The 113863-nt window shown below is 73.2% G+C and carries 98 protein-coding genes, 2 tRNA genes and 3 pseudogenes (1 of these 103 cut by a window edge); 51 read left to right on the forward strand and 52 right to left on the reverse strand.

What is annotated here, in order from left to right:
• A pseudogene (locus tag AB0G32_RS06695) lies at window positions 1–384 on the reverse strand (hypothetical protein); the annotation flags it as partial.
• 3 nt (window positions 385–387) lie between these two features.
• Window positions 388–1998, reverse strand: a complete 1611-nt coding sequence (locus AB0G32_RS06700; protein WP_361159123.1) for a dynamin family protein — start codon at window positions 1996–1998, stop codon at window positions 388–390.
• Between the two features lie 323 nt (window positions 1999–2321).
• On the opposite strand from AB0G32_RS06700, the gene AB0G32_RS06705 reads away from it, so the two are divergent.
• Together AB0G32_RS06705 and AB0G32_RS06710 are read left to right on the forward strand one after the other, a co-directional pair.
• Window positions 2322–2397 (forward strand) — tRNA-Arg (locus tag AB0G32_RS06705).
• A 69-nt stretch (window positions 2398–2466) separates the two neighbouring features.
• Window positions 2467–3426: a D-2-hydroxyacid dehydrogenase family protein gene (locus tag AB0G32_RS06710; RefSeq protein ID WP_361159126.1), complete on the forward strand. Its 960-nt coding sequence runs from the start codon at window positions 2467–2469 to the stop codon at window positions 3424–3426.
• 16 nt (window positions 3427–3442) lie between these two features.
• Here AB0G32_RS06710 and AB0G32_RS06715 read toward each other — a convergent pair whose 3' ends face one another.
• A complete protein-coding gene (locus AB0G32_RS06715) occupies window positions 3443–4039 on the reverse strand; it encodes a DUF2087 domain-containing protein (protein ID WP_361159128.1) in 597 nt (198 codons plus the stop codon).
• A gap of 191 nt (window positions 4040–4230) precedes the next feature.
• Here AB0G32_RS06715 and AB0G32_RS06720 point away from each other — a divergent pair, with 191 nt between their 5' ends.
• Complete coding sequence (locus AB0G32_RS06720; protein WP_361159130.1) at window positions 4231–4506, forward strand: chaplin; 276 nt, start codon at window positions 4231–4233, stop codon at window positions 4504–4506.
• A gap of 65 nt (window positions 4507–4571) precedes the next feature.
• On the opposite strand, the gene AB0G32_RS06725 is transcribed toward AB0G32_RS06720, so the two are convergent.
• The 6 genes from AB0G32_RS06725 to chpG form a co-directional block, all read right to left on the reverse strand.
• Entirely contained in the window at window positions 4572–5438 is an 867-nt protein-coding gene (locus AB0G32_RS06725) for a tyrosinase family protein (RefSeq protein ID WP_361159133.1), read from the reverse strand.
• Window positions 5422–5910, reverse strand: coding sequence for a tyrosinase cofactor (locus AB0G32_RS06730; protein ID WP_361159136.1), 489 nt, complete (start codon window positions 5908–5910; stop codon window positions 5422–5424). Before AB0G32_RS06730 ends, AB0G32_RS06725 begins: the two co-directional genes overlap by 17 nt.
• A 125-nt stretch (window positions 5911–6035) precedes the next feature.
• On the reverse strand, window positions 6036–6551 hold the full coding sequence (locus AB0G32_RS06735; protein WP_361159139.1) for a hypothetical protein: 516 nt from the start codon (window positions 6549–6551) through the stop codon (window positions 6036–6038).
• Between the two features lie 82 nt (window positions 6552–6633).
• Window positions 6634–6927: a hypothetical protein gene (locus tag AB0G32_RS06740; protein ID WP_361159142.1), complete on the reverse strand. Its 294-nt coding sequence runs from the start codon at window positions 6925–6927 to the stop codon at window positions 6634–6636.
• 208 nt (window positions 6928–7135) lie between these two features.
• Window positions 7136–7849: a hypothetical protein gene (locus tag AB0G32_RS06745; RefSeq protein WP_361159144.1), complete on the reverse strand. Its 714-nt coding sequence runs from the start codon at window positions 7847–7849 to the stop codon at window positions 7136–7138.
• Between the two features lie 282 nt (window positions 7850–8131).
• Window positions 8132–8371 (reverse strand): chaplin ChpG, encoded by a 240-nt coding sequence (gene chpG, locus AB0G32_RS06750; protein WP_361159146.1) that lies wholly within the window; start codon window positions 8369–8371, stop codon window positions 8132–8134.
• Between the two features lie 278 nt (window positions 8372–8649).
• On the opposite strand from chpG, the gene AB0G32_RS06755 reads away from it, so the two are divergent.
• From AB0G32_RS06755 to AB0G32_RS06790, 8 genes are all read left to right on the forward strand, one after another.
• Window positions 8650–9966: a glycosyltransferase gene (locus AB0G32_RS06755; RefSeq protein WP_361159149.1), complete on the forward strand. Its 1317-nt coding sequence runs from the start codon at window positions 8650–8652 to the stop codon at window positions 9964–9966.
• Window positions 9963–11420 (forward strand): exopolysaccharide biosynthesis polyprenyl glycosylphosphotransferase, encoded by a 1458-nt coding sequence (locus AB0G32_RS06760; protein ID WP_361159151.1) that lies wholly within the window; start codon window positions 9963–9965, stop codon window positions 11418–11420. The genes AB0G32_RS06755 and AB0G32_RS06760 overlap by 4 nt, the downstream gene beginning before the upstream one ends.
• A 4-nt stretch (window positions 11421–11424) precedes the next feature.
• On the forward strand, window positions 11425–12762 hold the full coding sequence (locus AB0G32_RS06765; RefSeq protein WP_361159153.1) for an O-antigen ligase family protein: 1338 nt from the start codon (window positions 11425–11427) through the stop codon (window positions 12760–12762).
• On the forward strand, window positions 12759–14573 hold the full coding sequence (locus AB0G32_RS06770) for a lipid II flippase MurJ (protein ID WP_361159156.1): 1815 nt from the start codon (window positions 12759–12761) through the stop codon (window positions 14571–14573). Before AB0G32_RS06765 ends, AB0G32_RS06770 begins: the two co-directional genes overlap by 4 nt.
• 61 nt (window positions 14574–14634) lie before the next feature.
• On the forward strand, window positions 14635–15324 hold the full coding sequence (locus tag AB0G32_RS06775; protein ID WP_361159158.1) for a polysaccharide deacetylase family protein: 690 nt from the start codon (window positions 14635–14637) through the stop codon (window positions 15322–15324).
• Between the two features lies 1 nt (window position 15325).
• Window positions 15326–16495 (forward strand): glycosyltransferase, encoded by a 1170-nt coding sequence (locus AB0G32_RS06780; protein WP_361159161.1) that lies wholly within the window; start codon window positions 15326–15328, stop codon window positions 16493–16495.
• Window positions 16492–17256: a lipopolysaccharide biosynthesis protein gene (locus tag AB0G32_RS06785; RefSeq protein ID WP_361159162.1), complete on the forward strand. Its 765-nt coding sequence runs from the start codon at window positions 16492–16494 to the stop codon at window positions 17254–17256. The genes AB0G32_RS06780 and AB0G32_RS06785 overlap by 4 nt, the downstream gene beginning before the upstream one ends.
• Window positions 17253–18377 (forward strand): GNAT family N-acetyltransferase, encoded by a 1125-nt coding sequence (locus AB0G32_RS06790; RefSeq protein WP_361159164.1) that lies wholly within the window; start codon window positions 17253–17255, stop codon window positions 18375–18377. Before AB0G32_RS06785 ends, AB0G32_RS06790 begins: the two co-directional genes overlap by 4 nt.
• Window positions 18378–18405: 28 nt before the next feature.
• Here the strand turns inward: AB0G32_RS06790 and AB0G32_RS06795 are convergent, their stop codons facing one another.
• The 4 genes from AB0G32_RS06795 to rdlA form a co-directional block, all read right to left on the reverse strand.
• On the reverse strand, window positions 18406–19683 hold the full coding sequence (locus AB0G32_RS06795) for a glycosyl hydrolase (RefSeq protein ID WP_361159167.1): 1278 nt from the start codon (window positions 19681–19683) through the stop codon (window positions 18406–18408).
• A gap of 185 nt (window positions 19684–19868) precedes the next feature.
• Window positions 19869–20639, reverse strand: coding sequence for a chaplin (locus tag AB0G32_RS06800; protein WP_361159170.1), 771 nt, complete (start codon window positions 20637–20639; stop codon window positions 19869–19871).
• A 131-nt stretch (window positions 20640–20770) separates the two neighbouring features.
• Window positions 20771–20998 carry a chaplin ChpD gene (gene chpD / locus AB0G32_RS06805; RefSeq protein WP_361159172.1) on the reverse strand — a complete coding sequence of 76 codons (228 nt, stop codon included), beginning with the start codon at window positions 20996–20998 and terminating at the stop codon, window positions 20771–20773.
• A gap of 261 nt (window positions 20999–21259) precedes the next feature.
• Window positions 21260–21655: a rodlin RdlA gene (gene rdlA, locus AB0G32_RS06810; RefSeq protein ID WP_361159175.1), complete on the reverse strand. Its 396-nt coding sequence runs from the start codon at window positions 21653–21655 to the stop codon at window positions 21260–21262.
• Window positions 21656–21872: 217 nt separating this feature from the next.
• On the opposite strand from rdlA, the gene rdlB reads away from it, so the two are divergent.
• On the forward strand, window positions 21873–22265 hold the full coding sequence (gene rdlB, locus AB0G32_RS06815) for a rodlin RdlB (protein ID WP_361159178.1): 393 nt from the start codon (window positions 21873–21875) through the stop codon (window positions 22263–22265).
• Window positions 22266–22322: 57 nt separating this feature from the next.
• Here rdlB and AB0G32_RS06820 read toward each other — a convergent pair whose 3' ends face one another.
• From AB0G32_RS06820 to iolC, 7 genes are all read right to left on the reverse strand, one after another.
• Window positions 22323–24248 (reverse strand): AMP-dependent synthetase/ligase, encoded by a 1926-nt coding sequence (locus AB0G32_RS06820; RefSeq protein WP_361159181.1) that lies wholly within the window; start codon window positions 24246–24248, stop codon window positions 22323–22325.
• Window positions 24249–24334: 86 nt separating this feature from the next.
• The gene (locus AB0G32_RS06825; protein WP_361159183.1) at window positions 24335–25807 is read right to left on the reverse strand and encodes a von Willebrand factor type A domain-containing protein; all 1473 of its coding nucleotides are present in this window, start codon (window positions 25805–25807) and stop codon (window positions 24335–24337) included.
• A 44-nt stretch (window positions 25808–25851) separates the two neighbouring features.
• A complete protein-coding gene (locus AB0G32_RS06830; protein ID WP_361159186.1) occupies window positions 25852–26724 on the reverse strand; it encodes an ABC transporter permease subunit in 873 nt (290 codons plus the stop codon).
• Between the two features lie 3 nt (window positions 26725–26727).
• Window positions 26728–29361, reverse strand: a complete 2634-nt coding sequence (locus AB0G32_RS06835; RefSeq protein WP_361159188.1) for an alpha/beta fold hydrolase — start codon at window positions 29359–29361, stop codon at window positions 26728–26730.
• 201 nt (window positions 29362–29562) lie between these two features.
• The gene (locus tag AB0G32_RS06840; RefSeq protein WP_361159191.1) at window positions 29563–30972 is read right to left on the reverse strand and encodes an APC family permease; all 1410 of its coding nucleotides are present in this window, start codon (window positions 30970–30972) and stop codon (window positions 29563–29565) included.
• A gap of 295 nt (window positions 30973–31267) precedes the next feature.
• On the reverse strand, window positions 31268–32770 hold the full coding sequence (gene mmsA / locus AB0G32_RS06845; RefSeq protein ID WP_361159194.1) for a CoA-acylating methylmalonate-semialdehyde dehydrogenase: 1503 nt from the start codon (window positions 32768–32770) through the stop codon (window positions 31268–31270).
• Between the two features lie 247 nt (window positions 32771–33017).
• Window positions 33018–34049, reverse strand: a complete 1032-nt coding sequence (iolC, locus tag AB0G32_RS06850; RefSeq protein ID WP_361159197.1) for a 5-dehydro-2-deoxygluconokinase — start codon at window positions 34047–34049, stop codon at window positions 33018–33020.
• Window positions 34050–34454: 405 nt separating this feature from the next.
• Here iolC and AB0G32_RS06855 point away from each other — a divergent pair, with 405 nt between their 5' ends.
• The 4 genes from AB0G32_RS06855 to AB0G32_RS06870 all read left to right on the forward strand — a co-directional run bounded on the left by AB0G32_RS06855 (window position 34455) and on the right by AB0G32_RS06870 (window position 37998).
• On the forward strand, window positions 34455–34655 hold the full coding sequence (locus AB0G32_RS06855) for a MerR family transcriptional regulator (RefSeq protein ID WP_361159200.1): 201 nt from the start codon (window positions 34455–34457) through the stop codon (window positions 34653–34655).
• Window positions 34656–34732: 77 nt separating this feature from the next.
• Window positions 34733–35299 carry a GNAT family protein gene (locus AB0G32_RS06860; RefSeq protein WP_361159202.1) on the forward strand — a complete coding sequence of 189 codons (567 nt, stop codon included), beginning with the start codon at window positions 34733–34735 and terminating at the stop codon, window positions 35297–35299.
• A gap of 74 nt (window positions 35300–35373) precedes the next feature.
• Window positions 35374–35613 (forward strand): cation transporter, encoded by a 240-nt coding sequence (locus AB0G32_RS06865; RefSeq protein WP_361159204.1) that lies wholly within the window; start codon window positions 35374–35376, stop codon window positions 35611–35613.
• Between the two features lie 84 nt (window positions 35614–35697).
• Window positions 35698–37998 (forward strand): heavy metal translocating P-type ATPase, encoded by a 2301-nt coding sequence (locus AB0G32_RS06870; protein WP_361159207.1) that lies wholly within the window; start codon window positions 35698–35700, stop codon window positions 37996–37998.
• 569 nt (window positions 37999–38567) lie between these two features.
• On the opposite strand, the gene AB0G32_RS06875 is transcribed toward AB0G32_RS06870, so the two are convergent.
• On the reverse strand, window positions 38568–39857 hold the full coding sequence (locus AB0G32_RS06875; protein WP_361159210.1) for a citrate synthase: 1290 nt from the start codon (window positions 39855–39857) through the stop codon (window positions 38568–38570).
• 205 nt (window positions 39858–40062) lie between these two features.
• Window positions 40063–42324: an ATP-dependent RecD-like DNA helicase gene (locus tag AB0G32_RS06880; protein WP_361159213.1), complete on the reverse strand. Its 2262-nt coding sequence runs from the start codon at window positions 42322–42324 to the stop codon at window positions 40063–40065.
• Between the two features lie 68 nt (window positions 42325–42392).
• On the opposite strand from AB0G32_RS06880, the gene AB0G32_RS06885 reads away from it, so the two are divergent.
• The 3 genes from AB0G32_RS06885 to AB0G32_RS06895 all read left to right on the forward strand — a co-directional run bounded on the left by AB0G32_RS06885 (window position 42393) and on the right by AB0G32_RS06895 (window position 44383).
• On the forward strand, window positions 42393–42965 hold the full coding sequence (locus AB0G32_RS06885) for a Uma2 family endonuclease (RefSeq protein WP_361159216.1): 573 nt from the start codon (window positions 42393–42395) through the stop codon (window positions 42963–42965).
• Between the two features lie 118 nt (window positions 42966–43083).
• A complete protein-coding gene (locus AB0G32_RS06890) occupies window positions 43084–43770 on the forward strand; it encodes a hypothetical protein (protein ID WP_361159218.1) in 687 nt (228 codons plus the stop codon).
• 265 nt (window positions 43771–44035) lie between these two features.
• Complete coding sequence (locus tag AB0G32_RS06895) at window positions 44036–44383, forward strand: hypothetical protein (RefSeq protein WP_361159221.1); 348 nt, start codon at window positions 44036–44038, stop codon at window positions 44381–44383.
• Here AB0G32_RS06895 and AB0G32_RS06900 read toward each other — a convergent pair.
• From AB0G32_RS06900 to AB0G32_RS06910, 3 genes are all read right to left on the reverse strand, one after another.
• Window positions 44358–45212, reverse strand: a complete 855-nt coding sequence (locus AB0G32_RS06900; protein WP_361159223.1) for a MerR family transcriptional regulator — start codon at window positions 45210–45212, stop codon at window positions 44358–44360. The two genes, AB0G32_RS06895 and AB0G32_RS06900, sit on opposite strands and share 26 nt — an antisense overlap.
• 37 nt (window positions 45213–45249) lie before the next feature.
• Window positions 45250–46107 carry a hypothetical protein gene (locus AB0G32_RS06905; RefSeq protein ID WP_361159226.1) on the reverse strand — a complete coding sequence of 286 codons (858 nt, stop codon included), beginning with the start codon at window positions 46105–46107 and terminating at the stop codon, window positions 45250–45252.
• Between the two features lie 152 nt (window positions 46108–46259).
• Window positions 46260–46874 (reverse strand): TetR/AcrR family transcriptional regulator, encoded by a 615-nt coding sequence (locus AB0G32_RS06910; RefSeq protein WP_361159229.1) that lies wholly within the window; start codon window positions 46872–46874, stop codon window positions 46260–46262.
• A 165-nt stretch (window positions 46875–47039) separates the two neighbouring features.
• Here AB0G32_RS06910 and AB0G32_RS06915 point away from each other — a divergent pair, with 165 nt between their 5' ends.
• Genes AB0G32_RS06915 through rbsD form a run of 5 tightly spaced genes read left to right on the forward strand, consistent with a single transcriptional unit; the run spans window position 47040 to window position 52919 of the window.
• A complete protein-coding gene (locus tag AB0G32_RS06915) occupies window positions 47040–48107 on the forward strand; it encodes a LacI family DNA-binding transcriptional regulator (RefSeq protein ID WP_361159232.1) in 1068 nt (355 codons plus the stop codon).
• Window positions 48104–49648 carry a sugar ABC transporter ATP-binding protein gene (locus tag AB0G32_RS06920; protein ID WP_361159235.1) on the forward strand — a complete coding sequence of 515 codons (1545 nt, stop codon included), beginning with the start codon at window positions 48104–48106 and terminating at the stop codon, window positions 49646–49648. The genes AB0G32_RS06915 and AB0G32_RS06920 overlap by 4 nt, the downstream gene beginning before the upstream one ends.
• Window positions 49638–51578 (forward strand): substrate-binding domain-containing protein, encoded by a 1941-nt coding sequence (locus tag AB0G32_RS06925; protein ID WP_361159238.1) that lies wholly within the window; start codon window positions 49638–49640, stop codon window positions 51576–51578. Before AB0G32_RS06920 ends, AB0G32_RS06925 begins: the two co-directional genes overlap by 11 nt.
• Window positions 51579–51633: 55 nt before the next feature.
• A complete protein-coding gene (locus AB0G32_RS06930) occupies window positions 51634–52536 on the forward strand; it encodes a ribokinase (protein WP_361159240.1) in 903 nt (300 codons plus the stop codon).
• Entirely contained in the window at window positions 52533–52919 is a 387-nt protein-coding gene (gene rbsD / locus AB0G32_RS06935; RefSeq protein ID WP_361159243.1) for a D-ribose pyranase, read from the forward strand. The genes AB0G32_RS06930 and rbsD overlap by 4 nt, the downstream gene beginning before the upstream one ends.
• 210 nt (window positions 52920–53129) lie before the next feature.
• On the opposite strand, the gene AB0G32_RS06940 is transcribed toward rbsD, so the two are convergent.
• From AB0G32_RS06940 to AB0G32_RS06950, 3 genes are read right to left on the reverse strand one after another with little or no spacing between them, the layout of a single operon-like run.
• On the reverse strand, window positions 53130–53960 hold the full coding sequence (locus AB0G32_RS06940; RefSeq protein WP_361159246.1) for a sugar phosphate isomerase/epimerase family protein: 831 nt from the start codon (window positions 53958–53960) through the stop codon (window positions 53130–53132).
• A complete protein-coding gene (locus AB0G32_RS06945) occupies window positions 53957–55108 on the reverse strand; it encodes a dihydrodipicolinate synthase family protein (protein ID WP_361159249.1) in 1152 nt (383 codons plus the stop codon). Before AB0G32_RS06945 ends, AB0G32_RS06940 begins: the two co-directional genes overlap by 4 nt.
• Window positions 55105–56256, reverse strand: coding sequence for a Gfo/Idh/MocA family oxidoreductase (locus AB0G32_RS06950; RefSeq protein ID WP_361159252.1), 1152 nt, complete (start codon window positions 56254–56256; stop codon window positions 55105–55107). The genes AB0G32_RS06945 and AB0G32_RS06950 overlap by 4 nt, the downstream gene beginning before the upstream one ends.
• A gap of 160 nt (window positions 56257–56416) precedes the next feature.
• Between AB0G32_RS06950 and AB0G32_RS06955 the strand changes: the two genes are divergently transcribed.
• Window positions 56417–57463: a LacI family DNA-binding transcriptional regulator gene (locus tag AB0G32_RS06955; protein ID WP_361159255.1), complete on the forward strand. Its 1047-nt coding sequence runs from the start codon at window positions 56417–56419 to the stop codon at window positions 57461–57463.
• A gap of 74 nt (window positions 57464–57537) precedes the next feature.
• Entirely contained in the window at window positions 57538–58338 is an 801-nt protein-coding gene (locus tag AB0G32_RS06960) for a sugar phosphate isomerase/epimerase family protein (protein ID WP_361159258.1), read from the forward strand.
• Window positions 58339–58356: 18 nt separating this feature from the next.
• On the opposite strand, the gene AB0G32_RS06965 is transcribed toward AB0G32_RS06960, so the two are convergent.
• The 3 genes and pseudogenes from AB0G32_RS06965 to AB0G32_RS06975 form a co-directional block, all read right to left on the reverse strand.
• Entirely contained in the window at window positions 58357–59418 is a 1062-nt protein-coding gene (locus AB0G32_RS06965; protein WP_361159261.1) for a hypothetical protein, read from the reverse strand.
• Window positions 59419–59434: 16 nt separating this feature from the next.
• Entirely contained in the window at window positions 59435–59686 is a 252-nt protein-coding gene (locus AB0G32_RS06970; RefSeq protein WP_361159264.1) for a hypothetical protein, read from the reverse strand.
• Between the two features lie 107 nt (window positions 59687–59793).
• Window positions 59794–60090: pseudogene (locus tag AB0G32_RS06975) on the reverse strand (EamA family transporter); the annotation flags it as partial.
• A 286-nt stretch (window positions 60091–60376) separates the two neighbouring features.
• Here AB0G32_RS06975 and AB0G32_RS06980 point away from each other — a divergent pair.
• On the forward strand, window positions 60377–62239 hold the full coding sequence (locus AB0G32_RS06980) for a glycoside hydrolase family 3 N-terminal domain-containing protein (protein ID WP_361159266.1): 1863 nt from the start codon (window positions 60377–60379) through the stop codon (window positions 62237–62239).
• 168 nt (window positions 62240–62407) lie between these two features.
• Window positions 62408–63043 carry a hypothetical protein gene (locus AB0G32_RS06985; protein ID WP_361159269.1) on the forward strand — a complete coding sequence of 212 codons (636 nt, stop codon included), beginning with the start codon at window positions 62408–62410 and terminating at the stop codon, window positions 63041–63043.
• Window positions 63044–63062: 19 nt separating this feature from the next.
• Here the strand turns inward: AB0G32_RS06985 and AB0G32_RS06990 are convergent, their stop codons facing one another.
• The 6 genes from AB0G32_RS06990 to AB0G32_RS07015 all read right to left on the reverse strand — a co-directional run bounded on the left by AB0G32_RS06990 (window position 63063) and on the right by AB0G32_RS07015 (window position 70419).
• The gene (locus AB0G32_RS06990) at window positions 63063–64487 is read right to left on the reverse strand and encodes a S28 family serine protease (protein ID WP_361159272.1); all 1425 of its coding nucleotides are present in this window, start codon (window positions 64485–64487) and stop codon (window positions 63063–63065) included.
• 70 nt (window positions 64488–64557) lie between these two features.
• Window positions 64558–64938, reverse strand: coding sequence for a hypothetical protein (locus AB0G32_RS06995; protein WP_361159275.1), 381 nt, complete (start codon window positions 64936–64938; stop codon window positions 64558–64560).
• A 68-nt stretch (window positions 64939–65006) separates the two neighbouring features.
• Window positions 65007–68747 (reverse strand): ABC transporter ATP-binding protein, encoded by a 3741-nt coding sequence (locus tag AB0G32_RS07000; RefSeq protein WP_361159278.1) that lies wholly within the window; start codon window positions 68745–68747, stop codon window positions 65007–65009.
• An 87-nt stretch (window positions 68748–68834) separates the two neighbouring features.
• On the reverse strand, window positions 68835–69872 hold the full coding sequence (locus AB0G32_RS07005; protein WP_361159281.1) for an esterase-like activity of phytase family protein: 1038 nt from the start codon (window positions 69870–69872) through the stop codon (window positions 68835–68837).
• A 50-nt stretch (window positions 69873–69922) separates the two neighbouring features.
• Window positions 69923–70201: a hypothetical protein gene (locus tag AB0G32_RS07010; RefSeq protein ID WP_361159284.1), complete on the reverse strand. Its 279-nt coding sequence runs from the start codon at window positions 70199–70201 to the stop codon at window positions 69923–69925.
• A complete protein-coding gene (locus tag AB0G32_RS07015) occupies window positions 70198–70419 on the reverse strand; it encodes a hypothetical protein (protein ID WP_361159287.1) in 222 nt (73 codons plus the stop codon). Before AB0G32_RS07015 ends, AB0G32_RS07010 begins: the two co-directional genes overlap by 4 nt.
• A gap of 165 nt (window positions 70420–70584) precedes the next feature.
• Between AB0G32_RS07015 and AB0G32_RS07020 the strand changes: the two genes are divergently transcribed.
• From AB0G32_RS07020 to AB0G32_RS07030, 3 genes are read left to right on the forward strand one after another with little or no spacing between them, the layout of a single operon-like run.
• Window positions 70585–71379: a helix-turn-helix transcriptional regulator gene (locus AB0G32_RS07020; protein WP_361159290.1), complete on the forward strand. Its 795-nt coding sequence runs from the start codon at window positions 70585–70587 to the stop codon at window positions 71377–71379.
• Entirely contained in the window at window positions 71372–71632 is a 261-nt protein-coding gene (locus AB0G32_RS07025) for a DUF397 domain-containing protein (RefSeq protein ID WP_361159293.1), read from the forward strand. Before AB0G32_RS07020 ends, AB0G32_RS07025 begins: the two co-directional genes overlap by 8 nt.
• On the forward strand, window positions 71625–71837 hold the full coding sequence (locus tag AB0G32_RS07030; protein WP_361159296.1) for a DUF397 domain-containing protein: 213 nt from the start codon (window positions 71625–71627) through the stop codon (window positions 71835–71837). Before AB0G32_RS07025 ends, AB0G32_RS07030 begins: the two co-directional genes overlap by 8 nt.
• On the opposite strand, the gene AB0G32_RS07035 is transcribed toward AB0G32_RS07030, so the two are convergent.
• Together AB0G32_RS07035 and AB0G32_RS07040 are read right to left on the reverse strand one after the other, a co-directional pair.
• Window positions 71828–72202, reverse strand: coding sequence for a VOC family protein (locus tag AB0G32_RS07035; RefSeq protein ID WP_361159299.1), 375 nt, complete (start codon window positions 72200–72202; stop codon window positions 71828–71830). The two genes, AB0G32_RS07030 and AB0G32_RS07035, sit on opposite strands and share 10 nt — an antisense overlap.
• Before the next feature lie 243 nt (window positions 72203–72445).
• The gene (locus AB0G32_RS07040; RefSeq protein WP_361159301.1) at window positions 72446–73348 is read right to left on the reverse strand and encodes an NADP-dependent oxidoreductase; all 903 of its coding nucleotides are present in this window, start codon (window positions 73346–73348) and stop codon (window positions 72446–72448) included.
• A 193-nt stretch (window positions 73349–73541) separates the two neighbouring features.
• Between AB0G32_RS07040 and AB0G32_RS07045 the strand changes: the two genes are divergently transcribed.
• The gene (locus tag AB0G32_RS07045) at window positions 73542–75662 is read left to right on the forward strand and encodes a glycosyltransferase family 39 protein (protein WP_361159303.1); all 2121 of its coding nucleotides are present in this window, start codon (window positions 73542–73544) and stop codon (window positions 75660–75662) included.
• A 156-nt stretch (window positions 75663–75818) separates the two neighbouring features.
• Entirely contained in the window at window positions 75819–76628 is an 810-nt protein-coding gene (locus AB0G32_RS07050) for an endonuclease (protein ID WP_361159306.1), read from the forward strand.
• Between the two features lie 10 nt (window positions 76629–76638).
• Here the strand turns inward: AB0G32_RS07050 and AB0G32_RS07055 are convergent, their stop codons facing one another.
• Window positions 76639–78324, reverse strand: a complete 1686-nt coding sequence (locus tag AB0G32_RS07055; protein ID WP_361159309.1) for a thiamine pyrophosphate-binding protein — start codon at window positions 78322–78324, stop codon at window positions 76639–76641.
• Window positions 78321–79289, reverse strand: coding sequence for an agmatinase (speB, locus tag AB0G32_RS07060; RefSeq protein ID WP_361159312.1), 969 nt, complete (start codon window positions 79287–79289; stop codon window positions 78321–78323). Before speB ends, AB0G32_RS07055 begins: the two co-directional genes overlap by 4 nt.
• A 115-nt stretch (window positions 79290–79404) precedes the next feature.
• Here speB and AB0G32_RS07065 point away from each other — a divergent pair, with 115 nt between their 5' ends.
• Window positions 79405–80193 (forward strand): phosphatase, encoded by a 789-nt coding sequence (locus AB0G32_RS07065; protein WP_361159315.1) that lies wholly within the window; start codon window positions 79405–79407, stop codon window positions 80191–80193.
• Here AB0G32_RS07065 and AB0G32_RS07070 read toward each other — a convergent pair.
• The 4 genes from AB0G32_RS07070 to AB0G32_RS07085 form a co-directional block, all read right to left on the reverse strand.
• Window positions 80190–81146 (reverse strand): cation diffusion facilitator family transporter, encoded by a 957-nt coding sequence (locus AB0G32_RS07070; RefSeq protein WP_361159318.1) that lies wholly within the window; start codon window positions 81144–81146, stop codon window positions 80190–80192. The two genes, AB0G32_RS07065 and AB0G32_RS07070, sit on opposite strands and share 4 nt — an antisense overlap.
• A gap of 5 nt (window positions 81147–81151) precedes the next feature.
• Window positions 81152–82024, reverse strand: a complete 873-nt coding sequence (tesB, locus tag AB0G32_RS07075; RefSeq protein WP_361159321.1) for an acyl-CoA thioesterase II — start codon at window positions 82022–82024, stop codon at window positions 81152–81154.
• A gap of 10 nt (window positions 82025–82034) precedes the next feature.
• Complete coding sequence (locus AB0G32_RS07080) at window positions 82035–83192, reverse strand: acyl-CoA dehydrogenase family protein (protein WP_361159323.1); 1158 nt, start codon at window positions 83190–83192, stop codon at window positions 82035–82037.
• A gap of 98 nt (window positions 83193–83290) precedes the next feature.
• Window positions 83291–83875: a TetR/AcrR family transcriptional regulator gene (locus tag AB0G32_RS07085; RefSeq protein WP_361159326.1), complete on the reverse strand. Its 585-nt coding sequence runs from the start codon at window positions 83873–83875 to the stop codon at window positions 83291–83293.
• Between the two features lie 83 nt (window positions 83876–83958).
• Here AB0G32_RS07085 and AB0G32_RS07090 point away from each other — a divergent pair, with 83 nt between their 5' ends.
• The 8 genes and pseudogenes from AB0G32_RS07090 to AB0G32_RS07125 all read left to right on the forward strand — a co-directional run bounded on the left by AB0G32_RS07090 (window position 83959) and on the right by AB0G32_RS07125 (window position 93304).
• Complete coding sequence (locus AB0G32_RS07090; protein ID WP_361159329.1) at window positions 83959–85575, forward strand: carboxyl transferase domain-containing protein; 1617 nt, start codon at window positions 83959–83961, stop codon at window positions 85573–85575.
• 14 nt (window positions 85576–85589) lie between these two features.
• A complete protein-coding gene (locus tag AB0G32_RS07095) occupies window positions 85590–87509 on the forward strand; it encodes a biotin carboxylase N-terminal domain-containing protein (RefSeq protein ID WP_361159332.1) in 1920 nt (639 codons plus the stop codon).
• 8 nt (window positions 87510–87517) lie between these two features.
• The gene (locus tag AB0G32_RS07100) at window positions 87518–88438 is read left to right on the forward strand and encodes a hydroxymethylglutaryl-CoA lyase (RefSeq protein WP_361159948.1); all 921 of its coding nucleotides are present in this window, start codon (window positions 87518–87520) and stop codon (window positions 88436–88438) included.
• Between the two features lie 5 nt (window positions 88439–88443).
• On the forward strand, window positions 88444–89604 hold the full coding sequence (locus AB0G32_RS07105; protein WP_361159335.1) for an acyl-CoA dehydrogenase family protein: 1161 nt from the start codon (window positions 88444–88446) through the stop codon (window positions 89602–89604).
• 77 nt (window positions 89605–89681) lie between these two features.
• Window positions 89682–90725 (forward strand): ABC transporter substrate-binding protein, encoded by a 1044-nt coding sequence (locus tag AB0G32_RS07110; RefSeq protein WP_361159338.1) that lies wholly within the window; start codon window positions 89682–89684, stop codon window positions 90723–90725.
• A 172-nt stretch (window positions 90726–90897) separates the two neighbouring features.
• Window positions 90898–91914, forward strand: a pseudogene (locus tag AB0G32_RS07115) (pyridoxal-dependent decarboxylase); the annotation flags it as partial.
• Window positions 91898–92368 carry a GNAT family N-acetyltransferase gene (locus tag AB0G32_RS07120; RefSeq protein WP_361159341.1) on the forward strand — a complete coding sequence of 157 codons (471 nt, stop codon included), beginning with the start codon at window positions 91898–91900 and terminating at the stop codon, window positions 92366–92368. The pseudogene AB0G32_RS07115 and the gene AB0G32_RS07120, both read left to right, overlap by 17 nt.
• Before the next feature lie 45 nt (window positions 92369–92413).
• Window positions 92414–93304 (forward strand): DUF4429 domain-containing protein, encoded by an 891-nt coding sequence (locus AB0G32_RS07125; protein WP_361159345.1) that lies wholly within the window; start codon window positions 92414–92416, stop codon window positions 93302–93304.
• An 8-nt stretch (window positions 93305–93312) separates the two neighbouring features.
• Here the strand turns inward: AB0G32_RS07125 and AB0G32_RS07130 are convergent, their stop codons facing one another.
• On the reverse strand, window positions 93313–94875 hold the full coding sequence (locus AB0G32_RS07130; protein ID WP_361159950.1) for a metallophosphoesterase family protein: 1563 nt from the start codon (window positions 94873–94875) through the stop codon (window positions 93313–93315).
• Between the two features lie 165 nt (window positions 94876–95040).
• On the opposite strand from AB0G32_RS07130, the gene AB0G32_RS07135 reads away from it, so the two are divergent.
• Together AB0G32_RS07135 and glmS are read left to right on the forward strand one after the other, a co-directional pair.
• Window positions 95041–95298, forward strand: a complete 258-nt coding sequence (locus tag AB0G32_RS07135) for a hypothetical protein (protein ID WP_361159348.1) — start codon at window positions 95041–95043, stop codon at window positions 95296–95298.
• Between the two features lie 14 nt (window positions 95299–95312).
• The gene (gene glmS / locus AB0G32_RS07140) at window positions 95313–97130 is read left to right on the forward strand and encodes a glutamine--fructose-6-phosphate transaminase (isomerizing) (RefSeq protein WP_361159350.1); all 1818 of its coding nucleotides are present in this window, start codon (window positions 95313–95315) and stop codon (window positions 97128–97130) included.
• Window positions 97131–97240: 110 nt separating this feature from the next.
• On the opposite strand, the gene AB0G32_RS07145 is transcribed toward glmS, so the two are convergent.
• Window positions 97241–97768, reverse strand: a complete 528-nt coding sequence (locus AB0G32_RS07145) for a universal stress protein (protein ID WP_361159953.1) — start codon at window positions 97766–97768, stop codon at window positions 97241–97243.
• Between the two features lie 887 nt (window positions 97769–98655).
• On the opposite strand from AB0G32_RS07145, the gene AB0G32_RS07150 reads away from it, so the two are divergent.
• The 5 genes from AB0G32_RS07150 (at window position 98656) to AB0G32_RS07170 (ending at window position 104939) form a co-directional block, all read left to right on the forward strand.
• A complete protein-coding gene (locus tag AB0G32_RS07150) occupies window positions 98656–99876 on the forward strand; it encodes a helix-turn-helix domain-containing protein (RefSeq protein WP_361159353.1) in 1221 nt (406 codons plus the stop codon).
• 120 nt (window positions 99877–99996) lie between these two features.
• Window positions 99997–100599 carry an oligoribonuclease gene (orn, locus tag AB0G32_RS07155; protein WP_361159356.1) on the forward strand — a complete coding sequence of 201 codons (603 nt, stop codon included), beginning with the start codon at window positions 99997–99999 and terminating at the stop codon, window positions 100597–100599.
• Between the two features lie 84 nt (window positions 100600–100683).
• Window positions 100684–100756 (forward strand) — tRNA-His (locus tag AB0G32_RS07160).
• 231 nt (window positions 100757–100987) lie between these two features.
• Entirely contained in the window at window positions 100988–103591 is a 2604-nt protein-coding gene (locus AB0G32_RS07165) for a hypothetical protein (RefSeq protein WP_361159359.1), read from the forward strand.
• 37 nt (window positions 103592–103628) lie between these two features.
• Complete coding sequence (locus tag AB0G32_RS07170; RefSeq protein ID WP_361159362.1) at window positions 103629–104939, forward strand: RICIN domain-containing protein; 1311 nt, start codon at window positions 103629–103631, stop codon at window positions 104937–104939.
• A 57-nt stretch (window positions 104940–104996) separates the two neighbouring features.
• Here the strand turns inward: AB0G32_RS07170 and AB0G32_RS07175 are convergent, their stop codons facing one another.
• The 5 genes from AB0G32_RS07175 to AB0G32_RS07195 all read right to left on the reverse strand — a co-directional run bounded on the left by AB0G32_RS07175 (window position 104997) and on the right by AB0G32_RS07195 (window position 111603).
• Entirely contained in the window at window positions 104997–106055 is a 1059-nt protein-coding gene (locus AB0G32_RS07175) for a LacI family DNA-binding transcriptional regulator (protein WP_361159365.1), read from the reverse strand.
• 178 nt (window positions 106056–106233) lie between these two features.
• The gene (locus AB0G32_RS07180; RefSeq protein ID WP_361159368.1) at window positions 106234–107700 is read right to left on the reverse strand and encodes a GH1 family beta-glucosidase; all 1467 of its coding nucleotides are present in this window, start codon (window positions 107698–107700) and stop codon (window positions 106234–106236) included.
• A gap of 160 nt (window positions 107701–107860) precedes the next feature.
• A complete protein-coding gene (locus tag AB0G32_RS07185; RefSeq protein WP_361159371.1) occupies window positions 107861–108784 on the reverse strand; it encodes a carbohydrate ABC transporter permease in 924 nt (307 codons plus the stop codon).
• 14 nt (window positions 108785–108798) lie between these two features.
• Window positions 108799–109734: a sugar ABC transporter permease gene (locus AB0G32_RS07190; protein WP_361159955.1), complete on the reverse strand. Its 936-nt coding sequence runs from the start codon at window positions 109732–109734 to the stop codon at window positions 108799–108801.
• A gap of 543 nt (window positions 109735–110277) precedes the next feature.
• Window positions 110278–111603: an ABC transporter substrate-binding protein gene (locus tag AB0G32_RS07195; RefSeq protein ID WP_361159374.1), complete on the reverse strand. Its 1326-nt coding sequence runs from the start codon at window positions 111601–111603 to the stop codon at window positions 110278–110280.
• A 524-nt stretch (window positions 111604–112127) separates the two neighbouring features.
• Here AB0G32_RS07195 and AB0G32_RS07200 point away from each other — a divergent pair.
• Both AB0G32_RS07200 and AB0G32_RS07205 read left to right on the forward strand, forming a co-directional pair.
• Entirely contained in the window at window positions 112128–113168 is a 1041-nt protein-coding gene (locus AB0G32_RS07200) for a LacI family DNA-binding transcriptional regulator (protein WP_361159377.1), read from the forward strand.
• Between the two features lie 219 nt (window positions 113169–113387).
• On the forward strand, window positions 113388–113863 hold the 5' portion of the coding sequence (locus AB0G32_RS07205; RefSeq protein WP_361159380.1) for a GH1 family beta-glucosidase. The gene runs 952 nt beyond the window's last position; only the first 476 of its 1428 coding nucleotides appear in the window; it begins with the start codon at window positions 113388–113390; the stop codon falls past the right edge of the window.

Below are 113863 nucleotides of genomic sequence, written 5' to 3' on the forward strand. Positions count from 1 at the left end.
GGTCGGCGTCCTTACCGGGGCCGGCGAGCATCGGCTGCCCGAGCTTGGCTTCGCGCAGTGTCCAGTCGACCAGGGCCGGGCGCGCGCGTGCCCGCCGTCGCCGGGTGCGGGGCGACCGCGGTGGGCGGCGCCGTCCCGGCGGCCCAGCAGTCCCCTGAGCCCCTTGCGGCCGTCGCGGTCCTCGCGGTCCTCGCGGCCGTCGCCGCCGTCGCGGTCCTGACGGCCCTGGCCGCCCTCGCGGTCCTGACGGTCCCGGCGGTCCTCCTGGTCCCGGCGGCGGTCCTCGGCAGGGCCCGTCTCCCCGGCCGGTCCGGTGTCCGCGTCCCCCGTGTGGTCGGTGTGCTCGGTGTGCTCGGTGGGGTCCTGGTCAGTGACGGCGGTCACCGGTCACCTCTCCTTCTGCAGCAGCGACAGCGCGGCGATCAGTTCGGCCTGCGGCTCGGGGTGGACGTCCAGGGCGTCCAGCGGGGCGAGCCGGCGCTCGCGTTCCATGTGCATGATCCGGTCCACGTGTTCGGTGAGCAGGCTGCCGCCCCGGTCCCGCAGCCGCAGCGCGCCGTGGGCGCCGATCCGCTCGGCGAGTCCCTCCCCGGCGGTGCGCGCCCGGCGGCCGCCGAGCAGCACGGTGGCGACCAGGGCGGCGATCACCTCGGGGTCGGGGGCGAGGGACCGGTCGAGTTCGCGGACCTCGTCCTCGGCGTACTCCTCCAACTCGCGCCGCCAGCGCCGTACGGCGATCCCGATGCGGTGCTCGGCGCTGTCCGGGGCCGCGGGGTCGCGGGCCGTCAGGGCGGGCGCGGCGGCGGCCGGTTCGCGCCGCCACGCCTCGTCGACGCGCTCGTCGGCGGCGGTGACGGCGCACAGCAGGAGCGCGCTCAGACTCTCCACCAGGGAGTCGAGCAGTTCCCCGGGCGCGCAGTCCAGCGGGAAGGCGCGCCAGCGCTTCAGGGCGTCCCCGGCGAGCACGGCGCCGGACTGCAGCCGGCCCCGTACCCGCGCGTGCTCGCTGTCGTACGACGTGTCGACGGCGGAGGTGAGCCGCAGCGCGGCGGCGTACTGGGCGGCGGCCGCCGCGGCCAGTTCGGGCATCCGGGACTTCAGGGAGTTCAGCAGGCCGTACGCCGTCCGGCCGATCACGTGCTGCCGGGCGGCGGGGTCCTGCGCCCGGTGCACCAGCCAGGTGCGCAGCGCGGCCACGGCGGTGGCGGGCAGCAGGCCGCCGCCCCACGCCGACTCGGGCAGCTCGGGCACGGTGAACCGGGGTACGTCGCCGAGCCCGGCCTTGGTGAGCAGGGCGGCGTACTGCCGGGACACCTCGGAGACCACCTGGTGCGGCACCCGGTCCAGGACGGTCACCAGGGTGGCGTCGTACTCCTTGGCGGTGCGCAGCAGGTGCCAGGGGACGGCGTCGGCGTAGCGGGCGGCCGTGGTGACCATCACCCAGATGTCGGCGGCGCAGATCAGCTCGGCGGCCAGCGAGCGGTTGTCGGCGACCAGGGAGTCGATGTCGGGCGCGTCCAGCAGGGCGAGGCCGGGCGGCAAGGTGTCGGCGGTCTCGATGCGCAGCACGCGCGCGGGGTTCTCACCGGGCAGCAACAGGTCGTCGCCGGGGTCCTGGTGGGGCACCCACACCCGGGTGAGGTCGGGCAGTACGCGCATGCCGCTGAACCAGTGGTGGTCCTCCGGATGGCAGACCAGGACCGGGGTGCGGGTGGTCGGCCGGAGCACGCCGGCCTCGCTGACCCGTCTGCCGACGAGTGAGTTGACCAGGGTGGACTTGCCCGCCCCGGTGGAGCCCCCGACGACGGCCAGCAGCGGTGATTCGGGGTCTCTGAGCCGGGGCACCAGGTAGTCGTCGAGCTGGTTGAGCAGTTCGTCTCGGTTGGCACGCGCGCGTGGAGCCCCGGCCAGGGGCAACGGGAAGCGTGCGGCCGCGACACGGTCGCGCAGGGCGGAGAGTGCGTCGAGCAGCTGAGGCCGTACGTCCAAGGTCACCACATGGGAAGAATGCCCAATTTTAGGGGAATTCTGAAGCATATGAGTATGTCTGCGCGCCGACCTGACACTTGGGGCGGAAGGGGCGAGTGGGGCGAGAACACAGTCCAGGCATAACGAGTGCACAACACCCGATGCGCCAGACGCCAAAAGCGATGCACGATTCGCACCTGCCTGCGATTATCGATGCTGCTTCACCGAACCTCCACATCGAGCCACGGAGGGGAAGCATCAGGGACGAGGAGCCGGGAGCCCTATCCTTGTCCCCGGTAACGTCACGGAACAGCTCGCACCCCGGGCACCACGACGTCAGGCCACCACACCAGGCCCCCGTAGCTCAGTGGATAGAGCAGGCGCCTTCTAAGCGCTTGGCCGCAGGTTCGAGTCCTGCCGGGGGCGCCACTGCCCGTTCGCCGAGGGAAGCACCCGGGGAAGCGCCGGGCGAACCGCCCAGGGGAGGGACCGGTCGAAGTGCGTCTGAGGTGCGTCGTTCTGGACGACTACCAGCAGGTGGCGGCCGAGGCCGCCGACTGGGCGCCGGTACGGGACCGGGTGGAGGTCGTCTCCCTCGCCGGGCATCTCGACAGTGCGGACGCGCTGGGCCAGGCGCTTGCCGACGCCGACATCGTGGTCACCCTGCGCGAGCGGGTGGCGTTCCCCGGGTCGCTGATCGCCCGGCTGCCCCGGCTGAAGCTGATCGTCGCCTCCGGGATGCGCAACAGCGTCATCGACTACGCCGCCGCCGAGGCGCACGGCGTCACCGTGTGCGGCACGGCCTCCTCGTCCACGCCGCCCGTCGAGCTGACCTGGGCGCTGCTGCTCGGCCTGGCCCGGGGCCTGGTCGAGGAGAGCAACGGGCTGCGCGCGGGCGGGCCCTGGCAGCGCACGGTCGGCGCCGACCTGCACGGCCGCCGGCTCGGACTGCTGGGCCTGGGAAAGATCGGCAGCCGGGTCGCGCACGTCGGGCTCGCCTTCGGGATGCGGGTCGGCGCCTGGAGCCAGAACCTGACCCGGGAACGGGCCGACGAGGTGGGCGTCGAACTCGCGCCCTCCAAGGAGGCGCTGCTCGCGGAGAGCGACTTCGTCTCCGTCCACCTCGCCCTCGGCGACCGCACCCGGGGTCTGCTCGGCGCGGCCGAGCTCGCCCTGATGCGGCCGACCGCCTACCTGGTCAACACCTCCCGCGCGGCCCTCGTCGACCAGGACGCGCTGCTCGCCGCCCTGCACGAGGGGCGCATCGCGGGAGCCGGAGTCGATGTCTTCGACGTCGAGCCGCTGCCGGCCGGCCATCCGATGCGCACCGCCCCGCGACTGCTCGCCACGCCCCACCTCGGCTATGTCACCCGCGCCAACTACGCGACGTACTACGGCCAGGCGGTCGAGGCGATCCAGGCGTTCCTCGCGGGTTCTCCGGTACGACGGCTGCCTTGAGCTCCGCTGCGGCGCTTCAGGCCGTACGGGTGTCCTGGGACGGGGACGGGGACGGGCGCCAGTAGACGCCGGCGCCGCGGCGCAGGTGGTCCAGGTCGACGAGGTGGCGCCGGAGCGTCACATGGTCGACGTCGCCGTCCTCGCACCAGGCGCGCAGCTTCTCGTCGACGGTGCGCTCCGGGTACTCGACGCCGGGCGTGAAGGTCCGCTCGGCGATGTGGCGCAGTACCACCTTCTTGCGGGTCCAGCGGGCCGGCAGCCGGATCAGCCGTCCGTCCCGGACGAAGGTGCGTACCACCAGGTCGGCGCCGGTACCGTCGGCCGCACCGGCGGCCGGCCGGTCCGTGCGGGCGGCCCGGCGCAGACGGTCGTGGGCGACGGTGAGGCTCCCGTCGCCGCCGGAGGTCAGTACGCCGCCTTCGCGCAGCCGGCGCAGGGCGGCGGCCGTCTCGCGCGGGGACAGCCCGGCCGTCTCGGCGACGCGCGCGGCGCTGTCCGCGCCCAGGGCCACGGCCGCGAACGCGCGCACCCGGCCCTCGTCGGCGAGGAGGCCGGCCAGGCTCGCCGCCAGGTCCGGGAGGGGGGACGACCGGTCACCGTTGTCGGTAGTCATGCGGGGAGGGTAGTGGAGACCCCGGCCCCGGGCGGAGCGAATTTCCCCGGCTGCCGCCGCCCGTGTTCCGTCCCTGTTCGAGAAGGGTGATCCGGGTCGTCGCGCCGTGACCCGCCCCCGCCCGCGGCGTTGAACGAAAAGTGCGGCGGCACCCCGCCCGTCGCGCTTCCCCGAGTCATAAGGAGAACGTGATGTCTCGCATCGCGAAGGCTGCCGGTGTCGTCCTCGGCACCGGTGCCGTGGTCCTCAGCGGCGCCGGCCTGGCCATGGCGGACGCGGGCGCGCAGGGTGCCGCCATCGGCTCGCCCGGTGTCCTGTCCGGCAACGTCGTGCAGGTGCCGGTCAACATCCCGGTCAACGTCTGCGGCAACACCATCAACGTGATCGGCCTGCTGAACCCGGCCTTCGGCAACTCCTGCGAGGAGACCGACAAGCACAAGGGCGGCCACGGCGGCTACGGCCGCTGACACCCGCTCGCACCACCGTCCCAGGGCCCCGGCGCAAGACCAGTGCCGGGGCCCTGAGACGTTGCTCAGGCGTACCGGTAGATCCGGCCGTGGTCCTCCAGTTCGTCGGGGGTCACGTCCCACGGCGGGAGCTTCTGGTGGCGGGCCACGATCCGCCGGTACTGGGCGCTGCCCCGGCCGGGCGGTTCGGCGGGCTGGTAGCGGGGGTGGCCGTGCCGGCGCTGCCAGCGGGACCACTGGAGGTCGACGAAGGCGTGCACCAGCCAGAACACCGGGTCGTTGACGGAGGCCCCGCCGAGCATCGCCCCGCCGACCCAGCGGTGCACCCGGTTGTGGTTGCGCCAGGAGGTGCTGCCGCGTCCGCTCCCCCAGCCCTCCAGCTTGTTGCGGAACCCCTTGCCGACCGTGGAGTCGTAGGGCGCGCTGTCGTAGACCGGGTCCTTCAGGGCCCACTCCAGGTCGCGGGCGGTCGGCAACTGGATCGGGTCGCGGGCGCGGCCGAGGTCCCGGGTGAGGAACTCGGTGTCGGTGACGTTCTCCGTCAGGGTCCAGTCGCCCGCCGCGTGGGCGAACGGCCCGGTCGTCACCCGCTGGTCGGAGCGCCGGCCGGTGCCGCCGAGGAGGTCGGCGGTCCAGGGCGCGGCGGTCGCGGAGCGGTCCTTGGTCCAGTCCCAGTACGGCACCGTCACCGAGGAGTCCACCCGGCGCAGCGCCCGCTCCAGCTCCAGCAGGAACCGGCGGTGCCAGGGCAGGAAGGACGGCGCCATGTGGGCCGTACGCAGGGCGTCCTCGCCATCGGAGACGTAGTACTCGATGTGGGTGCGGACGAACTCGTCGTACTCGCCCCGGCGTTTGATCTCCAGCAGGGCCTTGACGAACCGTCGCCGCTCGGTCTTCGTCAGGGTGCTGACGTCCTTACGCGTGTACGCCATGCCCGCCTCCGGTGTGCGGGCCGGTTTCGCGCAGGCTGCGGCCGGGGCCGAGTTCGTCGACGGCGGCGCGGGCCGCGGCCAGCGGGGTGGGGTACGAGCGGTAGTGGTCGACCATGGTCAGCCAGGTGCCGTCGGCGCGGCGCATGAGGTGCAGCGGCCGGCCGTCCACGGTCACCTGCCAGCCGGCGGCACCGGCCGTGCGGCCCGCGGCGTCCGCCGTGCCGCGGATGCGGCGGCCCCGGTAGGTCTCCGCGAAGGCGGTGTCCTCGGGCCCGCCGACGGCATGCAGGACGTGGGTGCCGGACGCGGAGCGGTGCACGGCGACGGCCACGGGGGCGGCGGTCGCGGCGAGGGCGGCGGGCAGGAGCAGGCGGCGGATGACGTCTCGCCGGGTGGTGGGGGTGGTGGGGGTGGTGGGGGTTGCGGCGGGGGGCTCGGTGGTCTCGGAGGTGTTCGTCACGCCGACGGTCATGGTTCGCTGCGCTCCTCGTCCGGTTCGGTGGTCCGTACCCGTAACCGGTCGGCGGGCCCCGCGGTCACCGCCGGCGGGGCCGGACGGGGACGCGGGGCCCGCCGTGGGGCGTCAGGCGGCGCGGCTCACAGTCCCGGGCCGAGGCCGAGGCCGGCCGTCGGCACCGTCCGCACCATCGGGGTCAGCACGCCCGCCTGCGGCAACCGTGTCGTCGGCAGGCCGTAGCCGGCCGCGCGCGGCGCGCTGAGCGGGGCGTCCAGCGCCAGCCCCGGCGCCAGCGCCCGCACCTCGGAGGCGGGGGCGTCGAGGCCCACGTGGTCGAAGCGGTCGGCGCCGACCCGCGGCAGCGGCTGGCGTACGTCGGCGCCAGGCAGCCCACCGTACAACGGCAGTTGCGGCAGCGTCCGCTCCGGCAGCAGCCGGCCCTCGGTGTACCGCGGCCCGTCCGGCGCGCCCGGCGTCGGCACCGGCAGTTCGCCGGAGACCTCGGGCAGTTCCATGCCGAGGGCCCGCTCGGCGCCGCCCAGCGGCACCGGGACGGGGACCGTGCCCGCTGCGGCGGCGGGGGTCGCGGCGGCCCCCACCGCGGCGGCCACGCCCGTGACGAGGGCGGCGAGGGTTCCTCGGGTGATCGGCTTCATGGCAGGCACGGTCCCTTCCAGGTTCTCGGATCGGCGCGGAACGAATGCGGAACGAATGCGGAACGAATAAGAATGCCGTGGCTCAACGGCCCAGCGGGAGGCCGCCGAGCAGCCCGCCCGGAGAGTTCAGCTTCGACGTCGTGCCCTTGACGTCGTGCAGCACGGAATCCTTGTTCTCGCTGTCCAGCGCGTTCGACTGCCGGGACTGGTGCTTGATCGGCATCGGGTCGAGGGCGGGGCCCGCGGTGAGCGTGTTCACGGCGCCGTTGAGGCTGGTCGGCGTGAGGTCGGCGGCGTCGTGGGCGAACGCGGGCGCGGCGGCGCCGGCGACGACCAGGGATCCGGCGACGACAGCGGCGGCCTTCAGCGACTTCATCGTGTTCCTTTCTTCGGCGACCGAAGTCACCGGGGGAATTCTGACGCCGTGCCTAACGACATCCGCGCAATGCGGAAACTCCCGCCGCTTTTTCTCATATGAAAGTCCGGACACCGGTCCGGACACCGGAAATGCCGTTGTGCCGGCCCGGAAGAGGAGGCCAGCACAACGGGTTCCGCTTTTGTCGGGTGCTTCGGGTGCTACCTGGTCACTGACGCGGGGACTGGTTCTGCGCCTGGTTCTGCGCCTGGTTCTGCGGCCGGGCCTGGGAGTTGCCGGTCTGGGACTGCGGCAGTCCGGCCAGGTCCGGGGCGGGCAGCCGGCCGGCCACCAGGCTGGCGGCGACGACGTTGACGGCGCTGGTCACGACGTTGTCGGCGGCCGGGCGGATCTGCTCCGGCTTGCCGGCCGCGCTGGTCTTGATCAGGGCGTCGACCTGCTTCTGAAGGCCGGTCATCGCCTGGGCGGACAGGTCGGCGGCCGGGGCGTTGTCGGCGGCCGGCCGGGCCGGCAGCGTGACCGGGGCGTTGCCGTTCTGCGCCGTGCCGTTCTGGTTGCTGGCGGCCGGGGGACGGGCCGGCGTGCTGGTACCCGGGACGGTGGCCGCCTCCGAGGCGCCCGCCTTGGCGAGGGCCTCGCGGATCGCGGTGGCGTACTTCTCCGCCTGGTCCTCGGAGATGCGGCCGCTGTCGGCCTTGATGACGGCGTCGAGCAGGTCGGCGACCGGGGTGAGCACACTGCCGAGCAGGCCGAGGTCCTTGGCCTGGTCACGCAGTTCGTCGGCGTTGGGCAGCGGCGCCTGGGACGTGGCGCGTTCCCGGACCGAGTCGCCGTCGGCCGCCATGGCGACCGGAGCGGAGACGCCGAGCGCGAGGCCGGCGCAGAGTGCGGAAGCGGCGAGACGCCGTGCGGGCAGACGCATGGGGGTTCCTTTCGGTGGTGTGTCGGATGTTGTGCCCACCGTGGAATCGCCGCCTGCGCGTCGCAACCGATCCCTTACTCCACGTGCCCGCCCGATCCCGGCAACCGGCACATCGTGCCTGGTCGGCGGCGGGTCAGGGCGCGTCGGCCGGGTCGGGCGCACGGCCCCCATTCGGGGCAGGGCGGCGCGCGGAGCGGACCCGGGGCGCCGGGAAACGCGGACCGGCCGCCCACGCGCGGGGAAACCGCGGCGCGGACGGCCGGTGCGGGGCTCGAGCCGACGTCAGTCGTTCTCGCACTCGTTGCCGAACGCCGGGTTCAGCAGACCGATGATGTCGATGGTGTTGCCGCAGACGTTGACCGGCACGTGGACCGGAACCTGCACGACGTTGCCCGACAGCACGCCCGGGGAGTGGGCGGCGGCGCCCTGCGCGCCGCTGTCGGCAGCGGCGACACCGGCGGTGCCCGCCACCGCGGCGGCGGCGACGGAGGTCAGGGCCAGGCCCTTCGCGATACGCGACATGGAGAGGTGCTCCTTGGGGGTTGACACAAACATCCGGGCGGGATGCCCGGCGCAGTGTCAACGCGTGGCGCCCACCTGAGTTGTGCCGCCAATGGAGTGATCCGCCCGGAGACGCCCCTTCACCAATCCGACACACTTTTCCGGTTTCTCCTGATTAGTACGGAAAGCGGCTACAGTCCACACCGTCCGATGCCCCGTCCGATGCCCTGTCCGACGCACCGGCGGACGGACCCGGGTGGCGACCGGCCGGTCTCCGGCCCGTTCCGAGGAAGCCGCGCATGCTCCAGCCATCGACCGACCGCCCTGGCCCGCGGGTCCTGCACATCACCCAACCGGTGGACGGCGGGGTCGCCCGCGTGTTGACGGATCTGACGCGGACTCAGCTCGCGGCCGGCCTGGAGGTGGCGGTCGCCTGTCCGGACGGCGCCCTGGCCGCCGTACTGCGGTCGCTGGGCGCGGACGTCCGGCCGTGGGCGGCGACGCGCGCGCCCGGGCCCTCGCTCGCCGGGCAGGTGCGGCGGCTGGCGGACGTGGTCGCCGCCGTCCGGCCCGATCTGGTGCACGCGCACAGCGCCAAGGCCGGGCTCGCCGGGCGGCTCGCCGTGCGGGGGCGGATTCCGACCGTGTTCCAGCCGCACGCCTGGTCGTTCGAGGCGGTCGGCGGCGCCGTGGCCGGGCTGGCGCTCGGCTGGGAGCGCTGGGCGGCGCGGTGGGCGACGCGGGTGGTGTGCGTCAGCGAGGGGGAGCGGCGGCGGGGCGCGCTGGCCGGGATTCGCGCCCGGTGGGCGGTGATCCCCAACGGCGTGGACCTGGACCGTTTCCGGCCCGCGGCAGACTCGGATGCCGATGCCGATGCCGTACGTCCGCCGCCGCTGTCCGGCGGCCCGGGCGCGCCGGTGGTGGTCTGTGTCGGGCGGCTGTGCCGGCAGAAGGGGCAGGACCTGCTGCTGGCGGCGTGGCCGCGGGTCGCGCGGCAGGTGCCCGGGGCCCGGCTGGTGCTGGTCGGCGACGGACCCGACCGGGCCCGGCTGGCGGCCACGGCGCCGGAGTCGGTGCTGTTCGCGGGGGGTGTGGCGGACGCGGCACCCTGGTACCGGGCGGCCGGCCTGGTGGTGCTGCCGTCCCGCTGGGAGGGCATGGCGCTGGCCCCGCTGGAGGCGATGGCCTGCGGCCGGCCGGTGGTGGTGACGGACGTCGACGGCGCCCGCGAGTGCCTGCCACCGGCGCTCGCGCCGCACTGTCTGACCCCGCCCCGGGACCCGGCGGCGCTCGCCGACGCGATGACCGCGCTGCTGCGCGACACGCCGCTGCGCGCGGCGCTGGGCCGGCTGGGCCGGGACCACGTCCTCGCCGCCCACGACGTACGCCGTACGGCGGCGGCGGTCACGGCGCTCTACGACACGCTGCTCGACGGCCGGGTGGGGGACGGGGCGGGGAGCGGACCTGAAGGGCCGACCGGCGCGGCCGGCGCGGCCGTCACGGCCGTGGACGCGTGCGCCACTTCCCTCCGGCACCCCGCCGAACAGCCCAGTCACCAGCCCGGCCAACAGCCCAGTCAGCAGCCCGGCGAGCGCAGGGAGTCCGTTCACTCGTGACCGCGGAAAGCACCGTCCCCAGCTCCGCCGGGCAGCCGTGGGATCTCGGCACCTCGACCGTGTCGGTCCTGCCGCCACGCGCCGGCCCCGGCACCCGTTCCTTCCCGGCCGCCGCGCGCCCGGCGGGGAAGCCCGCCGCCGCGCTGCCGCTGCTCCTCGCCGACGGCGCCGGCGCGGTGACCGGCACCCTGGTCCTCACCGGCGCGCCCCGCACACCGCTGCTCGCCGCCCTGCTGGTGGCGTTCTCCCTGCTGGCCCGCCCGACGAACACCGCGCGCACGCCGGGGCTGCTGGCGGAACTGCCCGCGGTGTGCGGCCGGATCGCGGTGGCCTGGCTGGCGCTGGCCGCGCTGACGGCGGCGTACGCCCCGCACCGCGCGCTGTCCGCGCCGGTCCTGCTGCTGGGGTTCGGCGCCCAGGCGGCCGCGAGCTGCGCGGTCCGCGGCGCTGTCCACCACCGGCGGCGCACCGCGCTGCGGGCCCGCCCGCGGGCGGCCCTCGTCGTCGGGCCGGCCGCGACCGCGCGCCGGGTGGCCGCCGCCGTGCTGCGCGATGCGGGGTGCGGGGTGCGGCCGGTCGGGATCGTGGCCGACGCGCCGGACGGCGGTGCCGGGCTGCCGGTACTGGCCACCGGCGAGGAGATCCGCCGGGCGCTGGTCCGGGACGACGTACGGGAGATCCTGGTCGTCCATCCCGCCGTGCGGACGCGGCAGGGGCCGTTGCTGCGGGCGCTGGCCGAGTCGGGGCGCGCGGTGTGGGAACTGGACACCGAACCGCCCGGGACGCCCTGGTACCCGGGCGGGCGGGAGCGGCTCGCCGGGTTCCGCTGCCGGCGGCTGGCGCACATGACGGACGGGACGGACGGAACTCACGGGCCGGGCGGGCGCGGCAAGCGGGCGCTGGACCTCGTGGTCTGCGGTGCGCTCCTGCTGCCGGCCGGACCGCTGCTGCTGGTCTGCGCGGCGGTGCTACGGATCAGCGGCGGGCCGGGCGTGCTGTTCCGGCAGGAACGCGTCGGGCGGCACGGCCGGCCCTTCACCCTGCTGAAGTTCCGCACCCACCGCCCGGCCGACGCGCACGAGTCCGCGACCCGGTGGAGCGTGGCCGACGACCGCCGCATGCCCCGCTTCTGCCGCTTCCTGCGGCGCACCTCGCTGGACGAGCTGCCGCAGCTCTGGAACGTCTTCCGGGGCGACATGAGCCTGGTCGGCCCGCGCCCCGAACGACCGTACTTCGTCGCGCAGTTCAGCCAGTGCCACCCGGGGTACGCGGCCCGGCACCGGATGCCGGCCGGGCTCACCGGGCTGGCCCAGGTCAACGGCTTGCGCGGCGACACCTCCATCGAGGACCGGGCCCGGCACGACAACGCCTACATCGACGACTGGTCGCTGTGGCGGGACGTGTGCATCCTGCTGCGCACGGCGGCCGCGCTCGTGCGGCCCACGGGGAGCTGACCCGGTGAGCATCGCCCTGCCCCGGTACGCCGGGCGCCCACGGGCGCTGCCGCCGGTGACCGCCGTGGTGGCCGTGGTGGCGCTGCTGGCGGTGCCGCTGGGACCGGACGGCGGCGCGGGCGGCGCGCATCCGGCCGACGCCGTCTCCGCGCTGATGGTGCTGTACTGCGCGGCGCGGCTGGTACGGGAGCGGCGGCGCCCGCTGTCGGGTACGGCGGCCGTGCTGCTCGGACTGCCGGTGCTGGGGCTGGCGGTCGCCGCGGCCGGCGCCGGGTCGCCGGCGGCCGGACTGGCCGGGTTCGGCCGTTACCTCCAGGTCTTCGTCCTGGTCCCGGCCGCCGTGCTGCTGCTGGTGCGCGGACGGGGCGACGTACGGCTGCTGGCCTGGGCGATGACCGGCCTCGCGCTGTGCCAGGGGGCGGTCGGCGTGCACCAGTACGCGACCGGGACGGGCGCCTCGTACCAGGGTGAACCGGTCCGGGCGGTGGGGACGTTCGGGGCGCAGGACGTGATGGGGATGGCGACCGTGGTGTCGCTGGGGCTGGTGTGTGCGGTGGGGCTGGCGCTGGGGCGCGGGCCGACGCGCGGCCGGCTGGTCGCGGCCGGGTGCGCGCTGGTGCTGCTGGCGCCGCTGGCGCTGTCGTTCAGCCGGGGGGCGTGGATCGCCACGGCGGTGGCCTGCGCGGGCCAGTTGCTGCTCGCCGGTGCGCGGCGGGCGCTGGCGGTGGCGGCGGCGCTGCTCGCGGCGGGCGTGGTGCTGACCGTCGGGTTCGGGGTGGGGACGGCGATGCTCCAGGAGCGGGTCGGCAGCATCGCCGAGGTGGCCGACGCGCCGGACCGGTCGGTGACGGACCGGTACAGCATGTGGGCGGCGGCGGCCGGGATGTGGCGGGAGCGGCCGCTGACCGGGGTCGGGCTCAAGGGCTTCCCGGAGCACCGGGACGCGCACGCCTCGCTGGCGCTGTCCTCGGGCAGCGAGACGGACGGCGCGGGCGCCGGGTACGTACGGCAGCCGCTGCTGTCCCCGCACAACATGTACCTGCTGGTCCTCGCCGAGCAGGGGCTGGTCGGACTGACCGCGCTGGCGGGGAGCTGGCTGGCGCTGCTGGCGCTCGGGCTGCGGCGGCTGCGGCGGCTGCGGCGGTCGTGCGTGGCGCGGTCCGGGGCGGGCGGGGCCGCTCCGCCCCGCGCCGGGCTGATCGGCTGCGGGCTGCTGGTCTGGCAGCTGACGGACTTCGGGTACGCCGACATCGGCGGCCCGTCGACCGTGCTGACCGCCGTCTGCCTCGGCCTCGCGGCGCACTGGGCGCTGGCCTTCGGGGACCGGGAGACGGGGTCATGAGTACGGCGTCGGCGCGACGGGACGCGGCGGCACCGGCGTCGACACAGGCGTCGGCGTCGGCCGCCCAGACCGTCGCTGCCGAGGAGTCCGCCCGCTCCGGCCGGAGTTTCCTCGCCCGTGCCGCCGCCGTCACGGCCGTGCTGTCCGTGGCCGGGTCGGTGCTCGGGCTGGCCCGGGACCAGGCGCTGGCCCGGCTGTTCGGGGCCGGCAGTGAGACGGACGCCTTCCTGGTGGCGTGGACGGTGCCGGAGTTCGCGGCCACGCTGCTGATCGAGGACGGGCTGGCCTTCGCCCTGGTACCGATGTTCAGCCTGGCCCTGGCCCGGCGGGCGCAGGGGGCGCCCGGCGACCCGGTGCGCGCCCTGGTCGCCGCCACGCTGCCCCGGCTGGCGCTGGCCTGCGCGGCGGCCGGCGCGCTGGTCGCCGTCTCGGCGCCGGTCCTGGTACGGGCGCTGGCACCCGGCCTGCCGGACCACGCCCTCGCGGTGGACTGCACCCGCCTCACCGCGACCTGCGTCCTGAGCTTCGGGCTGGCCGGGTACTGCAGCGCGGCACTGCGCGCGCACCGCCGGTTCCCGCTGCCGGCGGCGATCTACGTCGCCTACAACACCGGCATCATCGCCACGATGGTGCTGTGCGCCGGGGTCTGGGGGGTGCGCGCCGCGGCGGCGGGGGTCGCGGTGGGCGGCGTACTGATGGTGGCGGTCCAACTGCCGTCCTTGGTGGCCCGGTTGCGAAGGCGCGGCGCCCGCGAGGGGACGCGCCCCGGGCCCGGCGCGGACACCCGCTCGGCCACCCTCGCCCTGCTCGCCACCGTGCTGCTGTTCGCCCTGTGCCGGCAGTCGCAGGTGCTGGTCGAACGGTTCCTCGCGGCCGGCCTGTCCGCCGGGGCCATCTCCCACCTGAACTACGCGCAGAAGGTGGCGCAGATCCCGATGACACTGTCGCTGATGCTGTGCACGGTCACCTTCCCGGTGGTCGCGCGGGCGCTGGCCGACGGCGACACCGAACGGGCCCGGGCCCGGGTGGAGCGGGACGTGGCGCTGGCCGCCGCCCTGGTGCTGCTGGGCGCGGCCACGGTCGTCGCCTGCGCCCCGCAGCTGATCCGGCTGCTCTTCCAGCGCGGCGCGTTCACCGCCGCGGACACGGCGGCGACCACGCAGGTCATGCGGGTGTACGCGGTCGGACTGCTCGGCCAGACCGTGGTGGGCGCGCTGGCCCGGTCGTACTTCTCGGCGGGGCGGGCCAGTTGGTATCCGCTGGCCGCGATGACCGCGGGCCTCCTCGCCACCGCCGGGATCGGCGCGGCAGCCGTGGGGACCTGGGGCGCGGCCGGGCTGGCCGCCGCCAACGCCGCCGGCATCACCGTCACCGCCGCCCTGCTGCTGGCCGGCCCGGGCCCGCGCGGCGTCCCGGTCGGCGTCCGGCGGGTCCTCGGGGAGCTGGGCCGTCCGGTGCCGGCGGCGGGCGCGGCGACGCTCGCGGGCGCGTGGGCCGCCGCCCGGTTCGCCTCCCCCGTCCTCGCCCTGGCCGCCGGCGCGGCGACCGTCGGCTGCGTCTTCGTGCTCTGCGGCCGGGTCCTGGGCGTCCAGGGCACGACGCCCGTCCTCGCGTCCGCCCGCGCGTCCGTCCTCGCGTCCGCCCGCGCCGCCACCCGATCCACCATCCGCACCCGCACCCGGCCCGCTGCCCCTCCCGTCCCCCGTCCCCTCACCCGCGCCATCCCCCGGAGGCACCCTCATGGCCGCATCCGCCGCATCCGCCGTATCCGTCTCGTCCGCCTCATCAGCCGTATCCGCCGTATCCGTTGACGTCCCCCTCGGCGTCCCCGTCCGCGCGGGCACCCGCGGCGCGCCCGTGCCGTGGGTGGCGATGTACCACTCCGTGACCGACTGCCGGGACGACCCGTACGGCATCACCGTGACGCCCGCCCGGCTGGACGCGCAGCTCGGCTGGCTGCGCCGGCGCGGGCTGCGCGGCGTGTCGGTGGCCGAACTGCTGGCCGCCCGGGCGCGCGGCGCGGCGCGCGGTCTGGTGGGGCTGACCTTCGACGACGGGTACGCCGACTTCGCCGACCACGCGCTGCCGCGGCTGCGCCGCTGGGGCTGCGGCGCCACCCTGTTCGTACTCGCGGGGCGGTTCGGCGGCGACAACGCCTGGGACCCGCGGGGCCCGCGCAAGCCGCTGCTGACCGCCGACGGGGTGCGCCGCGCCGCCGCCGAGGGCGTGGAGATCGGCTCGCACGGCCTGACCCACGTCGACCTGACCCGCGCCGACGACGACACGCTGCGCGCCGAGACGGCCGGCAGCAGGGCCCGGCTGGCCGACCTGACCGGCACCCCGGTCACCGGTTTCTGCTACCCGTACGGCACCCTGGACGCCCGCGCCGTCGACGCCGTGCGCGCCGCCGGTTACGGCTACGCCTGCGCCATCGACCCCGGCCCGCTGACCGGCCGGTACGCCCTGCCCAGGGTGCACATCGGGCAGCGCGACACGGCCGTACGGCTGCTGCTGAAGACCCGGCTGCACCGGCTGCGGCGGCGGCCGGCGGCGGGGGTCTGAGATGACGCCCGGTGCCTCCCCCAGGATCCTGCACGTCATCACCGGCCTCGGCACCGGCGGCGCCGAGCAGCAACTGCGGCTGCTGCTGCGGCACCTGCCGGTGCGCTGCGACGTCGTGACGCTCACCGACCCCGGCGCGGTCGCCGACGGACTGCTGGCCGACGGGGTGCGCGTCGTCCACCTCGGCATGACCGGCAACCGCGACCTGTCCGCGCTGCCCCGCCTGACCCGGCTGATCCGCGCCGGCGGCTACGACCTGGTGCACACCCACCTCTACCGGGCCTGCCTCTACGGCCGCCTCGCCGCCCGGCTCGCCGGGGTCCGCGCGATCGTCGCCACCGAGCACTCCCTCGGCGACACCCGGCTGGAGGGCCGCCGGCTCTCCCCGGGCGTGCGCGCCCTGTACCGGGCCGGGGAGCGCCTCGGCAGCACGACGATCGCCGTCTCCCCCACGGTGGCCGGCCGGCTCGGCCGCTGGGGTGTGCCCGCGCCCCGGGTCGAGGTGGTGCCCAACGGCATCGACCTGGACCGCTTCCGCTTCGACCCGGTGGCCCGGCACCGCACCCGCCGCCGCCTCGGCCTGCCGGAGGGGGCCTGGGTGGTCGGCGGGGTCGGCAGGCTCGCGGCGGGCAAGCGCTTCGACGTCCTGGTCCGCGCCCTCGCCCGGCTCCCCGCGGACTGCTGGCTGCTGCTGGTCGGCGGCGGCCCCGAGGAGCACGCGCTGCGGTGCGCCGCGCGGTCCGCGGGCGTCGCCGACCGCGTCCTGCTCACCGGCGAACGCCCCTACCTCTCCGACGGCTCGCCCGGCCCCGACCTGCCGTCCCTGGTCTCCGCGATGGACGTGCTCGGCTCACCGTCCGCGGAGGAGGCGTTCGGTCTGGCGGTCGTGGAGGGGCTGGCGTCGGGGCTGCCGGTCGTCTACGCCTCCTGCCCGGCCGTCGAGGACCTGCCGCCGGACGCGGCGCCAAGGGCCCGGCGGGTGCGGGGCGGCGCCGCGGAGTTCGGCGCCGCGCTGGCCGCCCTGCGCGCGGCGGGTCCCGGCCCGCGCACCGCGCCGCCGGCCGCCCGCCACTACTGCGTCACGCGCAGCGCCGCCCGGCTGATGGACGTCTACGCGTCCGTCCTCACCCACCCGTTGTCCCCCGCACCGCAGGAGGCCGGCCCCGTATGACGGAGCACAGGACCAAGGACCGGATCGAACCCGAACACGAACACGAACACGAACACGAACACGAACACGAGGACAAAACCGGAAAGCGAACCAGGAACAGAACCAAGAACGGAACCGCCCGCGTCCGCCTCCGCGCGCTGCCCCCCTGGTCGCTGCTGGCCGCCGGTGCCCTCGCCGGGGGACTGCTCGGCGGCGCGTACGGGCTGGTGCGGACCCCGCAGTACACGGCCACGAGCTACGTCGTCGCCGTCCCCGGCAAGGGCTCGGACCCGGCGTCCGCGCTGGGCTTCGCGCAGGCGTACGGCCGGGTCGCCACGCAGCTCGCGGTGCTGGGGGACGCCCAGGTGTGGGCGGGCGTACCGGTGGCGACGCTGGAGCGGAGCGTACGGACCCAGACCTCGCCGGACGCCCCGATGGTCTCCGTCAGCGCCACCGCCGCGCGCCCGGACCTGGCCGCCGACCTGGCCGACGCGGTCACCCGGGCGCTGACCCGGCACGCCGCGCACTCCGCGGACGCCACCCGGGTGACGCTGCGCCGGTTCGCCCGCGCCACCGAGCCCACCGCGCCGGCCACGGCCACCCCTGCGGTGACCGGCCTGGTCGGACTGTCCGCGGGCGGCCTGCTGGGCGGCCTCGCCCTGCTGGTCCGGCCGCGCGGCGCGACCGGCGAGGACGGCGGGACGCCCTCGGTGCCCGCCCCCGCGACCGCCCCCGGGGCCACCCCAACGTCCACCGCCGACAGCCGAAAAGCGCCACTGTGACCCCGTACCCGACCAAGACCGAGACCAGGACCGAGACCGTCACCGACGAGCGGGTGTTCGCCGCCCTGGGCCCGCGGTGGAACCGCCTGCACCGGCGGTGCTCGGCCGCGACCCCGTTCCAGAGCCACGCCTGGCTGCACTCCTGGTGGCTGTCGTACGGGCGGCCCGGGCGGCTGCGGCTGGTGCTGGCCCGGGACGGCCGGGGCGAACTGGTCGGCGCCGCGCCGCTGATGCGGGTACCGGGCCCGGTCCCGGCGCTGGTGCCGCTGGGCGGGCCGATCTCGGACTACGCGGACGTCCTGGTCGACGACGAGTGCCCCGGGGCGGTGCCGGCGCTCGCCGCCGGGCTGGCCGCGGCCGCCCGGACCACGCTGATCGACTTGCGCGAGGTCCGGCCCGGCGCCGCCGCCGAACGGGTCTTCGACCGCTGGCCGGGACCGCGCGGCCGGGTGGCCGACTCCCTCTGCCTGGAGTTGCCCGCCGTGCCCCTGAGCGACCTCACCGCCCGGCTGTCCTCCGCCAAGGCCCGGCAGCGGGTGCGCGCCAAACTGCGCCGGCTGGACGCGCTCGGCGTCAAGAGCCGGGCCGTGCTGCCGGACGAGACGGACGCCGCGCTGCACCGGCTGCTGGAACTGCACCGGATGCAGTGGCAGGGCCGGAAGGTGACGGGCGAGCACCTGCGCCCGCGGTTCCAGGCCCATCTGGTGCGGGCGGTGCCGGCGATGGTGGCGGCCGGGGACGCGGTGGTCACCGAGTTCCGGCTCGACGACGAGGTGGTGGCCGTGGACGTGACGCTGCTGGCGCGGCGGCTCGCCGGGGGCTATCTGTACGGCGCCCATCCCCGGCTGCGGGAGTGCCGGGCGGATGTGGCGGTGCTGCTGCTGGACGCCGCCGCGCAGCAGGTCTGCGACGGGCAGCGGGAGGTGCTGAGCCTGCTGCGCGGCGACGAGCCGTACAAGCACCACTGGCGGCCCCGGCCGGTGCTCAACCAGCGGCTGCTGCTGGCCCGGTGGCGCACCGCCCCGCTGCTGGCGGCGGCGCTGGGCGACGACGCGGCCCGGCGGCGCGGCAAGGCGCTGCGCCACCGCTGGCGGGAGCGTCCCGGTGGCGGCGGCGCCTGACCGGCCCCGCCGCCCGGGGCGCGGGGCGCTAGCGGGTGCGCGACCACCAGTCCAGGCGCAGGCAGAGCCGGCCGCCGATCCAGTGCTCGACCCAGTCGTCGAGGTCGAGCGGCGAACAGTCGGCCGGCGCCTCGGGCGTGGGCCGCGGCTGCGGCTCCGGCTCCGGCTGCTGCGGCACGTCCTGGTCGGTGCGGCCGGAGAGCACGGAACGGTAGACCTCGGCGGCCCGGGGGTTGGCGCCGCACTGCCACACGCCGTGCGGGCAGTAGTCGGTGAGCGTGTGGTACAGCGCCCCGTGCTCCTCCATCCAGGCCAGCATCCGCCGCATGTACGTGGCGTTGTCGCCGTTGCGGAACAGCCCCCACTCCGGGTACGAGACCGGCTTGCCGTGCGCCCGCGCGAAGTCCACCTGGGCCTGGAGCCCGTACGGCTCGCTCACCTGCTCCTCGAACGGCATGCCGCGCGGCTGGTCGTAGGCGTCCATGCCGACGATGTCGACGGTGTCGTCGCCGGGGTAGCACTCGGTCCACGGCACGGCGTCCCGGCCCCGGCTGGGCGCGAAGTCGAACTTGAACCTCTGGCCCGGCACCGCGCGCATCGCCGTGACGATCCGGTTCCAGTACGCCTTCCACGCCTCGGGGTCCGGGCCGCAGCGGTGGGTGTACGTGATGCCGTTCATCTCCCAGCCGAGCACCAGCACGGTGTCCGGCGCGTCCAGCGAGACCAGCCGCTCGGCCAGCCGCCGGAAGTGGTGGTCGAAGTCGCCGGCCGCGCCCTGCCGCAGCAGCTCGCGCACCTCGTCGTCGTCGAGTCCCGCCTCGTTCCGCTCCAGCATGGGCACGTTGAGGACGAGCATCCGGTCGGCCTGCCGGGTGCGCCAGTCGGCCCACACGTCGAGGAAGCCGGGCTCGCCCTCGATGTTGCTCCAGCGGTCGCCGGGCAGATAGGTGTGGCCGACCCGCAGCCGGGTGCCGCCGAGCCAGTGGCTCAGCTCGGCCATCCGGGCCACACCGGGCGGCCCGTAGTCGAGATAGGCACCGACGGCGGGCGCCGCCGGCCCCGGCGCTTCACCCACCGGGGCGGAAGGGGCCGGTGGCGCGGAGGGGACCGGTGGTGCGGAGAGGGCCGCTGGCGCGGAGGGGGCCGGTGACGCGGTGGGGGCCGGTGGGGCGGGCGGGTCGGTGGCGGCCCACCCGGGCCCGGGGGCCAGTACCGCGGGCAGTACGGCGGCCAGGGCCGCGGCCACCGCGACCGCGGCCCCGGAGCGCGGGCGCCGGGAACGGACCCGTGACTGCTCTTCCGACATGCCGGCTCCCTCTGTCCGCGCGTCCCTGGAGTCTGTCTCCCGCTACTGACACCCAGTCATATGAACGTGCGTCCCGCCACCGCCACTACGGCGTTCGAGCGGGCGGCGCGGAGCCGGTTACGCCACCCGGCGCCACCCGGCGCCGCGCGGGCGCCGGGTGGCCAGGTCGCCGGCCGGTGCGGCGGTCAGCGCCGGGACGCCGCCCGGCTGCGGCGGTAGAGGACCGCGCCGCCGGCGATCAGCGCGGCGGACGCGGCCGCGGTGACCGCGAGGGTGTCGCCGGCGCTGCCGGTCTCGGCCAGCACGGGCGGCTCGGCGGCGGGCGGGGCCTCCTCGGCGGCGGGCGGCGGCTCCTCCTCCGTGGCCGGCGGGGGCTCCTCCTCCTCGGCCGGCGGCGGGGTGTGGTGCTCCGGCGGCGGCGTGTGGTCGGTGGGCGGCGGGGTGTGCGGCGGCTCGTCGTGGCCGTATCCGGGCGGGGCCGGCTTCTCGTCCCCGTCGTTGTCGCAGCTGTTGCCGAACGCCGGGTTCAGCAGCGCGATCACGTCGACGGTGTTGCCGCAGGCGTTGACCGGCACGTCGACCGGAACCTGGGCGTTGTTGCCGGAGCCGACGCCGGGCGAGCCGACGCTCTGGCCCTGGGCGGAGGCCCCGTCGGGAACGGAGCCGTCGTCGTGGCCGTAGCCACCGGATCCACCGTGCCCGCCGTGCCCGCCGTGCTGCTTGCCGTGCTCGTCCCCGCCGGTGTTGGCGCAGGCGTTGCCGAAGGCCGGGTTCAGGGCCGCGACCACGTCGACGGTGTTGCCGCAGGCGTTGACCGGCACGTCGACCGGGACCTGGGCGGCGTTGCCGGACACCACGCCCGGCGAGTTCGCGGCGGCCCCGTCCGCCTGCGAGTCGGCAAGGGCGGGGCTGCCGCACAGGGACAGAACACTCGTCGCGGCGGCTGCCGCGACCATTCCCCTGCTCAGGGTCTGTCGCACTCTAGTTCGCTTCCTGCTTGGAGAAGTGGGAAACGGCCGGCCCCGGAACCAATCGAGTTGGCCAGGGCCGGCCGTGACACAGCCGAACGGCTGGTGCGGGACCGACGTCAGTCGTTCTCGCACTCATTGCCGAACGCCGGGTTCAGCAGCCCGATGACGTTGATGGTGTTACCGCACACGTTGACGGGAACGTGCACGGGAACCTGCACGACGTTGCCGGACAGGACGCCCGGGGAGCCGATGGCGGCACCCTGGGCCCCCGAGTCGGCGAAGGCCGGGGCGGCCCCGCCGAACGCCAGGATCGCGCCCGCGACGACAGCAGCGCTCTTCTTCATGAACTTTCCCTTCTCTGCGGTCATGCCTGAGTGACGGCCGAAACCGCGCGAGCACAGCATTGACGGCTCGCACCATGACCTGCAGCCTGCAAACGAGGAATTGACGGCCGGAGAAACTGCGGAACGTGTACGCCAGGGGAATTCACTCGAATGCCCCGGAACGCGTTACGGCCGTACGTCCATCAGAGCGACGACGTCGTTTCCACGGCCGGGCGGCCCGCGGGGAAGTCAGCGGGCCACCCGGGCCGAGCGGGGTACCGCTCAGCGACCCTCGCCGTTGGCCGACAGGACCGACAGGTCCTCCAGGACGTGCGAGATCGCGCCGTCCCGCTTGGCCTGGGTGGAGTTGTCGTCGCACTGCTGCGTCATGTCGTCGCCCAGAACGTCGAGGTTCTGGATCGGAACGATGTTGATGACGGAGACGGCGACCTCTTCCACGGCGACGCACGGCTTGTTCAGCGTGCCGTCGACGAGAGAGAGCTGAGGGCTCATGTCACCGTCGGTGGAGGAGTTGCCGAACTTCGACTCGGCGCCGTTGCCGTTGGCGACGGCCGGGCCGTTGTCGTCCCCGATGGCAAGCGCCTGGGGAGCAGCCGCCACCGACATACCGATGACAGAAGCGGCGGCCGCCGCGGCGACCATTGCCTTCTTGAGCACTTCGCGTTCCTTTCCTCGTAGCGACGCACTGTCCTACGGCCTCATCAACACGGCCCGGCATGAATGGTTTCGGGCGTTCACCCGGTTGGCGGCACACCCGGGGTTTCCCGCACATTCGCCGGTGTCGGCCATCGGAGTGAACGTAAGAAACTCCGCCCCGGGCGCGGAGTTGACCATAGGGCTCCGGTGGTCGGGGTTTTTGAGAAAGGACTGAACTGTGATCAAGAAGGTCTTCGCCTCCGCAGCGATCGCCGCTTCCGTCATCGGCGCCTCCGCTGCCACGGCCCCGCAGGCGATGGCTATCGGCGACGACAGCGGCCCGGTCTCCGCCAACGGCAACGGCGCCGAGCAGTACTTCGGCAACTCGTCGACCTACGGCAACATGAGCCCGCAGATGGCCCTCATCCAGGGCTCCTTCAACAAGCCGTGCATCGCCGTGTCCGACATCCCGGTCAGTGTCATCGGCATCGTGCCGATCCAGGACCTGAACGTCCTGGGCGACGACATGAACCAGCAGTGCGCGGAGAACTCGACGCAGGCCAAGCGCGACGGCGCGCTGGCCCACCTGCTGGAGGACGTGTCGATCCTGTCCGCCAACGGCGAGGACTGAGACCGCGCCCAGGGGCGGGACACCGGCGCTGCCGCCGGGGTCCCGCCCTTTCGCGTGTCAGGGCCGGCCGGCGTACAGCGCCTCGATCTCGGCGGCGTACGCCGCGGTGGCCGCCTGCCGTCGCACCTTCAGGGACGGCGTCAGCAACCCGTTCTCCTCGGTGAACTCGCCGTCGACCAGCCGGAAGGCGCGGATCGACTCGGCGCGGGAGACGGCCTGGTTGGCGTGGTCGACGGCCCGCTGGACGTCGGCGCGCAGCCGCTCGTCGCGGACGAGTGCGGACCGCGGCGTGCCGGCCGGCAGCCCCCGTACCGACAGCCAGTGCGCGATCGCGTCCGGGTCGAGGGTGATCAGGGCGGCGATGTAGGGCCGGTTGTCGCCGACGACCAGGCACTGGCCGACGGGCGGGCGGCTGCGCAGGCGGTCCTCCAGGACGGCCGGGGAGACGTTCTTGCCACCGGAGGTGACCAGCAGGTCCTTCTTGCGGCCGGTGATGGTCAGATAGCCGTCCGGGTCGAGGGAGCCGAGGTCGCCGGTGGCGAACCAGCCGTCGGTGAGGGCCTCGGCGGTGGCCCCGGGGTTGTTCCGGTACGAGGTGAAGACGATGCCGCCCTTGATCCGCACCTCGCCGTCGGCGGCGATCCGCACCGCGGTGCCGGGGACCGGCCTGCCCACCGTGCCGGGGCGGGGGCCCAGCGGCGGTACGACGGTGGCGGCGGCGGTGGTCTCGGTCAGGCCGTAACCCTCGTAGATCATGAGGCCGGCGGCGTAGAAGAACAGGCTGAGTTCGCGGTCCAGGGGGGAGCCGCCGCTGATGGCGTACCGGGTGCGGCCGCCGAGTTCGGCCCGGACCCGGCGGTAGACCAGCAGGTCGTACAGGGCCCAGGCGGCCCAGAGGCCGGGGCCCGGCCCGGGGCCCTGGCCGAGGAACTTGTTCAGGTGGGCCTCGCCGAAGCGGACCGCGACGCGGTGCGCCCGGTCGAAGGAGGCGCCGCGGCCCATCTTCTCGGCGGTGGCGCGGCCGGTGTCGTGGATCTTCTCGAACAGGTAGGGGACGCCGACCAGGAAGCTCGGCCGGAACGACTTGAGGGCGGGGCGGAGTTCGGCCGGTTTGAGGCTCGGGAAGTGGCCGATCTCGATACGGGCCAGCAGACAGGCGAGCTGGATGGTGCGGCCCAGGATGTGGGCGAGGGGCAGGAAGAGCAGGGTGGAGGCCGTGGTGCCGGTGACCGCCTTGAAGACGGGGTGCAGCAGTTCGACCGTGTTGGCGGCCTCGGCGTGCAGGTTGGCGTGGGTGAGGACGCAGCCCTTGGGGCGGCCGGTGGTGCCGGAGGTGTAGCAGAGGGTCGCCTCCGTGTCCGGGGTGAGCGCGGTGCGGCGCTTGGTGACCTCCTCGTCGGGGACGGTGGCGCCGAGCGCGGTGAGGTCGGCCAGGGCGCCGGCGTCCAGTTCCCACACGCGGGGGCGTTCGGGGTGGTCCGCGGTGGCGGTGCGGACCGTGGCGGTGTTCGCGGCGGTCTCGGTGATCACCAGCGTGGCGCCGGAGTCCCGCACGATCCACTCGACCTGGTCGGCGGAGGAGGTGGCGTAGACGGGAACGGTCCGGCCGCCGGCCGCCCAGACGGCGAAGTCCAGCACCGTCCACTCGTAGCGGGTGCGGGACATCACGGCGACCCGGCCGCCGGGCTCCAGGCCGCCCGCGATGAGGCCCTTGGCCACGGCGGTCACCTCGGCGGCGAAGGCCGCGGCGGTCACCGGCCGCCAGTCGTCGCCCACTTGACGGCGCAGGACCACCGCGCCGGGGGCCTCGGCCGCGTTGGTGAACGGGATGTCGGCGGTGCTGCCGGTGGTGGGCGGCGCGGCCAAGGGGGCGACGGCGGCCTCGCGTACCGTGCCGGCCGCGTCCTTGACCAGGTCGGCCCGGACCCGGCCGGCCAGGTCGGTGCGGCGTGCGGCCCGTTTCAGTTCCCTGCGTACTCCCATGGCGGCTCCCGGTGGCGACGGCGGCTCACTTTCTTACTCACGAGTCAACTTACTGGCGCGTAGGAAAGTCAAGGGCCCGGGTCGGGTCAGGTCAGCCGGCGCGCGGTCGCGATGGCCGCGGCCAGCTCCCGGACCTGCCCGTCCGCCGTGCCGGCCGCCAGTCGCCCGGCGTGTCCGGCGAGTTCGCCGAGGTCCGGGGCGCCGGGCAGGGCGGCGTCCGGGTCCCGGCCGCGCAGCGCGGCGGCGAAGTACGCGGCCGTGGCGGCGGTCGCCAGGCCGCGGTCCGCGGTCCACACCGAGTCGTCGAGGGCGCCGGCCGTCAGCTCGCCGGACGCCTCGCGCGGGGCGCGGGTGCCGGGGTCGAGCCAGCGGACGGTGGCGGTGGCGAGGTGCCCCGCGGCGCCCGGCGCGGTGCGTACGGCGTACAGGGCGGTCACCGTGTGGCCGGGACCGGTCTCGCCGCCGTCCACGGCGTCGTCGCGGAAGTCGTCGGCGGCGACCCGGCGGTCGTCGTAGCCGATGAGGCGGTACTCCTCGACGGTGCCGGGGTCGAAGGCGACCTGGGCCTTGGCGTCGCGGGCGGTCAGTCCGACGGCGCCGGGCAGCCGCTCGCCGAACACCTCGCGGGCCTCCCGCGCGCTCGACACATAGGCGGTGTGGCCGTCGCCGCGGTCGGCGAGGCGTTCCATCAGGGCGTCGCCGTAGTCACTGCCGACGCCGACGCCGAAGAGGGTGATGCCGTGCTCGCGGCGTTCGTCCGCGACGCGTTCCAGGATGGTGTCGGCGTCGGTGTCGCCGTCGTTGGCGAGGGCGTCGGAGACGAGGACGACCCGGTTGGTGGCGCCCTCGCGCAGGCCCGCGACCGCCGTCTGGTAGCCGGTCTCGACGCCCGCGCCGAGGTCGGTGGAGTCGGTCGGCTCCAGGTACGCGATCGCGTCGTGCACCTCGTCGCGGCCCTCGCCCAGCCGGGTCATCGGCAGCACGGTCTCGGCCCGGCCGCTGAAGGTGACGACCGCCACCGAGTCGTCGTCGCGCAGCTGGTCCGTCATGACGCCGAGGGACTCCTTGGCGAGGTCGAGGCGGCCCGGCTCGGCCATCGAGCCGGAGACGTCGATCACGAAGGTGAGGGCGGCGGGCGGGCGTTCGCCCGCCGGGTCGGCGGCCCGGGTGGCGAGGCCGACCCGGACCAGCGACCAGTGCGGATCGTCGGTGCGGGCGCCGTCGACGGTGACCGTGAAGCCGCCGCCGGCGGGGCGGTCGTAGTCCTGGCGGAAGCTGTTGACGAACTCCTCCGGGCGGACGGTCGCCGGGTCGGGCAGCCGGTCCTCGGCGAGGGTACGCCGGGCGTAGTCCCAGGAGGCGGTGTCGACGTCCAGGGCGAAGGTGGAGAGGTGGTCGTCGTCGGAGGACGGCAGCGGGGCGGGGGTGGCGGGGGCGCGGGTCACGGCCGGCGCGTCCGCGGCGCGGTAGCCGCCGTCGGTGCGGCCCTCGGCGCAGCCGGTGAGCAGCAGGGCGGCGGCCGTGCCGAGGAGCAGCGGGGTCTGGTGTCGTCGTCGCATGTGACGGTGACGCCGGGGCGGGGCGGAACGTGCGCGGCGGTGGGTTACGAAACGACGTCCTTGCGGGCGAAGCCGCGGAAGGCCAGCGCGAACAGCACCAGCGCGTACGTCACCGACAGCGAGGTGCCCTGGATCATGCGGGTGAGGTCCAGTTGCGGCTGGACGGCGTCCAGCCAGGCGTACTGCCAGTGCGCGGGCAGGAAGGAGCGCCAGTCGCCCAGCGCCGTGACCTCGTCCAGGACATTGCCGATGATGGTCAGGCCGACCGCGCCGCCGACCGCGCCGAGCGGGGCGTCGGTCCGGGTGGAGAGCCAGAACGCCAGGGCGGCGGTGACCAGTTGGGAGACGAAGACGTACGCCACCGTCAGCGCGAGGCGTCCGGTGGCGGTGCCGGTGGGCAGCTGTCCGCCGGTGGGGAGCTGGAGCGGGCCCCAGCCGTAGGCGACGGTGCCGACCGCGAGGGCGATCAGAGGCAGCAGGACGATCGCGGCCAGCGACAGGGCGAGGCCCACGGTCAGCTTGGACAGCAGCAGCCGGGCGCGCGGGACCGGCGCCGCGAGCAGGTAGCGCAGCGAGGACCAGCTGGCCTCCGAGGCGACGGTGTCGCCGCAGAACAGGGCGACGGGGACGACCAGCAGGAAGCCGGCGGAGGCGAACAGGGTGACGGCGGCGAAGTTGGCGCCGGAGGCGGTCGCCGAGTCCATCAGGGAGACCTGGCCGGCCCGGCCCTCCGGTTCGCCGCCGACCGCGAAGGCGATCAGCAGCACGAAGGGCAGGGCGACCAGGATGCCGCCCATGATCAGGGTGCGGCGGCGCTTGAGCTGGCGGACCAGTTCGACCCGGACCGGCAGGGTGCGGCCCGCGCGGTAGCCCTCGGCGACCTCGGCTCGCTCTGCTTGTTCGGTGGGCGTAGGCACGCGTCAGTCTCCGATCAGGGTGAGGAAGGCGTCTTCGAGGCGGCGGTGCGGGCCGACCGACTCGACCGGGACGTCCAGCCGCACCAGGTCGGCGACGAGCCGGCGGGCGGTGGTGCCGGAGTCCAGGCGGACCAGCAGGCCGTCGTCGGTGCGGATCGCGGAGGTCACGCCGGGCAGGGCGGCGACCTTCTCGACGACCGGTTCCCGCAGCGGGCCGCCGGTGCCGACCAGCAGGGTGTCGCCGGAGCCGATGATCTCCCGCACCGGGCCGGCCTGGACCAGCCGGCCGTGGTCCATCACCACCAGGTGGGTGCAGGACTGCTCGACCTCGGCGAGCAGGTGGCTGGAGACGATGACCGTGCGGCCGGCCGCCGCGTAGCGGATCATCACCTCGCGCATCTCGCGGATCTGCGGCGGGTCCAGGCCGTTGGTCGGCTCGTCCAGGATGAGCAGGTCCGGCAGGCCCAGCATGGCCTGCGCGATGGCCAGGCGCTGGCGCATGCCCTGCGAGTAGGTGCGCACCGCGCGGGCCAGCGCCTCGCCGAGGCCGGCGATCTCCAGGGCCTCGTCCAGGTGGGCGTCCCCGGCCGGGCGGCCGGTGGCCTTCCAGTACAGCTCCAGGTTCTCCCGGCCGGACAGGTGCGGCAGGAAGCCGGCGCCCTCGACAAAGGCGCCGACCCGGGACAGCACCGGGGCGCCGGGGGCGATGGCGTGGCCGAAGACCCGGATCTCGCCGCCGTCCGGGGTGATCAGGCCCATCAGCATGCGCAGGGTGGTGGTCTTGCCGGCGCCGTTGGGCCCGAGCAGGCCGAGCACCTGCCCCTGCTCCACCCGGAAGGAGAGGTCGCGGACCGCGTACCGGTCGCTCTTCTTCGCGTACTTCTTGGTCAAGCCGGTGATCTGGAGCGGAACGTCCGCGAGGGCCGGGTCGGGCGGCGGGGCGGTGGTGCGGCGGCGGGCGGTCAGCAGCAGCGCGGCGGCGACGGCCGCGCCGGCCAGCGGTGCCCACCACACCCAGGCGGGCAGCCCGGCGGCCTGGCCGGTGGCGCCGAGGGCGGTCGGCACCTTCAGCGCGCTCTTGACGGAGACCTTGTACGTCGCCGGGGCCGCCGGGGAGGCGTAGCCGAGGTCGGTGGAGGAGAGCACGACCCGGAGGCGGTGGCCGTCGGCGATCTCATGGTCGATGGCCGGGAGGGTGACCGTGACGTCCTTGCCCGCCCTGGCGCCGGGCACCCGCAGCGGCGTGACGAGCTGGGCGGGCAGCACCTGCTGGCCGCCGCCGGGGGCGACGTCGTACATCTTGGCGAACAGGACCGCGTCGTCGTCGGAGGTCGACTCGACGTGCACGGTGACGGTCGGTGAGCCGGTGATCTGGAGGTCGCCGCGCACCGGCTGCGACTCGAACGCCGCGTACTGGCCGGGGAAGTCGAGCGAGATGCCGATGCCGAGGGCGGAGAGCTGGGACAGGCCACCCGAGTCGCCGAGGCCGGGCAGGGCGGAGACGGAGGGCGGGCTGGCGCCGGCCGGGTTCTCGAAGCTCTGCTCGCGGCCGGACAGTTCGATGACGCGGGGGTCGGCGGTCAGGCCGGGGTAGGTGTCGGAGTCGACGCCGCCGAGGCGGGGTTCGCCGTCGCCGCTGCCGGTGCCGAGGGTGCGGGTGACCCGGAAGGCGGGGCCGGTGGCGGCGCTCTTGTCGTCCTTCAGATAGCGGTCGAACCACGCCTCGGTACGGGCCCGGAGGCGGTCGCCCTCCAGGTCGCCGCCGTCGTGCCCGCCGGAGATCCAGTCGACGTCGACGGGGGCGCCGTTGGCCTTGATCGCCTTGGCGGCGGCGTCGGCCTGGACGAGCGGGAAGAGCGAGTCGGTCTGGCCCTGCATGAGCAGGGTGGGCACGTCGATGCGGTCGCCGACCGCCTGCGGGCTGCGTTCTTCGAGGAGTTCGGTGGCGGCGGCGTCCGGTTTCCCGGACTCGGCGACGCGCTGGTACATCGCGCAGAGGTCGGCCTCGAAGCGGGCGCAGCCGCCGCCGGAGTTGACGAAGATGCCGGCCCAGAGTTTCTTGAAGACGCCGTCCGGGAAGAGGGCGTCGGCGAGGTTCCAGTACGTGATCGCGGGCGCGATGGCGTCGACGCGGTCGTCGTGCCCGGCGGCCAGCAGGGCGATGGCGCCCCCGTAGCTGGCGCCGGCCATGCCGACCCGGGGGTCGCCGGCCTTGTCCAGCTGGACCCGGGGCTGCTTGGCGAGCCAGTCGATGAGCGCGGAGACGTCGGCGACCTCGGCGTCGGGGGCGTTCAGGGCGATCTTGCCGGTGGAGTCGCCGAAGCCGCGGGCGGACCAGGTGAGCACGGCGTAGCCGTCCTGGGCCAGTTGCTCGGCCTGGTCGCGGACGTCGTCCTTGCTGCCGCCGAAGCCGTGGCCGAGCAGGACGGCGGGGCGGTCGCCGGCGCCGGCGGCGTCCGCGGTGAAGTACGAGGTGTCTATCCGGATGCCGGGGGCGGTGGTGAGGGTTTTGTCGGTGCGGGTCACCTGCGGTGGGCTGTCGTCGGCTGCGGCGGTCCAGGTGCCGATGCCCGCGAGCACGGCCACCGTGGCCGTGGCGGCCAGCCAACGGCGCTTGCCGCGCAGTCGAAGATCCATGCGGTAACCGTACGGGGTTCAGCTGTCGGGTTGTTATCGGCCGGGGGGTGAGAAGGGACCCCTCCGCTGGGGGTACGCGGAGGGGGTGGGTACTGCGGGTGGGGTAGGCGGGTGCGGGTTGTCTGTGGTTGCTCGCGCCCACGCGGCGGAGCCGCATATCGATGCGGCCCCGCGCCCCTGAGCCTTCGCCCCTTCGGGGCTTCATGCCTTTGTGTCGTCCGGGATTGAGACCAGCCAGCGAGTGTCCCTGCGCGGGCGGAGGTAGAAGGCCCAGTAGAGGGTTGCCGCTGCCGCTATGCCGCCCGTCCACAGGAGGTACTCCGGCTCCTGCTGGGTCAGGATGTAGGCGAGGACCGCGATCAGGAGGACCGGGACGGCCGGCCACAGGGGCATGCGCCAGGCGGCGGTGTGGTGGTGCCGGCTGCGGCGGGCGAGCAGGGCGGCGATGGCGACCAGCAGGTACATGCCGGTCACCGAGACGCCGGTGACGCCGTACAGGGTGTCCAGGTTGACGAAGCAGAGGGCGGCGCCGGGGATGCCGACGGCGAGGGTGGCGACCCACGGGGACCCGAAGCGGCCGAGTTTGGCGAAGACCGTGTTGACCGGGCCGGGCCAGGCCTTGTCGCGGGCGGAGGCGAACAGGACGCGGGAGTTCTGGATGACCATCACGATGCCGGCGTTGATGATCGCGAGGGCGACGCACAGGCTGACGAAGGTGCCGGCGGCGGAGTTGGACCAGGCGGTGACCATCGCGCCGATGTCGCCGCCGGTCAGCTCGGTCAGGTCGGCGGCGCCCAGGGTGATGGCGACCACCGGGACCAGGATGATCGCGGTGGAGATGGCGAGGGTGGCCAGGACGGTGCGGGCGACGTTGCGGCGCGGGTTCTCCAGTTCCTCGGAGAGGTAGACGGCCGTGGAGAAGCCCTGGGTGACGAAGAGGGCGATGGCCAGCCCGGAGACGACCAGCATGCCGGTGACGGTGTCGGCCTGGCCGTGCGGGCCGGCCACCTCCATCGAGGCGAGGCTGCCGAGGCCGCGCTCGGAGTGGGCGAAGCCCAGCACCGCGACCAGGGCCGCCGCGATGACCTCCAGGACCAGGAAGACGCCGGTGATCCAGGCGTTGGCGCGCAGGTCGAGCAGGCCGGCCAGGGTGGCGAGCAGCATGACGCCGGCGCCGGCCAGCGAGGGGTCGAGGTGGACGATCGGGGCGAGGTAGTCGGCGGTGCCCATCGCGATGACCGGCGGCACGATCACCACGACCAGCAGGGAGAGCACGAAGACCAGCCAGCCCGCCAGCCGCCCGGCCATCGTGGAGACCATCGCGTACTCGCCGCCCGCGCTGGGGACGAGGGTGCCCAGCTCGGCGTAGCAGAACGCCACGGCTATGCAGAGCACCGAGCCGATGGCGATGGTCAGGGCGGTGGCGGTGCCCAGTGCGCCGAACAGGTCGGGGACGACCACGAAGAGGGTCGAGGCGGGGGTCACGCACGAGAGGGTCAGCAGGGTGCCGCCGACCACGCCGATGGAGCGCTTGAGGGTCCGGGGGCTGCCGGTGCCGGCCCCCGGTGCCGGGGGTACGAGCGGGTCGGCAGGGCGGAGCGTGTCGGTCATGCGGCGGTCCGATCGACTCGTGCGGCTCAGGGTGACGGACGGGAGCGCTATCGCCTCCGGCGGATCTGGTCGTACTCGTGGTTCTCCGCTCCCGGTTGCGCAGCATTAACCCCGACGAAAACCGTGTCGTCAATGGCTTGCCTGCTACGGAATCCGCAGCTCAGAGGGGTGCCGGAGGGCCGTCGGGGGGCAACAGGGCCACGGCTGGCGCGCCTTGTGGTGGTACGGGAACCGCAGCGGACGGGCGTAAAAAAAGCGGGCCCGTCCGCGCTGCGGACGGGCCCGGGGGCGGGTTTCAGTGGTTGCGCGGGAAGCCCAGGTCGACGCCGGCGGGGGCCTCGGAGGGGTCCGGCCAGCGGGTGGTGACGACCTTGCCGCGGGTGTAGAAGTGCGTGCCGTCGTTGCCGTAGACGTGGTGGTCGCCGAAGAGGGAGTCCTTCCAGCCGCCGAAGGAGTGGTAGCCGACCGGGACCGGGATCGGCACGTTGACGCCGACCATGCCGGCCTCCGCCTCCAGCTGGAAGCGGCGGGCGGCGCCGCCGTCCCGGGTGAAGATCGCGGTGCCGTTGCCGTACGGGGAGGCGTTGATGAGGGCCACGCCCTCCTCGTAGGTCCCGGCGCGCAGGACGCACAGGACCGGGCCGAAGATCTCGTCCTGGTACGCCTTGGCCGTCGTGGGCACCTTGTCGAGCAGGGAGATGCCGATCCAGTGGCCGTCCGGGTGGCCCTCGACGGTGCAGCCGGTGCCGTCCAGGACCACCTCGGCGCCCTCGCCGGCGGCGTTCGCCACGTAGCCGGCGACCTTGTCGCGGTGGGCCCGGGTGATCAGGGGGCCCATCTCGCTCGCCGGGTCGTCGCCGGGGCCGATGGTGATCTTCTCGGCGCGTTCGCGGATCTTGTCGACCAGCGCGTCGCCGATCGCGCCGACGGCGACGACCGCGGAGACCGCCATGCAGCGCTCGCCGGCCGAGCCGTAGGCCGCGCTCACGGCCGCGTCGGCCGCCGCGTCGAGGTCGGCGTCGGGCAGTACCAGCATGTGGTTCTTGGCGCCGCCGAGCGCCTGCACCCGCTTGCCGTGCGCGGCGGCGGTGGTGTGGATGTGGCGCGCGATGGGGGTGGAGCCGACGAACGAGACCGCCTTGACGTCGGGGTGTTCGAGCAGCCGGTCGACGGCGGTGCGGTCGCCGTGCACGACGTTGAGGACGCCGTCGGGCAGGCCGGCCTCGGTGAGCAGCGCGGCGATCCGGACGGCGGCCGAGGGGTCCTTCTCGCTGGGCTTGAGCACGAAGGTGTTGCCGCAGGCGATGGCGATCGGGAACATCCACATCGGCACCATGGCCGGGAAGTTGAAGGGCGTGATGCCGGCGACCACGCCCAGTGGCTGCCGGATGGCGGCCACGTCGACCCGGGTGGCGACCTCGGTGGACAGCTCGCCCTTCAGCTGCACGGTGATGCCGCAGGCCAGGTCGACGATCTCCAGGCCGCGGGCCACCTCGCCGAGGGCGTCGGAGTGCACCTTGCCGTGCTCGGCGGTGATCAGCGCGGCGATCTCGTCGCGGTGGGAGTCGAGCAGGGCGCGGAACCGGAAGAGGATCTCCGTGCGCCTGGCCAGCGAGGACTGGCCCCAGGTGGCGTAGGCCGCCTTGGCGGCGGCGACCGCGGTGTCCACCTCCGCGGCGGAGGCGAAGGCGACCTGCCGGGTGACCGCGCCGGTCGCCGGGTTCGTCACCGGCCCGGACCGGCCCGAGGTGCCTTCGACGGTCCTGCCGCCGATCCAGTGGTTGACGATGTCCGTCATGGCCGTGATCTCCTTCGCAGCTGGCGGCGTCCGGTGGGGACCTGCCGTTCCCGGCCCATCCCACCAGGCGGGGGCCCGCTGCCGCGCCCGACACTGTGTCTGCGGTTCGGGTCCTGGCGTAGACAGGTGCGGGGGCGGTACCTCCGGCGCGGGGCCGTGGCGGGCGGGGAGTCGTCGCCCGCGCTCCGCTCCTGCCAGGGCGGAGTGGCCGGCCGCGCCGGAGGCGTTCTCGGGCACCGGGGGACGGTCATCGTCCGGTCCCGGGTGCGGCCGTGCCTGGTACCGGCCGGGGTGCGGGTGCGGCCTGCGGTACCGCCCGGGGTACCGCCCCCGGTACGGCTCCCGCCGTGAGGGCGGCCGTCACCTCGTCGGCGGTCGGCATGGCGGAGGAGCACTCCAGGCGGGAGGCGACGATGGCGCCCGCGGCGTTGGCGTACCGCATGGTCCGGGCCAGCTCCCAGCCGGCCAGCAGGCCGTGGCAGAGGGAGCCGCCGAAGGCGTCGCCCGCGCCGAGCCCGTTGAGGACGTCGACCGGGAGCGGGGGGACCTCGGCGGTGCCGCCCCGGTCGTCGACGGCCAGGACGCCCCCCGGCCCCTGTTTGACGACGGCGAGCCGGACGCCCGCGGCGAGCAGGGCGCGGGCGGCGGCGTGCGGTTCGCGGACGCCGGTGGCGATCTCCACCTCGTCCAGGTTGCCGACGGCGACGGTGGTGTGGCGCAGGGCCTCCCGGTAGAACGGGCGGGCCTCACCGGGGTCCGGCCAGAACATGGGGCGCCAGTCGAGGTCGAAGACGGTCGGGCCGGTCCGGGCCCGGTGGGCGAGGGCGGTGAGGGTGGCCGTCCGGCTGGGCTCCGCGCACAGGCCGGTGCCGGTGACCCAGAAGACCCGGGCCGCGCGCACGGCGTCCAGGTCGAGGTCCCCGGCGGCCAGCTCCAGGTCGGGGGCCTTGGGCTGCCGGTAGAAGTAGAGCGGGAAGTCGTCCGGCGGGAAGATCTCGCAGAAGGTGACGGGGGTGGGCAGTCCGGGCACCGGGGTGACCCAGCGGTCGTCCACGCCGAAGTCGCGCAGCGCCTCGTGCAGATAGGTGCCGAAGGGGTCGTCGCCGGTACGGGTGATCACCGCCGTGCGGCGGCCGAGGCGGGCGGCGGCGACCGCGACATTGGTGGCCGAGCCGCCGAGGAACTTGCCGAAGGACGTGACCTGCGGCAGCGGGACGCCCGTCTGCAACGGGTAGAGGTCCACCCCGATCCGCCCCATGGTGATCACGTCGTACGCCATCCGCGGCCCCTTCGTGTCGGTCGGCCCCCGGGCGGCCCGGGGGTCTGCTGCGGCACTGCTGTGGCTCTCCCCGGCTTTCTAGCCCGCGGCGTCGAGCCTGTCAATGCTTTGTCCGGACATTCGGACCAGAAGGGGGGCGCGGAAGGAGGCAGCCGTTCGCGGGCCGCGGGCGGGCGTTCACGTGCCACAGGTGAGCGTTCACGTGCCACTCGTGTCACAAACGCCTCGGAAGTGTCACGACTGTCGCGAGGCCGCCGGTCTTCGGTCACAGCCGCGCACGGCACCCGGCCCGTTCTCACCCCCCGTCGTTGACCGGACACAGGCTTGGTGATCGCCAGCGCAGCGCCCGGCTCCCCCGACGGCCGCATCCGGCCGCCCCCGTGGCGCGCGCGGGAGGTGTGACGCATGACCGACCGAACCCTCTGGTCCTACCAGGACATCGCGGCCCACATCCGGGTGCAGCCGGACACCGTACGGTCGTACCGCAAGCACGGCCTGCTGCCGCCACCCGACCACGTGGCGGGCGGCAAGCCCTACTGGTACGCCGACACGGTCCGCACCTGGGTGGCGTCCCGGCCGGGGAACCGGGGGCGGCGGGGGCGGTGACCTCTGGCCGGGGGTGGGGCGGGGCGGGGCGGGAAATCTCGCGGCGTTCCACCGCCGGGTGGGGCACAGTGCACGGCATGGACTTCTCCGTGAAACCCGTCCTCACCGGCGAGAAGGTCGTGCTGCGGCCCTTCACCCGCGAGGACGCCGAGCCGATGTGGGAGATCATCCGTGACCCGGAGGTCGTCCGCTTCACCTTCGAGCCGACCACCGAACTCACCCTGGAACGGCTGCGTTCCTGGTACGGCTCCCGGGCCGGGCTGCCCGACCGGCTGGACCTCGCGGTGACCGACCGCGCCACCGGCGAACTGGTCGGCGAGGCCGTGCTGTACGACGTCGACCCGCACGCCTGCGGCTGCACCTTCCGCATCCTGATCGGTGCCCGCGGCCGGGGCCGGGGCCTGGGCACCGAGGCGACCCGGCTCATCGTCGGGTACGGCTTCGAGCAGGGCGGGCTGCACCGGGTGCAGCTGGAGGTCTACGGCGACAACCACCGGGCCCGGCGGGCCTACGAGAAGGCCGGGTTCGCGGTGGAAGAGGTGCGTCGGGAGGCCGCGCTGCGGGACGGGCGGTGGGTCGACGAGGTGGTGATGGGCATCCTGGACCGCGAGTGGGCGGCCAACGCCCGATTGGTTACCCCCTAGGGGTATGGTGGGTGGTAGGTGATCCCACCGTGGGTCACGGGTACCCCACCCACACACCCCGACGAGGAGTAGACATGACCGCCCCTACCGGCACTCCGGGTTCCGTCACCGCCCTCTACAAGGTGAGCGGAATGAGCTGCGGACACTGCGAGGGCGCCGTCTCCGGTGAGATCGGTGAGATCGACGGCGTCAGCTCCGTGAAGGCCGTCGCCGCCACGGGCGAGGTCACGGTCGTCTCGCAGGCGCCGCTGGCGGAGGCGGCCGTGCGGGCCGCCGTGGACGAGGCGGGCTTCGAGCTCGTCGGCCCCGCCTGAGCGCACCGCCCCTCCCGCGCCGCACCCATCCCCCGCGACCGGGCCGCGTCGCATGCGTCCCGGTCGGCCGTCTGGAGCCGGAGCATGACCACCACCACCGCCCGCACCCCGTCCGCCCAGCCGCCGTCCGCACCGCCCCCGGCGGACGACGCGCCCGGCCGCGCCCGGACCGAACTGCGCATCGGCGGCATGACCTGCGCCTCCTGCGCGGCCCGGGTCGAGAAGAAGCTCAACCGGATGGACGGCGTCACCGCCACCGTCAACTACGCGACCGAGAAGGCCCGGATCTCCCACCCGGCGGGTACGGGGATCGCCGACCTCATCGCCACCGTGGAGCGCACCGGGTACACCGCCGAGGAGCCGCCGCCGCCCGAGCCGGCTCCCGAGCCGTCCGCCGGGCCGGCCGCGGCGCCCCGGCCGGCGGGCGACGCCGATCCGGAGCTGTCCGCCCTGGGCCACCGGCTGGCCGTCGCCGCGCTGCTCGCGCTGCCGGTCGTGCTGCTGGCCATGGTCCCGGCCGCGCAGTTCGACAACTGGCAGTGGCTCTCGCTCACGCTGGCCGCGCCGGTCGTGGTCTGGGGCGGCCTGCCCTTCCACCGGGCCACCTGGACCAACCTGCGGCACGGCGCGGCCACCATGGACACCCTGGTCACGCTGGGCACCCTCGCGGCGTTCGGCTGGTCGCTGTGGGCGCTGTTCCTCGGCGACGCGGGGATGCCGGGCATGCGTCACCCCTTCGACCTGACCGCCTCCCCCGCGGACGGCACCTCGACGATCTACCTGGAGGTGGCCGCCGGCGTCACCGTCTTCCTCCTGCTCGGCCGCTATCTGGAGGCCCGCTCCAAGCGCAGCGCGGGCGCCGCGCTCAAGGCCCTGCTGGAACTGGGCGCCAAGGACGTGACCGTGCTGCGCGACGGCCGCGAGGAGCGCGTGCCGGCGGACCGGCTGGCGGTCGGCGACCGGTTCGTCGTACGGCCCGGCGAGAAGATCGCCACCGACGGCACGGTGGTCGAGGGCACCTCGGCGGTGGACGCCTCGCTGCTGACCGGCGAGTCCGTGCCGGTGGACGTGGCGCCCGGGGACGCCGTCACCGGCGCCACGGTCAACGCCGGCGGCCGGCTGGTGGTCGAGGCCGCCCGGGTCGGCGCCGACACCCGGCTGGCCCGGATGGCCCGCCTGGTGGAGGACGCGCAGAACGGCAAGGCGCAGGTGCAGCGCCTCGCCGACCGCGTCTCCGGGATATTCGTGCCGGTGGTGCTGCTGATCGCGGCGGGCACCTTCGGCGGCTGGCTGGGCGCCACCGGCGACACGGTGGCGGCGTTCACCGCGGCGGTCGCGGTCCTGATCATCGCCTGTCCCTGCGCGCTGGGCCTGGCCACCCCCACCGCCCTGATGGTCGGCACAGGGCGCGGCGCCCAGCTCGGCATCCTCATCAAGGGGCCCGAGGTCCTCGAATCCACCCGCCGCGTCGACACCGTCGTCCTGGACAAGACCGGCACCGTCACCACCGGCCACATGACCCTGCACACCGTCCACACCGCCCAGGGCACCGACCAGCGGGAACTCCTGCGCCTGGCCGGCGCCGTCGAACATGCCTCCGAACATCCCGTCGGCCGGGCCATCGCCGCCGGCGCCCGGGAGCGGGCGGGCGCGCTGCCGGGCGTCGAGGAGTTCGAGAACGTCCCCGGACGGGGCGTGCGCGGGCGCGTGGAGGGGCGTGAGGTGACCGTGGGGCGCCTCTTCGACCACGTCCCGGCCGACCTCGCCCGCGCCGCCGAACAGGCCGAACGGGACGGACGTACGGCCGTCCTGGCCGGCTGGGACGGCACGGTGCGCGGCGTCCTCACCGTCGCCGACACCGTCAAGGACACCAGCGCCGAAGCCGTCACCCGGCTGCGCGCCCTCGGCCTGCACCCCGTCCTGCTCACCGGCGACAACCACCGCGTCGCCGCCGCCGTCGCCGCCGCCGTAGGCATCGACGAGGTCATCGCCGACGTCCTCCCCGAGGACAAGGTCGCCGTCATCAACCGGCTGCGCGCCGACGGCCGCACCGTCGCCATGATCGGCGACGGCGTCAACGACGCCGCCGCCCTCGCCAGCGCCGACCTCGGCCTGGCCATGGGCACCGGCACCGACGCCGCCATCGAGGCGAGCGACCTCACCCTGGTCCGCGGCGACCTGCGGGTCGCCGCCGACGCCATCCGCCTCGCCCGCCGCACCCTCACCACCATCAGGGCGAACCTCGGCTGGGCCTTCGGCTACAACGTGGCCGCGCTGCCGCTCGCCGCCGCCGGACTGCTCAACCCCATGATCGCCGGAGCCGCGATGGCCTTCTCCTCCGTCTTCGTGGTCACCAACAGCCTCCGGCTCCGCACATTTCGCTGAGGTCTCGAACCCCGGCTGCCTCTGGAGTCCGGCACCTCCCTCACATAAGCTCTTCACAAGGCTCGCGCATCTTCCTTACGCTGGGGTCTCGTTCGGCATACCGGTCTCCTGTCCACGCTCTGGACATAACCAGGAGACGCAGCTCACAGTGATCCGAACGTAACCATCGAAGGGGTTCGAAGGTCTAAGTTGACAATGCCGGGAAGCGTCTTGGGGGGCGTGAACCGGTATCCGGGACCGTCTTGGGGGACTTTCCCGGAGATGCGTTGCCGGGGCACGTACACCGGGAAGCTTTGAGCGGCCCTCCCGGAAGTGCGCTGTCCCGGCAGATCGCAGTCGACGGCAGTACCGCAGTACAGCGATTCAGGCGCTGTCCTCACAGACGCCCGGCCGGATCCCGTGGGGGGAATCCGCACCGGGACATGGGAAGGCGCCCTGGTCGTCGGCCCGTGGGGGGACCGGCGCCGGGGCGCCTTTCACTTGCCCTGCTGGAATTCAGTACGCGGAAGTCCCGCACCGCCGGGCGGTACGGGACTTTCGGCTCGCGGCTCTCGGCGGACCGTCGGCGCTCAGCGCGCCTCGACGGGCAGGAAGTCGCGCTCGACCACGCCGGTGTAGATCTGGCGCGGGCGGCCGATGCGGGAACCCGGCTCCTTGATCATCTCGTGCCACTGGGCGATCCAGCCCGGCAGCCGGCCCAGCGCGAACAGGACCGTGAACATCTCGGTCGGGAAGCCCATCGCCCGGTAGATCAGACCGGTGTAGAAGTCGACGTTCGGGTAGAGGCTGCGCGAGACGAAGTAGTCGTCGGAGAGCGCATGCTCCTCCAGCTTCAGGGCGATGTCCAGCAGCTCGTCGGACTTGCCGAGGGCGGAGAGGACATCGTGCGCGGCGGCCTTGATGATCTTGGCGCGCGGGTCGAAGTTCTTGTAGACCCGGTGGCCGAAGCCCATCAGGCGGACGCCGTCCTCCTTGTTCTTCACCTTGCGGATGAAGGAGTCGACGTCGCCGCCGGCGTCGCGGATGCCTTCCAGCATCTCCAGCACCGACTGGTTGGCGCCACCGTGCAGCGGGCCCCACAGCGCGTTGATGCCGGCCGAGATCGACGCGAACATGTTGGCCTGCGAGGAGCCGACCAGGCGGACCGTGGAGGTCGAACAGTTCTGCTCGTGGTCCGCGTGCAGGATCAGCAGCTTGTCCAGCGCGGCGACGACCGTCGGGTCGAGCTCGTACTCCTGGGCCGGCACCGAGAACGTCATGCGCAGGAAGTTCTCGACGTAGCCGAGGTCGTTGCGCGGGTAGACGAAGGGGTGGCCGACCGACTTCTTGTAGGCGTACGCCGCGATGGTCGGAAGCTTGGCGAGCAGCCGGATCGTGGAGAGGTTGCGCTGCTGCTCGTCGAACGGGTTGTGGCTGTCCTGGTAGAACGTGGACAGCGCGGAGACCACCGACGACAGCATGGCCATCGGGTGGGCGTCGCGCGGGAAGCCCCGGTAGAAGTTCTTGACGTCCTCGTGCAGCAGGGTGTGCTGCGTGATCTCGTCCTTGAACGACGCCAGCTCGTCGACCGTCGGCAGCTCGCCGTTGATCAGCAGGTAGGCGACCTCCAGGAAGGTGGAGCGCTCGGCCAGCTGCTCGATCGGGTAGCCGCGGTAGCGGAGAATCCCCGCCTCGCCGTCCAGATACGTGATGGCGGATTTATAGGCGGCGGTGTTCCCGTACCCGCTGTCCAGCGTGACCAGACCGGTCTGGGCGCGGAGCTTCCCGATGTCGAAGCCCTTGTCGCCGACGGTGCTGTCGACCACCGGGTAGGTGTACTCGCCGTCGCCGTACCGCAGTACTACAGAGTTGTCGCTCACGTCTTCCCTCACCGACGTAGTGCCTCATCTTCGAGGTGCCCTGACTGTCTCTACCATCCCCCACTTGGCTCAGGAGAGTGCACTCGGGGTCGACCATCGGGCCTATCGGCGGCACTGAGTGCCGCCAACTCGCTCATCCTGCCCCCTCCGTCCCCCCGTCGGGAAGTGGTCTGTGACCTTCGCGACTCATTTGATCGATCATTTGTTACGCGGGGGCGGCGCCGAGCCGGAAATCCAGCGCCGTGCAGCGCCGTCCGGCGGAGACCGTGCGGACCGCCTGGCCGATCGCCTTGCGCGAACCGACCAGGACGACCAGCCGCTTGGCCCGGGTGACCGCCGTATACAACAGGTTTCGCTGGAGCATCATCCAGGCGCCGGTGGTCACCGGGATCACCACCGCCGGGTACTCGCTGCCCTGCGAGCGGTGGATGGTCACCGCGTAGGCGTGCGCCAGTTCGTCGAGTTCGTCGAACTCGTACGGGACCTCCTCGTCCTCGTCGGTCAGTACGGTCAGCCGCTGCTCCACCGGGTCGAGGGAGGTGACGACCCCGACCGTCCCGTTGAAGACGCCGTTCTCCCCTTTCTCGTAGTTGTTCCTGATCTGGGTGACCTTGTCGCCGACCCGGAAAACACGTCCGCCGAACCGCTTCTCGGGCACGTCCGGCCGCCCCGGTGTGACGGCCTGCTGGAGCAGCCCGTTGAGCGCGCCGGCGCCCGCCGGTCCCCGGTGCATCGGGGCGAGCACCTGCACGTCCCGGCGCGGGTCCAGCCCGAACTTGGCGGGGATGCGCCGGGCCGCCACGTCGACCGTCAGCCGCCCCGCCTCCTCCGTGTCGTCCTCGACGAAGAGGAAGAAGTCCTTCATGCCGTCCGTGACCGGGTGCTGACCGGAGTTGATCCGGTGCGCGTTGGTCACCACTCCGGACTGCTGGGCCTGCCGGAAGACCCGGGTGAGGCGGACGGCGGGGACCGGGCCGCCGTCGGCGAGCAGGTCGCGCAGCACCTCCCCGGCGCCGACGGACGGCAGCTGGTCCACGTCCCCGACGAACAGCAGGTGCGCGCCCGGCGGCACCGCCTTCACCAGCTTGTTGGCGAGCAGCAGGTCCAGCATGGACGCCTCGTCGACCACCACCAGGTCGGCGTCGAGCGGCCGGTCCCGGTCGTAGGCCGCGTCGCCGCCCGGCTTCAGCTCAAGCAGCCGGTGCACGGTGGACGCCTCGGCGCCGGTCAGCTCCGCCAGCCGCTTGGCGGCCCGGCCGGTCGGCGCGGCGAGCACCACCTTCGCCTTCTTCGCGCGGGCCAGCTCCACCACCGACCGCACCGTGAACGACTTGCCGCAGCCCGGCCCGCCGGTCAGCACCGCGACCTTCTCGGTCAGCGCCAGCCGCACGGCGGCCTGCTGCTCGGGCGCCAGCTCGGTCCCGGTGCGCCGCTTCAGCCAGCCCAGCGCCTTGTCCCACTCGACGTCCCGGAAGGCCGGCATCCGGTCCGTCTCGGCCCGCAGCAGCCGGCGCAGCTGACCGGCCAGCGACAGCTCGGCGCGGTGGAAGGGCACCAGGTAGACGGCGGTGACCGGGTCGCCGCCCGCCGGATCGGGCACCTTCTCCCGGACCACGCCGGGGTCCGCGCCGTCCTCCGCCGGGTCGGCGGCCAGCTCGGCGAGGCACTCGATGACGAGCCCGGTGTCGACCTGGAGCAGCTTCACCGCGTCGGCGATCAGCTTCTCCTCGGGGAGATAGCAGTGCCCCTGGTCGGTGGCCTGGCTCAGCGCGTACTGGAGGCCCGCCTTCACCCGGTCCGGGCTGTCGTGCGGGATGCCGACGGACTGGGCGATCTTGTCGGCGGTGAGGAAGCCGATGCCCCAGACGTCGGAGGCGAGCCGGTAGGGCTGGTTCCTCACGACGGAGATCGAGGCGTCGCCGTACTTCTTGTAGATCCGCACCGCGATGGAGGTGGACACCTCGACGGTCTGGAGGAAGAGCATGACCTCCTTGATCGCCTTCTGTTCCTCCCAGGCGTCGGCGATCTTCCGGGTCCGTTTCGGTCCCAGCCCGGGCACCTCGATCAGCCGCTTCGGCTCCTCCTCGATGATCTGGAGGGTGTCCAGCCCGAAGTGCTGGGTGATGCGGTCGGCGAAGACCGGTCCGATGCCCTTGACCAGGCCGGAGCCGAGGTAGCGGCGGATGCCCTGGATGGTGGCGGGCAGCACGGTGGTGTAGTTCTCGACGTGGAACTGCTTGCCGTACTGGGGGTGGCTCCCCCAGCGGCCCTCCATCCGCAGCGACTCCCCGGCCTGCGCGCCGAGCAGCGCGCCGACGACGGTGAGCAGGTCGCCGCCGCCTCTGCCGGTGTCGACGCGGGCGACCGTGTAGCCGTTCTCCTCATTGGCGTACGTGATGCGCTCCAGGACGCCTTCGAGCACGGCGAGTCGCCGTTCCCCGGCGGTGCTCGCGGACTGGTCGGTCATGATCCGACGGTACCGGGGGGCTGTGACAACGGGCGGCCGGGAAGGGGGTTCCTCAGTAGCCTTGGGGCATGGACTACGCGAAGATGCGCGCCATCGCCCAGGAACTCGGGGCGTTCGCGGAACAGCTCGAAGGTGCCTGGACCGTCGAGATCGGGCCGTCCGGTCCGATACTGGCCATGATGTGCCCCTCGAAGCGACACGAGGGCACGATCCGACGCATCCGCAATCAGCTCAACACGCAGCTTCCTGCCACCCACCCGGACCACGTCTGCGAGAACGGCCCCGAGATCGAGCACCCGACGATCGGCCGCATGCGCCGGCCCGACGCCGTCGTCATCCCCGAGTCCGTCCTCGACGAGGAGGGTCTCGCCGTCGACGCCGCACAGGTGCTGGCCGCCGTCGAGATCGTCTCGCCGTCCAATCCAAGCAACGACTACGACGCGAAACTGGCCGACTATCCGGCCATGGGTATCCCGCTCTACATGATCGTCGACCCGCGCACCGGCACGATCGAGGTGCATTCCGAGCCCTGCAAGGGCCGTTACCTGAGCAAGGAGCCGTACATCTTCGGCGACTCGGTGCCGTTCGGGCCGTGGACCGTGCAGACGTCGGAGTTCCGGCGGTACGGGAAGGACGGCTAGGAAGGGGTTCCGGGGCGGCTGTTACACGGATGTCGATCTCCTGAGGTAACCGTACGGGGCCGTTGATCGTCTTGTCGTATGCCCGTCGTACGCCAGCCCGAGAACGGTTCCCCCGCTGATGAGAGCCACGCGTCCCGCCGTCCTGTTCGACCGTCTGCCCGGCCGTCCCATCGCCGCCGTACTGGCCGCCGCCGGTGTGCTCGCCGGCGTCATGGTCGGCCAGGGCGGGCTGGACACGGTGGTCGGCTGCGGGATCGCGCAGGACGCGTACGCGTCGCAGAGCGCGGCGGACTGGGTGGCGGGCGCCGACCACGTGGTCGTGGCGACGCCCACCGGCGAGCAGGAGACCAACCGGGAGGACTACACCGAGGGTTCGGTGAAGTACGTGGCCGACCGGGACGTGAGCTTCCGTACGGACGACGTCGTCTGGTCCGCCGGGTCGCCCCGGCAGTCGATGGGCGACAGTTTCGACATGGTCGCCTCCGGCTGGCGGGTCTACGCGAGCGGTACGCGCGTCAAGCGGACGGCCGCGGCGGCGCCCCGGCTGGAAACGGGGCACACCTATCTGCTGGCCGTGCGGTGGGTGGACAAGGGGTGGGCCGTGCTCGGGGAGGGCGCGGCCGTGCCGTTCGACGACCATGTGGCCGGGCAGGGCGAGTGGTGCGGGCGGGTGCTGAGCAAGGAGGACGTGGCGCTCGGGGAACGGTTCTCCCGCAAGGACGACAGCAGTCTGGAGGAGGACGTGTGGGGGCAGGGGGAGGAAGCCGTCGCCGCGGCGCTGCGCGGAGCGAAGAAGTCCTCCTGACCGGCCGCGAGTCCGGCCGCGCCGCCCGGCCGGTGCCGGCAGACCCGGTCCGAACATCGCGCCGGCCGGCGGGAGACGGAGCGGCGGTACGGCGCGGCCCGGCCGTCCGGACACCTGTGGCAGCGCCGGTTGCGCGTCCGGCTCCCGTGTCACCCCGGCACCAGAACGCGCGACTTGTCCCGGGCGCTCTGGCACACCCCCACCGGCCAGGTTAATTTCGGGGCACGAGACGCCCATACCCGGGCATCCCGACCTAGGGGGAACATTGCGCAAGCTCACCGCATCGATCGCCGGCCTGACTCTCGCCCTCGGCGCCCTCGGCGTCACCCTGGCGCCGAGCGCCGCCGCGGCCACGCCCTGTCCGTCCGGCGCGGTCTGCCTCCGCGAGACCAACGGGACCATCCTCAACAAGAACATCTTCTACAGCTACGGCGCCCACAACCTGTCCAACGTGACCGGGACCAAGGTGCTCGTGAACAACCAGACCGGAGGCGCCGGCTTCCAGATCTGCAAGGGCTACAACGGCACCGACTGCTACCCCGTACAGCGCGCCACGGGCGCCTACGCGCCGTACGACTTCACGCCGATCAACTCCGTGGTGCTGGTGCGGTAGGCGCGGCGGACGGGGAGTCGACGGACACCTGCAGTTCCGTCACCCACGCGTCCCGGTCCGCCGGGCACTCCAGGTTGACCTCCCGGGGGTGCCCGGTCGCCCGGTAGCCGTTGGCCTCGATCCAGCGGGCCAGCGCCTGGGCGGTGGGGAGCACGGTGTCCATCGGGCCGCGGTGCACGATGGTTGCCGCCGGGCCGAGGGGCGGCAGGTCCAGGACGCGGAACGGGGCGTCCCGGAGCGGGGCGGAGACCTGGACGGCGGCGTGGACGGCGATCCGGCCGCCGCCCTCCGGGGCGTCCTCGTAATGGGCGATGCCCGGGCCGGTGGGCGTGATGTCCGCCGCGTCCAGGCGGCGGAACAGCTCGTCGTAGAGCGGGCCGACGACCGGGCCGACGTCCTCGGGCCAAAAGCTCGCGGCGGTCGCGGTCAGTTCGGCCACGCGGACGGCCGGGACGGTCTTGATGACGACGTCGTACATGGGCGGATGCCCCTCGCTCTCGATCGCTCGGAGTCTCGCCTCGACCCGGACCAGCCGCGCCTCGGCGGCGGCCAGGCCGGCCTCCAGCTCGGCCCGCCGCAGCCGCAGCATGCCGCGCAGTTCCCCGGTGCCGACCTTCTCCTCCAGGATGTCCCGCACCTGGTGCAGGGTGAAGCCGAGATCCTTGAGCGCGATGATCCGGTTGAGGCGGGCGAGCTGGGCGGCGGCGTAGTAGCGGTATCCGCTGGCGGGGTCGGTGCGGGCCGGGCGCAGCAGACCGGTGGCGTCGTAGTGCCGCAGCATCCGGACCGAGACGCTGCCGTGCCGGGCGAACTCTCCGATGGTGAACATGATGTCTCCGAGCTGACCGCCTGACACGGTGTGAGAGTCAAGAACCCGCCGTGAGCCGCAGGGTCCCGGCGTCGAGAAGTTCATGGGCCGCCGACACGAACCCGCTGCGCGCCTCGTCGAACCTGGTGAGGGCGGTGGCGTGCTCGCTTCCCGTCCTCAGCGCCGCCTCCCACGAGGGGTCGCTGAGCAGTGCGCGCCGCTGTTCCGCCGTGAACAGCCCGCACGCCTCCAGCGTCTCGGCCGCGCGCTGATGTGCCGCGTCGTAGGCGGTCCGGCCGACCTGTCCGGTGTCGTGCCGGAAGGCGGCCTCGCGCAGCAGCGTCAGCGCCTGGTGAGCCGAACGCGCGAGAGCGGACGACGACTGGCTGTCGGCCGGGTCCGCCGTGGCGGCACCGGCCGCCGTGCTCAACAGGCGCATGGCGGTGGCGCGCGGGGCCAGCCGCCGGGCCTGCTCGCCGACCGCCAGACACCGTTGCCGCGCCGTCCGCGCGAGATCCGTGAGCGCGACCGGACCCTCCAGCTCCAGCACCGCGAAGGCCGCCGTCACCGCCCGGGAGGCAGCCGACAGCCGGACGGACCCGCCGTCCGGACCGTCATCGAGGAGTTCCGGCCGCGCCACCCACTCCGTCACCTCGTCGAGCGCGGTGACGAACGCGGCGTAGGCGTCTCGTCTGACCTCCCGGCGCCACTGCTCGTGCGCGGCGCGCTGCGCCGCGTGCGCCTGGTCGAGGGCGGCCCGGTAGGTCGTGTCGGCCTGCGCCAGCACCGCGTCGGCCTGCGCGATGGCCCCGCGCAACTGCACCCGGGCGGCCGCCAGGGCACCCAGGGCGCCGACCGCGACCCCCAGGAGGGTGCACACCGCGCCGACGATCGTGGCCAGTCCGTCGGATCCCATGGCCCACCTCCCAGGTACGAGCAGGTTCCGATCGTGCCATCGGCCTGAGGGTGGGGGTGTCCGGGTTTCCGGGTTTCCGGGTTTCCGGGTGTCCGGGTGTCCGGGTGTCCGGGTGTCCGGGTGTCCGGGTGGGGATGGTTCGACCGGCGCGGTCAGGCCACCGGCCACCCCCGCAGCGCCATGTCGGCCACCAGTTGGAGGTCCTCGCCGCTCGCGCCGCTCGTCGCCTGGACGGCGATGCCGTTGGCGACGGTCATCAGGTAGCGGGCCAGGGTGCCGGGGTCGGCGGTGGCGGGCAGGTCGCCCTCGTCGACGGCCCGCTGGAAGCGTTCGCGCAGGCGTTCCGTGCCCGCGTTGCGCCAGCTGACGAGGGTGTCCCGGGTGGTACGGCCGCTCTCGCCGGCGGCGAGCGACGCCTGCACGCCGAGGCAGCCGGCCGGGCAGCCGGGGTGGGTGGTGGTGCGCACCGAGCCGGTCAGGAACGCGGTGGCCACCTCGCGGGCGGTGGGCTCCCGCAGGGCGCGGGCGAGGTAGGAGGCGGGGCCCTCGGTGTAGCGTTCCAGCGCCTTGCGGAACAGGTCCTCCTTGTTGCCGAAGGCCGCGTACATGCTGGTGCGGGTGATGCCCATCGCGCCGGTCAGGTCGGTGAGGCTGGCGCCTTCGTAGCCCTGCTCCCAGAACACCCGCATCGCGCGCTCCAGCGCCGCCTCGGTGTCGAAGCCCCTCGGCCGGCCGATCCGCCCCGGCCCCTTCGGTCGCGTCTCCATGTCCTCACCCTAACTCTTCCGTACCGGGCAGTGCAGATATGTCGACGGTCCACCCCTTGGCGGGTCACGATCCGGACTCGGCCGTTCCCATCCTCTTGCCAAGCGCCCGTGTAATCGATTCCAATCCTCCTCGTGTAATCGATTCCACGAGGAGGTGGAACGTCGATGGCGAGCATCAAGGACGTCGCCGCCGAGGCCGGTGTCTCCGTCGCCACGGTGTCGCGGGTGCTCAACGGGCACCCGTCCGTCAGCGCGAGGGCCCGTGCCCGCGTGCTGGCCGCGGTCGAGGCGCTGGGCTACCGGCCCAACGCCGTCGCCCGGTCGCTGCGCACCGACCAGACCCGCGCCCTCGGCCTGGTCATCAGCGACGTCATGAACCCGTACTTCACCGAGCTGGCCCGCTCCGTGGAGGAGGAGGCCCGCGCGCTCGGCTACAGCGTCGTCATCGGCAACGCCGACGAGCGGCCCGATCTCCAGGACCACCACGTCACGACGCTGCTGGACCGGCGGATCGACGGACTGCTGGTGTCCCCGACGGACGGCGGTTCGCCGCGGATGCTGGAGGCGGCGCGGGCCGGCACCCCGATGGTGTTCGTCGACCGGTGGATCCCGGGCGTCGACGTGCCCGTGGTGCGGTCGGACGGACGGGACGCGGTACGGGATCTCGTGGCGCATCTGCACGGGCTCGGGCACCGGCGGCTCGCGATCATCGCGGGGCCGGCCGCCACCACCACCGGCCGGGAGCGCGTCGACGCGTTCCGGGCGGCGCTCGGCGCGTACGGGCTCGGCCTGCCCGATGCCTACATCGGCCAGGGCGACTTCCAGGCCGACAGCGGACGGCGGGTCACCGAGGGGTTCCTCGACCTGCCCACGCCGCCGGACGCCGTCTTCGCCGCCGACAACCTGATGGCGCTGGGTGCCCTGGACGCCGTACGGGCCCGCGGCCTGCGGGTTCCCGAGGACCTCGCGCTCGCCGCCTTCGACGACATCCGCTGGTTCGTGCACACCGATCCGCCGGTCACCGCCATCGCCCAGCCGACCGGCGAGCTGGGCCGGGCCGCCGTGCGGGCGCTGGTCGACCGGATCGAGGGGCGGCCCGGCGCGTCCGTGACGCTGCCCGCGCGGCTCGTCGTGCGGCGCTCGTGCGGTGAGCCGCCGCCCCCGTCCCCCGCTTCACCCCAGTCCCCCGCTTCCCCCCAGTCCCCCTCCCCCGTACGAAGGAGTACGACGTGAGCGACCGACGGCAACCGGACGAGTTGCTGCGCATCGAGGGCATCCGCAAGACCTTTCCCGGCGTGGTCGCGCTCGACGGCGTGGACTTCGAGCTGCGCCGCGGCGAGGTGCATGTGCTGCTCGGCGAGAACGGCGCGGGCAAGAGCACCCTCATCAAGACGCTCTCCGGCGCGCACACGCCCGACGCCGGGCGGATCCTGGTCGACGGCCGGGAGGTGCGCATCAACGGGGCGCAGGACTCCGAGCGGCTCGGGATCGCCACCATCTACCAGGAGTTCAACCTCGTTCCCGAGCTGACCGTCGCCGAGAACATCTTCCTCGGGCGGCAGCCGCGCCGGTTCGGGATGATCGACCGGAAGCGGATGGACGCCGAGGCGGCCGTGCTCCTGGCACGGGTCGGGGTGGACGTGTCGCCCCGTACGAGGGTGCGTGAACTCGGTATCGCGCGGCTTCAGATGGTCGAGATCGCCAAGGCCCTGAGCCTGGAGGCGCGCGTACTGATCATGGACGAGCCGACCGCCGTGCTCACCTCCGAGGAGGTGGACAAGCTCTTCGCCATCGTGCGGCGGCTGCGCGCGGACGGCGTCGGGATCGTCTTCATCACCCATCACCTGGAGGAGATCGCCGCCCTCGGCGACCGGGTGACCGTCATCCGGGACGGGGCGAGCGTCGGGCAGGTACCGGCGGCCACCCCCGCGGCGGAACTGGTCCGGCTGATGGTCGGGCGGTCGATCGAGCAGCAGTATCCGCGCGAGCGGACGGACGGCACCGGCGAGCCGCTGCTGGCGGTCGAGGGGCTCACCCGGGACGGCGTCTTCCACGACGTCGGCTTCGAGGTGCGGGCCGGCGAGGTCGTCGGGATCGCGGGGCTGGTCGGCGCCGGGCGGACCGAGGTCGTACGGGCGGTGTTCGGCGCCGACCCCTATGACCGGGGCAGCGTGCGGGTCGGCGGCGCGCCACTGCGCGGGCACGACGTGGGCGCCGCGCTGGCCGCCGGGATCGGGCTGGTGCCCGAGGACCGCAAGGGGCAGGGGCTGGTCCTCGACGCCTCCGTCGAGGAGAACCTCGGGCTGGTCACCCTCGGGTCGACCGCCCGCGCGGGCCTCGTCGACCGCAAGGCGCAGCACGCCGCGGCGGCCCGGATCGCCGGGCAGCTCGGGGTGCGGATGGCCGGCCTCGGCCAGCACGTGCGCACCCTGTCCGGCGGCAACCAGCAGAAGGTCGTCATCGGCAAGTGGCTGCTGGCCAGTACCAAGGTGCTCATCCTCGACGAGCCGACGCGCGGCATCGACGTCGGCGCCAAGGTCGAGATCTACCAGTTGATCAACGAGCTGACGGCGGCCGGCGCCGCCGTCCTGATGGTCTCCAGCGACCTGCCCGAGGTGCTCGGCATGAGCGACCGGGTGCTGGTCATGGCGCAGGGCCGGATCGCCGGCGAACTCGCCGCCCCGCAGGCCACCCAGGACGCCGTGATGGCGCTCGCCGTCAGCAACCCCCAGCACGCCAAGGACCACGGAACGGAGGCCGACGGTGGCCACTGACACCCTCAAGAACACGTCCGGCGGCGGGCTGCGCCGGCTGCTGCTCGACAACGGCGCGCTGACCGCGCTGATCGTCCTCGTGATCGCCATGTCGGCGCTCTCGGGCGACTTCCTGACCACCGACAACCTGCTCAACGTCGGCGTGCAGGCCGCCGTCACCGCCATCCTCGCCTTCGGTGTCACCTTCGTGATCGTCGCGGCCGGCATCGACCTGTCGGTCGGTTCGGTCGCCGCGCTGTCGGCCACCGTGCTGGCCTGGACCGCCGCCGAGGGCGGGGTGCCGGTGCCGATAGCCGTACTGCTGGCGGTCGCCACCGGCATCGCGTGCGGCCTGGTCAACGGTTTCCTCGTCTCGTACGGGAAGCTGCCGCCGTTCATCGCCACGCTCGCCATGCTGTCGGTGGGGCGCGGGCTGTCGCTGGTCATCTCGCAGGGGTCGCCGATCCCGTTCCCGGACTCCGTCGCGCACCTCGGTGACACGCTCGGCGGCTGGCTGCCGGTGCCGGTGCTGGTGATGGTCGTGCTGGGGCTGGTGACCGCCTTCGTGCTGGGGCGGACGTACATCGGCCGGTCCATGTACGCCATCGGCGGCAACGAGGAGGCCGCGCGGCTGTCCGGGCTGCGGGTGAAGCGGCAGAAGCTCGCCATCTACGCGTTCTCCGGGCTGTTCGCCGCCGCGGCCGGCATCGTGCTGGCCGCCCGGCTCTCCTCCGCGCAGCCGCAGGCCGCGCAGGGCTACGAACTGGACGCCATCGCGGCGGTGGTGATCGGCGGGGCGTCGCTGGCGGGCGGCACCGGCAAGGCGTCCGGCACGCTGATCGGCGCGCTGATCCTCGCCGTGCTGCGCAACGGCCTCAACCTGCTCTCCGTGTCCGCCTTCTGGCAGCAGGTCGTGATCGGTGTGGTCATCGCGCTGGCGGTGCTGCTCGACACGGCCCGGCGCAAGGCGGGGGCGGCGCCGGCACCGGCCGGCACCGGGACGGCCGGGGGCCGGCGCAAGCAGGCCGTCACCTATCTGATCGCGGCGGTCGTCGCGGTGGCCGTGGTCGGCGCCACCTCGCTGCTGCACGGCGGGTCCGACGCCGGCGCCCGGCAGAAGATCGGGCTGTCGCTGTCCACGCTCAACAACCCCTTCTTCGTGCAGATCCGGGCCGGTGCGCAGGAGGAGGCCAAGAAGCTGGGCGTCGACCTCACCGTCACCGACGCCCAGAACGACGCCTCCCAGCAGGCCAACCAGGTACAGAACTTCACCAGTGAGGGGCTGTCGTCGGTCATCGTCAACCCGGTGGACTCCGACGCGGCCGGACCGTCGGTGCGCTCGGCGAACAAGGCGGACATCCCCGTCGTCGCCGTCGACCGGGGCGTGACCGAGGCCGACACCGCCGCGCTGGTCGCCTCCGACAACATCGAGGGCGGCGAACTGGGCGCGCGGGCGCTCGCCGAGAAGCTCGGCGGCAAGGGCACGATCGTCGTCCTCCAGGGGCAGGCCGGCACCTCCGCCAGCCGGGAGCGCGGCGCGGGCTTCGCGGCCGGGCTGAAGAAGTACCCCGGGATCAAGGTGGTCGCCCGGCAGCCCGCCGACTTCGACCGCACCAAGGGCCTGGACGTGATGACGAACCTGCTCCAGGCGCACCCCGACATCAAGGGCGTGTTCGCGGAGAACGACGAGATGGCGCTCGGCGCGATCAAGGCGCTGGGGTCCAAGGCCGGCAAGTCGGTGCAGGTCGTCGGGTTCGACGGCACGCCGGACGGGCTGACGGCGGTGCAGGACGGCACGCTGTACGCGTCGGTGGCGCAGCAGCCCAAGCAGCTCGGCCGGATCGCCGTGGACAACGCGGTGCGGGCGGCCGAGGGCAAGCCGACCGAGGAGACGGTCAAGGTGCCGGTGAAGGTGGTCACCGAGGAGAATGTGGCCGGCTTCGACGGCTGAGCGCCGCTGCAAGAACAACGGCTGAGCACCTCATCCACAGCGGGGAGATTGACCCATGTACGACTACGACCTGCTGGTCGTCGGGTCGGCCAACGCCGACCTGGTGATCGGCGTGCGGCGGCGCCCGGCGGCCGGGGAGACGGTGCTCGGCTCCGACCTGGCCGTCCACCCGGGCGGCAAGGGCGCGAACCAGGCGGTGGCCGCCGCCCGGCTCGGGGCCCGTACGGCGCTGCTGGCCAAGGTCGGCGACGACGACCACGGCCGGCTGCTGCTGGCCGCGCAGCGCGCGGCCGGCGTGGACACGGTGGGGGTCCTGGTGAGCGACGTGCCGACCGGCGTCGCGCTGATCACCGTGGACCCCTCCGGGGACAACAGCATCGTCGTCTCGCCGGGCGCCAACGGCCGGCTCACCCCGGGGGACGTCCGGGCCGCGAGCAGCCTCTTCCACGCGTCCCGGGTGGTGTCCGTGATGCTGGAGATCCCGCTGGAGACGGTGGTGGAGGTGGTGCGGAGTCTGACGCCGGACAACCGCTTCGTCCTCAACCCCTCGCCGCCGCGCCCGCTGCCCCGCGAGGTGCTGGACGCCTGCGACCCGCTGATCGTCAACGAGCACGAGGCCAAGGTGCTCCTCGGCGCGTCCGCGGTCGGCGACCGGCCGGAGGACTGGGCGCGGATCCTGCTGGCCAAGGGGCCGCGCTCGGTGGTGGTCACGCTGGGCGCCGAGGGCGCGCTGGTGGCCTCGAAGGACGGCGTGGCGCGGGTGCCGTCGGTGCCGGTGCGGGCCGTGGACACCACCGGCGCCGGGGACGCGTTCACCGCGGCGCTCGCCCACCGGCTCGGCACGGGCGCCACCCTCGCCGAGGCGGCGGCGTACGCGGCCCGGGTCGGCGCGGCGGCCGTGACGAAGGCGGGGGCGCAGGAGTCGTACCCGACGGCCGAGGAGGTCCAGGCACTGTGAAGAAGACCGGAATACTCAACCGCCGGCTCGCCGGCGCGCTGGCCGGGCTGGGCCACGGGGACGGCGTCCTGGTGTGCGACGTCGGGATGCCGGTTCCGGACGGTCCGCGCCTGGTCGACCTGGCGTTCCGGGCCGGGGTGCCGTCCTTCGCCGAGGTGCTGGACGGGCTGCTGGCGGAGCTGGTGGTGGAGGGCGCGACGGGCGCACTCGAGGTACGGGAGGCCAATCCCGGCGCGGCCCGGCTGCTGGCCGCCCTGCCCGCCCTCGAACTCGTGCCGCACGAACGGCTGAAGGAGCTGTCGGCGGGGGCCCGGCTGGTGGTGCGGACCGGCGAGGCCCGGCCGTACGCCAACGTCCTGCTGCGCTGCGGGGTCTTCTTCTGATCTTTCCCCGCACCCGTTTCTGATCTCTCCCCGCGCACACTTCGGGGGCCCGGTTCACCGACCGGGCCCCCTCGCGTTTCCCCTCCCTCAGGACTCCGCGATCCCCCCAGATCTCCCCCCACGGGTGTCCTGATGCCAAGTACGACACGTCGCGGCGCGGAAGGGTTGCACGGCTGCCGAAGTTTTTTTTCGGCGCCCGGACCGGGGCCGTCAGCGGGTGTGTTCGGTGAACCGCCGCACCGTCTGGGCCAGCACCTCCCGCCCGTCCCGCGCCCACAGGGCCTCGTTGAACAGTTCCACCTCGATGGGGCCGGTGTAGCCGGCCGCCTCGACGTGGCCCTGCCACTCGCGCAGGTCGATCGAGCCGTCGCCGAGCTGGCCGCGGCCGTTGAGGACGCCCGCGGGCAGCGGGGTGGTCCAGTCGGCCAGCTGGAAGGTGTGGATGCGGTCGCCCGCGCCGGCCCGGGCGATCTGTGCCGGGGCCTGGTCGTCCCACCAGATGTGGTACGTGTCCACCGTGACGCCGACCTGGTGGGCCGGGAAGCGTTCGGCGAGATCCAGGGCCTGGGTGAGGGTGGAGACCACGCAGCGGTCGGCGGCGTACATGGGGTGCAGCGCCTCGATGGCCAGGCGGACGCCGTGCGCCTCGGCGTAGGGGGCGAGTTCGGCCAGGGCGTCCGCGATGCGTTCGCGGGCGGCGCGCAGGTCCTGGTCGCCGGGCGGCAGGCCGCCGGAGACCAGGACCAGGGTGTCGGTGCCGAGGGTGGCGGCCTCGTCGACGGCGCGCCGGTTGTCGGCCAGGGCGGCCCGGCGGGCGTCCGGGTCGGTGGCGGTGAGGAAGCCGCCCCGGCACAGGGTGGTGACGTGCAGACCGGCGTCGCGGACCAGCTTGGCGGCGGCCTCGACGCCGTACTCCTGGACCGGTTCGCGCCACAGGCCGACGTTGCCGACGCCCAGGTCGCGGCAGGCGGCGGCGAGTTCGGGCAGGGTGAGCTGCTTGACGGTCATCTGGTTGATGCTGAAGCGTTCGAGATCGGTCACTGGTGGACTCCGTACAGGGACAGCAGGGTGCGCATCCGGTCTTCGGCCAGCTTCGGGTCGGGGAACAGGCCGAGGCCGTCGGCGAGTTCATAGGCGCGGGCCAGGTGCGGCAGGGAGCGGGCCGACTGGAGGCCGCCGACCATCGAGAAGTGGCTCTGGTGGCCGGCCAGCCAGGCCAGCAGGACGACGCCGGTCTTGTAGTAGCGGGTCGGGGTCTCGAAGAGGTGGCGGGCGAGGGCGACGGTGGGGTCGAGGAGGGACCGGAAGCCGGGGACGTCTCCGGTGTCCAGGACCCGGACCGCCGCGGCGGCCAGCGGGCCCAGCGGGTCGAAGACGCCGAGCAGGGCGTGGCTGAAGCCCTGTTCGTCGCCGGCGATCAGCTCGGGGTAGTTGAAGTCGTCGCCGGTGTAGCAGCGCACGCCCGGCGGCAGCCGGCGGCGCAGGTCGATCTCGCGCTGGGCGTCGAGCAGGGAGACCTTGATGCCGTCGACCTTGTCGGGGTGGGCGGCGATGACCTCCAGGAAGGTGTCGGTCGCCGCGTCGAGGTCGGCGGAGCCCCAGTAGCCCGCGAGCGCCGGGTCGAACATGGGGCCGAGCCAGTGCAGGACGACGGGTTCGGCGGACTGGCGCAGCAGGTGGCCGTAGACGTCGAGGTAGTCGTCCGGGCCCTGCGCGGTGGCGGCCAGGGCGCGGGAGGCCATCAGGATGGCCTGGGCGCCGGACTCCTCGACGACGGCGAGCTGTTCCTCGTAGGCGGCGCGGATGCCGGCGAGGGTGCCGGTGGTCAGCTGGTCGGTGCCGACGCCGCAGGCGATCCGGCCGCCGGTGGCCTTCGCCTCGGCGGCGGAGCGGCGGATGAGTTCGGCGGCGCCGGCCCAGTCCAGGCCCATGCCGCGCTGGGCGGTGTCCATCGCCTCGGCGACGCCGAGCCCGTGCGACCACAGGTGGCGGCGGAAGGCGAGGGTGGCGTCCCAGTCGACGGCGGCCGGGCCGTCCGGGGCGGTGTCGGCGTACGGGTCGGCGACGACGTGCGCGGCCGAGAAGACGGTACGGGAGGTGAAAGCGCTTCCCGGAGTCAGGGCCAGGGGTTCGGCGCGGGGCTGGTAGGCGCGCAGGGTGCCGTCGGGGCCGGGGAGGCGGAGGGTCACAGCGCGATCTCCGGTACGGCCAGGCGGCGGCCCTCGGCGGAGGACCGCAGGCCCAGTTCGGCGAGCTGGACGCCGCGGGCGCCGGCCAGCAGGTCCCAGTGGTAGGGGGCGTCGGCGTAGACGTGCCGCAGGAACAGCTCCCACTGGGCCTTGAAGCCGTTGTCGAACTCGCCGTTGTCCGGCACCTCCTGCCACTGGTCGCGGAAGGCGTAGGTGGCCGGGATGTCCGGGTTCCAGACCGGCTTGGGGGTGGCGCTGCGGTGCTGGACGCGGCAGTCGCGCAGGCCCGCGACGGCGGAGCCCTCGGTGCCGTCGACCTGGAACTCGACCAGTTCGTCGCGGTTGACCCGGACCGCCCAGGAGGAGTTGATCTGCGCGATCGCGCCGCCGTCCAGTTCGAAGACGCCGTAGGCGGCGTCGTCGGCGGTGGCGTCGTAGGGCTTGCCGTTCTCGTCCCAGCGCTGCGGTACGTGGGTGGCGGTGAGCGCCTGGACGGAGGTGACCCGGCCGAACAGCTCGTGCAGCACGTACTCCCAGTGCGGGAACATGTCGACGACGATGCCGCCGCCGTCCTCGGCGCGGTAGTTCCAGGACGGGCGCTGGGCGTCCTGCCAGTCGCCCTCGAACACCCAGTAGCCGAACTCGCCGCGCACGGAGAGGATACGGCCGAAGAAGCCGCCGTCGATGAGGCGCTTGAGCTTGAGCAGGCCCGGCAGGAACAGCTTGTCCTGGACGACGCCGTGCTTGATGCCCTTCGCGGCGGCCAGCCGGGCGAGGTCGAGGGCGCCGTCCAGGCCGGTGGCGGTCGGCTTCTCGGTGTAGATGTGCTTGCCGGCGGCGATGGCCTTCTTGATCGCCTCCTCGCGGGCCGAGGTCACCTGCGCGTCGAAGTAGATGTCGACGCTGTCGTCGGCCAGCACCGCGTCCAGGTCGGTGGCGACGTGCTCGATGCCGTGCCGCTCCGCCAGCGCCCGCAGCGCGTGCTCGCGGCGGCCGACCAGCACCGGCTCCGGCCACAGCACGGTGCCGTCACCGAGGTCGAGGCCGCCCTGCTCGCGCAGGGCCAGGATGGAGCGGACCAGGTGCTGGCGGTAGCCCATGCGCCCCGTCACACCGTTCATGGCGATACGCACCGTCTTGCGTGTCACGTCGTTCCCTTCGTACGCGGTCTGCGCGCCGCATCCGCCGGGCGGGCGTGATAGCAAGCGCTTTCTATCTGATACGAAGCTAGCCTGTGGACGGTGGTCCGGACAAGACCACGGCCGGGGCGACACGCCTCTTGGGTGCGATGACGCGGAGGACGAGGACATGACGGTGACCCTGGCGGACGTGGCGGCCCGCGCGCAGGTCTCCCCCGCGACGGTGTCGCGCGTGCTGAACGGGAACTACCCGGTCGCCGCGTCCACCCGGGAGCGGGTGCTGAAGGCGGTCGACGAACTGGACTACGTGCTCAACGGTCCCGCGAGCGCGCTCGCCGCCGCCACCTCCGACCTGGTCGGCATCCTGGTGAACGACATCGCCGACCCGTTCTTCGGGATCATGGCGAGCGCGATCCAGTCCGAGATCGGCGGGCCGGGCGGCCGGGCCGGCGGGGAACGGCTCGCCGTGGTCTGCAACACGGGCGGCGTCCCCGAGCGCGAGCTGACCTATCTCACGCTGCTGCAACGGCAGCGGGCGGCGGCCGTGGTGCTGACCGGCGGGGCGGTGGAGGACGCGCCGCACCAGACGGCCGTGGCCGCGAAGCTGCGCCGGCTGGCGGAGGCGGGCACCCGGGTGGTGCTGTGCGGGCGGCCGCCGGCCCCGGAGACCGGGGCGATCGCGCTGACCTTCGACAACCGGGGCGGCGGCACGGAACTGACCGAGCATCTGATCGGGCTCGGGCACCGGCGGGTCGGTTACATCGCGGGCCCCGAGGAACGGACCACCACCCGGCACCGGCTGGAGGGCCACCGGGCCGCGCTGGCCGCGCACGGCATCGCGGAGGACCCGCGCTGGACGGTGCACGGCCGCTACGACCGCCGGTCCGGCTACGAGGCCACGCTGGAACTGCTGCGCCGGGACCCGTCGCTGACGGCGGTGGTCGCGGCGAACGACTCCGTCGCGCTGGGAGCCTGCGCGGCGCTGCGGGAGTCCGGGCTGCGCATCCCGGCGGACGTGTCGGTGGCCGGCTTCGACGACCTGCCGTTCAGCGTCGACGCGGTGCCGGCGCTGACCACGGTGCGGCTGCCGCTGGCCCAGGCGGGCGCCCGGGCCGGGCGGATCGCGATGGGGCGGGAGGAGGCGCCGCCCGGAGGGATCGCGACGGTGCGGGGGGAGTTGATGGTACGGGGGTCCTCCGGAGCGCCCCGGGAGTAGGTGCCGGCGCGGGGCGCGCGGGGGCGCGTCCGGCGACGGAGTGAGGTGCGCCACAGCGGGTAGGGTCCAAGGTCATGAAACTGGCGTTCTCCACCCTCGGCGTTCCCGGAATGCCCGTGCCCGATGTGCTGCGGCTCGCGACGGAGCACGGCTGGCACGGCATCGAACTGCGCGCCCACCCCGAGGAACCGGTGCACCCCGGCCTGTCCCCCGCCGAACGGGTCGCGGTGGCGGCCCAGTTCGAGGCGGCGGGCGTCACGCTGCTGTGCGTCGCGGGCTACGCGCGCGTCGCGGCCCCCGGCGACGACGCCCCGGTCCTCGCGGAGCTGCGCGCCCTGCTCGATCTCGCCCGCGACCTGGGCGCCCCGTACATCCGGGTGTTCCCCGGCGGCGGCACCGGGCAGAGTGCCGAGGAGGCGGACGCGACGGCCGCCCGGCGGCTCGGCACGGCCGCCGAGTACGCGACCGAGGTGGGCGTGCGGATTCTGCTGGAGACCCATGACTCGCACCGCACCGGCGCCGCCGCGATCCGGGTCCTCGGCCTGGTCGGGCACCGTCAGGCCGGTGCGCTGTGGGACGTGATGCACACCTGGCTGGGCGGCGAGCAGCCGGTGGAGTCCTACGCCGCACTCGCCCCGCATCTCGGCTATGTGCAGGTCAAGGACATCGCCTCGGCCGACGACACCACGCCGCTGCCGCTCGGGGAGGGCGTGCTGCCGCTCACCGACTGCGTCGACCTGCTGTCCCGGCAGGGCTGGGACGGCTGGCTGTGCTGGGAGTACGAGAAGCGCTGGTACGAGAACGCCGCCCCGCTGCCCGGTCTGCTGGGCGCGGGACGGCGGCATCTGGCCCGGCTGCTCAACGAGTCGGCCTGACCTGGGCGGGTACCTCGGTCAGCCGGCCCGGGGCGTCGGGAAGGCGCCGGTCCGGCCGGTCCCCCGGGTCCGCAGCGGGTGGCCGTTGCTGATCACGTACGTCATGACGGCGGGCTCCGGCACCCGGGGCGGGGGCGCGGGCGTGGGCGCGGTGCGGCGGGGTTCGGCGGGCGCGTCGTAGCGGGTGCCGGTGGTGGCCTCGGCGGTCGCCGGGGCCGGGGCGTCGGCCTGCGTGGCCGGCCCCGGCTCCGGGGCCGGTGCCGTCATCGGGTCGGGGGCCTGGTCCGGGTCGGGCAGCGGCCGGGGCTCGGGGCGTACCCGGTGGCGTGGGGCGCGGCGGCGGGGCGGCCGGGTCAGGGTGATCTGCCGGACGAGCTGCTGGAAGCAGGCCAGGGAGGCCAGTCCCGGCAGCGCGGCGGCCGCGACGTCGACGACCGTGCCGGGCGCCTGGAGCACGCACAGGAACACCGCGATCAGCGAGAAGCCCAGCACGACGCTCCAGGCGTGCAGGGCGCGGCGCTGGTGCAGGGCCGCCCGCAGGACCGAGAGCGACGCCATCAGCCAGGGGCCGAAGACCAGCAGCGGCCACCAGGCGACGACACCGGACTCCAGCCGGGTGACGGCGACGACGCGCAGCGGGTCGTAGGCCACGATGCCGCTGAGCAGGCTCACCGCGGAGGCGATGACGGTGGCGAGGGCGGCGGTGACGTAGCTGACCGCCTCGACGCCGCGCGGCCCGCGCGGCGGGCGGGACCGGCGGTGGCTGCGGGCCGCCGCGGGCTCCTTCAGCGCGGGCAGTTCCTCCGTGATGTCCCGCAGGTTGCCCAGCGGGCTGCCCGGGGCCGGGGCGGCGGCCGGCGTCTCGTGCGGGCCGCCGCCGGCCGGCCGGGGCGGCGGCTCGCCGGGGCGCTGCTCCTCCAGGGCGTCCTGGAGCATGACGGCCAGTTCCTCGTCCCAGGACATGTCCGGTACGAGGGGTGCCGCGTCGTCCTCGGTGGGAGCGCGGTGCCGGCCGCGGCCCGCCTCGTCGTAAACGAATCCCGGGAATGCCCGGCCGTAAACGAGTTCGTCGTCATACACGATAAATAGGGCCCGCTCATTCAGCTCGCGACAGTACTGGCCATTCTTTGATCGCGCCCCAGCGTCTGGTGAAATCGTCCTGAAGTTCACCCAGCACATCCAGGAAATCCCGCAGAATCGGCTCCGTCTCCCTGAGGGTCACAGGGCGTCCGCCTCTCGTCAGGGTTCCGTTCACGGTGGCCGCCGAGTGCACCGGAGCCTGGATGTACGTGTAGGAACCCAACGAGAGCACGTTCGGCGCGGCTGTGCACCCAGTCACCTTGCTCATGTTCCGACTAACGCCGGGTCACTCCTCTGGATGCGCGGCACACGAGTGAACAATTAGCCGGAAAAATAGTTTATCCGGGTCGGCCACGGCATCGAAAAGGGCTTTTTTCATTGTCGGAACAATGAGGCCGTACCGGCGGGCTGTCGAGGACCGGGGGCGCCGACCGGTTCCGTGGTCCGGCGCCGGGCCGGGAGGGAGGTCAGGGCCACCCCGCCGACCAGCAGCGCCGCCGCGCAGCCCTGGGCCGGGGAGACCGGCTCGCCCAGGAACAGGGCCGCCGACGACATGCCGAAGACCGGCACCAGGAGCGAGAACGGCGCGACCGAGGAGGCCGGGTGACGGCGCAACAGCCAGCCCCAGGCACCGAAGCCGAAGACGGTCGAGATCCAGGCGACGTAGATCAGCGCCGGGGGGGGGGGGCAGCACCCACGCGTGCCGCACCGGCGTGTTGTCACCAACCGCGGGGAGCCGGGAACCCGGGGGCGGTCCCGGCCGTCCAATGCGCGCGTCGCCGGACGAGTCTGCGTGGTGCGGTGTCGGCTCTCGCTGCTGGCTGCGATCGCTGACCAACCCTCTCCGCCGCACCGCGGCCGGCCGCGTACCGCCGTCGGCGCCCACCCCTCCCAGCGCCGGCGGCGGACCCGCGCGCCGACCGGGTGCGCTCCCTTGACCCTCGGTAACTTCCCGGCTATGGCTGACATCCCGGACGTCATGTCCAGCCCCGTCCCCGAAGGAGCGCACGTGCCCGAGCCCTCCAGACGTACCCTGCTCGCCGCCGGCGCCGGTACCGCCGCCGCGCTCGCCGCGGCCGGCCCCGCGGCCGCCCGGACCGCCGTACCGGACGCCGACGGCCTGCGCACCCTCGTCTCCCGGATGTCCCTGGAGGAGAAGGTCGGCCAGCTGTTCGTGACGCGGGTCTACGGCCACTCCGCCACCGCCCCCGACCAGGCCGACGTCGACGCCAACCTGAAGGAACTCGGCGTCCGCACGGCCGCCGAGCTGATCGCCAAGTACCGGGTCGGCGGCGTCATCTACTTCGCCTGGGCGCACAACACCCGTGACCCGCACCAGATCGCCGGCCTGTCCGACGGCATCCAGCGGGCCTCCCTGGAGCTGGAGCGCGGACTGCCGGTGCTGATCTCCACCGACCAGGAGCACGGCGCGGTGGCCCGGATCGGCGCCCCGGCCACGCTGTTCCCGGGCGCGATGGCGATCGGCGCCGGCGGCTCCCGGGCCGACGCCCGCACCCTCGGCCGGATCTCCGGCGCCGAGCTGCGCGCGATGGGCATCCGGCAGGACTACGCCCCCGACGCCGACGTCAACGTCGACCCGGCCAACCCGGTGATCGGCGTCCGCTCCTTCGGCTCCGAACCGCGGGCGGTGGCCGCCCTGGTGGCCGCCGAGGTCGCCGGGTACCAGGGATCCGGTGTCGCCGCCTGCGCCAAGCACTTCCCGGGGCACGGGGACACCGCCGTCGACAGCCATACCGGCTTCCCCGTCATCACGCACAGCCGCGCCGAGTGGGCGGAGCTGGACGCGCCGCCGTTCCGCGCCGCGATCGCGGCCGGCATCGACTCGATCATGACCGCGCATCTGATGGTCCCGGCGCTCGACGACGCCGGTGACCCGGCCACCCTGTCCCGGCCGATCCTCACCGGCCTGCTCCGCGGCGAACTGGGCTACGACGGGGTGGTGGTCACCGACTCCCTCGCCATGGAGGGCGTACGCACCAAGTACGGCGACGACCGGGTGCCGGTGCTGGCGCTGAAGGCGGGCGTCGACCAGCTCCTCAACCCGCCCGACCTGGACCTGGCCTGGCACGCGGTGCTGACCGCCGTACGGGAGGGCGAACTCACCGAGGCGCGGATCGATGAGTCCGTGCTGCGGGTGCTGCGGCTGAAGCGGCGGCTCGGGCTGTTCCGGGACCCGTACACCTCGCGGCGGGAGCTGGACCGCACGGTCGGCACCCGGGCGCACCTGGCGGCGGCCGACCGGATCGCCGAGCGGACGACCACCCTGCTCGTCAACGAGGACGCCGTGCTGCCGCTGTCCCCGCGCCGCACGCCGAAGGTCCTGGTCGTGGGCGCCGATCCGGCCTCCCCGACGGGGACCACCGGGCCGCCGACCGGGGTACTGGCCACCGCGCTGACCGAGCTGGGGTTCACGGCCACCGCCCTGTCCACCGGCACCGCCCCGGCCGCGGCCGTCGTCGCGCGGGCGGTCGCGGCGGCCGGGGCGGCCGACGCGGTGGTGATCACCACGTACAACGTCACCGCGGGCAGCGGGCAGGCCGCGCTGGCGCGGGAGCTGGTGGCGACCGGGAAGCCGGTGGTGGCGGTCGCCGTCCGCAATCCGTACGACGTCGCCCAGCTGCCCGGTGTCCCGGCGGTGCTGGCCGCCTACGGCTGGACCGATGTCGAGGTGCGCGCGGCGGCCCGGGTGCTCGGCGGCCGGGTCCGGCCCCGGGGCCGGCTGCCGGTGCCGGTGGTGCGGGCGGACGATCCGGCGACGGTGCTGCTGCCGGTCGGGCACGGGCTGGCGTACCGGACGTAGCGCGGGTACGCCACGCGCGCCGGTGGCGGGCTCCGCACGCGGCGCAATACACCCCGCGCCGCTGGCGTGCGCCCGCCGCGGCGGGTCACGCTGGACGGTGGTCCCGGTGAACGCGGGGGGCGGGCGTACGGGGGATTATCGGGGGCGGCGATGCGATCGATGCGGTGCATGCGTCGGGCACGGGCGGCGGCCGGTGCGACGGTGCTGCTCGCGGCGGTGCTGACCGGCTGTCAGAGCGCGACCGGGACGACGACCGCGGGGGACGGGCGGCTGGGCGAGAGCGCGGCGGGTGCCGCGGCGTCCGTCCGGCCGTCCGGGTACGGAGCGGTGTTCCTCGGCGTCGACGAGTGCAGCTCGTTCGGCATCAGCACCTTCACCGAGGTGTCCTGCGGCAGCGAGCGGGCGGCGGCGCGGGTGCTGGCCCGGCACGACGGCCGGGTCGAGGACGGCCCGCCGTGCCCGGCGGCCACCGACTTCGTGCTGCACATCAGCGAACAGCGGCCCGCCGCCGACGAGGACGGCGACGGCGCGGTGCCCCGGGGCTACGCCTGCATGCGCAACCTCCAGCCGCCGCACCCCGGCGATCCCGGCGCCGGGGGCGGCCCGCGCACCGTCGTCGGGGACTGCGTGTACGAGGCGGGCGGCGGCCAGGTCCGGGAGACGGCCTGCGCGGGCACCGGCGAGCGGGCCCCGCAGTACAAGGTGACCGCGGCGGTGACCGACCGGGCCCGCTGCCCCGCCGCGACGGCGTTGTACGTCCGTCTCGGCGGGGAGCGGCCGGTGGGCTGCGCCCGGCCGGTGTGAGCGTTACCGGCTCACGGGCTCACGGCCGCAGCGCGGGCTCGCGTTCGACGTCCCGGCGGTCGAGCCGGGCGTCGAACGCCGCCAGCGGCCGCGCCGCCGACGGGTCGGCCGCGACCGCCGCCGGGGCGACGCCGGCCCAGTCGAGGATGCGGGCGGTGGCCGCGGCCTTCTCCTCGGCGACCAGGCCCGCGACGTTGGCGCCGTGGTTCATGCCGGGCGCCGTGTAGACGTACGAGTCGTGCGCGCCCCGGCCGAGGCGGAACTGCTCGGCGCCCCACGGGTCGTTCTCGCCGTAGACGAAGAGCATCCGGTCGGCGTTGCGCTTGACCCACGCGTCCACGTCGTCCATCACGAACGGCTCGAACCGCATCGGGATGTCCCGGGGCACGAAGTTGCGCGGCGGCTGGTAGCCGTAGCGGATGTACTTCTTCTCGATGCCCGGGAAGTGGATGGTGGGCGCGCCGAGCTGGGTGCCCGCCTGGTAGTAGTACGGGGTGTACGGGCTGAGGCCCTGGTCGGTGTAGAAGGAGAAGCCGGAGATCGTGTCGACGGAGGTCCAGATCTCGTCGTCGGTGGCGTTCGCCGCGTCCGCCGGGATGCCGGCGCAGTCCGCCAGGGTGCTGTACTGCCAGAAGCCCCAGACGTAGTCGAGGACGACCGCCTCGTAGGCCCGGTCCAGGGAGCCGATGGTGTCGAAGGTGTAGCCGTTCTCGGCGGCGTACGCCTGGTACTTCTCCTCCAGGGCGGTCCGGCGCACCAGGGCCTCGCGCTGCACGCCGCTGAGCCGGGCCCGGCACTCGGCGGTGCCGACCGTCTCGAAGAACCGGTCGTAGGCCGAGTCCTCGCTGTTCACCACGTCGTTGGGGGCGACGTAGGCGACCACGCCGTCCATGTCGCGCGGGTAGAAGCGTTCGTAGTAGGTGGCGGTCATGCCGCCCTTGGAGCCGCCGGTGGAGATCCAGTTCTCGGCGTAGATCTTCTTCAGGGCCTTGAAGATGCGGTGCTGGTCGCTGGCGGCCTGCCAGATGTCCAGCTTGGACCAGTCGGCCGGGTCGGGCCGGGACGGGGTGAAGTAGCGGTACTCCATGGAGACCTGGTTGCCGTCCACGATCTGGGTCGGCTCGCGGCGGCTGGGCGTGGTGGAGACGCTGTAGCCGCCGGTGTAGAAGACCGTCGGGCGGGCGGTGTCCTTGTGCAGCACGGTGATCCGCTGCTGGAAGGTGCCCTTGGCCGGATGCCGGTGGTCGACCGGCTGGGTGTAGTTCAAGACGAAGAAGCGGTAGCCGGGGTACGGCTTCTCCTCGATCAGGCTCATCCCCGGTACGGAGAGCAGCCTCTCCTTGATGTCGGTGGCCTCCGGCTGGGCGGCGGTGGCCGCCTGGGCCGTACTGACGGTGCCTATCAGCACGGCCAGCGCCAGCAGCCATCTGAACGCCTTGCGCATGCACCCTCCCCTGTGGGTAACTGACGTCCGCCGGAAGCTAGCAGAAGCCTGTGCGCCAAGACAGGAACAATCAGCACAGGATCCAGCCGGAGCTGACCGACCTGGACCCCACCCTGCCCTTCACCCACACACAGCGCCGCCCGGCGTACACCGTCACCGGACCGGCCCGGTAGGCGTACCTGCCCTCGTCGACGACCGGCCGCCCGCCGCGCGCCTTCACACTGACCGACATCTTCCGCTTCGTCCCGGACCGCTCGGGCAGGGTGACGGCGCAGACGTACCCGCCGCGCTTGTAGACGACGACGGAGCCGGTGGCGAACGGCAGGGTGCGGGCCTTGCGGCCCGGGCAGGGCGCGGCGGCCTGCGCCTGCTGCGGCGGCGCGGCGACGGTGAGCAGTCCGGCGGCGGTCAGGACGGCCGTGCCGAGCGCCAGCCGGCTGCGTATACCCACCTTGGTCCCCCCTGTATGACCCCTGTATGACCCTGGATGACACTCGCTGACGTACTGGGGTACGACGATCAGGCCACCCCGACCGGTTCCTCCGGCTCGGCGGCGCCGATGAAGGCCCGCCACAGCCGGGCGTACTTTCCGTCGCGGGCCAGCAGTTCCTCGTGGCTGCCGTCCTCGGCGACCCGGCCGCGGTCCATCACCACCACCCGGTCGGCGCGGGCGGCCGTGGTCAGCCGGTGCGCGACGACCAGGGTGGTGCGGCGGCCGGCCAGCCGGTCGGCGGCCTGGTCGACCTGGGCCTCGGTGGCCAGGTCGAGGGCCGCGGTCGCCTCGTCGAGCAGCAGGATGTCCGGGTCGACGAGTTCGGCGCGGGCCAGCGCGATCAGCTGGCGCTGGCCGGCGGAGAGGTTGCGGCCGCGTTCGGCGACCTCGTGCAGATAGCCGCCGTCCAGGGTGGCGATCATCTCGTGTGCGCCGACCGCGCGGGCCGCCGCCTCCACCTCGGCGTCGGTGGCGTCCGGGCGGCCGTAGGCGATGGCGTCGCGGACGGTGCCGGGGAAGAGGTACGCCTCCTGCGGGACGACGCCGAGGCGGTGCCGGTAGGCGGTCAGGTCGAGGGCGCGCAGGTCCTGCCCGTCGACGGTGACCCGGCCGCCGGTCGGGTCGTAGAACCGGGCGACCAGCTTCACCACCGTGGACTTGCCGGCGCCGGTCTCGCCGACGAAGGCGACGGTCTGCCCGGCGGGAATCCGCAGGTCGACGCCGGTCAGGGCCTCCTCGGGCTGGTCGGCGGGCCCGTACGCGAACCGCACGTCCTCGAAGGCGATCTCGCCCCGCAGCGCCGGCACGTCGAGCGGCTGGTCGGCGGCCTTGGTGGACGTCGGCACCCGCAGCAGTTCCTGGATGCGGCCCAGCGAGACGGTCGCCTGCTGGTAGCCGTCGAAGACCTGGGAGAGCTGCTGGACCGGTGCGAAGAACAGGTCGATGTACAGCAGGTACGCCACCAGCGCGCCGGTGGTCAGCGTCGCGTCGTCGATCCGGCCGCCGCCCACGGCCAGCACCGCCGCCGCCGCGGCGGACGCCAGGAGCTGCACGAACGGGAAGTAGACCGAGATCAGCAGCTGCCCCCGGATGCGGGCCTGCCGGTAACTGCGGCTGCGCTCGGCGAACCGGCGCCCGCCGTCCTGCTCCCGCCCGAACGCCTGCACGATCCGCAGTCCGGCCACCGTCTCCTGGAGGTCGGCGTTGACGGTGGAGACCCGCTCCCGGGCCAGCTCGTACGCCTTCACGCTGGCCCGGCGGAAGAAGTAGGTGGCGATGATCAGCGGGGGCAGGGTGGCGAAGACGACGAGGGCGAGCTGGAGGTCGAGCACCAGCAGGACGCCCATGATCCCGAAGAAGGTGACGACCGACACGAACGCCGTGACCAGGCCGGTCTGCAGGAACGTGGACAGCGCGTCGACGTCCGTCGTCATCCGGGTCATGATGCGGCCGGTCAGCTCGCGCTCGTAGTAGTCCAGGCCGAGCCGCTGGAGCTGGGCGAAGATCTTCAGGCGCAGCGAGTACAGGACCCGCTCCCCCGTCCGTCCGGTCATCCGGATCTCGCCGGTCTGCGCGCACCACTGGGCCAGTACGGCGAGCAGTCCGAGCAGCGAGGCGGTCCACACCGCGCCGAGGGCCAGGCGTCCGACGCCGTCGTCGATGCCGTGCCGGATGAGGACCGGCAGCAGCAGGCCCATGCCGGCGTCCACGGCGACCAGCGCCAGGCTGACCAGGAGCGGCCGGCCGAAGCCTTGCAGCAGGCGGCGCAGGCCGTAGGAGTCCTCGGGGCGGACGGCGGCGCACTCGTCGATGTCCGGGGTGCCGGTGGCCGGCGGCAGGGCGTCGACCTGGGCGAGCAGTTCCGGGGTGGCCGGGGTCCCGGCGAGGGCGGTGTCCCGGGGCTCCCGCTCGCCCGTCCACAGCCGGGGGGTGATGCCGCGCTCGGCGTCGAACTCGGCGTCCAGTTCGTCCCGTACGGAGGTGTCCTCGACGGCCTCGGCGGGCCGGGCGGTGTGGCCGGGCGAGACGGCGCCCAGTTCGTCGGGGTCGGTGAGCAGCCGCCGGTAGAGGGCGCAGCGTTCCTGGAGTTCCTCGTGGGTGCCGAGGTCGGCGAGCCGGCCGGCGTCCAGGACGGCGATGCGGTCGGCGAGGTTCAGGGTGGAGCGGCGGTGCGCGATGAGCAGCGTGGTCCGGCCGCGCATGGCCTCCCTGAGCGCCCCGTGGATCTCGTGCTCGACCCGGGCGTCGACGGCGGAGGTGGCGTCGTCCAGGACCAGCAGCCGGGGGTCGGTGAGCAGCGCGCGGGCCAGTGCGACGCGCTGGCGCTGGCCGCCGGAGAGGGTCAGACCGTGTTCGCCGACGGTGGTGTCGTACCCGTCGGGCAGCTCCCGGATGAATCCGTCGGCCTGCGCGGCGCGGGCGGCGGCGGTTATCTCCTCGTCGGTGGCGTCGGGGCGGCCGTAGGCGATGTTGGCGCGCACGGTGTCGGAGAAGAGGAAGGAGTCCTCCGGGACCGGCGCGATGGCGGCCCGCAGCGAGTCGAGGGTCAGCTCGCGCACGTCGTGCCCGCCGACCAGAACGGCGCCGCGGGTCACGTCGTAGAAGCGCGGCAGCAGCAGGGAGACGGTCGACTTGCCGGAGCCCGAGGCGCCGACGACGGCGAGGGTCTCACCGGCCCGGATCTCGAACGACAGCCCGTCGAGGACGGGGCTGTGTTTGCCGGAGGCGGTGTCGTACCCGAAGGAGACGTCGTCGAACTCGACGGTGGCCGGTGCGTCGGGGGGCAGTTCCCGGCGGCCGTCCTCGATGGACGGTTCGGTGTCGATCAGCTCCAGGACGCGTTCGGTGCCGGCCCGGGCCTGCTGGGCGACGGTGAGGACCACGGCGAGCATCCGGACCGGGCCGACGAGCTGCGCGAGATACGTGGAGAAGGCGACGAAAGTACCGAGCGTGATGTGCCCGTGCACGGCCAGCCAGCCGCCCAGCGCCAGCATCGCGACCTGGCCGAGGGCGGGCACCGACTGGAGGGCCGGGGTGTAGGCGGCGTTCAGCCGGACGGCCCGCAGCCGCGCCGCGAACAGCTTCCGCCCGACCTGCCTGAGCTTGCCGGTCTCCTGGTCCTCCTGCCCGAACCCCTTCACCACCCGTACGCCGCTGACGGCGCCGTCGACCACGCCCGCGACGGCCGCCGCCTGGGCCTGCGCGTACCAGGTGGCCGGGTGCAGCCGGGTGCGGCTGCGGCGGGCGATGAACCACAGCGCCGGTGCGACGGCCAGCGCGACCAGGGTGAGCGGCGGGGACAGCCACGCCATGATCACCAGGGAGATCAGGAACAGCAGCACGTTCCCGATGGTCATCGGCAGCATGAACAGCAGACCCTGGATCAGCTGGAGGTCGCTGGTGGCCCGCCCCACCACCTGCCCGGTGGACAGCTCGTCCTGGCGCCGCCCGTCCAGCCGGGTGATCGCCCCGTACATGTCGGTGCGCAGATCGTGCTGGACGTCCAGGGCGAGCCGGCCGCCGTAGTACCGCCGCACGAAGGTCAGCCCGTAGACGACGACCGCGGCGCCGACCAGCAGCCCGGCCCAGGTGGCCATCTCCCTGCTCTTGTCCCCGATCACGTCGTCGATGATCACCTTGGTGATCAGCGGGACCAGCGCCATGACGGCCATGCCGCCCAGCGAGGCGCCGAGGGCGAGGACGACATCCTTGGGATAGCGCCAGGCGTAGCCCGCCAGTCGTCGTGCCCAGCCCCGTTGTGCGTCCACGCCGTGCCCTCCGGTCATCTGATCTGCCGGAAGGCACCAACGCGGGACGGGCGGGATTTCATCCCGCCGCAACAATTGGGCTGCCGGTCAGACCCGGACCCGCAGCCGGTAGAAGCGGGTGGTCTGGGTCGTGCCCTGGTTGTCGTCGCTGACCAGGAGCACGTCGAGGCGGCCCTTGGTACGGCCGGTGACCGCCATGCCCTCGATGTTGTCGAGCAGCGGGTTGGGCTGCGGCTGCTTGGCGGTGGCGCCGAGCGAGGGGCAGGCGGCGACATCGGTGAGCAGGGTCTTCTTGACCGTGCGGATGCCGGTCGCGGTGAGGGTCTCGGTCCCGCTGACGTCCGTGGCCCGGCGCGGGTCGGCCAGGTAGAGGCGGACGGTGTTCCCGACGCCGGAGGTGAAACCGCGCTCCAGCACGAGCAGCCGCCCGTCCGGCGTGGCGGTGACCTCGGGCACGCCGAGACCGGCGTCCACCTGGTAGGCGTACTGCGCGCCCAGCCGGAAGTGGTTGTTCTTGGTCCGCTGCCAGGTCTGGACGCGGACCAGGTTCGTGTCGTCGCCGGACAGGGCGTACTCCATCGAGGCGACCAGGGTCTTGCCGTCCGGGAGCAGGGTGAGCCCCTCGAACGTGCCGTTCGACTGCCCCCGGCCGGTGGGCGTGGTCCGCAGCGCGGCCGGGACGGGGAGGGTGTCCAGGATCTTGCCGGTGCGGGAGTAGCGGCGGACGGACGGCTCGGTCTCGGAGGAGACGAGGTAGGTGCCGTCCTGGTCCACGACGAGGCCCTCGCTGTCCAGCGCGGCACCGCTCTCGTCGGCGAGCGCGACGACGGACTTCGGCTCCAGGGTCTTCGCATCCAGCCGGAAGAGGGCGGAACGGTCGGACAGCGCGGCGATGCTGCCGCGGCCGTCCGTGGCCAGCGCGGAGAAGTTGCCGACGTAGGTGTCCTGGAAGGTCGTCTTGTCGAGGGCGTCGGAGAAGCCGTCGATGGCGACGGAGGACGAGCAGGCGTTCCGCGCCGCGACCACGGGGGAGGCGCCGGCCGGCCCGGCGGCCGTGAGACAGGTGGCGGCGGCCAGGCCGGCGGTGGCGGTGGCGAGTGCGGTGCGCAGGGTTCTCGTGTGCATGGCGGCACGGTACGGCGCGGTGGTGACGCGGGGTGGGCCGTCCGGTGAAGTCAGCGGGCGGCGAGCCGGTTTTCGGCGATCCGGTGTACGTCGGTCAGCGCGGCGTGCATGCAGGTCAGGGTGTAGCGGAGCTGGTCGGGCGTCGACCTGGGGTCGTCGAGCAGGTCGGCGGCGTGGCGGAGGAGCTGGGCGGCCATGTCGAGCTGAGCGGTTTCGATGGTGTCCGCGATCCGGGAGAGGGGGCCGGTGCCGTCGGTCAGGAGGTAACAGGGTTTGCCTTCGGGGCCGGTCCAGGGCAGGTGGCGGGCGGCGCGGGGGGTGTTGTTCACCGGGTCGCCTCCAGGTAGGGGCGGACGAGGGCGTTGTCCTCGCCGCGCAGGAGCGGGACGCCGAGGAGGCGTGCGGGCGGGGTGGGCGCGGCGACGCGTGCGGGGCGGGGGACGCCGGCCGCGCGTCGCCGTCGTCGGCGTCTGCCCGTGGCGGGCAGGAAGAGTTCAAGCAGCAGAAGCAGGGGTGGTGCGGTGAGTCGGGCGATACGGTGGCGCATGTCATCGGCTCCGTGAATATGGGCGGTGGCCATGCCCCCGGACCGGTGCGACGGTCGCGGGGGTCTCGCTTTGTGTAGCGATTCCCTCACAGGGTGGAGTGGGCGAGGCTAGGCTCGCCAGGGGCACGGATGTGACGGATGCCTTGTCACACGGGGGTCGAACGGATGAGCACCGCTTACGGCAACTGGCTCAGGCAGCAGCGAGAGGCGGCCGGGCTGACCCAGCAGCAACTGGCCGACATGGCTCTGATGACGCGGTCGCACATCGCGCATATCGAGGCGGGGCGCCGGTTGCCGTCCCGGGAGGACGCGCGACGTCTGGACGCGGCCCTGAACACCGGGAACGTGCTGAGCAGTTTCCTGCCGGAAAAGGAACCGGCGGTCGCCGACTACTTCGAGGCGGCGCGCTCCCTGGAGCAACAGGCGGTCATGATCCGTGAATTCGCCATGTCATTCGTACCGGGGATTCTCCAGACAGAGGCGTACGCGCGGGCGATCACCGCCACGTCGTTTCCTCCCGTGAGCGAAGCGGAATGTGACAGGCTCGTTGTCACACGGCTGGAGCGGGCGAAGATTCTGGATGATCCGGTCACTCCGGTCGTCTGGGCGCTGATCGACGAAGCGGTGCTACGGCGCGGCGCTGGAGGGCGCGAGGTGATGGCGGAGCAGGTCGCTCATCTCGTGGACATGGCGGAGGTCGGCCGGGTGCGTCTGCATGTGTTGCCCTTCGCTGCCGGTCGCCATCCCCTGATGGAGGGCATGCTCTCGCTGCTGGAGTTCCAGGACCAGCCGTCCGTGGCCTACACGGAAGGAATCGGTATGGGGAAGCTGCACGACTCCCCGTCCATGGTTCGGACGCTGGAGACTCGTTACGCTCTGGCGTTGAGCGACGCGTTGCCGCTGCAAGAGTCGCTGGCCCTGCTCAGAGGCATTGCGAGGGATTTGGAACGTCATGGCTGATCACCGCATACCTAATGCCTCGTCCCTGCGCGGCTGGCGACGGTCCTCTTACAGCAACGGCGAAGGTGGCAGCTGTCTGGAGATCGCGGACGGGTGGGACGGTGTCGTCCCCGTTCGGGACTCGAAGGTGCCGCACGGCCCCGCCCTGGTGGTCCCGGTGCTGGAGTGGGCCGCGTTCGTCGAAGCCGTCAAGGATGGGTCGGGCGGCCTTGTGCATGAGCGAGCTGCACAGGACCATGCACACCATGACTGACACGACCGAACAAGACGCCACGGCGTTGACGGGCTGGCGGAAGTCCTCCTACAGCGATTCCACCGCCGGGAGTTGCCTGGAAGTGGCCGATGGTTACGACGTCGTCCCCGTCCGCGACTCAAAGGTGCCGCACGGCCCCGCCGTGCTGATCCCGGCGGCGCCGTGGGCCGTGTTCGTCGAGTCGGTGAAGGGTGGTTACAGGTAGGGGCGGGTCAGGAGTTCGATCGCGTGGCCGGCGGGGTCCTTGAAGTAGACACCCCGGCCGCCGTGTTCGGTGTTGGTCTCGCCCGGGCGGCGCATCTGCGGGTCGGCCCAGTGGTCGATGCCGCGTTCGCACAGGAGCCGGTAGGCCCGGTCGAAGTGGTCGTCGTCGACCAGGAACGCGTAGTGCTGCATCTGGATCTCCACCGGCGGCTCGGCGAACTGGAGCAGTACGCCGCCGGTGAGCTGGATGTTGGTGAACGGACCCCAGGACGGCGCTTCCGGCACTTCCAGCAGTTCGCGGAAGAAGCGGGCGGATTCCTGGCGGTCCTTGGCGGCGATGATGGTGTGGTTGAACGTGGCTGGCATACGGCTGGCCTCACTCGGCTCGGCACGGAAAGGGACTCGTGGTGACGTACGAGTCCGGGAGGTCCGCGTGCCGGAGCGGGAGCGGGCCGCCGGTGCGGGGTCAGCCCAGCACCGGATAGCCGATCCGTGTGTGGCGTGGCGCCGGTCCGGTGTTCACGCCGGGAAATCTACGGGACTCCCCCGCCCCGGCAACAGCCCGCCGCCAAAACCGTGAACGTCCCCGCCCCGGCACCCCCGGTCCGCTCAGTCCATGAGCAGTACGAGTTTGCCGCGCGCGGCCCCCGCTTCGCCGCAGCGGTGGGCGTCGGCCACCTCGGTCAACGGGAAGGTCCGGCCGACCTGGATGGAGAAGCGGCCGGTCTCGGCCAGGCGCGCGACCTGGGCCAGCGCGTACGTGGCGCGGCCGGTGTCGCCCCGGCTGAAGCGCACACCCGTCTGCCGCGCCCCGCTGAAGTCGGCGACGGTGATCACGCGCTCGGGGGCTCCCGCGAGTGCCACGAGTTCGGGCAGGACACCGCTGCCGGCGACATCCAGTGCGAGATCGACGCCCGACGGCACGACGGCCCGGACGCGTTCCGGCATCCCGGCGCCGTAGGCCACCGGTTCGGCGCCGAGCGCGCGCAGGGCGTCGTGCGTGCCCGGGCTGCCCGTGCCGATGACGCGCGCGCCGCGCGCCACGGCGAGCTGGACGGCGGCGCTGCCGACGCTGCCGGACGCACCGTTGACGAGCACGGTGCGGCCGGCCGTGACGCCGAGCTGGTCGAGCGAGCGCGCCGCGGTCTCGGCGGCCACGGGGATCGCCGCGGCCCGCGCGTAGTCGAGCGGGTCCGGGACGGGCGCCCAGTGGGACAGTACGGCCGACTCCGCCTGGGCGGCCCCGTACGGCGAGATCCCGAAGACCCGGTCGCCGACCGCGACGCCCGGCACATCGTCGCCGATCTCGTCCACGAGACCCGCGGCCTCGTAGCCCAGGGTCTGCGGCAGCTCCTGGTCGAGCAGGCCCTGCCGCTTCTGCCAGTCGCCGGCGTTGACCCCGGCGGCCCGGACCTTGATCCGGATCTCGCGGGCTCCGGGGTGGGGATCGGGGAGGTCCACGACCTCAAGAACCTCCGGACCGCCGAACCGGCTGAACCGCGCTGCCTTCATGACGCACTCCTTCCGCGGAAGAAGTGGCGGATCGTCCGATGCCGCGTGCGCGCGTACTCACGGCCCGGCCATCAGCCCGGCCCCAGAGCACGTTTTTACTCCGATGCGTCGACCATACGTCAGGGGCCCGATTCACAGAGAGCTCCCAGGCCGGGGACAGTCCGCGCCCATCGCCCTTGTGGAAGGTGTTCTGGTGACATCTGCCACCGATCCACTCCCCCCGGCCCCCGCGCCCACCGCGACCGCCGAGCCCACCGCGCCGCGCTGGTCGCTGCCCGCGCTCCTGGCGATCCTCGTCCTGGCGGCGGGCCTGTACGCCTGGAACCTCTCGTCCTCCGGCCTGAACAGCTTCTACAGCGCCGCCGTACTCAGCGGCACGGAGAGCTGGAAGGCGTGGTTCTTCGGCTCGCTGGACGCGGGGAACTTCCTCACCGTCGACAAGCCGCCGCTGGCGCTGATGGTCATGGGCCTGTCCTGCCGGGTGTTCGGATACGGCACCTGGCAGATGATGGCGCCGATGATCGTGGCCGCGCTGGCGACGATCTGGATCCTGCACACCGCCGTGAAGCGGGTGTGGGGCCACGGCGCGGCGACGGTCGCCGCGCTGGTGCTCGCCCTCACCCCGATCACCGTCGCCATCAACCGGGACAACAACCCCGACACCCTGCTGGTGTTCCTGATGGTGAGCGGCGCGGCGCTGGGACTGCGGGCGACGCGCACCGACCGGCTGGCGCCCCTGCTGGGCTCGGCGGTGTGCTTCGGGCTCGCCTTCAACACCAAGATGCTCCAGGGGTACATCGCGCTGCCCGCCGTGTTCCTGGTGTACGTGTACGCCTCCCGGCTCGGCTGGGTGCGGAAGGTCCGCAACCTGGTGCTCGCCGCCGTCGCGCTGGCGGTGTCGTCGTTCTGGTGGGCGGCGGCCGTCTCCCTGGTGCCCGCCGACGAGCGGCCCTACATCGGCGGTTCGACGGACGGCACGGCCTGGGACCTGATCATGGGCTACAACGGCCTCGGCCGCGTCTTCGGCGGTGAGGGCAACGGTGGCGGCGGCGGAGGCGGGGGCGGCGGCGGTTTCGCCGGGACCGCCGGGATCGGCCGGATGTTCAACGACGTGCTCGGCGGCCAGATCTCCTGGCTGCTGCCCTTCGCGGGCATCGCGCTCGTCGGCGGCCTGGTGCTGTGCGGGCGGGCCCCGCGCACCGACCTCACCCGGGCCGCGCTGGTGCTGTGGGGCGGCTGGACGGTCCTGCACTACCTGACCTTCAGCATGGCCGAGGGCACCATGCACCCGTACTACACGACCGCGCTCGCCCCCGGCATCGCGGCGCTGTGCGGAGGCGGCGGGACGATGCTGCTGCGCGCCTTCCGCGCCGACAAGCGGTGGGTGTGGGTGCTGCCGCTGGCCCTCGGCGTCACCGGGGTCTGGGCCATCGTGCTGCTGCGCCGGGCCGCCGGCTGGAACAGCTGGCTGTGGCCGGCCATCGCGGTGGTGATGGCGCTGGCCATCGCGGGCCTGATCGTGTTCCGCTCCGGTCGGCGGGTGCGGCTGCTGGCGGTGTCCGTCGCGGCGGCCGTGGTGGCGTCGGTGGCGGGTCCGGCGGCGTACGCCTGGTCGGTGCCGTCCGGTTCGGGCGGCGGCATGGGCGGCACCAACCCGACGGCCGGGCCGACGACCGGCAGCGGCATGGGCGGTCCCGGTGGCGGCGGCGGTGGCCGGCAGCTGCCGGGCGGCGACTCCGAGCAGGGCGCCCAGGCGGGCGGCGGGTTCCCCGGCGGGGGCGAGATGCCGGGCGGCGGCGAGCTGCCGGAGGGCGGCGGTACGCCGCCCAGCGGCTCGGCCGAGGCGGGCGGCACGCCGCCCAGCGGCGCCGGCGGCCAGTCCGGCGACGCGGCCGGCGAGTCGGCCGGTGGCGGCATGGGCGGCGGCATGGGCGGCGGCATGGACACCACCGCCAGCACCGAGCTGGTCTCCTACCTCAAGAAGCACCAGGACGGCGCCACCTGGCTGCTCGCCGTCTCCAGCTCGCAGAGCGCCGCGCAGCTGATCATCAGCAGCGGTGAGCCGGTCATCTCCATGTGGGGCTGGTCGGGCAGCGACAAGGCGATGACCCTGGCCAAGCTCAAGGAGCTGGTGAAGAGCGGACAGTTGCACTACATCCAGATCTCCTCCGGCGGCATGGGCGGCGGCGGCATGGGCGGCGGCAACACGCTCAGCACCGAGGTCACCGAGTGGGTGCAGAAGAACGGCACCGAGGTCACGGCCGTCGACGACGCCTCCGGCCTCTACCGGCTGGACGCCTCCGACGTGAACTGACCGGTACCGCACGGCATCTGACGCGACGGCCCCTCGATCACCGGATCGAGGGGCCGTCGTCACACAATCGACACGTCATGTACACCACAGTCACTACATGTCCATGCCAGTCTCCGGGTATCTCTTCAGTCAACCCGCGTAGATCGGACACCCCACATGCTCGCGATACGCATCCGCAGACCCCGCCGCCGGATTTTGGCGCTCGCCACGGCCGCCGTGCTGACCGCCCTGACCGCCCCCACCCTGACGGCGGCCGACGCCACCGCCACCACGGCCGACTACGACACGACGTACTACAAGAACGCGATCGGCAAGACCGGGACCAGCCTCAAGTCCTCGCTGCACACGATCATCAGCAGCCAGACGAAGATCTCGTACTCGGCCGTCTGGAACGCCCTCAAGGCCACCGACCAGGACCCGAACAACAGCAACAACGTCATCCTGCTGTACAGCGGCGTCTCCCGCAGCAAGTCCCTCAACGGCGGCGACCTCGGCGACTGGAACCGCGAGCACACCTGGGCCAAGTCGCACGGCGACTTCGGCGAGGCGACCGGTCCGGGCACCGACCTGCACCACCTGCGCCCGTCCGACGTCCAGGTCAACAGCATCCGCGGCAACCTGGACTTCGACAACGGCGGCTCCACGGTGAGCAACGGCGGCGGCAGCCTCGTCGACTCCGACTCGTTCGAGCCGCGCGACGCCGACAAGGGTGACGTGGCCCGCATGATCCTCTACATGGCCGTGCGCTACGAGGGCGACGACGGCTGGGCCGACCTGGAGCCCAACGAGAAGGTCAACAACGGCAGCAACCCGTACATCGGCAAGCTCGCCGTCCTGAAGGCGTGGAACGACGAGGACCCGCCCAGCGCCTTCGAGGAGAACCGCAACCAGGTCATCTACGACGACTACCAGCACAACCGGAACCCGTTCATCGACCACCCGGAGTGGGTCGAGGCGATCTGGTAGGACGGTTCCGTCACTCCAGGTGGGTCGGCGCGAACATGCGCAGGGCGGCCGGGAGGACGACCACCGAGGGACCGGGCGTCGCCAGCGCCTTGCCGAGGTCCGCCGCCAGCGTCCCGGGCGAGGTGCGCAGGCCCGGGACGCCGAAGGACTCGGCCAGGGCCACCCAGTCGGGGCCGGGCAGGTCCGTCGCCGTCGGCGCGCCGAAGGCGTCGGTCATGTACCCGCGCAGGATGCCGTAGCCGCCGTCGTCGACGATCAGCCAGGTGACGTCCAGGTCGTACTGCCGGGCGGTGGCCAGTTCGGCGACGGAGTAGAGCGCGCCGCCGTCGCCGGACACCGCCAGCACCGGGCGGGTCGGGTCGGCGGCGGCCGCGCCGAGGGCGGCCGGGAAGGCGTAGCCGAGGCCGCCGGCGCCCTGGGCGGAGTGCATGGTGCCGGGGGCCTTGGCGTCGAAGGCCGACCAGGCCCAGTAGGTCAGGATCGTCATGTCCCAGAAGGACGGCGCGGCGGCGGGCAGGGCGCGCCGGACGGCGGCCAGCACGTCCTGTTCCAGGGTGAGCTGCTGGGCGGCGATGCGGGCGTGGACCCGGTCCAGCACGGCCCGGACCCGTTCGGGGGCGGTCGGGTCGGTGCGTTCGCCGGCCGTTTCCAGCAGGGCCTGGAGGGCCAGGCGGGCGTCGGCGTGGATGCCGAGGGCGGGGTGGTTGGACTCCAGTTTGCCGAGGTCGGCCTCGATCTGGACGACCCGGCCGCGGGGGCGGAAGGTGTGGTAGTTGGAGGAGAGTTCACCGAGCCCGGAGCCGACGACGAGCAGGACGTCGGCGTCCTCCAGGAAGTCGGTGGTGTGCCGGTCCTCCAGCCAGGACCCGAGGGAGAGCGGGTGGGTCCAGGGGAAGGCGCCCTTGCCGCCGAAGGTGGTGACGACGGGGGCGTCGAGGCGTTCGGCGAGCTGGCGGAGCTTGCCCGCGGCGTCGGCGCGGACCACTCCGCCGCCCGCGATGATCGCGGGGCGTTCGGCGCGGGTGAGCAGGTCGGCGGCGACGGCCGTCAGCTCCACCCGGGGAACCAGTTCCTCGGGGGTGGCGTCGAGCCCGGTCACCTCCGGCAGCGTCGTTTCGGCGCGCAGCACGTCCTCGGGGATCTCCACCCACACCGGCCCGTGCGGGGCGGTCAGCGCCGACCGCCAGGCCTCGGCGATCGCGGACGGGATCTGGGACTGGGCGCGCACGGTGTGCACGGACTTCACCACGCCCCGGAAGGAGGCGGCCTGGTCGGGGAGTTCGTGCAGATAGCCGTGGCGGCCGCCGCCCAGGCCCGCGGTGGGGACCTGGCTGCTGATGGCGAGGACCGGCGCGGCGGCGGCGCGGGCCTCCTGGAGCGCGGCCAGCGCGGTCAGCGCGCCCGGCCCGGTGGACAGCAGCAGCGGGGCGGCCTCGCCGGTGATCCGGCCGTAGGCGTCGGCGGCGAAACCGGCGTTGTTCTCCACCCGCAGGCCGAGGTAGCGCAGCCCGGAGCGACCGAGCGCGTCGAAGACGCCGAGGGCGTGCTGGCCGGGCAGGCCGAAGACGGTGGTCGCGCCGAGCCCGGCGAGGGTCTCCACGACCAGGTCCGAGCCGGTGCGGCCGGGGGGCGGACACAGCGCGGCCCGGGTCTGGGTCTCGGTCGGGCTCAGGACGAGGTCGTGGTCGTGCGTCACTTGGAGCGGGCCTCCGCGATCCGGCGGGACATCAGGGTGGTCAGTTCGTAGGCGGTGTGCGCGGCCGCCACCGACGTGATCTCCGCGTGGTCGTACGCGGGGGCCACCTCGACGACGTCCGCCGACACCAGGTTGCACGATGCCAGGCCGCGCAGGATCTCCAGCAGCTCGCGGGAGGTCATGCCGCCGGCCTCGGGGGTGCCGGTGCCGGGCGCGTGCGCCGGGTCGAGGCAGTCGATGTCGACGGAGACGTACAGCGGGCGGTCGCCGACGCGCTGCCGGAGCTGGTCGGCGATCTCGTCGACGCCGCGCCGCATGACGTCCGCGGAGGTGACGATGCCGAAGCCCAGCTTCTCGTCGTCGGTGAGGTCCTGCTTGCCGTAGAGCGGGCCGCGGATACCGACGTGGGAGAGGGCGGAGGTGTCGAGGACGCCTTCCTCCACCGCCCGCCTAAAGGGCGTGCCGTGGGTGTACTCGGCGCCGAAGTAGGTGTCCCAGGTGTCCAGATGGGCGTCGAAGTGGAGCAGGGCGACCGGGCCGTGCCGCTCGGCGACCGCGCGCAGCAGCGGCAGCGCGATGGTGTGGTCGCCGCCGAGGGTCATCAGCCGGGCGCCGGTCGAGAGCAGTTCGCCGGCCGCCGCCTCGACGGTCTCCACCGCCTCGTGGATGTCGAACGGGTTGACGGCCATGTCGCCGGCGTCGGCGACCTGGGCGAGGGCGAAGGGGGACGCGTCCTGCGCCGGGTTGTAGGGGCGCAGCAGCCGGGACGCCTCGCGGACGGCGTTGCCGCCGAACCGGGCGCCGGGCCGGTAGGAGACGCCGGAGTCGAACGGCACCCCCACCACGGCGACGTCGGCGCGGCCGACCTCGTCCAGCCGGGGCAGCCGGGCGAAGGTGGCGGGGCCCGCGTAGCGCGGGACGCGGGAGGAGTCGACGGGGCCGCGCGGCGAGACATCGTTGCTCATACCCAGACCCTAAATGGCCACCGAACGACGGCGAGGTGCACGTCTCGTTCATCCGGCTGCCCCGGACGTACCCGTGGCGCAGACGCCCACAGACGGCTGCCCCACAATGGGAGTCATGCCGATACCCGGGACACCCAGCCGCGCCGAACTCGTCGAACACCTCACCCGCACCCGTATCGCGGGCGATGTCGCCACGCCCCGCGAGAACAACCTCTCGCACTACCGGCAGCTGGCGAACGGCAACCGCAACTACTGGCTCGGCCTGGAGCTGGGCGACCGCTGGACGGACGAGCAGGACGTGCTCGCGGTGATGGCGGAGCGGGTCGGGGTCGTGGACGACGCCGAGTACCGGCACGGCCAGGACACCATCGACCCGGAGCTGACCGTGTCCGGCCTGGAGCGGCTGGCCGGGCGGCTGCGCAAGGCGGCCGACAGCGCGCAGCGGGTGCTGTTCGCCACCGGCCACCCCGGCGGGCTGCTGGACGTGCACCGGGCGACGGCCGCCGCGCTGCGCGCCGCCGGCTGCGAGATCGTCGTCATCCCGGAGGGGCTCCAGACCGACGAGGGGTACGTGGTGCAGTTCGCGGACGTGTCGGTGCTCGAGCACGGCGCGACGCTGTGGCACACCCACTCGGGCGAACCGATGAAGGCGATCCTCACCGGCCTGGAGCGCGAGGGCCGCCCGCTGCCCGACCTGGTCGTCGCCGACCACGGCTGGGCGGGGTACGCCGGGCAGCACGGCGTGGACTCCTGCGGGTACGCCGACTGCAACGACCCGGCGCTGTTCCTCGCCGAGGCCGAGGGCACCGTCCAGGTCACCGTCCCCCTCGACGACCACGTGCTCAGCCCGCGCTACTACGACCCGATGACCGCGTATCTGCTGGCGGAGGCGGGGCTGGCCTAGGGCCGCGGCGGACGGACGCCGGGCGTCGGGTCCAGGTAGACCCGGCGCACCATGGGGAACGCGGCCCGCAGCCGCTGCTCCGCCTGCTCGCCGGCCCGTTCCACCTGGGCCGCCGTCGCCGTGTCCCGGAAGTCCACCTTGGCGGCGACCAGCGCCTCCCGGGGGCCCTGCACCAGGGTGGTCAGTTCCAGTACGGCTTCGATGTGCTCCACCGCCAGCAGTTCGGCCCGGATGCGGGCGCGCACCCGCGGCGGCAGCGGGCGGCCGATGAGGAACTCGGCGTTGGACCGGCCCAGCACCCAGGCGACGTACAGCAGCAGGACGCCGATGCACAGGGACGCGGCGCCGTCCCAGGCGCCGGAGCCGGTGAGCTGTCCGCCGAGCAGGCCGCCGGCCGCGAGGACCAGGCCGATCAGGGCGGCGGAGTCCTCCATGACGACGGCCTTGACGGCGGTGTCGGGGGTGCGGCGCAGATAGCGGCCGAACGGCACCCGGGCCCGGGCGGCCTCGCCGCGGGCCTGCCGGACACCGGTGCGCAGCGAGTAGCCCTCCAGCAGGAAGGCGACGGCGAGGACGAGGTAGGAGACGAGCGGGTCGCCGAGTTCCTCGCCCCGCACGAGGGTGTGCAGGCCGTCGTAGAAGGAGAAGACGGCGCCGCCGACGAAGGTGGCGACGGCGGCGAGCAGCGCCCAGATGTAGCGTTCCGGGCCGTGGCCGAGGGGGTGGTCCTCGTCGGCGGGGCGGACGCTGCGTTTCAGGGAGGTCAGCAGCAGCACCTCGGTGACGGTGTCGGCGACCGAGTGCGCGGCCTCCGACAGCATGGCGCTGGAGCCGCTGATCGCGCCGGCCACGGCCTTGGCGATCGCGATGCCCAGATTGGCGAGGGCGGCGACGATCACCGTGCTGGTGCTCTCGCCGCCGCCCGTCGGCTCGTGCGGTACCGGTTGTGCCATGCCCCTCAGTGTTCCCGAGGGACGCGGACCACGCCTTCCTGGATCACGGTCAGGGCGAGCCGCCCGTCCTGGGTGTAGATCCGGGCCTGGCCCAGGCCCCGGCCGCCGGACGCGGACGGCGACTGCTGGTCGTAGAGCAGCCATTCGTCGGCGCGGAACGGGCGGTGGAACCACATGGCGTGGTCCAGGGAGGCGCCGACCACGTCACCGACGGCCCAGCCGCCCCGGCCGTGCGCGAGCAGCACCGAGTCGAGCAGGGTCATGTCGGAGACGTAGGTGGCGAGGACGACGTGCAGCAGCGGGTCGTCGGCGAGCTTGCCGTCGGTGCGGAACCAGACCTGGGAGCGCGGCTCGCGCGGGCTACCGTAGGCGCCGTACGGCGGGTGGTCGACGTGCCGCAGGTCGACGGCGGCGCGGGCCTCCAGGAACCGTTCGACCGTCTCGGCGGGCAGGTGCGGGTAGCCGCGCAGCCGGTCGGCGCTGGTGGGCAGCGTCGCCGGGTCGGGCGCGGGCGGCATCGGCGCCTGGTGCTCGAGGCCGTCCTCGTACCGCTGGAAGGACGCCGACAGGGTGAAGATCGGCTTGCCGTGCTGGACGGCGACCACCCGGCGGGTGGTGAAGGAGCGGCCGTCGCGGAGCCGGTCGACCTCGTAGACGATGGGGGCGTCCGGGTCGCCGGGGCGCAGGAAGTAGGCGTGCAGGGAGTGCGCGGGCCGGTCCTCGGGGACCGTGCGCCCGGCGGCGACCAGCGCCTGGGCGGCCACCTGCCCGCCGAAGACCCGGGGGACGACGGCGGACCGGGACCGGCCGCGGAATATGTCCTGCTCGATCCGCTCCAGGTCGAGCAGATCGAGCAGCGACTCAAGTGCCTGGCTCATGCGCTGATGGTCACAGGCCCATGTTCTTCGCGATGATCATCTTCATGACCTCGCTGGTGCCGCCGTAGATCCGGTTGACGCGGTTGTCGGCGTACAGGCGGGCGATCGGGTACTCGTTCATGTAGCCGTAGCCGCCGTGCAGCTGGAGGCAGCGGTCGATGACGCGGTGCGCGACCTCGGTGGTGAACAGCTTGGCGCTGGCGGCCTCGGCGGCGGTCAGCTCGCCGGCGTCCAGGGCCTCCAGGGCGCGGTCGGCGACCGCCTCGGCGGCGTCCACCTCGGCCTGGCAGGCGGCCAGCTCGAACTTGGTGTTCTGGAAGCTGGCGACGGTCTTGCCGAAGACGGTGCGGTCCTGCACGTACTCCTTGGCGAACCGCACCGCCGCCTTGGCCTGCGCGTAGGCGCCGTAGGCGATGCCCCAGCGCTCGGAGGGCAGGTTGGCGCCGAGGTAGTGGAAGCCCTTGTTCTCCTCGCCGAGCAGGTCCTCCACCGGCACCTTCACATCGACGAAGGCCAGCTCGGCGGTGTCGGAGGTCTTCAGCCCGAGCTTGTCGAGCTTGCGGCCGACCGAGTAGCCCTCGGACTTGGTGTCGACGGCGAACAGGGAGATGCCGTGGCGGCGGTCCTCGGCGGTCGGCGCGGCGGTGCGGGCGCAGACGATGACGCGGTCGGCGTGCACGCCGCCGGTGATGAAGGTCTTGGCGCCGTTGAGCACGTAGTGCGTGCCGTCCTCGCTCAGCTTGGCGGTGGACTTCATCCCCGCCAGGTCGGAACCGGTGCCGGGCTCGGTCATCGCGATCGCCCACATCTCCTCGGCGGAGACGAACTTGGGCAGGAACCGCTTCTTCTGCTCGTCGGTGGCGAGCATCTTGATGTACGGCAGGGCGAGCAGCACGTGCACGCCGGAGCCGCCGAAGGAGACGCCGGCGCGGGCGGTCTCCTCGTACTGCACCGCCTCGAACTTGTGCGACTCGAGGCCGGCGCCGCCGAACTCCTCCGGCACGTTGATGCCGAACAGGCCCAGCTCGGCGAGCTTGTAGTAGAACTCGCGGGGCACGATGCCCTCGGTGAACCACTTGTCGTACTCCGGTACGACCTCGGCCTCGATGAAGGCGCGCAGGGTCTCCCGGAACGCCTCGTGATCCTCGTTGAACACCGTACGGCGCACGGGCGCCCACCTCCACGGGTACGTATCTAAGCGCTTGCTCAGCCCACGGTACCGGTGGGTAGGGACGGGCGTCCAGGGTGGGACGGGAGTAACCCGCGTCACCCTTCGCCCGCCGCCGCGAACGCCCCCCGCGCCATCCGGTGCAACAGCCCCGCCGTCGCCGCCCGGGACGGGCGGCTCAGGTGCGGCGTGGAGTTGAGCAGCCCGAACACCGCGTGCACCGCCGACCGCGCGACGGGCTCGGAAACCCCCGGGTACAGCTCCCGCACCACCCCCACCCACAGCTCCACGTACTGCCGCTGCAACTGCCGCACCAGCTTGCGGTCGCTGTCCCGGAGGCGGTCCAGCTCACGGTCGTGCAGGGTGATGAGCGGGCGGTCGTCGAGCGCGAAGTCGATGTGCCCCTCGATCAGCGAGTCGAGGACCGCCCCGGGGTCCGCGCCGCCGGCCTCCGCCACCCGCCGCTTCGCACCCCTCAGGAGCTGACCGCTGATGCCGACCAGCAGCTCGGCGAGCATCGCGTCCTTGCCGGCGAAGTGCCGGTACAGACCCGGCCCGCTGATGCCGACCGCCGCTCCTATCTCGTCCACGCCCACCCCGTGGAACCCGCGCTCGGCGAACAGCCGGGCGGCCTCCTTGAGGATCTGCTCGCGTCGCGTCGGGGCGTCGGTTCTCGTGGCCATGGGAGCAATTCTAGACAGGGAGGTTAGCGGTCGTTAACCTGTGGGACATACGCGTTAACGCTCATTAACAAAAGGAGCGCGAGATGCCCGAGGCGCCGGAGCTGACGAGCGCGGCCGACCCCGCGTCGGAGGTCTTCCAGGCCAACGACGCGGCGCAGCGCGCCCTGGTCGAGGAGCTGCGGAGCAAACTGGCGGCGGCCCGCCTCGGCGGCGGCGAGCGGGCGCGCGCCCGGCACACCGCGCGCGGCAAGCTGCTGCCGCGCGAGCGCGTGGACCGGCTGCTCGACGCCGGCTCCCCGTTCCTGGAGCTGGCGCCGCTGGCGGCGGACGGGATGTACGACGGCCAGGCCCCGGCCGCCGGGGTGATCGCCGGGATCGGCCGGGTCGCCGGCCGGGAGTGCGTGATCGTCGCCAACGACGCCACCGTCAAGGGCGGCACGTACTACCCGATGACGGTGAAGAAGCACCTGCGCGCCCAGGAGGTGGCCCTGGAGAACCGGCTGCCGTGTCTGTACCTGGTGGACTCGGGCGGCGCGTTCCTGCCGATGCAGGACGAGGTCTTCCCGGACCGGGAGCACTTCGGCCGGATCTTCTACAACCAGGCCCGGATGTCCGGCGCGGGCGTCCCGCAGATCGCCGCCGTCCTCGGCTCGTGCACGGCGGGCGGGGCGTACGTCCCGGCGATGAGCGACGAGGCGGTCATCGTCCGCGGCCAGGGCACGATCTTCCTGGGCGGCCCGCCGCTGGTGAAGGCCGCCACCGGCGAGGTCGTCAGCGCCGAGGAGCTGGGCGGCGGCGAGGTGCACGCCCGGGTGTCGGGCGTCGCCGACCACCTCGCCGAGGACGACGCGCACGCCCTGCGCATCGTGCGGACCATCGTCGACACCCTGCCCGCGCGCGCCGCGCCCCCCTGGGAGGTGCGCCCGGTCGTCGAACCGAAGGCGGACCCGTACGGGCTGTACGGCGTCGTCCCCGCCGACTCCCGCACCCCCTACGACGTGCGCGAGGTGATCGCGCGCCTGGTGGACGGCTCCCGCTTCGCGGAGTTCAAGGCGGAGTTCGGCCAGACCCTGGTCACCGGCTTCGCCCACCTGCACGGCCACCCGGTCGGCATCGTCGCCAACAACGGCATCCTGTTCTCCGAGTCCGCCCAGAAGGGCGCCCACTTCATCGAACTGTGCGACCAGCGCGGCATCCCGCTCCTCTTCCTGCAGAACATCTCCGGGTTCATGGTCGGCAAGGACTACGAGGCGGGCGGCATCGCCAAGCACGGCGCCAAGATGGTCACCGCCGTCGCCTGTACGCGGGTGCCGAAGCTGACGGTCGTCATCGGCGGCTCGTACGGCGCCGGGAACTACTCGATGTGCGGCCGGGCCTACTCGCCCCGCTTCCTGTGGATGTGGCCCGGCGCCAAGATCTCCGTGATGGGCGGCGAACAGGCCGCGTCGGTGCTGGCCACCGTCAAGCGGGACCAGCTGGCGGCGCGCGGCGAGGACTGGCCGGCCGAGGCGGAGGAGGCGTTCAAGGCCCCGGTGCGCGACCAGTACGAGCGGCAGGGCAACGCCTACTACGCCACCGCCCGGCTGTGGGACGACGGGGTCATCGACCCGCTGGAGACCCGGCAGGTACTGGGGCTGGCCCTGACCGCGTGCGCGGGCGCGCCGCCGGCCGAGCCCCGGTTCGGCATCTTCCGGATGTGAGAGGGGGACACGTCATGTTCGACACCGTGCTGGTGGCCAACCGGGGCGAGATCGCCGTCCGCGTCATCCGGACGCTGCGCGCGCTGGGCGTGCGCTCGGTGGCCGTCTTCTCCGACGCCGACGCCGGCGCCCGGCACGTCCGGGAGGCGGACACGGCGGTACGGATCGGTCCGGCACCGGCCGCCGAGAGCTATCTGAGCATCCCGCGGCTGCTGGCGGCCGCCGAGCGCACCGGCGCCGAGGCGGTCCACCCGGGGTACGGCTTCCTCGCGGAGAACGCGGAGTTCGCGCGGGCCTGCGAAGCCGCCGGGCTGGTCTTCGTCGGGCCGCCCGCCGACGCCATCGCGCTGATGGGCGACAAGATCCGGGCCAAGGAGACGGTGGCGGCGGCCGGGGTGCCGGTGGTCCCCGGCGGCCGCGACCCCGACCTGGCCGACGCGGCCCGCGCGCTGGGCGCGCCCGTGCTGCTCAAGCCGTCGGCGGGCGGCGGCGGCAAGGGCATGCGGCTGGTGCGGGACCTGGCGGCGCTGGACGAGGAGATCGCCGCGGCCCGCCGCGAGGCCCGCGCCTCCTTCGGCGACGACACGCTGCTGGTGGAGCGGTGGATCGACCGGCCCCGGCACATCGAGATCCAGGTGCTGGCCGACGGGCACGGGGGTGTCGTGCACCTGGGCGAGCGCGAGTGCTCGCTGCAACGCCGGCACCAGAAGATCGTCGAGGAGGCGCCCAGTGTGCTCCTTGACGAGCGGACGCGGGCCGCGATGGGCGCGGCGGCGGTGCGGGCGGCCCGCTCCTGCGGCTACCGGGGCGCGGGCACGGTGGAGTTCATCGTCCCCGGCGCCGACCCGGCCGCGTACTGCTTCATGGAGATGAACACCCGCCTCCAGGTGGAACACCCGGTCACGGAGTTCGTCACCGGACTCGATCTGGTGGAGTGGCAACTGCGGGTCGCGGCCGGCGAGCGGCTGGCCTTCGCCCAGCAGGACATCCGGCTCACCGGGCACGCGGTCGAGGCCCGGCTCAGCGCCGAGGACCCATCCCGGGGCTTCCTGCCGACCGGCGGCACGGTGCTGCGGCTGCGCGAACCGCACGGCGCCGGGGTGCGCACCGACTCCGGGCTGACCGAGGGCACCGAGGTGGGCAGCCGGTACGACCCGATGCTGGCCAAGGTGATCGCGTACGGCCCGGACCGGGAGACGGCGTTGCGCAGGCTGCGCGCCGCGCTCGCGCGGACGGTGACGCTGGGCGTGCCGACCAACGCCGCGTTCCTGCGCCGGCTGCTGGCCCACCCGGACGTGGTGGCGGGCAGGCTGGACACCGGGCTGGTGGAGCGCGAGGTGGCGAGCCTGGTCCCCGCCGGCGTACCGGAGGAGGTGTACGAGGCGGCGGCGGCCGTCCGGCTGGACGCGCTGACGCCGAAGGGCGACGGCTGGACGGACCCGTTCGCGGTGCCGAACGGGTGGCGGCTGGGCGGAGCGCCGCAGCCGATCGCCTTTCCCCTGCGCGTGACCGGACTTGAACCCGTCACGCACACCCCGCGCGGCACCCGCACCGTCACCGACCACACCGTCACCGTCACCCTGGACGGCGTCCGCCACACCTTCCACCGGGCCGGCGACTGGCTCGGCCGGGACGGCGCCGCCTGGCAGGTGCGGGACCACGACCCGGTCGCCGCCTCCCTGACCCGCGCCGCGCGGGCCGGCGCCGACTCGCTGACCGCGCCGATGCCGGGCACGGTGACGGTGGTCAAGGCCGCCGTCGGCGACGAGGTGGCCGCCGGCCAGAGCCTGCTGGTGGTCGAGGCGATGAAGATGGAGCACGTCATCTCCGCCCCGCACGCCGGCACGGTCACCGAACTCGACGTCGCCCCCGGCACGACGGTCGCCATGGACCAGGTGCTGGCCGTCATCGCCCCCGCGCAGGAGACACCGTGACCCTCCCCATGCAGGTACCGCTGCCCGGTCTGCCCGCCCGCGTCCGCGTCCACGAGGTCGGCCCCCGCGACGGCCTCCAGAACGAGCCGGTGACCGTCCCGACCGCCGTCAAGGCCGACTTCGTGCGCCGGCTGGCCGAGTCGGGGCTGACCACCATCGAGGCGACCAGCTTCGTGCGCCCCGAGCTGGTGCCGCGACTCGCGGACGCCGAGGAGCTGTTCCCGCAGGTCGCCGCCCTCCCGGTCGCGCTGCCCGTACTGGTCCCCAACGAACGCGGGCTGGACCGGGCGCTCGCCCTCGGAGCCCGCCGGGTCGCCGTCTTCGCCAGTGCCACCGAGGCGTTCGCCAAGGCCAACCTCAACCGCACGGTGGACGAGTCGCTGGCCATGTTCGCGCCGGTGGTGGCCCGCGCCAAGGCCGCCGGCGGGCACGTGCGCGGCTACCTGTCGATGTGCTTCGGCGACCCCTGGGAGGGCGCCGTCCCGGTGCCGCAGGTGGTCCGGGTCTGCCGGGCACTGCTCGACCTCGGCTGCGACGAACTGAGCCTCGGCGACACCATCGGGGTCGCCACCCCCGGGCACGTCACCGCCCTGCTGGACGAACTGACCGCCCAGGGCATCCCCGTAGCGGCCCTCGGCGTCCACTTCCACGACACCTACGGCCAGGCCCTGGCCAACACCCTTGCCGCGCTCCAGCGGGGCGTCAGCACCGTGGACGCCTCGGCGGGCGGCCTCGGCGGCTGCCCGTTCGCCAAGTCCGCCACCGGCAACCTCGCCACCGAGGACCTGGTGTGGATGCTGCGCGGCCTCGGCATCGAGACCGGCGTCGACCTCGACCGGCTCGTCGCCACCAGCGTCTGGATGGCCGCCCACCTGAACCGGCCCAGTCCGTCGCGTACCGTCCGCGCTCTCTCCCACAAGGACCAGTGATCAGCATGGACCACCGGCTCTCCCCCGAACTGGACGAACTGCGCGCCACCGTCGAGGAGTTCGCCCACGACGTCGTGGCCCCCAAGATCGGCGACTTCTACGAGCGGCACGAGTTCCCGTACGAGATCGTCCGCGAGATGGCCCGGATGGGCCTGTTCGGGCTGCCCTTCCCCGAGGAGTACGGCGGGATGGGCGGCGACTACCTCGCCCTCGGCGTCGTCCTGGAGGAACTGGCCCGGGTGGACTCCTCGGTGGCCATCACCCTGGAGGCGGGCGTCTCGCTGGGCGCGATGCCGATCCACCTCTTCGGCACCGAGGAGCAGAAGCGGACCTGGCTGCCGAGGCTGTGCTCCGGCGAGATGCTGGGCGCCTTCGGGCTGACCGAGCCGGACGGCGGCTCGGACGCGGGCGCCACCCGGACCACGGCCCGGCTGGACGAGACGGCCGGCGAGTGGGTGATCAACGGCACCAAGTGCTTCATCACCAACTCCGGTACGGACATCACCGGCCTGGTCACGGTCACCGCGGTGACCGGCCGGGCACCGGACGGCGCGCCGCGCATCTCCTCGGTCGTCGTGCCGGCGGGCACCCCCGGCTTCACCGTCGCCCCGCCCTACTCCAAGGTCGGCTGGAACGCCTCCGACACCCGGGAGCTGTCCTTCGACGACGTGCGGGTGCCGGCCGCCAACCTGCTGGGCCAGGAGGGCCGGGGCTACGCCCAGTTCCTGCGCGTCCTGGACGAGGGCCGGATCGCGATCGCGGCACTGGCGACCGGCCTCGCGCAGGGCTGTGTGGACGAGTCGGTGAAGTACGCCAAGGAGCGGCACGCCTTCGGGCGGCCGATCGGCGCCAACCAGGCCATCCAGTTCAAGATCGCGGACATGGAGATGAAGGCGCACACCGCCCGCCTCGCCTGGCGGGACGCGGCCTCCCGGCTGGTGGCGGGCGAACCGTTCAAGAAGGAGGCGGCGCTGGCGAAGCTGTACTCGTCGACCGTCGCGGTGGACAACGCCCGGGACGCCACCCAGATCCACGGCGGCTACGGGTTCATGAACGAGTACCCGGTGGCCCGGATGTGGCGGGACGCCAAGATCCTGGAAATCGGCGAGGGCACCAGCGAGGTGCAGCGGATGCTGATCGCCCGGGAGCTGGGACTGGTGAGCTGAGGTTAGGCTACCCTGCCTTCGAAATGTCCGTTCGAGTGATCGGCGGACCCTCCGCTCCGTTCGAAAGCAGCCACGCCATGTCCAACGCCAGAGCCACCTTCCTGACCCGCCGCGGCATCCTCGCGGCCGGCGGCGCCCTCGGCCTCGGGGCCGCGCTCACGGCCTGCGGGAGCGACGACAAAGACAGTGGCTCGGCGGACGGGACGGACACCGGCAAGTCCGGCCCCTGGTCGTTCAAGGACGACCGCGGCACCACGGTGAAGCTCGACCAGGTGCCCACGAACATCGTCGCCTTCACCGGTGTGGCCGCCGCCCTCTACGACTACGGCGTCCAGGTCAAGGGCGTCTTCGGTCCGACGACGACGAAGGACGGCAAGGCCGACGTCCAGGCCGGCGACATGGACGTCAGCAAGGTGACCGTACTCGGCAACGCCTGGGGCAAGTTCAACGTCGAGAAGTACGCCGCCCTCGCCCCCGAGGTGCTGATCACCACCACGTTCGACGACGCGGGCACCCTGTGGTCGGTCCCGGAGGAGTCCAAGGACAAGATCGCCAAGCTGGCGCAGAGCGTCGCCGTCTCGGTCTTCGACCGGCAGCTCACCAAGCCGCTCCAGCGCATGTGGGAGCTGGCCGAGTCACTGGGCGCGGACATGACGGCCGCCAAGACCGTCCAGGCGAAGAAGGACTTCGAGGCCGCCGCCGAGCGGCTGCGCAAGGCCGCCAAGGCCCGCCCCGAGATCAAGGTGCTGGCCGGGTCCGCGAGCCCCGACCTGTTCTACGTCTCCGGCACCAACCTCTCGGTCGACCTGGAGTACTTCAAGGCCCTCGGGGTGAACTTCGTCGAGCCCCCGGAGTCCGCGAAGAAGGCGACCGGCGGCTGGTTCGAGTCGCTGAGCTGGGAGAACGTCGACAAGTACCCGGCCGACGTGATCATCATGGACGACCGTTCCTCGACCATCCAGCCCGCCGACATCACCGAGGGCACCTGGAAGAAGCTGCCCGCGGTCAAGGCCGGCCAGGTCATCGCGCGCTCCCCCGAGCCGATCCTGTCCTACGACAAGTGCACGCCGCTGCTCACCAACCTCGCCGCGGCCATCGAGCAGGCCAAGCAGGTCAGCTGACCCCGCCCCACCTCTTCCGTACGCCCCGCACGCCCCTGTTCGAGCCGCCCGTCCCGCGTGGACGAGGCGGCTCGAAGCGTTTGCGGCCGGCTGTTGCCAGAGTGAGGAGAGTTGGTTAGGTTAGCCTTACCTAAGTCAGAAGTCAGTCCCTCCCCGAAAGTGCCCCCACATGCGGAAACTGATCGACTGGACGGCCGCCCGGGCCGGCCTCGGCCCCCTCGCCGGCGGGCTGTTCACCTCCGACGGCACCGAGTCCACCCGCCAGGCCCTGCTGCTGGCCCGTACCCGGACGGCCCCGGAGGCCGCGGACAGACTCCGCGTCTTCGTCGGCGAGGCCACCCACTTCGGCGTCCGGAAAGCGGCCCGCGCGCTCGGCCTCGGACCGGGCACCGTCGTGCCGGTCCCCGTCGACCGCCGGCACCGGATGCACACCGTGGCCCTGGACCGCGAGTTGGCGCGCTGCCTCGGCGCGGGCCAGGTCCCGCTGGCCGTCGTCGCCACCGCCGGCACCCCCGACCTCGGCTCCATCGACCCGCTGCCGGAGACGGCCGCGCTGTGCGCGCGGTACGGCGCGTGGCTGCACGTGGACGCCGGCCACGGCTGCGGACTGTTCGCCTCCGCGAAATACCGGGACCGGCTGACCGGCGTCGAACAGGCCGACTCGGTCGCCGTCGACTACGGCACGGCCTTCTTCCAGCCGGCCGGCCCGGCCGCCCTGCTGGTCCGGGACGCGGCCCTGCTGCGGCACTCCGCCGCGCACCCCGCCGGCCGCCCCGCTGTCCCCGACGTCCTCCACCTCTGGCGGACGCTGCGAGTACTGGGCACCGACGGCGTCGGACAGCTCTTCGACGAGGTGTGCGACCTGGCCGCCGAGGGCTGGAAACTGCTCGCCGCCGACCCCCGCTTCGACGTGGTCGCCGAACCCACCACGTCCACGCTGGTCTTCCGCTACATCCCGGCGGCCGTGACCGCCCCGGCCCGGATCGACCGGGCCAACCTGTACGCCCGCAAAGCCCTGTTCGCCGCCGGTGACCCGGTGGTGGCGGGCGCCGAGGTGGCCGGCCGGCACTACCTGCGGCTCACCCTGCTCGACCCCGCGGCCACCCCGGCCGACCTCACCGCCGTATTCGATCTGATCGCCGGCCACGCCGAGCGCTACCTGGGAGAGCGACTTGTCCGCGCGAGCTGAAGTGCCCTTCGTCTTCCGTGCCCTGGACCCGCTGCGGGACGCCGCCCTCGTGCACCGCTGGGTCACCCACCCCCGGGCCGCCGCCTGCTGGCTCAGGCCGGACGCGAAACTGGTGGAGGTCGAGCGGGCCTGCATGCGGATGGCCGCCGACGAACACCACCGGCCGCTGCTCGCCCTGCGGGCCGGCCGGCCCGCCTTCCTGATGGTGACCTACGACCCGGCCGGCGTGTACGAGGCCGAGCCCGGCGACCTCGGCATGCGGCTGCTGCCCGCGCCCGCCCTGGCCCCGGTGCGCGGCCTGCTCCTCGGCGCCGCCCTGGCCCGCCTCTTCAGGGACCCGGCGGTCCGGCGCGTCGTCACCCCGGAACTGCCCGGCGAACGGTCCGAGCGCACCTCCCTGCTCACCTTCTGCACCCGGGAGCAGTTTCTCGGGACGGCCGCGGCGGCCGTCTGAACCGGCGCCCTCCCGGCGGGGCACCCACCGGGAGACAATCCCCGTATGGCGGAAATCATCCAGAAGGACGGCACCTGGGCCTTCGACGGGGACGCCCTGCGCCTGACCCCCGGCCGGGACCGGAACGTCGGCCTGCTCCGCAGGGAACTGGGCGAACTCGTCGTACCGCTCGGCGCGTTGGCCGGGATCTCGTTCGAGCAGGGCAAGAAGGCCGGCCGGCTGCGGCTGCGGCTGCGCGACGGCGCCGACCCGCTGCTGCACGCCACCGGCGGCCGGCTCACCGAGCCGCACGACCCGTACCAGCTGATCGTCGAGGCCGACCGCTACGGCGTGGCCGAGTACTTCACCGACGAGGTGCGCGGCGCGCTGCTGCTGGACGAGGTGCCCGGCGATCCGGTCGGCGAGTACCTGCTGCCGGGTCCGGCGGTGCCGCTCTCCGTCTCCGCCGGGGACGGCTCCGCGAGCTTCGACGGCGCCCGGGTGCGGCTGGAGTGGAACTGGAAGACGGAGGACGCCAAGGTCGCGGCGGGCACCCGGGTGCTGGCGCTGGCCGACATCACCGCCGTGCAGTGGCTGCCGTCGATCGGTCTGGACAACGGCCATCTGCGGTTCACGGTGCGCGGCACGCCGACCAAGGCGCCGCCCAAGTACGACCCGAACTCCATCGAGCTGTGGGGGTTCAAGAAGGACCCGCTGATGGCCCTGGTGGCCGCCGCCGTGCAGGCCCGCCTGCCGCACCCGGCGGCGGCCCGCCCGGTCGGGAGCCCGGCTGATTCCGGCCCCCGGTCCACGGCCGCAGCCGCCGCGGTCGCGGTCGAGGACGATCACGACGCGCTGCTGCGGCGGCTGCGGGAGCTGGGCGAACTGCACCGCGACGGCACCCTGACCGACGACGAGTTCGCGCTGGCCAAGGCGGCCGTACTCAAACGGCTCTGACCCGGGGGCTACTTGGCCTTGCGGGCCACCGTGAAGTGGTCGACCTGCTCGCCGGTCTCGGCGATGCCGCGGACCTTCAGGGTGGCGGTGCGGCCCTTGGCGGCCGGGGTGACGTCGACCCGCAGGAAGGAGTAGTCCAGGTAGCGCACCCGCGACCAGGCGACGGTCTCGCTCTGCTTGCCGCCGTCGACGCAGATGAACGACGCGACGGACTCGTTGTCCTTGACGTTGCCCTCGTAGGACTCGTCGGCGCTGAACGCGTACAGGCTCTTGCCGGCCGCGCCCGCGGTGACGTAGACGACGCCCTCGGTCTCGGGGTAGGCGGTGCCGCCGATGGGGAGCTTCTTGACCACCTCGCCGCCCTTGATGACGTCGGTGCGCTCGTAGACGTGGTTGTGGCCGTTGATGACCAGGTCGACGGTGTACTTCTCGAACAGCGGCACCCACTCGTTGCGCACCCCGCCCTCGGAGGCGTGCGCGGTGGAGGTGCAGTAGGCGCAGTGGTGGAAGAAGACGACGATGAAGTCGATGTCCTTGTCGGCCCGGTACGCCTTCAGCTTCCGCTCCAGCCACGTCGTCTGGGTGCCGCCGGAGATGCCGAGGTTGGCCGGGATCTCGAAGGAGATGTCGTTGGCGTCCAGTGAGATGACCGCGGTGTTGCCGTGCGTGAAGGTGTAGACGCCCGGCAGGTTGTCCTGGTCGGGGCCGTTGTCGGGCAGTTCCCAGCGGGCGTTCTCGCCGCCGTAGCCGTTGGGCGAGTACCAGGCTTCCATGTCGTGGTTGCCGTACGCGACCATCCATGGGACCTGCTTGGCGACCGACTCGGTCTGGTACAGGAACTGGTCCCAGACCCGGGAGTCGAAGCCGGTGTCGGAGGTCTTGCCCTGGCCGGCCGGGTCGCCGTAGGCGATGTCGCCGGCGTGCAGGTGGAAGGCCGGGTTCTGGGCCAGGATCAGGGCGTCGTTGGCCAGGCCGTGGTAGCTGACGCCCTGGTCGCCGAAGGCGGTGAAGGTGAACGGCTCCGCCTTGGACGGGGCGGTGGTGAAGGTGCCGAGGGTGCCGGCCAGGTGCGCCTCGGCCGGGTCGAAGCCGGCGTGGCCGACACCATAGTAGTAGGTCCGGCCCGGCTTGAGGTGGGTGAGCTTGGCGTGCAGGTAGTACTGGGTGTAGTCGCCGCTGGTGCCGACCCCGGCCGGGGTGTACAGCGCGCGGACCTCGGCGTCGATCTTGCGGGAGAGGTCCCAGGGGTGGGCGCCGATCCGGATGAACGGCTTCTTGACGGCGACCGGCACCTGCCAGGAGACGGTCATCTCGGTGCGCGGGTCGGTGCCGTAGGCGAGGTGCCGGCCGAAGGGGGCGACCAGGGCGCCGTCGACGGTCTCGGTGCTCGCCTGCGACGAGGCCGGCGTGGCGGCCTGGGCGGCGCCGCCCGCCACATAGGTGCCGCCGACGACGGCACCGAGCGTGACCGCGCCGCCCCGCACCAGCGTGCGGCGGGAGAACTTGGCACGCAGGTATTCGTGCTGCTCGGCCATGCTCATCCGCGTGGCCAGCTGCTCGGGTACGCCCATACGAGGTATGTCCATGACGTCTGAAACTCGTCTCCCGAGGCAACAAAATTTCGGCCACAGGATGGACAGGCGGCAAACAGCCTCCCATGAGAGTTTCAACAGGCTCTTGCCCGAATTCGGGCAGGTTTCTTGCACAGGCGCCTTTCGTCCCCCAGGATCTACCGGGTGCACGACGAACTCGTTGATCATCTGACGCGGTCCACGCCCCTCAACCGGGGCGAGGCGCTGCGTGTGGTCCAGGACGTGCTCGCCTACTTCGACGAGACGACCGAGGAGTACGTCCGTCGCCGCCACCGCGAGCTCCAGGCCCAGGGCCTGGTGAACGCGACGATCTTCGAACGGGTCAAGGCGGAACTCGCATACCGGGCGGTCGCACCACCGGAGCTGACGCTCCGCCAGCTGCGCCGCATTGTCTACGGCTGAGGGACAGCGTATTTATGTGCGGAATTGTCGGTTACATCGGCAAGCGTGATGTGGCACCCCTGCTCCTGGAGGGCCTCCAGCGCCTGGAGTACCGGGGCTACGACTCGGCGGGCATCGTCGTCACCGCCCCCAAGGCGGCCGGTCTGAAGATGGTCAAGGCCAAGGGCCGGGTCCGGGACCTGGAGGCCAAGGTCCCGGCGCGCTTCAAGGGCACCACCGGCATCGCCCACACCCGCTGGGCCACCCACGGCGCCCCCTCCGACGCCAACGCCCACCCGCACCTGTCGGGCGACCACAAGGTCGCCGTCGTGCACAACGGCATCATCGACAACGCCGCCGACCTGCGCCGCAAACTGGAGGCGGACGGCGTCGAGTTCCTCTCCGAGACCGACACCGAGGTCCTGGTCCACCTCATCGCCCGCTCGGCGGCCGAGAAGCTGGAGGACCGGGTCCGCGAGACCCTCCGGCTGATCGAGGGCACCTACGGCATCGCCGTCGTGCACGCCGACTTCCCCGACCGCATCGTGGTGGCCCGCAACGGCTCCCCGGTCGTCCTCGGCATCGGCGAGAAGGAGATGTTCGTCGCCTCCGACATCGCCGCGCTGGTCGCCCACACCCGGCAGATAGTCACCCTCGACGACGGCGAGATGGCCACCCTCAAGGCCGACGAGTTCCGCACGTACACCTCCGAGGGCACCCGCACCACCTCCGAGCCGACCACCGTGGAGTGGGAGGCCGCCTCCTACGACATGGGCGGCCACGACACCTACATGCACAAGGAGATCCACGAGCAGGCCGAGGCGGTCGACCGCGTGCTGCGCGGCCGGATCGACGACCGCTTCTCCACCGTGCACCTCGGCGGCCTCAACCTGGACGCCCGCGAGGCCCGCCGGATCCGCCGGGTCAAGATCCTCGGCTGCGGCACCTCGTACCACGCGGGCATGATCGGCGCCCAGATGATCGAGGAGCTGGCCCGCATCCCCGCCGACGCCGAGCCCGCCTCGGAGTTCCGCTACCGCAACGCCGTCGTCGACCCCGACACCCTCTACGTCGCCGTCTCCCAGTCCGGTGAGACGTACGACGTGCTGGCCGCCGTGCAGGAGCTGAAGCGCAAGGGCGCCCGGGTGCTCGGCATCGTCAACGTGGTCGGTTCGGCCATCGCCCGCGAGGCGGACGGCGGCATGTACGTGCACGCGGGGCCCGAGGTCTGCGTCGTCTCCACCAAGTGCTTCACCAACACCACGGTCGCCTTCGCACTGCTCGCCCTGCACCTGGGCCGCACCCGCGACCTCTCGGTGCGCGACGGCAAGCGGATCATCGAGGGCCTGCGCAAGCTGCCCGCGCAGATCTCCGAGATGCTGGAGCGGGAGGAGGAGATCAAGAAGCTGGCCGCCGAGTACGCCGAGGCCCGCTCGATGCTCTTCATCGGCCGGGTACGGGGCTACCCGGTGGCCCGCGAGGCGTCGTTGAAGCTCAAGGAGGTCTCCTACATCCACGCCGAGGCGTACCCGGCCTCCGAGCTGAAGCACGGCCCGCTGGCCCTGATCGAGCCGGCCCTGCCCACCGTCGCGATCGTCCCCGACGACGACCTGCTGGAGAAGAACCGCGCCGCGATGGAGGAGATCAAGGCCCGCAGCGGCCGGATACTCGCCGTCGCCCACCAGCACCAGGAGAAGGCCGACCACACCGTCGTCGTCCCGAAGAACGAGGACGAGCTGGACCCCATCCTGATGGGCATCCCGCTGCAACTGCTCGCATACCACACGGCATTGGCCCTGGGCCGGGACATCGACAAGCCCCGCAACCTCGCCAAGTCGGTGACGGTGGAGTAGAGACCCAGGGGCGCGGGGAACTGCGCGACCAGCCACAACGAGCCCGCACGGGCAAGACAATGGGGTGGCCCCCCACGTGTGCCCAACACACGCAGGGGGCCACCCCATTGTCAGGGAATCACCACAACAGGCCGCTGCGCCCGCTTCGCGAGCCGCCCCGCGACCGACCCGAAAAGCCGCCCGACGAGCCCGTGGGTGGAGCCCACGACGATCGCGTCGGCCTCGTACTCCCGCCCCACCTCTTCGAGTTCGTGGCAGATGTCGCCGCCCCGCTCGACGAGGATCCACGGCACCTCGGCGAGATAGTCCGCGCAGGCCAGCTCAAGGCCCAGCACCTCGGTGCGGTGGTCCGGCACGTCCACGAAGACGGGCGGCTCGCAGCCCGCCCACACCGTGGTGGGCAGCCGGTTGGCCACATGGACGATGATCAGGCCCTGTGCCTGGCGCAGCGCCATGCCGATGGCGTACGCGAGGGCGCGTTCACTGGACGTGGAGCCGTCGAAGCCCACGACGACGCCGTGCTTGAAGGCGGGGTCGCACGCGTGGCGTGGCTCTGGCTCCGCCAGGGGATCGGCCGCCGTCGGATCGGCGACCGGCCGCTTGCGGTCCGCGGGTTCGAAGAATTCGTGACCGGCCATGGCTGTCTCGGCGTTGTGATCCTTTATGTGGGCCGACAGGGTGCGGCGGAGCGGGGTGCGCATCAGTGTCCGGGAATCGTCTTCCCAACCCCATACCCCCAAGGGTACGGCGGCACGCCTCCTTCACCCGGTTCCCAGCGGGCTGCCCGCCGGGGTTCCCCGGAGCATGCACGAGGGGGCGCCCGTTACGCAATGGTTGCTGCGCTGTACAGGCGGTTCGCACAGGATTCACGCGCGCGTACGCCCCTCGTACGCTCGGCCGAAGTACTGGCCCGGGCCGGTGCGGCGTTCGGTTGCCTCCTGGCTCCGGTCGTGCTCCTGTGGTGCGGGGCCCCTCCCCCGCGGACGCCGCCGGCACCGACCCGGGCCGCACCGCCGGACCGCGGCCGTCCGTCGGCCCGCCGCCCGGTGGCCGGCGCCGACGACGGGACGGGCGCGGGCGCCGAAACGGGGGCGCGCGGGGGCGGACGGCACACCGGGGGAAGCACACCGGTCGCCTGACCGGTTTCCGTACACGCGCCCGCTTCTTTTCAGCCAACTTCGAGGCATGGCGCATCTCCGCCCCGAACCACCCCCCAATCCCCGTTCCACCTGCACGGAAAGGGTCTCGGAGGCCCTGTGCACCCTACGGGGATTGGCCACCGTCACAAGGCGCACTTCCCTGTGGCGCCCGGGAGTGCAACGCTTCGTGATCGAATGCTTCACGCCAAGTTGCCATGTCGACAATGTCCCAAGTGCCGAACCGGCCATCCCGGCGCGACGGGACACAGTAGATTCGATCTTGACTGTCTACGGCGGGGGACTCGTGCAGGACCGAGGGGAAACGTGTTGGAGCGACAGACCCGAAAGGATCAGGGCGCCGCGACCACCGAGGGGGGCTTAGCAGCATGAGCCACGACTCCACTGCCGCGCCGGAAGCCGCGTCCCGGAAACTCTCCGGGCGACGCCGCAAGGAGATCGTCGCGGTGCTGCTGTTCAGCGGCGGCCCCATTTTCGAGAGTTCCATACCGCTGTCGGTGTTCGGTATCGACCGGCAGGACGCCGGCGTACCGCGCTACCGGCTGCTGGTCTGCGCCGGTGAGGACGGCCCGCTCAGGACCACGGGCGGTCTGGAGCTGACCGCGCCGCAGGGCCTGGAGGCGATCTCCCGGGCCGGCACCGTGGTGGTGCCCGCGTGGCGGTCGATCACCTCACCGCCGCCGGAGGAGGCGCTGGACGCGCTGCGCCGGGCGCACGAGGAGGGCGCGCGCATCGTCGGCCTGTGCACCGGCGCGTTCGTGCTGGCCGCGGCCGGGCTGCTGGACGGCCGCCCGGCCACCACCCACTGGATGTACGCGCCGACGCTCGCCAAGCGCTATCCGTCGGTGCACGTCGACCCGCGCGAGCTGTTCGTCGACGACGGCGACGTGCTGACCTCGGCCGGCACCGCCGCCGGCATCGATCTGTGCCTGCACATCGTGCGCACCGACCACGGCAACGAGGCGGCCGGCGCGCTGGCCCGGCGCCTGGTGGTGCCACCGCGCCGCAGCGGCGGCCAGGAACGCTATCTGGACCGGTCTTTACCGGAGGAGATCGGCGCCGACCCGCTCGCCGAGGTCGTCGCCTGGGCGCTGGAGCACCTCCACGAGCAGTTCGACGTGGAGACGCTCGCCGCGCGCGCGTACATGAGCCGTCGCACCTTCGACCGCCGGTTCCGCTCGCTGACCGGTTCGGCCCCGCTCCAGTGGCTGATCACCCAGCGGGTGCTCCAGGCGCAGCGCCTGCTGGAGACGTCCGACTACTCGGTGGACGAGGTGGCCGGCCGCTGCGGCTTCCGCTCGCCGGTGGCGCTGCGCGGCCACTTCCGCCGCCAGCTGGGCTCCTCCCCGGCGGCGTACCGGGCCGCCTACCGCGCCCGCCGGCCGGGGACCGACCGCCCGGCGGACAGCGGTGAGCGGGCCCCGGTCGCGGCCGAGGCGGCCGGGGCGCACCCGGGCCCGCCGCACCCGGAGGGCGGCGTCCCGTTCCAGACCCGCCGCCCGGCCCCGCACCACGCCCCGGCCGACCCCGACCGCGAGGCCTACGCGGGCCCCCGTCCCAGCCTCCCGGGCCAGCGCAGCGCACCCTGACCCGGCCCGGGGCGCCGGGCGGCTCTCCGGAGCCGCCCGGCGCCCCGGGGCGGCAGCCCCCACGAGTCCCACACGGACACCGGGGGACTGAAAAGCTGACGTCAGCCGTAGGGTGTCCGCATGAACGATCGCATGGTGTGGATCGACTGCGAGATGACCGGCCTCTCGCTGTCCGACGACGCGCTCATCGAGGTGGCCGCCCTCGTCACCGACTCCGAGCTGAACATCCTCGGCGACGGCGTCGACATCGTCATCCGCCCGCCGGACCAGGCCCTTGAGACCATGCCGGACGTGGTGCGCCAGATGCACACCGCCTCCGGCCTGCTCACCGAACTGGAGCACGGCACGACGCTGGCCGACGCCGAGGCGCGGGTCCTGGCGTATGTGCGGGAGCACGTCAAGGAGCCCGGCAAGGCCCCGCTGTGCGGCAACTCCGTCGGCACCGACCGCGGCTTCCTGCTCCGGGACATGCCGACCCTGGAGGACTACCTCCACTACCGGATCGTCGACGTCTCCTCGGTCAAGGAGCTGGCCCGCCGCTGGTACCCGAGGGCCTACTTCAACAGTCCGGAGAAGAACGGCAACCACCGCGCGCTCGCCGACATCCGCGAGTCCATCGCCGAGCTGCGCTACTACCGCGAGGCCGTCTTCGTCCCCCAGCCCGGCCCCGACTCCGAGACCGCCAAGGCCATCGCGGCCAGGCACGTGGTGCGCGCCGAGTAAGGCGGGCGCGAGCACCCCTTCGGACCCTGTACACTTTTTCTCGGCCGGTCGGGGAAACCAGACGGAATCCCAGCACCGGTCATGGTGGGTGTAGCTCAGCTGGTAGAGCACCTGGTTGTGGTCCAGGAAGTCGCGGGTTCAAGTCCCGTCACTCACCCTGACAGGGAAGCCCCTGGTCCGCGGAGACGCGGACCAGGGGCTTCGTCGTGTTCGGCTGCCCTTCTGTCCCCTCGCCGCCAACCCCGAGGGCACGAACAGCAGTTCACCGTTCTGACGCTCGATCGCAACCAGTAGTGTCCACAGTTGGTCGGGTTGAGTGACCATTGCTGTGGGGCTGGACTGGAATGAGGTTCGGGTGCGTCGGAAGAAGGCTGGCGGGGGAGACGAGGTGAGCCTCTGGAGCGGCCGCCGGGCCCGGCGGCGGGCCGGCCGGGCGGCGCCGGAGCACCGGGACGGGTCCGCCCCGGCCGCCGGGGAACCGGCCGGGCCGCGGGTCCTCGTCGAGGACCACGACGGCCTGCTCCTGCTGCGCCTGCCCACGGACGACACCCTGCTCGCCGCCGACGTCACCGACCTGGCCCGCGCCCTGCGCGCCGCCGGCCCGGACACCGTCACGATCGTGGCGGCCGCCGGGGCGGACGCGTCGGCGGCGCTCTGGTCCCGGCTGAGCGAGTCGCTCGACTCGCTGCGGGAGGCCGGCACCCGGTCCGTGCGGCTGGTGCTGTCCGGCGCCGGACTCGACCGGCCGGACCGGCCCGCCCCGGCCCGCCGGATCGCCGACGCCTGGGGCCTGACGGTCGAGGCCCCCGACGGGCCGGTGCTCGTGGTGCCGGGCGGCTCCGTCTTCGTGCCGCCCGGGGACGGCGGCTGGTGGCGGTTCGCGCCGGGCGAGCGGCCCGAGCCGCTCGGGCCCCGCACCCCCGCCCCGCACTGGCAGGCCGCGCTGCGCGGGGCGCCCGAGCGGACCTCGGACGGCTGCGTGGTGGAGCAGATACCGGCCGGTCTGCTGATCCGGCCCGCCGAGGCGACCGCGGCCCGGCCCGGTGACCTGTTCCACGCCGTACCCGTGGACCCCAAGCGGCCCGCCGTGATCGTCGGGGTGCCGTGGGGCGAGGACGTCCTGGCGAGCGAGGTGGCCGAGGTGCTCGCCGCGCTGCCGGCCGCCGTCCGCTCCGGGGTCCGGCTCGCCCCGGGCGGGCGGCGCGACCTGCTGCCGCTGGGCCGCGCGGTGGCCACGGAGCTGAAAGCCGAGGTGGAGGTCGCCACCGGCGTCCCGCTGTTCGCCGCCGACAGCCCGCTGGGCACGTACGGTGTGCGGTCCGTGCTGGTCGGGCCGGACGGGGCGCCGCGCTGGCTGCCGTTCGTGGACGCCGTACTGTGCCTGCCGCCGGCCCCGGCCCGGCCGGCCCCCGGACCCGACGGCCTGACCGCCGCCGTCCCCGGGCCCGCGCCGGCCCCCCGGCTGCTGCGCTGGACCTCGCCGCTGCCGGACCCCCGGGGCCCCGAGGACGGCGTCCTCCTCCTGTCCGACACGTGGCGGGCCACGGTCACCCGGGCCGGGCTGTGGGTGGACCGCCGGGACGGTCCGCCGCCGCCCTGGAGCGCCCGCCCGGTGAGCTCCGAGGGCCCGACCGTCGAGCTCGGCCTCAGCGGCGACCGGCTCGACGACTCGCTCTGGCCGGTACTGTCCCGCCTCCTCGGCCGCCTGCCGGCCGACCTGCGCACCCGCACCACCCTGCACGTCCACGCCACCCCGCCCGACGGCGGCCTCGCCCTGCGCACACTGGCGGCCGACCACGCCCTGCGCGTCATCCGCTTCACCACGGCACCGGCGGGCCGGCCGGGGACTCGGGGCGGGGCGGCCGCGGAAGCGGGCGGTACGGGGAGCGGGGCAGCCGCGGAAGCGGGCGGTACGGGGAGCGGCGGCGCGGGCGGTACGCGAGGGCCGGGCGCCTTGCGTACCGAGGGTGCCCCAGTCGGCCCGGCTGCCCCGGCTGCCCCGGCCGCCCGTGGCACCGGTGACGCGCCGCCACCGCCGGTCGCGACCCGGTCGACGGCTCCTGCCCCCGCCCCGCGCCCGGCCCCGGTGTCCGGCGTCTCCGTGGGCACCGCGGTGTCCGGTTCCGCCGGTCCGGTGGCGACGGCCTCGGCCGCGTCCGCCCCGGCCGCGCCGGTGACCGGAACCGCGCGGAACGCGCCGCGCCTACCGGCCATACCGAGGAGCCGCTCGGCGTCCGGCGCCCCCGCCGCCCCGACGACCCCCGAACCATCGGCGGACCCGGCCTCCGAAGCCGCCGCCGGCCACCCCCTCCCGGCGGTCCCGGTCTCCCCCCGGCACCGCAGCACGGCCCCCGAGCGGGCCGCCTTCCGGGCGCTGGCCGGGGCGCGGTTTGAGCAGCACGGCGCGGCGCGGGCCGACCTGATCGCCATACGGCTGTACCTCCAGGACGACGACGGGCCGCTGGGCCACCGGGCGCTGACGGAGTCCCTGCGGTCGGGCGCGGAACGCCTCCTCCCGTACGCCGGCTGCCTGGCGTCCGGACTCGCCCGGCTGCCGGCGTACCGCGGTGCCGTGCTGCGCGGACACGGCGACGCGGCCGGGCTCGACGCGCTGCGGCCCGGGCAGGTGCTGCGGGACCCCGCGCCGCTGAGCGGGCTGCCGCTCGGTCCGGGGCGTACGGAGCCGCTCGCGGGCGTCGGCTTCGCGATCTGGTCCATCACCGGCCGCCGCGTCGGGCAGCTGCCGGACGCGCCCGACGAGGTCGTCTTCGCGCCGGGCACCGCCTTCAAGGTCCTCGGCGTCCGGGCGGCCGGTGCCGCGGGGCCGCTGGTCCTGCTGCGCCAGCTGCCCGACGTACCCACCGCGCCCACCGTGCTGGAGGACGCGGACGAGACCGCGCTCGCCCGCCTGGACCATGCCCTGGCGGACCGCGCGTCGCCCGGCACGGGTGCGTGGCCGGACCGGTGCGCCGGTCCGGTCGGCGCGCCCTGACACCGCACCTCCCACCCTTCGACAAGGAGCAGTGTTCATGCCACGTCAGAACGAACCGCCCTCCGCCGAGGCGGCGTCCCCCGTCGCCGTCCGGCGGGCGGTGGCCGTACCGGGTCCCGGACAGGACCCCGGCGACACCCTCGCCCCACGCGTCCCCGCCACCACCGCCACTCCCCCGGTTCCGGCCCCGGAGCCCGCGCCCCGCACGGAACACCCCGAAGGGAAGAAGGCGAAGGAGAAGAAAGAGAAGGAGAAGAAAGAGAAGAAGGAGACGGCAGAGGAGAGGGGGGAGGAGAGGAGGGAGCAGAAAAAGGCGGAGGAAGAGAAGGCAGAAGAAGGGCGGCAGGAGGAGCAGGAGCCGGTCGCCGGGCAGGCCGCCGAGGCCCCCGTGGCCGTGGCCGCCGCCGCGGCCGCCCCCAGCCCGCTCCCCGGCGTCGACAAGGCCGCCGCGGAGCCCGCCGAGCAGCCCTCGGGCCGCCCCCGGCGCCCCCTGCTGGCCGCGGCCGGCATCGCGGGCGCGCTGCTGATCTCCGTACCGTTCCTGGTGATGGCCGCGCTCGGGGACGACGACGACCGGTCGGTCAGCACCGCGCCCGCCGGTGGTACGACGCTCGACCCGGGGGCGGCCGGTGACGAGTTGCCCGCCGACTACGCGGCCGAGTCCCCCTCGCCCAGCGCGTCGAAGTCCGCCGCCGCGTCGAAGTCGCCGTCGCCCGCCGGGGTGCAGGCCGCGCCGCAGGGCGCCGAGGAGCCGACCGAGGAGAAGGAACCGGCCGCCGAGAAGACCACCGCGGCCGCGAAGGCGAAGAAAAAGAAGACGACGACCACGACCAAGAAGGCGGCCGGGCCGACCGCCCGTGAGCTGGCCAACGCCGCCTCCAGTCAGTCGGCCGTCCTGCTGAAGAACACCTCGACCGGCAAGTGCGCCGACCTGCCCGCCTACGGCAAGGGGTCGGCCGACGGTCCCGTCACGCAGTACATCTGCCGGGACGGCGGCTCCGACAACCAGCAGTGGAACCTGAACGTGGCGGACGCCAGCGGCGGCCCGGACGGCGCGAGCCTGTTCGTCGTCAAGAACGTCAAGGACGGGCTCTGCTTCGACCTGCCCAACTACGGCAGTGTCGCGAAGGGCACCCAGCTGACCGAGTATCACTGCAACACCACCCGGGCGGACAACCAGCTCTGGTACCTGGAGCCGCGCGCGGGCGGCACGTACGCGCTGCGCAATCTCGTCAGCAACCTGTGCCTGGGCGTGAACGGCGGCCAGAGCGCCGGTGACGACGCCCGGCTCCAGGTGATGACCTGCGGGGAGAACGAGTACACCGCGCAGCGCTGGGTCTTCTCCTGACCGCGCTGACCGGGCTGACCGGGCCGACCGGGCTGACCCCGGCGGGCCGCGCCGGGGTCAGGACGACTTGCGCTCCACCATCTGCGTGGCCAGTACCGCCTGCTGCCGCTCCGGTCCGCGGGCCGCGGCCGGGCGGCGGTCGGCGATCTCGGTGAGCAGCAGGTCGATCATGGCCCGGCCCATCTCCACGATGGGCTGGCGGACGCTGGTCAGCGGCGGGTCCATGTGGCGGGCGATGGCCGAGTCGTCGTAGCCGACCAGGGCGACGTCCTCGGGGATGCGCAGGCCGGCCTCGCGCAGCACCTGGCGGGCGCCGGCCGCGGTCACGTCGGAGCCGCAGAACACCGCGTCCAGGCCAGGGCGGCGGCGCAGCAGCTCGGTCATCGCGCGGCGGCCGCCCTCCTCGGTGAAGTCGCCCGCCTCGATGAGGTGTTCGTCCACCGTCAGGTCCGCCCCGCGCAGGGCGTCGCGGTAGCCGTCGACCCGCCGCTGGGCGCCGTAGACGTCGAGGCGGCCGGTGATGTGGGCGATCTGGGACCGGCCCCGGGAGATCAGGTGCTCGACGGCCGAGCGGGCGCCGCCGTAGTTGTCGGAGTCGACCGAGGCGAGCGACTCGGTGGCGGAGCGCGGGCCGCTGATCACGGCGGGGATCTCCAGCTGGGCGAGCAGGTCGGGCAGCGGGTCGTCGGCGTGCACGGAGACCAGCAGCACGCCGTCGACCCGGTGGGCGGCGAGGTACTGGGCGAGCCGCTGCCGCTCCCGGTCGCTGCCCGCGAAGATCAGCAGCAGCTGCATCTCGGTGTCGGCCAGCTCGGAGCCGACGCCGCGCAGGATGGCGGAGAAGTACGGCTCGGAGAAGAACCGGGTCTCCGGTTCGGGGACGACCAGGGCGATCGCGTCGGTGCGGTTGGCGGCCAGGGCGCGGGCGGCCGTGTTCGGGACGTAGCCGAGTTCGGCGACCGCCGCCTCGACCGCCGCGCGGGTCGCGTCGCTCACCCGGGGCGAGCCATTGATCACCCGGGAGACGGTGCCGCGGCCGACTCCGGCGCGTGCGGCGACCTCCTCCAGCGTCGGCCGCCGTACGCCCCGGCTGCTCCGCCCCCCGCCGACCACCATGGTCGCCACCTTCCCTTCACAGCTGCCGGGCCAGAACTCGACGTGGTCGACTCGCTCGCCGGACTGAAGCCCAGGGATCTCGGCCTGGGTCGTCTGACCTTACCGGGGCGACCTGGGCCGCGACGCGCCGTGCGGGTGGCGAGCCGGTGCGCTGCCGCGGCCCGCCGCGCTCGCCCCGCTACCGTCCCGCGCCGGCCGCCGGCAGGGCGTTGCGCCGGATCACGTCGGCGTACCAGTGGGCGCTCGCCTTGGGGACGCGGCGCTGGGTGGCGTAGTCGACGTAGACGGCGCCGAAGCGCTTCGAATAGCCGTAGGACCACTCGAAGTTGTCCAGCAGGGACCACAGGAAGTAGCCGCGGACGTCCGCGCCGTCGGCCACCGCCCGCCGCACGGCGTCCAGGTGGGCGTGCAGGTAGGCGATCCGCTGCGGGTCGTTCACCACGCCCTCGGGGGAGATGTAGTCGTCGAAGGCGGCGCCGTTCTCGGTGACCATCAGCGGCAGGTCCGGGTACGCCTTCGCCAGGCCGGTCAGCAGAGTGTGCAGTCCCTCGGGGTCGATGGCCCAGTTCATCGCCGTGAGGTCGTCGTTGGCGAGGTGGAAGGAGACGTGCTCGGAGCCCGTCCACGGGGAGTGGTCGCTGGCGCCGTGACCGTCGTTCCTGGTGCCGGCGGCGGGGTCGGTGCCGGCGGCCGGCATCGAGACCACGGTCGGCGCGTAGTAGTTGACGCCGAGCAGGTCGATGGGGCGGGAGATCTCGGCCAGGTCGCCGTCGCGTACCAGCTGCCCCCAGTCGACGATGTGCGCGGTGTCGGCGAGCAGGTCCGCGGGGTAGGCGCCGTCCAGCAGCGGCCCGGTGAAGACCCGGTTGCCGACCGCGTCGATGCGGCGGGCCGCCTCGACGTCCTCGGCGCTGCCGGTGAGCGGGCGCACCTGGTGGAGGTTGAGGGTGATGGAGGTCTGCGCGGTGGCCGGCAGGTCCGCGCGCAGCGCGCCGATCGCCTTGCCGTGCGCCAGGTTGAGGTGGTGGGCGGCGCGCAGGCTGGCGGCCGGGTCGGTGCGGCCGGGGGCGTGCACGCCGGAGCCGTAGCCGAGGAAGGCGCTGCACCAGGGCTCGTTGAGGGTGGTCCACACCCCGATCCGGTCGCCGAGGGCGCGGGCCATGATGCCGGCGTAGTCGGCGAACCGGTCGGCGGTCTCGCGCTGCGGCCAGCCGCCCGCGTCCTCCAGTTCCTGGGGCAGGTCCCAGTGGTAGAGGGTGGCGACGGGGGTGATGCCGGCCGCCAGCAGTTCGTCGGTGAGCCGGCGGTAGAAGTCCAGGCCGCGTTCGACGGCGGGCCCCCGGCCGGTGGGCTGCACCCGGGACCAGGAGACCGAGAACCGGTACGCCTTGAGGCCGAGGTCCTTCATCAGGGCCACGTCGTCGCGGTACCGGTGGTAGTGGTCGGCGGCGATGTCGCCGGTGTCGCCGTTGCGGATCTTGCCGGGGGTGTGGCTGAAGGTGTCCCAGATGGAGGCCGTGCGGCCGTCCTCGGCGGCGGCGCCCTCCACCTGGTAGGCGGCGGTGGCGGTGCCCCAGACGAAGTCCGCCGGGAAGGAGGTGCCGGAGGCCGGCCGGGCAGTGGTCTCGGGTCGTACAGCGGTCATGGCGAGAACGCTCCCAAATGACGTGAGGGACGTGAGGGACGTGGGGACGTACGGGACTGAGGGACGTGGGGTGGGGGGCCGGGAGTACGAGGCCCGTGGCACTGGCAGGGCCCGCCTGCGCGGCGGGCCCTGCCAGTGCTGGCCGACTCGGCGGCAGGGGTCAGCCCTTGACCGCGCCCGCCATGATGCCGCCGACGATCTGCTTGCCGAAGATCACGAAGACCACCAGCAGCGGCAGCGTGCTGATCAGCGCGCCGGCCATGACGATGCTCTGGTCGGGCGTGTACGAGGCGCTGAGCTGGCCGAGAGCCACCTGGAGCGTCGGATTCTCCTGGTTCAGCGCGAGGAAGGGCCAGAAGAAGTCGTTCCACGCCTGGACGAAGGTGAGCATGCCGAGCACCATCATGGCGGGCCGGGCCGCGGGCAGGACCACGTTCCAGACGATGCGCAGGTTGTTCGCGCCGTCCATCTTGGCCGCCTCGATGAGCTCGTAGGGCAGGGCCTCCAGCAAGTACTGGCGCATGAAGAAGACGCCGAAGGCGCCGACCAGGGTCGGGAAGATCACCGACTCCAGTTTTCCGCCCCAGCCGATGTCCGACATCATCATGAACAGCGGTACGACACTGAGCTGCGGCGGGATCGTGAGCGTGGCGATGACCGCGGTCATCAGCGCTCCCCGGCCGCGGAAGCGCATCTTGGCGAAGGCGTAGCCGGCCAGGGTGCAGAAGAACAGCGTGGCCGCGGTGATGGAGGCGGACACGATGAAGCTGTTGACGATGGCCTTGCCGAGGTTGGCCTGTTCCCAGGCCGCCTCCAGGTTGCTGAAGAGATTGCCGCCGGGGATCAGCGGCGGCGGGCTGTCGAGCACCCGCTGCTGGTCGTGGGAGGCGGCCACCAGCGTCCAGTACAGCGGGAAGAGGGAGCCCAGGCCGACGATGATCAGGGCGAGGTAGGTGTACGGGCCGCCCTTGAGCTGCTGGCCGGCGCCGAGCTGGAGTCGGCGGCGCTTGCCGGCGGGGTCGGAGAGCGGGGCCGGGGGCAGGCCCGGCGCGGTCATCTTGGTGGGGGTGCTGGTCGTGGTCATCGAAGTCGCTCCCGTCACGCCGCGCTCTTGCGCATGAACCGGCTGACGATCCAGTTGATCAGGGCGATGAGCAGCAGCAGGACGAGCATGGCCCAGGCCACCGCCGCGGCCGGACCGAGGTGCCCCAGCTTCCAGCCGTAGTTGTAGAGGTAGATGCTGAGCGTCTCGTACTGGTGCTCGCTGCCGCCGACGGCACCGAGCGTGCCGCCCTCCAGCAGCAGCGGCTCACCGAACAGCTGCATGGAGCCGATCGTCGAGATGACGACGGTGAACAGGATCGTCGGCCGCAGCGAGGGAACGGTCACCTTGCGGAACTGCTGCCAGCGCGAAGCGCCGTCGATCGACGCCGCCTCGTACAGGTCGCTCGGCACGGCCTGCATGGCCGCCAGGTAGATCAGGGCGTTGTAACCGGTCCAGCGCCAGATCACGATGACCGAGATCGCGATCTTGGACGTCCACTCGCCGCTGCCCCAGTCGATGTTGTCGACGCCGACGAAGCTCAGCACCCAGTTGAGGATGCCGCCGTCGGCCCGGAACACCAGGGCGAAGACGAGGGCGGCGGTGGCCACCGAGGTGGCGTACGGGGTGAGGATCACCGTGCGCCAGAAGGTGCTGGCGCGCAGCTTGTAGTTGAGCAGGTGGGCCAGGCCCAGCGCGACCAGCAGCTGCGGGACGGTGGAGATGACGCCGATGACGAAGGTGTTGGAGACGGCCGTCCAGAACTCGGAGTCCTGGAGGATCTTGGTGAAGTTCTCGAAGCCGACCCACTCGGACTGGTCGAGGCTCGTCATCTCCACCCGGTGCAGGGCGATCCAGCCGGTGTAGAGGAGCGGGTAGAGCCCGAAGGCACCGAAGACTAGGAAGAAGGGGGCGATGTACGCGTACGGAGACGCCTTGTCGTCGAAGCGCCACAAGCGCGTTCGCCACGCGCTGGGTGCCTTTTTCGACATGGCACCGGAGCCGCCGGTGGACGGCTTGTCGGCACCCCGTGTGGGGGTTGTCGTTGCCACAGAGGGAGTCCTTCCCTGGGAGGTCTGGCCGAGTGGAGCGGGCAGGGGGCGGGTCGCCGGGCCGGGCCCCGGCCCGCCGTTCCCTCCCTGCGCGGACCGGCCCGGCGGCGAGCGGCCCGCGCGGCGGTCCTGAAGGAACGAGTTCCGGTCCGAGGGGTCACTCGGTCCGGGTCGCCGGTCGGAGAGATGCGGTGGGGTGGGGTGGGGCAGCGGGGTGCGGCACAGGGGCGGAGCAGCGGGACGGGCGCGGGAACCCCGGACGTCACCGGACCGTTCAACCCGGCAACCACCGGACCGTTCGCCCCGGGAGCCGACCCGGTCGGTTCGGCTCCCGGACGCCCCGCAGCAGACCCGCCGTTGACGGCCGGGTCTGCTGCGGGGCGTCCCACGCCCGAAGGCGCGGACCGCCGCCGTACGACTGCGGTCACGGCCCCGGCGGACAGGCGGTGCCGGCGGCCGGTGCGGCCGCCCGCACCGCCGGGATCAGCCGATCGCCTTGTCGATCGTCTCGGTCGCGGCCTCCCAGGCCTCGTCCGGCTTGGTACCGCGCTGCTCCATGTTGTTGATCTGCGTGGAGATGGTGTCCTTGATGACGCCGTCCTTCGCACCGAGCACCGCGACGGGGATCGTCTTGGCCTCATCGGCGTAGATCTGGCCGACCGGGGCGTCGTTGAAGTACGGCAGCGTCGCGTTCTTCACCTCGGGCAGCTCGTAGGCACCCTGGTTGGACGGGAAGATACCGACCGCCTTGAACACGGCGGCCTGCTGCTCGGGCGCCGTCAGCCACTTGACCAGCTCGGTCGCTTCCTTGGTGTGGTCGCCGCTCTCGGGAACGGTCAGGAAGGAGCCGCCCCAGTTGGCCGCGGTCTCACCGGGCGCGCTGGTGATGTCCCACTTGCCCTTGTAGTCGTCGCCGGAGTAGGTCTCGATCTGGGCCGCCATCCAGGCCGGGCACACGACCGTGGCCACGCTGCCCTTGCGCAGCGCCGCCTCCCAGGAGTCCTGGAACTGCGGCAGGCCCTGGCTCAGCTTCTTCGAAGCGACCTCGGCGGCCAGGTCCCAGCCCTGCTTCACACCGGGGCTGTCCTTGTAGATCGCATTGCCGTCCGTGTCGTAGTACTGCTGCTCGGAGGAGCTGACGACACCGTTGAACATGGCGCTCGCGGAGTCCATGAAGTAGGTGCCGGAGGCCGCCTTCGCCTTGTACTGCTCACCGAGCTTGATGTAGTCCTCCCAGCCGCCGGCGACCGCCTTGGCGACTTCCTCCCGGTCGGTCGGCAGGCCCGCCTTCTCGAACAGGTCGCGGCGGTAGCACAGCGACATCGGGCCGATGTCGGTGCCGGCGCCGATGACCTTGCCGTCGGCCGCGGTCGCCTGCTTCGCCTTCCAGTCGACCCACTGGCTGACGTCGATGGAGTCCTTCAGGTCGACGAACTTGGCCGCCTGGGTGTCGACGACCTCCTTGACCCGGGCCACTTCGACACCGACGACATCGCCCAGTCCACTGCCCGTGTTCAGCTGCTGAAGGAGCTTCGGGTAGTAGTCCTGCTCGTTGGCGGTGGTCTCTTCCTTGACCGTGATGTTCGGGTGCAGCTCGTGGTACTTCTCGAACAGGCCGGCCTCCTTGTAGCCGAACTGCCCGTAGTCGGCCACCGTGAGGGTGATCTTCCCGTCGGAGTCCTTGGCGTCCGAGTCACTGTCACTGCCGCCGCAGGCGGTCAGCAGCAGGGCCGAGGCCGTCAGGACCGACGTGGTGGTGAGGACCGCTGCTCTGCGGCTACGACCGCCGCCGGTACGGGTGATGCGCATTCCACTACTCCTTGTTCCAGTGGGAACGGGGACCTCAGGGATCAGACCGCCGAGTTCGGCGATCCCGACCTGCCCTCTCGGTTCGAGCAGCGGCCAGCCCAGTGCAACGCGGCGTGCGGTGCGAAGCTGCTGGTCAGAGGTGTGCCATGCCAAGTAGAGGGAAGGGCCGATGGTGCGTTGGTCCGCACGGAGAGCGCCCCGTTCGTCCGTGGGACCGCTCCCACGCGGCTTGCCCCGAAGACTCCTCGGTGCCGGGCCCAAGTGTCAAGACTTGAAAACGGCGTTGTTGCGTAAGCGTGTTCCGGACGTCACGTGAATGTGTCGCACCGTGCTCCTTCCTCAGCCGCGCCGATGCCAGGTTGGTTCCGTTTTCTGGCTGTTTTCCGGCCGGTTTCAAGCCGTTCTCACTGACAACACCTGGTCGGCGGAAGGCACTTGGCCTACCCCGGGGCCCTGCCGGGAGGACGCTTCAGCTTTCTGAGCCAGAATGAAGCCGCCCCCCACCGAACGCCGGAAGGTGAACGATGAGCCCTGCCGAGCCACCCAGGACCGCGGACCTCCGGCGTCCGACCCTGAACGCCGTTGCCGCCCGCGCCGGCGTCGGCCGCGGCACGGTCTCCCGGGTCATCAACGGTTCCCCCAAAGTCAGCCCCCGCTCCCGCGCGGCGGTCGAGCAGGCGATCGCCGAGCTCGGCTACGTACCCAACCGGGCCGCCCGCTCCCTGGTCACCCGGCGCACCGACTCGGTGGCGCTGGTCGTGCCCGACGCCGAGACCCGGCTGTTCACCGAGCCGTACTTCTCGGAGATCATCCGGGGGGTGTCCGCCGGACTCGCCAGCGCGGGGATGCAGTTGCTGCTGGTCCTGGTGCGCGACGAGAAGGAGTACGCGCGGCTCGCCTCGTACCTGGCGGCGCACCGCGTGGACGGGGTGCTGATGATCGCGGTGCACCGCGACGACACGCTCCCCGACGAGCTGGACGGGCTCGCCATCCCGACCGTGCTGGCCGGCCGGCGCGGCGAGTGGGAGACCCTCGGGCACGTCCGCGCGGACAACAGCGGCGGCGCCGAGAGCGCGGTCGGGCACCTGCTGGCCCGGGGCCGCCGGACCATCGCCACCATCACCGGGCCGCTGGACATGGAGGCCGCGCAGGACCGGGTCGACGGCTACCACGCGGCACTGCGGAGCGCGGGCGTCCCGCACGACGAGGGGCTGATCGCGTACGGCGACTTCACGGAGGAGGGCGGCCGGGCGGCGATGCGGGACCTGCTGGGCCGGCGCCCCGGCCTGGACGCCGTGTTCGTGGCTTCGGACGTGATGGCCGCGGGCGCCCTCCAGGAACTGCGCGCCCGCGACCTGCGGGTGCCCGACGACGTGGCCGTCATCGGCTTCGACGACTCGATCGTGGCCCGGCACACCGATCCGCCGCTGACCAGCGTCCGGCAGCCGCTGGAGGAGATGGGCCGGGCCATGGCGGGACTCCTGCTGAACGAGATAGCCGACCGCGGCACCGGCCACCGCGAGGTGGTACTGCCGACGGAACTGGTGATCCGGGCGTCGACCTGATCCGGGCATCGAGCTGATCCGGGCATCGGCCTGATCCGGGCATCGACTTGATCCGAACGCCGGCCCGACCCGCACGTCAGCCCCACCCGCACGCCGGCCCCACCCGCACGCCGGCCCCACCCTCACGCCAGCCCCACCCTGACCCGGACCGGCCCCGTACTTTCCTGGTGGGAGCGCTCCCATGCATAATGAGGTTCCCCGACCCGTGGGAGCGATTCCATGCCAGAACCGATGCCCGCCGCCTTCCCGCCAGCGTTCCTCTGGGGCGCCGCGACCTCCGCGTACCAGATCGAGGGGGCGGTGCGGGAGGACGGCCGCACCCCGTCGATCTGGGACACCTTCAGCCACACCCCGGGCAAGACGGCCGGCGGTGACACCGGTGACACGGCCGTCGACCACTACCACCGCTACCGCGACGACGTGGCGCTCATGGCGGACCTGGGCCTGAACGCCTACCGCTTCTCCGTCTCCTGGTCCCGGGTGCAGCCCACCGGCCGCGGCCCGGCCGTCCAGCGCGGGCTGGACTTCTACCGGCGGCTGGTCGACGAACTGCTGGCCAAGGGCATCAAGCCGGCCCTCACCCTCTACCACTGGGACCTGCCGCAGGAGCTGGAGGACGCGGGCGGCTGGCCCGAGCGGGAGACGGCGTACCGCTTCGCCGAGTACGCGGGGATCGTCGGCGAGGCGCTCGGCGA

The organism is Streptomyces sp. NPDC023723 (assembly GCF_040639815.1).
Taxonomy (GTDB): Bacteria; Actinomycetota; Actinomycetes; order Streptomycetales; family Streptomycetaceae; genus Streptomyces.

Coding starts and splice junctions, on each gene's coding strand:
- AB0G32_RS06715 (WP_361159128.1), bottom strand. CDS start 4,039: ATGACTACCGACAACGGTGACCGGTCGTCCCCCCTCCCGGACCTGGCG.
- AB0G32_RS06720 (WP_361159130.1), top strand. CDS start 4,231: ATGTCTCGCATCGCGAAGGCTGCCGGTGTCGTCCTCGGCACCGGTGCC.
- AB0G32_RS06725 (WP_361159133.1), bottom strand. CDS start 5,438: ATGGCGTACACGCGTAAGGACGTCAGCACCCTGACGAAGACCGAGCGG.
- AB0G32_RS06730 (WP_361159136.1), bottom strand. CDS start 5,910: ATGACCGTCGGCGTGACGAACACCTCCGAGACCACCGAGCCCCCCGCC.
- AB0G32_RS06735 (WP_361159139.1), bottom strand. CDS start 6,551: ATGAAGCCGATCACCCGAGGAACCCTCGCCGCCCTCGTCACGGGCGTG.
- AB0G32_RS06740 (WP_361159142.1), bottom strand. CDS start 6,927: ATGAAGTCGCTGAAGGCCGCCGCTGTCGTCGCCGGATCCCTGGTCGTC.
- AB0G32_RS06745 (WP_361159144.1), bottom strand. CDS start 7,849: ATGCGTCTGCCCGCACGGCGTCTCGCCGCTTCCGCACTCTGCGCCGGC.
- chpG (WP_361159146.1), bottom strand. CDS start 8,371: ATGTCGCGTATCGCGAAGGGCCTGGCCCTGACCTCCGTCGCCGCCGCC.
- AB0G32_RS06755 (WP_361159149.1), top strand. CDS start 8,650: ATGCTCCAGCCATCGACCGACCGCCCTGGCCCGCGGGTCCTGCACATC.
- AB0G32_RS06770 (WP_361159156.1), top strand. CDS start 12,759: ATGAGTACGGCGTCGGCGCGACGGGACGCGGCGGCACCGGCGTCGACA.
- AB0G32_RS06775 (WP_361159158.1), top strand. CDS start 14,635: ATGTACCACTCCGTGACCGACTGCCGGGACGACCCGTACGGCATCACC.
- AB0G32_RS06780 (WP_361159161.1), top strand. CDS start 15,326: ATGACGCCCGGTGCCTCCCCCAGGATCCTGCACGTCATCACCGGCCTC.
- AB0G32_RS06785 (WP_361159162.1), top strand. CDS start 16,492: ATGACGGAGCACAGGACCAAGGACCGGATCGAACCCGAACACGAACAC.
- AB0G32_RS06795 (WP_361159167.1), bottom strand. CDS start 19,683: ATGTCGGAAGAGCAGTCACGGGTCCGTTCCCGGCGCCCGCGCTCCGGG.
- AB0G32_RS06800 (WP_361159170.1), bottom strand. CDS start 20,639: ATGGTCGCGGCAGCCGCCGCGACGAGTGTTCTGTCCCTGTGCGGCAGC.
- chpD (WP_361159172.1), bottom strand. CDS start 20,998: ATGAAGAAGAGCGCTGCTGTCGTCGCGGGCGCGATCCTGGCGTTCGGC.
- AB0G32_RS06820 (WP_361159181.1), bottom strand. CDS start 24,248: ATGGGAGTACGCAGGGAACTGAAACGGGCCGCACGCCGCACCGACCTG.
- AB0G32_RS06825 (WP_361159183.1), bottom strand. CDS start 25,807: ATGCGACGACGACACCAGACCCCGCTGCTCCTCGGCACGGCCGCCGCC.
- AB0G32_RS06835 (WP_361159188.1), bottom strand. CDS start 29,361: ATGGATCTTCGACTGCGCGGCAAGCGCCGTTGGCTGGCCGCCACGGCC.
- AB0G32_RS06840 (WP_361159191.1), bottom strand. CDS start 30,972: ATGACCGACACGCTCCGCCCTGCCGACCCGCTCGTACCCCCGGCACCG.
- mmsA (WP_361159194.1), bottom strand. CDS start 32,770: ATGACGGACATCGTCAACCACTGGATCGGCGGCAGGACCGTCGAAGGC.
- iolC (WP_361159197.1), bottom strand. CDS start 34,049: ATGGCGTACGACGTGATCACCATGGGGCGGATCGGGGTGGACCTCTAC.
- AB0G32_RS06855 (WP_361159200.1), top strand. CDS start 34,455: ATGACCGACCGAACCCTCTGGTCCTACCAGGACATCGCGGCCCACATC.
- AB0G32_RS06860 (WP_361159202.1), top strand. CDS start 34,733: ATGGACTTCTCCGTGAAACCCGTCCTCACCGGCGAGAAGGTCGTGCTG.
- AB0G32_RS06865 (WP_361159204.1), top strand. CDS start 35,374: ATGACCGCCCCTACCGGCACTCCGGGTTCCGTCACCGCCCTCTACAAG.
- AB0G32_RS06870 (WP_361159207.1), top strand. CDS start 35,698: ATGACCACCACCACCGCCCGCACCCCGTCCGCCCAGCCGCCGTCCGCA.
- AB0G32_RS06880 (WP_361159213.1), bottom strand. CDS start 42,324: ATGACCGACCAGTCCGCGAGCACCGCCGGGGAACGGCGACTCGCCGTG.
- AB0G32_RS06885 (WP_361159216.1), top strand. CDS start 42,393: ATGGACTACGCGAAGATGCGCGCCATCGCCCAGGAACTCGGGGCGTTC.
- AB0G32_RS06890 (WP_361159218.1), top strand. CDS start 43,084: ATGAGAGCCACGCGTCCCGCCGTCCTGTTCGACCGTCTGCCCGGCCGT.
- AB0G32_RS06900 (WP_361159223.1), bottom strand. CDS start 45,212: ATGTTCACCATCGGAGAGTTCGCCCGGCACGGCAGCGTCTCGGTCCGG.
- AB0G32_RS06905 (WP_361159226.1), bottom strand. CDS start 46,107: ATGGGATCCGACGGACTGGCCACGATCGTCGGCGCGGTGTGCACCCTC.
- AB0G32_RS06910 (WP_361159229.1), bottom strand. CDS start 46,874: ATGGAGACGCGACCGAAGGGGCCGGGGCGGATCGGCCGGCCGAGGGGC.
- AB0G32_RS06915 (WP_361159232.1), top strand. CDS start 47,040: ATGGCGAGCATCAAGGACGTCGCCGCCGAGGCCGGTGTCTCCGTCGCC.
- AB0G32_RS06930 (WP_361159240.1), top strand. CDS start 51,634: ATGTACGACTACGACCTGCTGGTCGTCGGGTCGGCCAACGCCGACCTG.
- AB0G32_RS06955 (WP_361159255.1), top strand. CDS start 56,417: ATGACGGTGACCCTGGCGGACGTGGCGGCCCGCGCGCAGGTCTCCCCC.
- AB0G32_RS06960 (WP_361159258.1), top strand. CDS start 57,538: ATGAAACTGGCGTTCTCCACCCTCGGCGTTCCCGGAATGCCCGTGCCC.
- AB0G32_RS06970 (WP_361159264.1), bottom strand. CDS start 59,686: ATGAGCAAGGTGACTGGGTGCACAGCCGCGCCGAACGTGCTCTCGTTG.
- AB0G32_RS06980 (WP_361159266.1), top strand. CDS start 60,377: ATGGCTGACATCCCGGACGTCATGTCCAGCCCCGTCCCCGAAGGAGCG.
- AB0G32_RS06985 (WP_361159269.1), top strand. CDS start 62,408: ATGCGTCGGGCACGGGCGGCGGCCGGTGCGACGGTGCTGCTCGCGGCG.
- AB0G32_RS06990 (WP_361159272.1), bottom strand. CDS start 64,487: ATGCGCAAGGCGTTCAGATGGCTGCTGGCGCTGGCCGTGCTGATAGGC.
- AB0G32_RS07005 (WP_361159281.1), bottom strand. CDS start 69,872: ATGCACACGAGAACCCTGCGCACCGCACTCGCCACCGCCACCGCCGGC.
- AB0G32_RS07015 (WP_361159287.1), bottom strand. CDS start 70,419: ATGCGCCACCGTATCGCCCGACTCACCGCACCACCCCTGCTTCTGCTG.
- AB0G32_RS07020 (WP_361159290.1), top strand. CDS start 70,585: ATGAGCACCGCTTACGGCAACTGGCTCAGGCAGCAGCGAGAGGCGGCC.
- AB0G32_RS07025 (WP_361159293.1), top strand. CDS start 71,372: ATGGCTGATCACCGCATACCTAATGCCTCGTCCCTGCGCGGCTGGCGA.
- AB0G32_RS07030 (WP_361159296.1), top strand. CDS start 71,625: ATGACTGACACGACCGAACAAGACGCCACGGCGTTGACGGGCTGGCGG.
- AB0G32_RS07035 (WP_361159299.1), bottom strand. CDS start 72,202: ATGCCAGCCACGTTCAACCACACCATCATCGCCGCCAAGGACCGCCAG.
- AB0G32_RS07040 (WP_361159301.1), bottom strand. CDS start 73,348: ATGAAGGCAGCGCGGTTCAGCCGGTTCGGCGGTCCGGAGGTTCTTGAG.
- AB0G32_RS07050 (WP_361159306.1), top strand. CDS start 75,819: ATGCTCGCGATACGCATCCGCAGACCCCGCCGCCGGATTTTGGCGCTC.
- speB (WP_361159312.1), bottom strand. CDS start 79,289: ATGAGCAACGATGTCTCGCCGCGCGGCCCCGTCGACTCCTCCCGCGTC.
- AB0G32_RS07065 (WP_361159315.1), top strand. CDS start 79,405: ATGCCGATACCCGGGACACCCAGCCGCGCCGAACTCGTCGAACACCTC.
- AB0G32_RS07070 (WP_361159318.1), bottom strand. CDS start 81,146: ATGGCACAACCGGTACCGCACGAGCCGACGGGCGGCGGCGAGAGCACC.
- tesB (WP_361159321.1), bottom strand. CDS start 82,024: ATGAGCCAGGCACTTGAGTCGCTGCTCGATCTGCTCGACCTGGAGCGG.
- AB0G32_RS07085 (WP_361159326.1), bottom strand. CDS start 83,875: ATGGCCACGAGAACCGACGCCCCGACGCGACGCGAGCAGATCCTCAAG.
- AB0G32_RS07090 (WP_361159329.1), top strand. CDS start 83,959: ATGCCCGAGGCGCCGGAGCTGACGAGCGCGGCCGACCCCGCGTCGGAG.
- AB0G32_RS07095 (WP_361159332.1), top strand. CDS start 85,590: ATGTTCGACACCGTGCTGGTGGCCAACCGGGGCGAGATCGCCGTCCGC.
- AB0G32_RS07100 (WP_361159948.1), top strand. CDS start 87,518: ATGCAGGTACCGCTGCCCGGTCTGCCCGCCCGCGTCCGCGTCCACGAG.
- AB0G32_RS07105 (WP_361159335.1), top strand. CDS start 88,444: ATGGACCACCGGCTCTCCCCCGAACTGGACGAACTGCGCGCCACCGTC.
- AB0G32_RS07110 (WP_361159338.1), top strand. CDS start 89,682: ATGTCCAACGCCAGAGCCACCTTCCTGACCCGCCGCGGCATCCTCGCG.
- AB0G32_RS07125 (WP_361159345.1), top strand. CDS start 92,414: ATGGCGGAAATCATCCAGAAGGACGGCACCTGGGCCTTCGACGGGGAC.
- AB0G32_RS07130 (WP_361159950.1), bottom strand. CDS start 94,875: ATGGGCGTACCCGAGCAGCTGGCCACGCGGATGAGCATGGCCGAGCAG.
- glmS (WP_361159350.1), top strand. CDS start 95,313: ATGTGCGGAATTGTCGGTTACATCGGCAAGCGTGATGTGGCACCCCTG.
- AB0G32_RS07145 (WP_361159953.1), bottom strand. CDS start 97,768: ATGGCCGGTCACGAATTCTTCGAACCCGCGGACCGCAAGCGGCCGGTC.
- AB0G32_RS07150 (WP_361159353.1), top strand. CDS start 98,656: ATGAGCCACGACTCCACTGCCGCGCCGGAAGCCGCGTCCCGGAAACTC.
- orn (WP_361159356.1), top strand. CDS start 99,997: ATGAACGATCGCATGGTGTGGATCGACTGCGAGATGACCGGCCTCTCG.
- AB0G32_RS07170 (WP_361159362.1), top strand. CDS start 103,629: ATGCCACGTCAGAACGAACCGCCCTCCGCCGAGGCGGCGTCCCCCGTC.
- AB0G32_RS07175 (WP_361159365.1), bottom strand. CDS start 106,055: ATGGTGGTCGGCGGGGGGCGGAGCAGCCGGGGCGTACGGCGGCCGACG.
- AB0G32_RS07180 (WP_361159368.1), bottom strand. CDS start 107,700: ATGACCGCTGTACGACCCGAGACCACTGCCCGGCCGGCCTCCGGCACC.
- AB0G32_RS07185 (WP_361159371.1), bottom strand. CDS start 108,784: ATGACCACGACCAGCACCCCCACCAAGATGACCGCGCCGGGCCTGCCC.
- AB0G32_RS07190 (WP_361159955.1), bottom strand. CDS start 109,734: ATGTCGAAAAAGGCACCCAGCGCGTGGCGAACGCGCTTGTGGCGCTTC.
- AB0G32_RS07195 (WP_361159374.1), bottom strand. CDS start 111,603: ATGCGCATCACCCGTACCGGCGGCGGTCGTAGCCGCAGAGCAGCGGTC.
- AB0G32_RS07200 (WP_361159377.1), top strand. CDS start 112,128: ATGAGCCCTGCCGAGCCACCCAGGACCGCGGACCTCCGGCGTCCGACC.